This window comes from Acidovorax sp. GW821-FHT09A11, assembly GCF_059418365.1.
The window spans coordinates 55,829-165,634 of record NZ_JBWKPS010000007.1; the positions used below are offsets into that span (position 1 = coordinate 55,829).

Below are 109,806 nucleotides of genomic sequence, written 5' to 3' on the forward strand. Positions count from 1 at the left end.
GGGCGCTGAGCGGGCGCAGGCGCATCCCGATGGGCTGGCTCGCCCTGGTGCCCGCGGGCTGGCTGGTGGCGGGCATCGCCACACAGTTTCCGCTGGACAACCTCCTGCGGGCCGGTGCCTTCCACGTGACGGCCACCGCAGCCCTGGTGGGCTCGGCCCATGAAATATGGCGCGACCGCCGCGCCGAGCCCCTGCCATCACGGGCCCTCCTGGCGGGGTTCCTGCTGGTCAGCGCCTTCATCTTCGCGCTGCGCCTGTTCTACATCGCCACCGAGAACGCCAGCTCCACCGGTTTCGCCCGGGCCTTCTACGTGCAGATGTTCTGCCACTTCGGCATCGCCCTCATGGTCTCGTCGCTCTCCAGCGAACGGGCCGAGGCTCGCCTGGAGCGGATGGCGCAGACGGACGCGCTCACGGGCGTGGGCAACCGCCACTGGGTCATGTCCCGGCTGCCCGCGCAGCTGCCGGTGGGCAGCGCCATCGCGCAGCTCGACCTGGACCACTTCAAGCGCATCAACGACCGCTTCGGCCACGCGGCCGGCGACCGCGTGCTGGTCGCCTTCGCCGAATGCCTGCGCCGCCAGCTGCGCGACTCCGACCTGCTCGCGCGCATGGGCGGCGAGGAATTCCTGGTCTACCTGCCCGATGTCTCGGCGGGCGACGCCACCACCATCGCCCAGCGCCTGTGCACGGCCGTGGCGCAGATCCGGCTGACCGAGAATGGCGAGGACATCCCCGTCAGCGTGAGCATCGGCCTGGCCTGCGTGGCCCGCGCCGGCGGAACCTGGGCCGACTGGCTGAGCGCGGCCGACCACGCGCTGTACGACGCCAAGAGCGCGGGCCGCAACCGCGTGGCGGTGGTGCACGAGCGCCCGGCCTGAGCCGCCCCTCCCGGCCGGGCGCGGACGCACCGCGCCAGGGGGCGGTTGCTGCAGAATGCCACCCCATGCCCGCACCCCCTGCCGTTCCGAACGAGGCGCTCGCACTGGCCTTTCACCTCGCGCCCGTGGGCATGTGCGTGACACGCGACCGCGCCATCGAGCTGTGCAACGATGCCTTCGCCCACATGTTCGGCCATGCCCAGGCCGAGCTGCTGGGCCAGCCGCTGGCGCCGCTGTACCCGTCGTTCGACGAGTTCACGCACACCGGCCACCGGGGCCTGAAGGCCATGCGCGACACGGGCGGCTACAGCGACGAGCGCATCATGCGGCGGCGCGACGGGTCGCTGTTCTGGTGCCACGTGGCGGGCCGCGCGCTCGACAGGGCCGACCCGTTCGCGCGCGCCGTGTGGATGTTCGAGGACATCTCGCACCGCCGCCCCGTCAGCACGCCGCTGACCGTGCGCGAGCGCGAGATCGCGCAGCACATCGTCACGGGCGCCACCAGCAAGCAGATCGGGCGCCACCTGGACATCAGCCACCGCACCGTGGACGCCCACCGCGCCCGGCTCATGCGCAAGCTGGGCGCCAGCAGCACGGGCGAACTGGTGGCGCTGCTGCTGGCAGGCCCCCCCTGACCCTCGCGGCGGGCGTTTGAAATCGTCAACAACGGTGTCCCGGGGGTGCCGGGCAAGCCCCCCACCACGCCCGGCCCGGGGACAATCGGTGGCACCCCCGCCCACCGCCCTCCCGCCGATCCACCGCCATCCACCCATGTACCGCCCTTTCGCGCTCCTGCGACCGCTTCCGCCGCCCCTGGCCTGGCTGGGGCTGGCCCTGCTGATCTTCGCCGCCTGCCTGGTGGGCATCTTTGCGCGGCCCATCGGTTTCCTGTCGGCGTTCTGGCCCGCCAATGCGCTGCTGCTGGGACTGCTGGTCCGCTACCCCCGGCTCGCGCGGCCGCCGGCCTGGGTGGCGGCCGCCGTGGGCTACCTGGCGGCGGACCTGGCCACGGGCAGCGACTGGTCCATGGCACTGTGGCTCAACGGGGCCAACATGCTGGGCGCCACGGCGGGCTGGCTGGTGCTGCGCCGCCTGGACGAACGCATCCGGCGCCTGCAGCGCACGGTGTCGGCGCTGTACCTGCTGGTGGCGGCGCTGGTCGCCAGCACCGTGGGGGCCCTGGCGGGCTGCGGCGCCGCGCCGGTGTACTTCGATACCCCCTGGACCGACCTGCTGTCCCTGTGGTTCAGCACCGAACTCATGAACTACATGCTCATCGTGCCGGTGGTGCTGGCCGCGCCCCGCGCCGACGACCCGCCGCCCGCCATGAACGCCCCGCAGGGCCTGCCGGGCGCATCGCTGTTCTGGCGCGTGGCCCCCGTGAGCTCGCTGCTGCTGGCCGAGGGCATCCGCACCGTGGTCGGCGGGCCCGGCATGCTGGCCTTCGTGGTGCCGGGGCTGCTGTGGTGCGCGCTCAGCTACAGCCCGTTCACGTCCAGCCTGCTGTCGCTGGTGGTGTGCCTGTGGACCATGGCCGGGGTGGCCACGGGCGTGCTCAACTTCACGCCCGCGCATGCCAGCGACGTGTTCTCGCTGCGCGTGGGCGTCACGCTGCTGGCGCTGGGGCCGCTGGCCGTGGCCTGCGCCAGCGCCGCGCGCGCCGAGGCCCTGCGCCGCCTGGACCACGCCGTGCGGCACGACGACCTGACCGGCGTGCTCGCGCGCCGCGCGTTCCTGCAGCAGGGCGAGCGGCTGGTCGCGCGCTACCAGCGCGAATCCGCCGGCCTGGCCGTGCTGATGGTGGACGTGGACCATTTCAAGCAGGTCAACGACCAGCTGGGCCACGGCGCGGGCGACCAGCTCCTCGTCGGCCTCGCCCAGGCCATGGCCGGCGCGCTGCGCCCCCAGGACGTGCTGGGCCGCCTGGGCGGCGAGGAGTTCGCGGTGGTGCTGCCCGATGCCTCGCCCGCCGAGGCGCACGCGATCGCAGAGCGCCTGCGCAAGGTGGTGGAGCAGCAGACCTTTGGCGCCGCCGGGGGCGTTCCACGGCATGCCACCATCAGCATCGGCCTGGTGCACAGCGCCACGCTGGGCGGCGATGCCGACATGGACATGCTGCTGCTCGCGGCCGACGCGGCGCTCTACCGCGCCAAGGCGCAGGGGCGAAACCGGGTGATGATGGGGTAGCCCCCCGCGCCGGCCCGCGGCGTCCCTCTACAGATACTGCGCCCAGAGCATGTTGGTCATCCGCCCCGCAGGGTCCCAGACGGCCTTGGCCGCGCGAAACCGGTCCGCCTGCGGGTAGGCCGCCGCGAACTGCGCCCGCGTGGCATGGCGCTGGTAGGGCAGGTAGTAGGTGCCGCCATGCTGCAGGGCCAGGTCGATCAGCGCACGCGTCCACAGAGCCACTTCGGCACAGGCCTCGGGGCGGGTGCCCTGCTTGTAGTACAGCACCCACGAAAACACCTCCTCGCGCGCCCAGGCCATGATGGCATCGGGGTCGGGCGGCGCATGGCGCACCGAGATGTTGAGCACCTGCGCCCCATGCTGCTGCAGGATGCGGGCCAAGCCCCGCGTGAAAGCGGCGAACCGGGCCACGGGCACAAAGTACTCCTGCAGCACGTAGGTGGACTGTGCGCGGCTCGCGGGCTCCAGCGAGGCGGCATCCAGGCTGGCCTCGTGGTTGCGCCACACCACCGGCTGGCCACGCAGCAGCGCCGGGCGCACCACCTTGTGCTGCAGCTGGTGGCCGCCCGGCAGTTCGGTCATGGCCCAGATCACGCTCTTGTCCAGGTCATACCGCTGGCCGCGCGGCACCAGGCGCCCGGGCATGGTCACGGGCTTGTCGGTGTGGGCCCAGGTCACGGCGGTGGCGCGGTCGAAACGGGGGGGCAGCAGGTCGGCGTTGTGCATCACGGCCCGCGCGTTGGCGGCCACCCTGGCGGCAAAGAAGCCGGGGTAGTCGTCCAGCGCCACCTGGGCCACGGTGCGCTCGATGGCGGTGTTGGCATCCAGGTCCAGCTCCACCTCGGTGATCACCCCCAGCCCGCCATAGCCGCCCAGCGCGGCACGGAACAGGTCGGGGTGCTGCTGGCGGCTGGCCTCGCGCACCTCGCCGCTGGCGAGCACGATCTGCAGGGCCCGCACGGACGCGCCGATGGGCCCGTGCCCCACATAGCGGCCATGCACGTTCACCGACACGGAACCGCCCACCGTGAAGTTCGAGTAGCTCTGCATGGTGCGCACCGCCAGGTCGTGGGGATCCAGGTGGTCCTGCAGGTCGCGCCAGCGCATGCCGGCCTGCACGCGCACCGTGCGCGCCCCGGTGTCCAGCCACACCAGGGCATTCATGCCGCGCATGTCGATGTGCAGGCCGCCTTCCACGCCGACCTGGCCGCCCATGCTGTAGCGCCCGCCGCCCACGGCCACCGCGCCGGGCCAGTTGCGCACGGCCTGCGCCACGTCCTGCAGGCTGGCGGGCACCACCACCCGCGACACGCGCACGGGGTACAGGCGGGTCACGTTCTCGATCAGCGCCCCGGGCGCACTGTGGGCCGTCAGCGGCGCACAGGCCCCCGCCAGTCCGGCGGCGGCCAGCGCGCCCAGAAGCTCGCGGCGGCGCAGCCCCCCCATGGATGTCACGCGGGGACCCGCTCAGTCATCCCGCGCCAGCCGCACCCCCGCGCCCGTGCCGCAGGCATGGCAGAAGCGGGCGAAGGCGCTCTTGCGCGTGGTGCAGGTGCCGCAGTGGTCGAACAGGCCGATGCCGCAGTGCGGGCAGAAGTCGATCTTCTCGTTCTTCAAGTCCACGGGCCGCTCGCAGCCGGGGCACACGCTCTTGGCCAGGCGGGCCAGGGCCACGTCGTAGCTCAGCTCCTTGCGGCGCTCCTGGTCGGGCAGGGTTTCGGCCAGCTTCTGGCGCTCCAGGTAGCGGTTGAGCGCGAGGATGGCGTAGCGCCCCACCAGCGCCGTGATGCCGATGCCCACCACGTAGCGCACATAGCCGCCGTAGCTGGGCAGGTAGGGCACCAGCTCCACGAAGAACGCGAACAGCGCGAAGAAGATGAAGCCCCACACGAACGGCCAGTAGGTGCCCTTGCGCTTCTTCACGAACAGCCAGCCGGCGATGGCCAGCAGCGGCAGGGTGAGCGCCAGGCGGTACAGGAACACGCGCAGCTCCACCTTGCGGCGCTCGGCCTCCAGCTTCACGTAGCCATCGGCTTCCATGCTGTTCAGGCGCTCCTGCGTGGCCGCCGCCGCCTGGCGCGCGTCGAGCGCGGCCTGCTGCTGCAGCTCCACCGCCTGCTGGGTCTTGCGCTCGGCGAGCTTGAGCACATCGAGCGCCTGGGTGCGCGCAATGACCTCCGGGTCCTGGTCGACGCGCTGGGTGGCCGAGCGGGTGGAGAGCCAGTTGTTGAAGGTCTCGCGCGCGGCCTGCGTTTCGCTGCGGGCCTTGCTGCGCTGCAGCTGCGCCTGCTCCAGCGCGGTCTGCGCGTCCTGCTCGGCCTGGCGCGCGTCCTTGACCTGGGCGCGCAGCTTTTCAGCGGCCGGCTTGTCCAGGAAGTCATCCACGCGCAGCGGCGTCTCGACCTTGGGCAAATCGCCCACGATGGTGCCGCCCAGCCCGATGAGGAAGCTGGCGAACACCAGCGCCACCAGCCACAGGCCGCGGCGGAACCATTTTTCAGACAGCCGCAGTGATTTGCTCATGATCATTCCCCTCTGTAGATACTATGCATTTGATAGCTGCCAGCGCTTACCAGTCAAGCGCAATCGGCCCATTTCATCAATTCTTCACGGTCAGCACCACCGGCGCGGCCGCCAGCTGGGCCCGCTGCAGCCAGGCCAGCACCGAATCGACCGTGACGGTCTCGATGCGGTCCGAGAACCGCTTGTCGCCCGGGTGGTCGTCGAACGCGATGTTGGCCGAACCCACGCGCCCGCCCATCCGCGTGAGCGGCCCGAGCTTGAGCGTGGTCGGCTCGTAGCCCTTGAACTGCAGCCAGGCCTGCGCCTGCTCGCGGTTGCGCACCGTGGCGGGCTCCATGGCCACGGCCAGCGTTTCCAGCGCCCATTGGTTGGACTGCTGGTACTTGCGGCCCCACACGTAGCTCACCATGCTGTAGGGCGGGTGCTGCAGCGTCCTGGTGCGGGCCTTGTCCTGCAGCACGGCCAGCAGGCGCTGCTGCACCTCGGGCGTGGGCACGGCGTAGACGGCCTCGTAGCGCCACAGGTCGTCCAGGAAGAACTCGCCCAGGCCCTGCCGGTACAGGTGCCCCACGGCCGTGCCGCATTCGTTGAGCTTGTGGGCCACGCGCCAGGGGCCCTCGGGTGTCTTGTAGGCCCAGCCCAGGTGCGAATAGCGCAGGCCGTACTTGCTCAGGTCCTGCCCGGCGCGGGCGAGCACCACCACCTGGGCGCCAGACTTCGCATGCTCCGCGTCGAGCGCGGCGGAGGTCTGCTGCGCCAGTTGCATGCCGCGCTCGATCACCTTGGCCGGCACGGGCTTGGCGGCCTCGCAGGAGCGGCCCGCGTGGGCCGCTGGCGCCGCCAGCAGGGCCGCGCCCGCCACCAGGGCCAGGCCGAGCATGGCGGGGTTGAAGGAGCGCACGCGGGCATGCGCCGGGGTCGTCACGGTCATCTGCTGCACATCCATGGCGGTGCCCCTTACAGGCGCTCGTTGTGCAACAGCGCACGGCCGATGGCGTTGGGCACGAAGGCGATCGCCTCGCCCGCCACCGACAGCACCACGCCCGTGCCGATCACGCTGCAGGTCACCACCGTGCCCACGGTGTGCGCCGATGCGCCCACGCCCCGGCCCGCCACCTCGACGCTGACCTGGGCGCCGTCGGAGGCGCGCTCCAGCAAGTACACCGTGCCGGTGGCCGAGGCCTCCACCGTCTTCACGGTCAGCGCCGCACCCGCCACCGACAATGCGGCAGGCACCGCCACGACCGCGCCAGCGGCGGCGGACGCCACCGACGCCGTGCCCACCACCGAAGCGACAGGCAGCAGCGACAGCGCGGCCGAGGCCTCGCTCTGGGCGCGCGCGGGCAGGGCGGCCAGCGTGCACAGCAGGCCGGCGGCCAGGGCAAGGGTCAGGATCTTCGACAATTTCTTCATGGTTTCACTCCTCACAGGAGGTGCTGCGCAGTAGCGCGGCAGCACCGGTTTTTTTCAGGGCAACCTCCGAGCATCCGCCATGGGGCCAGGGCGAACGCCGGAAACTCAGCTGGCGTTGTTACCAGACGTAGCAGCATGTGCTGCGGCAGCTTCGCGGCGGCCTTGCAGGCGCGCTTCCAGCAGGTCAGCCTCGTGGCGGTCGCGCAGCATCTTGGCCAGCGTGAAGGCAGTGGTGATCAGGTACAGCCAGCTCACACCCAGGAAGGCCTTGTAGGTCACGTTGATCTCCATGCCGAACAGGCCCCAGCCGGTGAGGCCCATGGCCACCACGAAGCCGCCCCAGACCACCAGCTTCCACATGGGCGTGTCGCCCGCACCGCGGCGCGCGGCGCTCTCGTTGTCCCGCACGAACTTGGCCAGCACGAACGCGGCCGAGAGGCAGAACACATAGCCCATCACCATGAACGCCTGCTCCAGCTGCTCGCCCGGCAACCACGCCAGCCCCACGGCGCACAGGAAGACGGCGATACCGAACGAGACCCACACCTGGAGCTGCCATGCACGGGTGTCACGCTGGATGATGGTGGAAGAGGACGACATACAGGGGGTGGCCAGACAAGGCCGTGGTTGAACACGGAGCGGATAGTGCTGCCCCGACCCGCCGCCCGCCCCCACCAGTTGCGCCAGTGGCAATTGCACGGCTCCCGGGTATCGTTTGGCGATACTTTTATCACCCCAAACGCGGCACCTGGGCGACATGACAACACCCGCTTGTCTTTGACAATCGCAGCCATTGATTGCAAAGCCTGCACGGAGACCCCCCATGACCACCGCCAAACCCTTTGACATCGTCGTCCACGGCGCCACCGGCTTCACGGGCCGCCTGGTCGTTGAATACCTGCTGCAGCGCTACCCCGCCGGCAGCGGCCTGCGCTGGGCCATGGGCGGGCGCAGCGCCGACAAGCTGGCCGCCGTGCGCGAGGAAGTCGGCGCGCCCGCCGACACCCCACTCATCGTGACCGACAGCACCGACCCGGCCAGCCTGCAGGCCCTGATGGCCCAGACCCGCCTGGTGCTGACCACCGTGGGCCCGTACCAGCTCTACGGCAACGAACTCGTGGCCGCATGCGCCGCAGCCGGTGTGGACTACGTGGACCTGTGCGGCGAGCCCGCCTGGATGCGCCAGATGATCGACGCGCACGAAGCCACAGCCAAGGCCAGCGGCGCGCGCATCGTGTTCTCGTGCGGGTTCGACTCCATCCCGTTCGATCTGGGCGTGTTCCTGCTGCAAAAGGAATTCCGCCACCGCTTCGGCCACCCTGCGCCGCGCGTGCGCGGCCGGGTGCGCAAGATGAAAGGAACGTTCTCGGGCGGCACCGCGGCCAGCCTGAAGGCCACCATGGCCGCAGCCGCCACCAACCCCGCCGTGCTGGACCTGCTCAAGAACCCGTTCTCGCTCACGCCCGGCTTCGAAGGCCCGCGCCAGCCCACGGGCCACAAGCCCATGGTGGACGAGGCCCTGGCAGGCCCGGGCGGCGAAGGTGTCTGGGTTGCGCCATTCGTCATGGCCGCCATCAACACGCGCAACGTGCACCGGTCCAACTTTCTGCTGCAGCACGCCTACGGCGCCGACTTCGTCTACGACGAGATGCTGATCACCGGCACCGGCGAGAAAGGCGAGGCCATCGCCAACGCCGTGGCAGGCGACAAGTCGCTCGGCTCCGACAAGGGCCCCAAGCCTGGCGAAGGCCCCTCGCGCGAAGAGCGCGACGCCGGCTTCTACGACGTGCTCTTTCTCGGCACCGACGCGGACGGCCACAGCCTGCGCGTGGGCGTGAAGGGAGACCGCGACCCGGGCTACGGCTCCACCTCCAAGATGATCGCCGAGGCAGCCGTGTGCCTGCTGCTGGAGGCCACGGACACCCCCGGAGGCATCTGGACCACGGCGCCCGCCATGGGCGACAAGCTGATCACGCGGCTACAGGCGAACGCAGGGCTGAGTTTCGCGGTCGAGGCCGGCTGATCGCGCCCCTCGGACACGTGCAGGGCGTGTCCGTTTCTGACCGAAACCCGGCCGGCCACGCACGGCGCGCGCCCTGAGGCTGTCAGACAATCAGGGCCCCTGTTGTTGCCGCTGCCCACCTGCCATGAACACCTCCTTGCGCCCCCGCGACCTCTGCCTGGCATTGCTCGTCATCCTGGTCTGGGGCCTGAACTTCGCCGTCATCAAGGTGGGCGTAACCGACATTCCGCCCATGCTCCTGGGCGCGCTGCGCTACCTGCTGGCGGCATTCCCGGCGCTGCTGTTCGTGCGGCCGCCCAAGGTTCCACTGCGCCTGTATCTGCTGTACGGAATGACGATGGCCGTGGGCCAGTTCGCGCTGCTGTTCACCGCCATCCACATCGGCATGCCCTCGGGCCTGGCGTCGCTGGTGCTGCAGGCACAGTCGTTCTTCACACTGCTGCTGGCCGCGTGGTGGCTGCGCGAGCCGTGGCATGGCAACCAGGTGGCGGGCCTGGCGCTGGCGGCGGTAGGGCTGGTGCTGATCGGCAGCGCGCACGGCGCGTCCATGCCGCTGGCAGGGTTTGCGCTCACCGTGGCCGCGGCCGCGATATGGGGCTGCGGCAATATCGTGACGCGCGCCGTGGGCCGCCACGGGCCGATGAACCAGTTCGCCTTCATCGTGTGGTCCAGCCTGGTCGCACCGCTGCCCTTCGTGGCACTGTCGCTGTGGGTGGACGGGCCCGGCGCGGTGCTGTCGGCGGTGCAGCACCTGTCGTTGAAGTCGATGGCCGCCGTCGCGTACATCGCATGGATCTCCACGCTGCTGGGCTTCGGGCTGTGGACGTACCTCATGTCGCGCTACCCCGTGAACCGCGTGGCGCCGTTCACACTGCTCGTGCCCGTGGTGGGCCTGACCACCGGCTGGCTGGTGTTTGGCGAGGCGCTGCAGGCGGTGCACTTTGCGGGGGCCGGGCTGCTGATGGCGGGGCTCGCGGTGAATGTGTTTGGAGGGACTGTGTGGGAGAGGCTCAAGGGCCGGGGGCGGGCGCAAGCACGCTGACAAACTCTGCAACCGTTCGGGCTGAGCCTGTCGAAGCACCCGCAAGGCTTCGACAGGCTCAGCCCGAACGGTTGGTGTGGCCGCCGCATGAGAACTCTCGCAAGCCGTGAACGCAGGCGAATCACACCGCCAACGGCAACTCCGTGGTCGACAGCACATTGCGCAGCACCATGAACGAGCGCACCTGGCGCACGCCCGGCAAGTACAGCAACTGCTCGGCGTGCAGGCGGTTGAAGCTGTCGTTGTCGCGCGTGCGCACCAGCATGAAGTAGTCGAACTCGCCGGTGACCACATGGCATTCCATGCAGCCGGACACCTTGGCCGCGGCCTTCTCGAACGCCGCGAACGAGTCGGGCGTGGAGCGGTCCAGCACCACGCCGATCATCACCAGCATGCCCGCGCCCACCGCGCGCGGGCTGAGCAGCGCCACGACCTTGTCGATCAGCCCCAGGCGCTTGAGCCTCTCCACGCGCCGCAGACAGGCGGGCGGGCTCAGGTGCACCTTCTCTGCCAGTGCCACGTTCGACAGCGAGGCGTCGCGCTGCAGCAGCCGCAGGATGGCCTTGTCGGTGCGATCCAGGGTCTCCATCGTTTCCGCTGTGGCATCCACATTCTTTGCACGAACTTTTGTTGCGCTCATTTGCTCATCACCGAAATTTGTATCACTCATTATTCATTGATCAGCATCAAAACGCCAACTTTCACGCAGAGTTCACAACCACGTTAAGTGCTTGTTTTCCTACGATGGATGCACGGCAGACGCCCCGGTCTGCGCTCCCATCACCGCTTGAGGAAACCGCCATGAACCTGCAGAAATTCGCCCGCCACCCGCTGACCTTCGGGCCCTCGCCCATCACCGCGCTGCCGCGCCTGTCGGCCCACCTGGGCGGCAAGGTGCACCTGTATGCCAAGCGCGAGGACTGCAACTCGGGCCTGGCCTTTGGCGGCAACAAGACGCGCAAGCTCGAATACCTCATCCCCGAGGCGATCGCGGGCGGCTACGACACGCTGGTCTCCATCGGCGGCATCCAGTCCAACCAGACGCGCCAGGTGGCCGCCGTGGCCGCGCACCTGGGCATGAAGTGCGTGCTGGTGCAGGAGAACTGGGTCAACTACTCCGATGCGGTGTACGACCGCGTGGGCAACATCGAGATGAGCCGCATCATGGGCGCCGACGTGCGCCTGGACGCTGCGGGCTTCGACATCGGCATCCGCCCCAGCTGGGAGCAGGCCATGGAAGACGTGAAGAAGGCCGGCGGCAAGCCCTTCCCCATCCCGGCCGGCTGCTCCGAGCACCCGTACGGCGGCCTGGGCTTCGTGGGCTTTGCCGAGGAAGTGCGCCAGCAAGAGAAGGAGCTGGGCTTCCAGTTCGACTACATCGTCGTGTGCTCGGTCACGGGCAGTACGCAGGCCGGCATGGTGGTGGGCTTTGCGGCCGACGGCCGGGCGCGCAAGGTGATCGGCATCGACGCATCGGCCAAGCCCGAGAAGACGCATGCCCAGGTGCTGCGCATTGCACGGAACACGGCCAAGCTGGTGGAACTGGGCCAGGAGATCACGGCCGAGGACGTGGTGCTGGACACGCGCTACGGCGGCCCCGAATACGGCCTGCCCAATGAAGGCACGCTCGAAGCCATCCGCCTGTGCGCACGCCAGGAAGGCATGCTCACCGACCCGGTGTACGAAGGCAAGTCCATGCACGGCATGATCGACATGGTGCGCAAGGGCGAATTCCCCGAAGGCTCCCGCGTGCTGTACGCGCACCTGGGAGGGGTGCCGGCGTTGAACGCCTACAGCTTTCTTTTTCGCAACGGCTGACGCACCGCCGCGCGAGGAAACGGAGCAACAGCGCCTGTGCCGGCTGGCCGGGCTGTCCGTGATCTGAGCGCCCCCCGCTCTGCCCTCACAAGACCTGCGCATGCCGCCCGGTCTTCCACCGCCATGGTCCCGTGCCCTCATCTCATCGCCCTGGCGGCCTCGACAACTCCGCAGTAGCGACAGGCGTGGCCAGAGCGAGACGAAGACTGGCGCGCCTTCCCCTTGTTCACAGCCGCAACGCAGGGTGAACAACCCGCACCAGAAGGACCGCCACATGAAATGCCCACAGCCCAAAAGACGCACCAGCGTCGCCTTGTTGTTCATGGCAGCCATCGCAGGCTTGGGTTGGGGGCGCATGGCGCACGCCGATGGCTACCCCGCCAAGCCGGTGCAGCTGGTGGTGCCCTTTCCGCCCGGCGGGGCCGTCGACATCGTGGGCCGGCTCATCAGCAAGAAGCTGGGCGAACGCCTGGGCCAGGCGGTGGTGGTCGAGAACAAGGCCGGCGCGGGCACCATCGTGGGCGCATCCTTCGTGGCCAACGCTCCGGCCGACGGCTACACGCTGCTGATCAGCTCGGGCTCCACCTTCACCGTCAACCCGGCGCTCAACAACAAGCTGCCGTACGACCCGGTCAAGAGCTTCGAGCCCATCGGCATGGTGGCGCGCGTGCCGCTGATCCTGCTGGCCCACCGCGATGTGCCGGTGGCCAACCTCCCGCAGCTGATCGCGGCGGTGAAGCGCGCTCCGGACAAGTTCTCCTACGGCTCGTTCGGCAGCGGCACCACGGGCCACTTTGCCGCCGAGCTGATGTGGTCGGCCACCGGCATCCAGCTGATGCATGTGCCCTACCGGGGCAGCGCACCCGCCATGAGCGACCTGATCGGTGGGCAGATCCCGTTCACCATCGACACGGTGGCGGCCGCGCTGCCGCAGCTCAAGGGCGGCAAGATCAAGCCCATCGTGGTCACCGGCGCGGCGCGGGCCACGCAGCTGCCGGATGTGCCCACGGTGGCGGAAAGCGGCTTCGCCGGTTTTGCCGCGGATTCGTGGCTGGCCGTCGTGGCGCCGCGCGGCCTGCCCGCCGAAGTCAAGGCGAAGCTGGGCAAGGCCCTGGCCGAGACCATGGCGGATGCCGAGATCCGCAGCAAGCTCATCGCCAGCGGGCTGGAGCAGTCCTATGCCAGCGGCGACGCCGTGCTGGCGCGGATCGAGGACGAACTGCCGCGCATGCGCGCGATCGCCCAGCGCGCGAACATCCGGGCGGAGTGAGCGCGGCAGCGATGGGGCGCTGGCGCGCGCCGGATCACAGCGCCCAGCTCGCCTGCAATGATGGACGCTTTGAAAATGCCTCGTACCAGGCCGCAACGGCGGGATGGCGCTGGCGCCATCCGAAGTCCGCAAACCTGAGATCCAGGTACCACAGCGCACAGGCCACCGTGAGCGTGCCGATGTCCAGCCGCTGCGGCGCGATGAGTGCGGGGTTCGCGGACAGATGGGCCAGCGAAGTCTCGGCCTTGTCCAGCTGCGCGGCGCGCCACTCTGGCCAGCGCAGCGGCTCGGGCCGCGCCACGTCCTCATAGCGGGCGATCAGCGCGCCGTCGAGGATGCCGTCTCCGAGCGCCTGCAGCGTCAGCGCATTCCAGCGCGCATCGCCACTGCGGGGAAACAGCGTTCCGTTGCCGATCTCGTCGAGGTATTCGCAGATGACGCGGCTGTCGTACAGCACGGCGCCCTCATCGGTGATGAAGGTCGGCACCTTGCCCAGCGGGTTCCTGGCGATGATGTCCCGGTCGCGCTGCACCGGATTGGCGTTGGACGGCAGCAGCTGCACGCGGTCGCTGAGGCCCAGCTCGTGCGCCGTCACCAGGCACTTGCGCACGTAGGGGGAGAACGGAGAGAAGTAGATCTGCATGGAAGTTCACCGGTTCATGGATGGGAAGGCGCAGCCTGCGCAAGCTGTCGGCCGGCGATCCACCCGAAGGTCAGAGCCGGCCCCAGGGTGATGCCGGGCGCGGGGTACTCGCCCCCCATCACCGAATGCATGTCGTTGCCCGCCACGTACAGGCCCTCAATGGGTTGGCCGGCCGCATCGAGCGCCTGGGCATCCTCGTTGCAGGCAATGCCCACGGCGGTGCCGATGTCGCCAGCGAACACCTTCACGGCATAGAACGGTCCCTGGCGCAAGGCACCGATGCAGGGGTTGGGCTGGTGCGCCGCGTCGCCCAGGTAGCGGTTGTATTCGGTGCTGCCCTTGCCGAAGTCGTCGTCGCGCCCCTGGTCGGCCTGCGCGTTGAAGCGCTCGGCCGTGGCCTGCAGCGCGGCGCCGCCGATGCCCAGGGCATCGCCGAGCGCCCGCAGTGTCGGCGCCTTCACCAGGTAGCCGGCCTTGACGAGGTGATCGCGCGGCCGCCCGCCCGGCAACGCCAGGCCCATGCCCCATTGCTCCATGAAGTCGCTGTCGCAGACCAGGTAGGCCGGCAGCGTGGGCACCGTGGCGTGGGAGCGGTACATCGCCCGCACGAACTCGTGGTACGAGGTCGCTTCGTTGACGAAGCGCTGGCCGGCCCCGTTCACGGCCATGAGGCCGGGCTTGGCGCGGTCCCACACCAGGTGCGGGTAGCGCACGACCGAGCCATCGGGCCGCTGCAGCACGGAGACCGGGGCCCAGAACGCCGGACTGGTGTGGCCTTGCCCCAGCGTGGCACCCGCCTGGCGCGCCAGCGCGATGCCCTCGCCCCGGTTGCCCTGCGGCGACATGGACCAGGGCCCCGTCGGCGCGGGGTAGTGCGCACTGCGCAGTTCCTCGCTCCAGGGGAATCCCCCCGTGGCCACCACCACGCCGCGGCGTGCCCGCACCTGCACCGGCTTGCCCGCGCGCACCAGCGAGATGCCCACCACCGCGCCATGGGACACGTCCAGCTTCTGCACCGCTGTGTCCAGCCAGTAGTCGATGCCACGGTCGATCACGCTCTTGAAAAGCCGGGCCGCCAGCGCATTGCCCAGCACCAGGCGCGTGCCACGGTGGTAGCCGCGCAGCCGGTCGGAAAAATAGCGCAGTACGAGCTTCATGCCTTCGCGCCAGGACGTGAACGAGCGCGTGACCGCCAGCAGGTGCTTGGCATCGGTCATGGTCACCATCATCCCGCCCAGCACCATGAATTCGGGCAGGGGATCGCGCAGTTCCTTGAAATGCGCGCCCAGTTCACGCCCGTCGAACATCGCCGGGTCGAGCGAGCGGCCGCCGAAGGCCGCGCCCTCGCGGTCGGGGTAGTAGTCGGGCGAGTAGCTGCGCGCGACCAGCCGCACCGCGGTGTGCTTCTCCAGGTAGTCGACCATGCCGGCGCCGTGGCGCACGAAGGCCTGCTGCATCCCTGCCGGCGCGGCATCGCCCACCGTGTTGCGCAGATAGGTCCAGACCTTCTCGAAGCTGTCGGGGTGGCCCACCTGCGCCGACTGCGCATTGAGCGGCGCCCACACGGCCCCGCCGGACACGGCGGTGGAGCCGCCCACGCGGTCGGTCTTCTCCACCAGCAGCACGCTGCAGCCTTCGATCTTCGCGGTCAGCGCGGCGGCCATGCCGCCCGCGCCCGCACCGATGACGACGACGTCGTACTCGGCGTCCCAATGCGGCGCCGTCATGCGCCCGACCCGCCCAGCGACTTGCCGCCATCGACGAACAGCACCTGCCCGGTGATGAAGCCCGTCTGCGGCGACACGAGGAAGGCCACCGCCTGGGCGATGTCTTGCGGACTGCCAGCCTTGCCCGTGGGCTGCAGCGCGAGCTGCGCCGCCAGCCGCTCGGGCGTGAGCGCGCGCAGGATGGGCGTGTCGATCAGCCCCGGCGCGATCGCGTTGACCAGGATGCCGCGCGGCGCCAGTTCCATGGCACTGGCGCGCGTGTAGCCCACCACGGCCGCCTTGGAGGCCACGTAGTGCGGGTGGTTCTTCGCCCCCAGGTACGCGCGCGAAGCGATGTTCACGATGCGGCCGCCCTCGGGCATGGTCTTGGCTACTTCCTGTGTGAGCGTGGCCACGGCGATGAGGTTGACCTCGTAGGCACGGCGGAAGTCGTCGTTGCTCACCTCCAGGAACTTGCGCTCGTCGAAGATGCCGGCGTTGTTGACCAGAGCGCGCACCGGGGGCAGGGACTGCACCAGGCCACGCACGGCCGCTTCGTCCGTCAGGTCGAGCACGCGGCACTGCACATCCAGGCCCAGGCCCTTCAAACGGCCGGTCTCGCGCTGCGCCAGGGCTTCATCGCGGTCCACCATCACCACGGCGTAGCCGTCGCGGGCCAGGCGTTCGACGGTGGCCAGGCCCATTCCACCGGCCCCGCCGGTGACCAGGGCAATCGGTTTGCTGTTGTTGTCGTCCATGTTTTTTCCGAAGATTTCGATCAAGCCGAGAGAAAGCCGCCATCGACGGGCAGCACCACACCATTCACATAGCTGGCCATGTGGGAGGAAAGAAAGACCACGGGTCCGACGATTTCCTCGACCTCGCCGCCGCGGCCCGCGGGCACGCGCTTCATGTACCAGTCCGTGCCGCCGGGCACGGCCAGCTGCGGGGCGACCATCTCGGTCAGCATCAGCCCGGGCGCGACCGCATTGGCGCGCACCCCAAAAGGCGCCAGGTCGCGGGCCAGCACCTGGGTCAGCGAACGCACGGCGCCCTTGGAGGCGACATACCCGGCCGACGAGATGCCGCTCACGAATGCCACGATGGACGACAGGTTCACGATGCACCCCCGGGTCTTCTTCAACGCCGGCACGAAGGCATGCGTGACGTTGAACAGGCCCTGCAGGTTCACGTCGATGAGGCGGTCCCACACCTCGGGCGCGTGCGGGTCGTCGATGCGCGCGCGGCCGGAAATGCCTGCGTTGTTGATCAGCACGTCGATCGGGCCGATGCGCGCCTGCAGGTCCGCGGCGCAGGCCTGGACGGCGGCCCGGTCGCACACGTCCAGCACCACGCTCCAGGCCTCGCCGCCGGCGTCGCGGATGCGCCGGGCCGTGGCCTCGGCCTTGTCCGCACCGATGTCGGCGCAGATCACCTTGGCGCCCTCGTTCGCGAAGCCCAGCGCAATGGCCGAGCCCAGTCCCCCGCCGGCGCCGGTCACCAGCGCGAGCTTGCCTTTCAACAAATCCATCCAATTTCTCCTGCTGAATGGGCGCCGTTCAGACGCCGAGGTAGGCCCGGCGCACGGCCGGGTCGTCCATGAGCTGGGCCGCCGCGCCCTGCAGCGTGATCTCGCCGTTTTCCAGGATGTAGGCGTGGCTGGCCACCGTGAGCGCCAGGCGCACGTCCTGCTCCACGAGCAGGATGGTGAGACCCTGCTCCCGGTTGAGCCGCTGGATCGCCTCGAATATCTGCTCGACGAGCAGCGGCGACAGCCCCATCGAAGGCTCGTCGAACATGATCAGCCGCGGGCGGGACATGAGTGCGCGGCCGATCGCCAGCATCTGCTGCTCGCCGCCCGACAGCGTGGCCGCCCGCTGCTCGGAGCGTTCCTTGAGCCGCGCAAACAGGGTGTAGACCTTGTCCAGGTCCTCGGCGATCGCGGCGCGGTCACGGCGCAGGAAGGCGCCCAGCTCCAGGTTCTCGCGCACGCTCATTTCCTTGAACACCTCGCGCCCCTCGGGCACCTGCACCAGGCCCCTGCGGACGATCTCGTCGGACGGCTGCCGGTGGATGGGCTCGCCGGCGAAGTGGACCTCGCCGGCGGTGGGATCGATGAGGTGCGAGATCGCGTTCAGCGTGCTGCTCTTGCCGGCACCGTTGCTGCCCAGCAGGGCCACGATGGCGCCCTGCGGCACGGCCAGGCTCACGCCCGAGAGCGCCTGGATGGCGCCGTAGGAGGCGCTGATGCCGCGCACTTCGAGCAGTGCGCCCTGGCTTGGTTGCTGCATGGGATCAGGCATGGGCCGCTCCCTTGCCGAGGTAGGCTTCGATCACGGTCGGGTTCTCGCTGATTTCCTTGGGGGTGCCTTCGGCGATCTTCTGGCCGAAGGACATGACGGTGATGCGGTCGGAGATCGACATCACCAGCTGCATCACGTGCTCGACCAGGAGCACGGTGATGCCGTCCTTCTGGGCCAGTTCGGTCAGCAGGTGGTCCAGGTTCTCGATGTCCCGATTGCGCAGGCCGGCCGCCGGTTCGTCCAGCAGCAGCAGGCGCGGCTTGAGCGCCAGGGCGCGGGCGATCTCCAGCAGCTTCTGGTGGCCGAAGTCGAGTTCCTTGGCGCGGGTCTCGCGGTCGTGGGTCAGGCCCACGCGCTCGATGAGGCTGTCCACCAGGTCGCGGATCTCGCCGCCGGGGCGGCGCAGCAGCCGGCCCAGCGTGTTCGCGCTGTGCGAGTGGCAGCCCAGCAGCACGTTCTCGTACACGCTCAGGTCGCCGAACAGCTCCAGGTTCTGGAAGGTGCGCGCGATGCCCATGCCTGCCATGCGCGAAGGTGCATGGTGCGTCACGTCCTCGCCGTCCACAACGATGCGGCCTTCGGTCGGCTGGTAGTAGCGGGAGATGCAGTTGAAGGTGGTGGACTTGCCGGCCCCGTTGGGGCCGATCAGCGCATGGATCGAGCCGCGCGCCACGTCGAACGAGAGGCTGTTCACGGCCACCAGCCCGCCAAAGCGCACGGTGATGCCGGAGACTTCCAGGAAGGGGCGCGTGCTCATGCCTGCACCCCCTTGGCGGGCTTGCGTGCCACGCGGCGGTTGCGGTCGGCGAACAGCCCCTTGGGCATGAACATCATGAACCCCATGAGGATCACGCCATAGATGATTTCCTGCACCGACATGAGCTGGCGCAGCAGCTCGGAGATCAGGCCGAAGGCAATGGCGCCGGCCACCGCGCCGCGCACCGAGCCCATGCCCCCCACGACGACCATGGTGAGCACCAGGATGGTGGTCTGGAAGCCCAGGCTCTCCGGGTGGATGAACGAGGTGAACAGCGTGTACATGCCCCCGGCGATGCCCGCGAAGGCCGCCGAGATGGCGAACGCGCTCTGCTTCATGGCCTTGACGTTGATGCCCATGGCCATCGCGGCCACATCGCTCTCGCGCACGGCCCTGAGCGACGAGCCGTACTGTGAGCGCGCCAGCGCCACGGTGAGCCACAGCATCAGCCCCGCCAGCACCACCACGAAGGGGTAGGCCTGCAGGTCGTTGGTCAGCCTGTAGCCGAACAGATTGGCCGGATCCATCTTCATGCCGTTGGAGCCGCCCGTGACGCGCTCCCAGGTGAGGAAGACCCATTGCATCGCCTCGCCGAAGGCGAATGTGGCCAGGGCCAGGTAGATGTCGCGCATGCGCAGCGCCAGGTAGCCGATGAGGTAGCCGAGCACGGCCGACAGGGCCCCGCCGGCCAGGACGGACAGCACGAAGGGCGGGTGCCATGCCGTGTTGATGATGCCGGCCGTGTAGATGCCGATGCCGAAGAACGCGGCGTGCGCCAGCGCGAACTGGCCCGATTCGCCGATCACGACGTGCATGCCCAGGGCCAGCACCACGAAGACCATCAGCAGGTTGACCACGTACAGGACATAGCCCGACACGGCGAAGGGAAGGATCAACAGAACCAGGGCGGCAGCGAGCAATGCCCAGTGATCGCGGGTCATGGTTTTCATACTTTCTTGACTTGGGGCTTGCCGCCCAGGATGCCCTGCGGACGCACGATCAGCGTGACCAGGATGGCCAGGAAGGGCGCGACCACGATGGCGTTGGTGGAGATGAACAGGCCCACCAGGTTCTCGACGATGCCGATGACGAGGCCGCCCAGCACGGCGCCCGGCAGGCTGGTGAAGCCGCCCACGATGGCCGCCGCGTAGGCCAGGATCGCGATGTGCGCGATGTCCGGCGTGATGAGGATCTTGGGGGTGATGAGCAGGGCGGCCAGCGCGGACAGCAGGCCCGCCATGGCCCACACCATCATGCGGATGCGCGACAGGCGGATGCCGACGATCTGCGCGGCGCGCGGGTTCATGCCCACGGCCCGCATCGCCTTGCCGATGCGCGTGTGGTTGAACATCAGGTAGATCAGCACCATCGCGGTGATGGAGGCGGCGAAGATCGCCACGTCGAGCCGCGTGAGAAAGGCGTCTCCGATGATCACGGGGTCGTTGGAGACCAGGGGCGGCAGCGAGCGCGGCGTGTCGCCCAGCCCGGTCTGGCGCACCAGGCCCTTGAGCATGTAGGCCAGGCCCAGCGTGGCGATCACCAGCTGCGGGCCCACGCCCTTGGAATGGGTCACCCGCTCCATCACCACCCGCTGGAAGAGCGCCGCGCCCACCGCCACGGCGACCACCGTGACGGGGATGACCACGGCGTACGACCAGCCCGCGATCAGCAGCAGGGACAGCGCCACATAGCCGCCGATCATGAAGATCTCGCCCTGGGCGAAGTTCGGCACGTCGGTGGTCTTGAAGATCGCGACGATGGCGATGGCCAGCAGCGCATAGACGCTGCCCGTCACCAGGCCGGAAAGGATGCCCTGCTGCAGAAACAGCCAAATCTCACTGAAACTCATGGCGATGGAGGGGCGGCCGCACGCGGGCGTGGACCGGCCCCTTCTCCTGGTTGGTTACTTGGGCTGGTAGGTCCAGAGGCTGCGGTAGGCGCCGGGGACCGCGGTCATGTTGGTGCCGTCGAACTTGAGGTAGATGGCCGACTTCTGGCCCGCGTGGTCGGTGGGCGTGAGCTCGATCGGGCCGGCCATCACGTTCGACTCGAACTTGGTCTGCGACAGCGCGGTGAGGAACTTCTCCCGCGTGAGCTGCGGGCCCGCGGCCTTGAGCGCGTTGACCACGGTCATCGCCGACGGGATGCCGTAGGGCATGTAGGTCTGCGGATAGCCTGGCTTGGCGGCCAGCTCGGGGTAGTAGGCCTTGTACATGTCGTAGACCCACTTGAGCTTGGGGCCGCCGGCCACGTCGGCCATCACTTCCTGCAGGTAGACGTTCTTGAACGCATCCTTGCTGCCCACGTTCTCGACCAGCTGCTTGAGGTCGGCCGTGCCGTTGACGGCGATCACGATGGGTTTGGTCCAGCCCAGCTCCTGCGCCTTCTTGACCAGCAGGCTCACGGGGCGCGCGTAGGTGGTGATCAGCAGCACGTCGGGGTTGGCGGCGCGGATCTTGAGCATCGGCGCGGTCACGTCGGTCAGGTTCGGCGCGACCGACTGGACCTGCAGGTCCACCCCGAGCTGCTTGGCCTGGAACTCCGCCGCTTCGAGGTTCCACCCGCCATAGGCATCGTCGTGGTTGATGTAGCCGATCTTCTTGCCCTTGAGGTGCTCGGCGGCGAACTGCACCATCGAGCCGCCCACCGCGCGCTGGGAGATGGAGAACGCGCCGTAGATGTACTTCGACGGCGGGTACAGGGCACCATCGCCCGACGCGTTGAGCATCACCAGGGGGATCTGCGAGCGTTCCACGTACTCGCGCGCGCCCACCACGGCGGCAGAGCAGGAGCCCCCGTTGAGCGCGAAGACCTTGTCCTGCTCGGTGAGCTTCTTCACGGCGGCCAGCAGGTCGTTGGCGTTGCAGCGGTCGTCCTCGACCACCAGTTCGATCTTGCGCCCGTGGATGCCGCCGTCCTTGTTGATCTTGTCGTAGTACATCTTGGCCGCGTTCATCACGTCGAAGCCGTAGGCCATGGAGTTGCCCGACAGCGGCCCGAACAGGCCGAGCTTGATGGTCTTGTCGGTCAGGCCCGGTTCGGTCTGCGCCTGCGCGCAGAGGGTGGAAAGTGCGGCCACGCAGGCCACGAGCAAGGACTTGGCTGGTTTCACGAGAGTCTCCTTTTTTTGAGGGGTGAGGTAACGGGGGAGCGCAATGGCGTCAGGCGGCCGGCTGTGGGGCCGTGTCCTTCTTCTCGAACCCTGGGCGGGGAATCAGGCCCAGCCAGGCCTGCGTCAGGCCGCCGTCGACGAGGAATTCCTGGCCGCTGATGTAGCTGGCCCGCTCGCTGGACAGGAACAGCACGGCGCCGGCGATGTCCGAGGGCGTGCTGATGCGGCCGGCGGGCACGATCTGTTCGCGCCGCAGGCGCACCGCGGGGTCCGTGTAGATGCCCTCGCTCATGGGCGTGCGGATCATCGCGGGGCTGACCACGTTGCTGCGCACGCCGTGCGCGCCCAGCTCGACGGCCAGCAGCTGCGACAGCATCTTCACGCCCGCCTTGCTCACGCTGTACGCCCCGCTGTAGGGCTGCGGAATGCTGGCCGAGATGGACGCGATGTGAACCATCGAGCCCCCGCCGTGGGCGATCATCTGCCGCCCGAAGGCCTGGGCGCACAGCAGGTAGCCGGTCAGGTTCACCGACAGCAGCTGGTTCCATTTGTCGACGGCGATGTCCATCAGCGCGTCGGCGTACAGGGCCGCGGCATTGTTGACCAGCAGATCCACCGCGCCCCAGGCCTTTTGCACCTGGTCCGCCGCCGCCTGCACGCTGTGCGGGTCGGTCACGTCGCAGGTGATCGGCAGGACCCGGCCCGGGTGCTCGCCCAGTCCGCCGGCGATCTCCGCCAGGCGCTGTGCATCGCGGTCGAGCAAGGCGACGCGGGCTCCCGCGGCCAGCAGCTGCACGGCGATCTCCAGGCCGATGCCGCCGCCTGCGCCCGTCACCACACCGGTGCGGTTTGCCAACCCCAGCCAGCCGCCATCTTCACTTGCAACCCTTGCCATATCCACGCTCGCCCTTCTTGATCAAAATCACGCATGGTGCGTAAGCGAGGCAATTATGTATACATGACTACTGATTTATCTCAGGGATAACCCGTAAAAATGCCATTAATGGCAGCACATGTATACTTGAAGAAAATTTCTACTGGAGCGGCAGGGATGAGAACTTTGGCCCAGGACGTGACCGAGACGCTGCGCAACTGGATCCTCAACGGGGAGATACGGCCCGACGAGCGGCTGGAGGAAATCCCCCTGGCCGAGAAGCTGGGCGTTTCGCGCACCCCCGTGCGCGCCGCCCTGAGCACCCTGGCCAGCGAGGGGCTGGTCGACCACCAGCCCAAGCGCGGCTACCTGGTGCGCGGCTTCAACATGGAGGAGATCGTCGCGGCCTACGAGGTGCGCGCGGTGCTCGAAGGCCTGGCCTGCCGCAACGCCGCCATGCGCGGACTCACGCCCGAACAGGCGCAGCGGCTGCGCGGGGCGCTGGCGGACGGCGACCGCATCCTGGCCCTGGGAGAACTGAGGCCCGAAGACCACGAGCCCTACCAGCAGATGAACGTGACCATCCACGACACGCTGCTGGAAGCCTCGGGCAACCCCTGGGTCACGCGCTTCGCGGAGCAGGCGCAGAACATTCCCTTCGCCTCGGACCGCATCATCCTGTGGGACGACCATCCCATCATCCTGCGCTCGCACGGCGACCACCACCGCATCATCGAGGCGGTCATCGCGCGCGACTGTGTGCGTGCCGAGCAGCTGATGCGCGAGCACGTGTACTACGCAGGGCTGATCCTGCGGCGCAACTACGAGAAGCTGCTCTCGTGCGGGGACGCAGCGCCGGGGGCCAAGCCACCGGCGCGCCGGGGTGCGCCCAAAGACTGACCCGGCGACAGGCCAGGCGGAACGCCCGAGGGCGGTTCCCGGCCCATGTATCCATGCCGGCAGGATCGCGGCTCAGGCGCGCAGCCAGGCCTGCAGGTGCGGATAGGGCGCAACGCCCGAAGAGGCGGCCTGTGCGGGCGATGCCGCGAGGCCCGCCGACACCAGCCCGGCAGCGCCCAGATACACGCCCAGCTCGAAGGTCATGCGCAAGCCCTGCGAGTGGCCGTGGTAGCCCCCTTCGTGGAACAGCACGGCCGATGGCAGCCGCAGATGCTGCAGGGCGGCCCAGGCCCATGCCGTGGCTTCGATCTCGCCGCCGTGCGGCACGGGGGGCAGTTCGGCAAGGGCATCGTCCATGCCCGCGCGCAGGGCTGCGGGCACCACGGCCAGGTGTCCGGCCTCGTGCAGCAGGTCGCCGGGCCACCGCAGCCGCGCCAGGTCCACCCTCAGGCCGCCGCGCGCGATGCGCACGCCGGGCAGGAAGCTGTTGCCGCCGGCAAGCTCGTCCTCGGCCACGTCCAGGCCGATCTCCCGCAGAAAGGCCATGATCTTGCGGGCCAGCGCGGTGCGCTCTTCCTGTTCCACCCGGTCCTGCTCCATGGCGGTCAGGCTCCGAGCAGGTCCGCCACGCGCGAACGCAGCAACGAAGGCTGCACGTCCGACGGCGCCACGGCGTGCCCCACGTTCAGGCCCACGCGGCTGTAGAAGCCCCTCCGGAAGGGCCGCACCATGGCCCCGCCCTGCTCGATGCGGCTGAAGTACGAGCCCCACAGATTGGTCAGCGCCATGGGAATGACGGGCGCCTCGATGCCCTCTTCGCGGGCACGCTCGATGATCTTCATGATGCCGCCCTTGAACTCCTGCAGCTGCCCGTCCTTGGTGATGCCGCCTTCGGGAAAGATGGCCAGCAGGTCGCCTTCGCGCAGCACCTGCGCGGCGCGGTCGAAGGCGGCTTCGTAGGTCTTGGGGTCTTCCTTGTAGGGCGCGATGGGGATGGCCTTGGCCAGGCGGAACAGCCAGCCGAGCACCGGCACGCGGAAGATGCGGTGGTCCATCACGAAGTAGATGGGGCGCGGGCTGGCCGCCATGAGCAGCACGGCATCCACAAAGCTCACGTGGTTGCAGGCCAGGATGGCCGCGCCCGTGCTGGGCAGGTTCTCGTCGCCCTGCACCTTGAAGCGGTAGACGAAACGCGAGGACACCCAGGCCACGAAGCGCAGCAGGTACTCGGGCACCAGCATGAAGATGTAGAACGCCACCACCGCATTGGCCAGGCCGGTGAACAGGAAGATCTGCGGCACCGTGAAACCGGCGCCCAGCAAGGCGCCCGCGATGAGCGAACTCGCGATCATGAACAGCGCGTTCAGGATGTTGTTGGCCGCGATGATGCGCGCGCGGTGCGTGGGCTGGCTGCGCATCTGGATCAGCGCGTACATGGGCACGCTGTACAGGCCCGCGAACAGGCTGAGCAGCGCCAGGTCGAGCATCACGCGCCAGTGCTGGCTCTGCGCTAGAAAGGTGCCAAGGCCCATGATCTCCGCGGGCGGCAGGCTGCGCGCGGCGAAGTACAGGTCGATGGAGAACACGCTCATGCCGATGGCGCCCAGGGGCACCAGGCCGATCTCGACATGGCGGCGCGAGAGCACCTCGCACAGCAGCGAGCCGATGCCGATGCCGATGGAGAACACCACCAGCAGCAGCGAGGCCACCTGCTCGTTGCCGTGCAGCACCTCCTTGGCCAGGCTGGGGAACTGGCTCAGGAACACCGCGCCGAAGAACCACATCCAGCTGATGCCCAGCAGCGAGCGGAACACCACGATGTTGCCATGCGCGAGCCTGAGGTTGCGCCAGGTCTCGGTGAAGGGGTTCCAGTTGATCGTGAGCCCCGGGTCGGTGGCCGGCACCGGGGGAATGAACTGCGCCACGGCGCGCCCCGCCAGCGCGGCCACCACGCAGGCCACGGCCACCGTGGTGTGGCCGATGCCCGGCAGCGCCACCAGCAGCCCCCCCGCCACGTTGCCCAGCAGGATGGCCACGAAGGTTCCCATCTCGACCATGCCGTTGCCGCCCGTGAGTTCGCGCTCGTTGAGCACCTGCGGCATGTAGGCGAACTTGACCGGCCCGAACAGCGTGGAGTGCACGCCCATGAGGAAGGTGCACAGCAGCAGGACGGGCACGTGGCCCGCGATGAATCCGAAGGCGGCCACCAGCATGATGGCGATCTCCAGGTTCTTCACGAAGCGGATCATGCGCGTCTTGTCGTACTTGTCGGTGAGCTGCCCCGAGGTGGCCGAGAACAGCAGGAACGGCAGGATGAACAGCGCGCCGATCACCAGCCCCGCCATCGCGGGCGGCAGCCACGACACGCTGAGCTGGTACGTCACCATCACGGTGAATGCGAACTTGAAGAGGTTGTCGTTGGCGGCGCCGGAGAACTGGGTCCAGAAGAACGGGGCGAAGCGCCGCTGGCGCAGCAGCGCGAACTGGTTCGGGTCCTCATGCCCATGGCTCGGGCTGCCCGTGTGCTGCACGGAGTGCACGTGGGGCGCCTGGGGCACGCTGGCTGGGGTGGTCTCGGGGTTCATGCGTTTCTCCTCGTGTCCAATGGGTCGGCGGTGGCTGCTGTGTGTGTTGGTATGGCCCGGCGCACCCGGGGCTGGAGGCCCTGCCCGCGTGCGACACCCATGGTGTGGGCGCCATTCTGCCCGCACATGGCGGCAAATGCGGGGCGCGGTGCGCGGCTGTGGCGCGAAGCCGCCAGCGCATCCAGCGCCATCAGCACCGGCCAGGCAGCGCCAGCCGCCAGCACGTGCTTGAGGCTGTGGCCCGACACCCACTGCGCCGTGGCGTCGAACACGGCATGGTCGGCCGCCTCGAACAGCTTGGCCACGGCGTACATCGCGATCACGGCGCCCAGGTGCACCGGCAGCGTGCCCGCACGCCGGGGCAGCAGGGCCAGCGCCAGCACCACCAGCATCCCGCCCAGCTGCACCACGGCCCAGGGCAGCAGGTTGCCGGTGGTGGACCACCACAGCACCGCAGCCGGACCCGCCAGCAACACCGTGCCTGCGGCGGCCCAGCCCGCCCGGGCGCTCACCCGGCCACCCGCCGCCAGGCCCAGCAGGCCCGCGAAAGGCAGCACCATGCCCAGCCGGTCCCACAGCAGGCCCGCATCGTCGGGCACCGCGTGGTACAGGCCGGAGCCCACGGCCGTGCACACCAGGCCCGCGAAGAACAGGGCCGCGAAGACCCGGGAGGCCGCATCCATGGCCGGGCGCTCCACGCGCCGCAGCCACCGCAGCCCCCACAGGCCGGCGGCGGCGAATGGCAGGTTGCTCAGGACATCCAGCGCGCAAGGGATGCCCCACAGCGCGCGCTGGTCAGCAAAGGCATGCTGGTGGGTGCTGGCCGGCAGCGCCGGGCCCAGGCACGCCAGCCCCAGCAGCAGCACGGCGAGGCCCAGCAGGGCCCCCTCGGCGCGCGACGGGTCGGGGCGATGGCGAAAGGGAGCGGGGAGAACGGTCATGGTCGTCGTGTCCGTGGGCAGGTGGTTGATCGATGCAGCGCAGTGTCTTCAGCCCAACGGCCCCGGGCCGCGAAAAGTCGCACGGAGGGCCACCCGGAGCACCCTGGGTACCGATAATCGATACCCATGAGCACCACCGCCGACCTCGTTGCCGCCCTGAAAAAGGAACTCAAGACCGCGCAGATGACCTACGCGGACCTGGCCCAGGCCCTGGGCATGGCCGAGTCCAGCGTCAAGCGCATGCTGGCCAAGGGCGACATGCCGCTGTCGCGCATCGACGCTATCTGCCGCGCGCTGGCGCTGGACTTCGCCGACCTGGCGCGCCGCGTGGCCGACAGCCAGCCCTTGCTCAAGGAACTGAGCCAGGAGCAGGAGCGCGCGGTGGTGGCCGACAAGAAGCTGCTGCTCATGGCCATCTGCGTGCTCAGCCAGTGGACGCTGGAGCAGGTGACCACCACCTACCGCCTCACCGAGGCCGAGGGCATCAAGTACCTCGCGCAGCTCGACCGCATCGGCATCATCGAGCTGCGGCCGCTGAACCGCTACCGCCTCAAGCTGGCCAAGACCTTCCGCTGGCGGCCCCACGGGCCGGTGATGAACTACTTTCGCGAGCATGCGCTGCTCGACTACTTCGCGGGCGGCTTCGACGGCCCGGGCGAAGGCGTGCTGCTGGTGCACGGCACCATCAGCCGGGGCCTGGCGCCCGCCTTCATGGAGCGCATGCAGCGCGTGGCGCAGGACTTCGCGCAGCAGCACCTGGCCGACCAGAAACTGCCGCCGCGCGAGCTGGAGGGCTACACCCTGCTGCTGGCCATGCGCAGCTGGGAGTTCGAGGCCTTCACCGGGATGAGACGACTCCCCCCCTGAGCCGCTGCGCGGCGTCCCCCGCGGGGGACGCACCCGGTGGCCCGGCAGAGCCGGCTCCACGGGTGCACCGGCCTTGGGCGCGCCGGTTTCGGAGGGCGATGGCATGGCATGGCGGGGGGCCGGGCGAGCCAGCACAAACACTATCTTTTTGATAGCTTCTTGCGCTTTACCGACAAGCGGTAGAGGGCTAAAAAGTGCTCAGAACAGCCGCCTCCAGCGCACCGAATGCCCGTTTCAGCGCCGGTTGACTCTTTAATGCGAATACACTATTCTTTAAATAGTAAATTTTACCAATTTAAAGATATCAAATGAAGACCACCCGCCAACAGCAAGATGCCACCCGCCGCCAGATCGTGGCCAGCGCGGTGGACCTCATGACCCGCCAGGGCTTCGACGGCACGACGATGAAGGACATCGCCCGCGCCGCCGGCATTGGCGACGCCACGATCTACAAATACTTCCCGACCAAGGACCGCATCGTGCTGGGCTACCTGGACGACGTGGCCCACCAGGCGCTGGCCGACACCCTGCAGACGCCCGGCTTCGCGGGCTACGGCCTGCAGGAAAAGCTGCAGCGCCTGACCGACGCGGTGCTGGAGCGCCTGCTGGCCGACCGCGAGTTCGTGGCCCAGGTGCGCAGCCTGGCGCGGCGCTCGCCGCTGTCGATGCTGGCCGAGCCCCTGGCGGCCCGGCACAGCCTGCGCGAGGCCGTCGCCAGCTTTCTGGAAGCAGCCGAGGCCAGTGGCGAGATCGAGCCCTGCGACTTCAAGGGCATGGCGGGCGGGCTGTACACCGACTACCTGGCCGGTGTGGTGACGTACTGGCTGGCCGACACCTCCGAGGAATTTGCCGACACCACGCAGCTGGTGGACCTCTCGCTCGGCGTGCTGGTGCAGGCGCTGCGCGGAGGGCTCGTCAACCGCGTGCTGCAGCTCGGTGGCTTTGTGCTGCGCAGCCAGATGGCCCGCATGGTGCAGCACAGCAGCGGCCTGATGGGCATGCTGCAGCTGGCCAGACAGGCGATGGCCAGCGCACCGCCCGGCCCTGCCCCCGCCTACAAGGCAGCAGCCGAAACATCCCACTCGCCGGAGCCTTCAACACCGCCGCGCGCGCCGCGCAAACCCCGCGCTGCCGGCCCGGCACCCGCCGCACAGCCAGTGGCCACGCCCCGCAAGAGGAAGTCCGCATGACCACCGCCCCCGCCGTGCGCGAAATCCAGGTGCCCCCAGGCACCGTCATCCATGCCACCTTGCATGACGCGGATTTTTTTGACGCCTTCACAACGACCGATCCCCGCCCCGCCGCCAGCGCATTGCAGACCTGGCTGGAGGTCTTGGCCAGGACACCGCGGTGGACGGAGCAACTTCTGGCAGTGCGCAACAAGCTGGTGCGGCTGATGGGTCTCAAGGACGTGGGGCAGTTGCAGGACGTGCATCCGCTTGCCAGCGGAGCCTCTCCAACCAATGCGCGCAGCTACCGCGTCGGAGACCGCGTGGGCATCTTCCTCATCCGCCATCTGAGCGACACCGAAGTGGTGATGGGGCAGGACGACAAACACCTGGATGTGCAGGTCTCGCTGACCAAGCACGGCCAGCCTGGCAGTGCCCCCACGGTCGTCATCAGCACCGTGGTGCACATCCACAACACGCTGGGCCATGCCTACATGGCCGTCATCACGCCGTTTCACCGCCGCATCGTGCAGGCCATGCTGCAACAACTGGCCGCTTCAAACCATGGCCCGGGCTGACCCGCCGCGCACCAGCCGGCTTGCGCGCGGCACCATCACGGGCCTGGCGGCGGCACGCATCGGCATGGCCCAACTAGGCCATCGCGTGCGCAGCACGCCGTCTGCCCAGGCGCAGGCCGACCACGAGGCCGCCCTGGGCCGCATCCTCTTTGGCGCCCTGGGCCAGCTGCGGGGTTCGGCGCTCAAGGTATCGCAACTGCTCAGCATGCACCCGGGCCTGCTGCCCGACGGCGTGCGGCAGGAGCTGGCGCGCGCCCACCACCAGGCGCCGCCGCTCAACCGCGCGCTGGTGGGGCGCGTGTTCCGCCAGGCCTTCGGCCAGGAGCCCGAGGCGCTGTTCGACCACTTCGAGCCCACCGCCTTCGCCGCCGCCAGCCTGGGCCAGGTGCACCGCGCACAGCTGGCGGGCCACGGCACGGTGGCCGTCAAGGTGCAGTACCCCGGCATTGCCGCCACCATCGCCAGCGACATGCAATTGATGCGCACCGCGCTGCGCGCGCTGGCCCACACCGACATGCCCCTGCCCGCCAGCACCGTGGTGGACGGCGTGATGGCCGAGATCGAGGCCACGCTGCTGCGCGAGGTGGACTACCTGCAGGAAGCCGAGCAACTGCAATGGTTTGCGCAGCACGCGGCTTTGCCCGGCGTGGTGCTGGCGCGGCCCATCCTGTCGCACACGCGGGCCCAGGTGCTCACGCAGCAGTTCCTGCCGGGCCAGCACCTGCAGGCCTGGCTGGCCACGCAACCCACACAGCAGCAACGCGATCAGGCCGGGCAGCACCTGTGGGACTGGTTCATGCACTGCACTTTTGTGCTGGGCCGGGTGCATGCCGATCCGCACCCTGGTAATTTTCTGTTCGCCCCCGATGGCACGGTGGGTGTGCTCGACTTTGGCTGCACGCGCAGCCTCTCCGGCGGGTTTCGGGCACAAGTGGCACAGGCGTGGTCCGCACTGCAGCGCCCTCCCTCCGACCCGCAGCGCGACGCGCTGGTGCTGCAGGCCTACCAGGCACTCGGGCTCGTCAACGCCGGCCTCACCGTGCCGGCCTACACCGCCGAACTCGCGCCCGCGCTCGCCGACATGCAGGCCTGGCAGATGGAACCCTTCACGCAGGCGGTTTTCGATTTTGGCGCCAAGACGCCGCCGCCCATCACCGCCGGCCGCCACCAGCGCGTGCTGGGCGAGCACCTGGTGCAGGTGCCCGGCGAAATGCCGGCGTTCGAGCGCATGTGGATGGGCCTGATGCACCTGCTCACGGGGCTGGGTGCACGGGTGCGCACGCATTGCCCCGCCCTTCTTTCTTCCTAGGAACCCGCCCACATGACCACCCTGACCTCCCCCTCCCCTCGCTCTGCGGCCATGCCGCCTCGCAGCCGCTGGAAGGGCCCGTGGATGCTGGCCGTGGCGCTGCTGCACACGCTGTATGCCGCCGTCGTGTTTCCGACCCAGTTGCAGGAGATCGTGCGGCGCGGCGTTTTCAACAGCGTGCAAAAAGACCCGGCCGTGGGCGCCGTGGTCTGGTTTGTGCTGTTCGGCGTGTTGTTCGCGTTGCTGGGCTGGGCCATCCTGCTGGCCGAACGCAACACAGCCATGGCGCCCGTCCCCATGCGCGGGCTCGGTGCCGGGTTGCTGGCACTCACGCTGCTGGGCATCGTGCTCATGCCCGCCTCGGGCTTCTGGCTGGCGCTGCCGCCCGCGCTGGCCCTGTGCTGGCCCCCAAGGCGCTGAAGGCGACGAAGACGGATCGACGCGCCGCGTCTGCACCTTCCACGGCCACCCTGATTGACTTGAAAACTGTCCATGATGAATACTGCGCTGGTACTGGCAGCCGGGGGCCTCGCCCTGGTGGGCGTTGCGCACTCGGTGCTGGGTGAATTCCTCGTGTTTCGCGCACTGCGCACGCAGGGCGTGGTGCCCACCGGCGGCAAGCCCGTGCTGCACGAGCGGCAGGTGCGCATCCTGTGGGGCACCTGGCACCTGGTCACCGTGCTGGGCTGGGCCCTGAGCGCCCTGCTGTGGCGCCTGGGGACCGTACCCGGGGATGCCAACCTGGGGGCCTGGGTGGCTGACGTGGCCGGGCTGGCCACCTTGGTCAGCGGAATGCTGGTGTTCTATGCCACCGAGGGCAGGCACCCTGCCTGGTTTGCCTTGCTGGTGGTGGCGGCCCTGGTGTGGTGGCGTTGACACGCGCGGGCCTGCACCGGACGGCCGCCTGCACGCCCCGGCGTGAAAGAAATCACGAAAAGCCCCGCCTTTGCCGCCACGGGAAACACAACTTCACAAGACTTCGCAATTCGCCTACACCGTCTTGACGCAGCATCTGCACCATGAAGTCTCCGGTTCCGCAAGGAATCATTTTGAGGAGACCATCATGGCCCGCAATGCACTCGCCGCTGCTTCCATCGCCCTGCTGTCGCTGGGCGCCGCGACCGTGGCGCAGGCACAGACCAGCGCCACCGTCGTCATCCAGTCGGGGCAGCCCCACCACTACCAGGCGCCGCCCGCGCCGGTGATGGTGCAGTACGGCCCACCCCCGCCACCGCGCTACGAAGTGGTGCCCCGCCCCCGCCGCGACATGGTGTGGGTGCCTGGGTACTGGGACTGGCGCGGCCACCGCCACGTCTGGATCCAGGGCCACTGGGTGAAGGCCCGCCCGGGCTACTACTACCGCGAGCCCCGCTGGGTGGAGCATGGGGGCCGCTGGGAAATGCGCCCCGGCGGCTGGGACCGCGATGGCGACGGCATCCCCAATCGCTATGACCGCGACCGCGATGGCGATGGCATTCCCAACCGCTACGACCGCGACCATGACAGGGACCGCGACGGCGTGTCCAACCGCCACGACCGCGACCGCGACGGAGACGGCGTGCCGAACCGCCACGACCGCCGCCCGGACAACCCCTATCGCAATTGACGGGGCCTGAGCGCCGCCCGCCCCCTCGAGGGCGGCGGGCGCGCCAGGAACTGGCCCTCGCCGCCTACGCACCCCCCCGCAGGGCGCCTACGCGGCCCGGCTGCCCGTGCCGCCACCATGCAGTGACCGCTTCCGCAAGGAACATCAGGAGAATCCCATGACCTTCATGACCCGCAAGACATTCACCGCAGCCTCCATCGCCTTGATGGCTCTGTGGACCCTCCCGCAGGCGCATGCCGCCACGCAGGGCACCGTCATCGTCCAATCGGGCCAGCCGGAGCGCAGCTACCACGCCACGCAGTACCAGGTGAGGCCCGCGCCCCCTCCCCCGCGCCATGAAGCCGTGCCCCGCCCCCGCCGGGGCCAGGTGTGGGAAGAAGGCCACTGGGAATGGCGTGGCAACCGCTACCAATGGGTGCGCGGCCACTGGGTGCAGGCCCGCGCCGGCCACCAGTATCGCCAGCCGCACTGGGTGGAACGCGAAGGCCGCTGGGAGTTTCAGCGTGGCGGCTGGGACCGTGACGGCGATGGCGTCGCCAACCGCCATGACCGCGACCGGGACGGCGACGGCGTACCGAACCGCCGCGACCAGCAGCCCGACAACCCGCGCCGCAACTGACCCCACGCCCGGCGCGCGCGCCGCGCAGGGCGCCGCCGGTCAGCCCAGTTGAAGTTCGGCGCGCCCCAGGCCGGGAAACTCAGCCACCACCACCGTGCCCGGCGCCACCATCACGGTGCCGGTGCAGGACCCGGTGGTCACCCACTGTCCCGCGCGCAGCCCACCCAGGCTGTGCGCGCCGCCATTGGCCAGCCAGGCGAGCAGGCGCAAGGGATCGCCCGCCGGGTTGCCCCAGCCAGCGTGCCGCACGGCCTGCGCGCCATTCACCGACAGCACCACGGGCTGCCGCATCGGCTGCACCGACTGCGCGCTCTCCGTTCCCGACCCCACGATGAGTGCCCCATGGCAGGCCTGGTCGGCCAGCCGGCTCCACTCGCCTTGCTGCGCCCAGGCGGCGTAGCGCGTGTCGCAGACCTCGATGGCCGCCCGCACCGACGCCACGGCGGACAGCACCTCGGCCTCGCTGTAGGGCTGCGCCCGGGCAGGCAGATCGGCACCCAGTTCGTACACCAGTTCCGCCTCCACACCCAGCACGGCGAAGCCCGCGCAGGACAGGCGCACCGCGCCCCCGCCGGCCATCGCAAACACCGAATCGCGCGCCAGGGCCGCCCGCGCAGGCAGCGCCTGCGGCGACGCCGCGCCCACCTTCCAGCCCGCGATCTCGCCGCGCTCGCGCACCACGGCGTCCTGCACGGCATAGGCCTGGGCAGCGTTCTGGGGACGCAATGCGGCGGGCAGGTCGAGGGGACGGGGCGTGCGCCCCAGGCGGGCCATGGTGAGCACGGCCGCGCTGGTCAGCGGATCAAAGGCGGTATCGGGCATCAAGGCGTCCTGGAGAGAAAGGCGAAGGTTCCGGCGGATTATGGCCAACCCCGTGCCCGCAGCATCAGCAACGATTGCGATTCATTAGCGCGGACAAAGCGGTTTTTGCGCGATGCGGGCTCCTAGAATGGCCCCCGCAGGAGAGTCAGCGGCCCCGTCCGCTTCACCGAAGGCGCAAACTCCCATACACGCTCAGGTCCCGTACTGCACCATTCATCAAAGCCGTCTGGAGAGCCGCTTCGCGCAACGCGAAGCGCACCGAAGGAGCAAACCGCGCGCCATGTGGGCCGCGCGGTGAATCTCTCAGGTACCAAGGACAGGGGGAGCGGCAGCTTGGGCATTCATGCGCCAGCTGCACGCTATTGAATTCATAGCTGCCAGCGCATGTTGTTCTAGCGCCAGAGCCCAGAAAGGCTTTGAAAATCATGCGCGTGATCGTTTTGGGCGCCGGCTTGCTCGGCGTGACTTCGGCTTATTTCCTGCAACAGCGCGGCCACGAGGTGACCGTCATCGACCGCCAGGGTGCGCCCGGCGCCGAGACCAGCTTCGCCAACGGTGGCCAGATCTCGGTGAGCCACGCGGAGCCCTGGGCCAACCCGAGCGCGCCGCTCAAGGTGCTGCAGTGGCTGGGCAAGGAGGATGCTCCACTGCTGTTCCGCCTGCGCGCCGACATGCGGCAATGGCTGTGGGGCCTGTCCTTCCTGCGCAACTGCACGCCCGCGCGCACGCGCCACAACATCGAGCAGATCGTGCGCCTGGGCACGTACAGCCGTGACACGCTGCAGCAGCTGCGCGCGGCCACCGGCCTCCAGTACGACCAGCGCACGCAGGGCATCCTGCACTTCTATACCAACCAAAAAGAGTTCGACGGCGCCCTGGCCCCGGCCGAGCAAATGCGCCAACTCGGCTGCGAGCGCCAGGTGATCAGCGCCGACGAGGCCGTGCGCATCGAGCCTGCCCTGGCCCATATCCGCCAGCAGCTGGCCGGAGCCACCTACACGGCCGAGGACGAATCCGGCGACGCCAACCAGTTCACACGCGAGCTGGCCAAGCTGTGTGAAGAGGCGGGCGTGCAGTTCCGCATGGGCCACCACATCACCGCGCTGCGCGAGGCAGGCGGCCGCATCGACCACGTGGAAGTGACCAATGCCGAAGGCCGCTTCGAGCGCGTGCGCGGCGATGCGTTTGTGCTGGCCATGGGCTCGTTCAGCCCACTGCTCGCGCAGCCGCTGGGCATCCAGCTGCCTATCTACCCGGCCAAGGGCTACTCGGTGACCATGCCGGTCAAGGACGCCAGCAAGGCGCACCAGGTGAGCCTGACGGACGACGAGTTCAAGCTCGTGTTCTCGCGCTACACCAGCGAACGGGGTGGCGACCGCCTGCGCATCGCCGGCACGGCCGAATTGAACGGCTACGACCGCCACCTGAACCAGGTGCGCTGCGACGCCATCGTGCGCCGCGTGGAGCAGCTGTTCCCCGGCGCGGGCGATGCCAGCCAGGCCCAGTTCTGGACCGGCCTGCGCCCCGCCACACCCAGCAACGTGCCGCTGATCGGCGCCACCAAGGTGGCCAACCTCTTCCTCAACACGGGCCACGGCACGCTGGGCTGGACCCACGCCTGCGGCTCGGGCAAGGCCCTGGCCGACATCGTGAGCGGCCGGGTGCCCGAAGTGGACTTTGCATTCCAGGGTCTGCAGGGGTGCGCTCCCGACAAGGCGCTGGTGCCATCGCGCACCACGGCCTGAACGGGAGCACAGCGGGGTTGCAGCACCGCCGCGCAGGCGGCGCTGCCACCACGGGCCAGCGCCCGGCCTACCTGGCAGCGCCCGTGGCGTGCGCCACGAACTGCGCCACGGCCTGCATGTCCTTCTCGCTCATGCGTTCGGCATACGAAGGCATCACGCCGATGCCCGCCTTGAGCGCGCGCAGCACGCGGCCCGCGTCGGGCTTGAGCTCATCCAGCACCGGGCCCACCTGCCCCTCGGCACCGGCGGCCTGCAGCGTGTGGCACACGGCGCAGGCAGGCTGGATCTTGATGAACAGCTCCTTGCCCCGCGCCAGCTCGGCGGCATCCGCCGCCCAGCCGGCACCCGTCCACAGCAGCAGCACGCTCGACATGGCCGCGAGCGCAGGCACGCGCAAATGCTGGAAACCGATGCGCCCCAGCACCAGTGCCACCGCGGATCTGGCACGGCCAGTCCGGGGGGCGCGCTCCCCTCCAGGGGGGAAGGCGCGCAGCGTCTCAGGGGGGCGCCCGGTCACGCTGCGGTCACCGTGACCGCATGGTCGCGCCAGCTCGCGTTGTTGTAGCCGCCCAGGTTTTCCTCGCGCTGCTCGGCCTGCACATTGCCTGCGGCATCGGTGGCGCGGCTGGCCAGCACGTGCGTGCCCGCCGCCAGCGTGACCGGCAGCACGAACTGGCGCCACGCGAACTTGCCCAGATCGGGGCCGATGAGCCGCGCGGCCTGCCAGGTCTTGCCGCCGTCCACCGAGACCTCCACGCCCTTGATGGCCTGCGTGCCGCCAAAGGCCACGCCATGCACCTGCACCTGGCCGGCCTTGAGGGGGCCCTTCTCGGGCAGAGGGCCATTGATCCAGGACTTGACGCCCATCTCCCACACCGACGGCTGGTCGGGGCTGGCCTTGGAGCCGGGGGGCGACATGCGGTAGCCGTGCGACATGATGCGCGCCTGCGACTGTGCGCCGGTGAAGGCCACGCGCTTGACGTACTTGATGTTGTTCACCCCCTGGTAGCCCGGCACCACCAGCCGCAGCGGGCCGCCGTGCGCCAGCGAGATGGGCTCGCCATTCATTTCCCAGGCCAGCAGCGCGTCCTCGGTGGCCTTGATGGGCACGGAGCGCTCCACCAGCACGGACAGCGGGTCCACGCCGTCGGGCAGCTTCTCACCCCCCGTGCCCGTGAGGTAGGCCGCGCCATCGGCGAGCCCGCCCAGCGCCGCCACCACATTGCGCAGCGGCACGCCGCTCCACACGACGCACCCCGCCGCGCCCACGGCCCAGGGCGTGCCGCTGGGCTTGCTGGGGAAGAAGCCACGCCCGTTGCCCGAGCACTGCAGCACGGTGGCCACGGTTTCCACGCCCAGGGTCTTGAGCTCGGCCAGGGTGAGGCTGCGCGGGTTCTTCACGCCTTCGACCGACACCGTCCAGGCGTCCCGGTTGTCCAGGATGGCCGCATCGGGCGCAGGCAGGTTGTTGCGCACATACAGCTGGTTGGAGGGCGTGATGACACTGGTGCCGAAAGCCGAGCGCCGGGTTTCCAGCGTGCTGCTGCTGTGCACGATGAGCGCATCGGAAGACTTCCATCCCGCGTACGCGGGCAGCGGCTTGGCGGGGCTGGAAGCCTGCTGCGCCCTGGCGCTGCCGGTCCATCCGGCCAGGCCCAGCGCGCTCAAGGCAGCGGCGCTTCCGGCCAGCATGTGGCGGCGCGGCAATGTCATGGAATCTTTCATGGAAACGGTCTCCAAAATAATGATTGAACAGGCAGGCTCGCGACAGCGGTGGGCAGGCCCACGGCTTTCAGCCTAGGCCGCATTCTGTGCGGCAGCCCCTGCGCACCGCGCGCGACATGTCGTTAGTAAACGTAACAAATACAAAACATCGGAAACATTCGTACGCAGATACGGAGGGCGTGGGCATATTCGCCCTTTCTTTTGAGAGAGGGCGCGCGCCATGAACACTGACTGGAGACCCATGGGCGGCAAGCTCGCGGTGCTGCTTTTCGCGTGCGCGGCCTGTGCCGTGGCGCAGGCCCAGCTCACCGCCATGGTGGCGGTGGAGCCCACGGCCCGCAAGGCGGCCCACTCCATCCTGCGCACGGCCGCCGAGTCCGGGCTCTCCAAGGCGGCCGGCCAGACGGTGGCCCTGGCCACCAGCGACGAACTGGCCGACGTGATGCGCGCCACGCGCAGCGCCAGCCACGACATCTTTATTGGCCCCGCCCAGGTGGCCGCTTCCGCCCTGCAGCGCGGCTATGAACTGGTGGGCGCGACGCAGAAATCGGACAGGTACCTGCTGGTCGGCCTGCCGCAGATCGACGCGGTGCCGGCGATGAAGGGCCGCAGGCTCTACCTGCCCCAGCAGGATTCGCTCTATACCTACATGGCGCGCGGCATGCTCAACGAGGCGGGCCTGTCGTTCCAGGACCTGCGGGCCGTGCAGTACGAGAAGTTTCCCCAGGCGGGACTCACGGCCCTGACGCTGGGCACGGCCGACGCCACCGTGGTGCGGGAGGACGAGTGGGCGGAATGGTCCGCCGCGCACCCGGGCACCGCGCGCGTGCTGGCCACCTCGCAGCCGGTGCCGGGCGGGTTTTCCATCGTGGTGAAGAAGGACCTGCCCGCCGATGCGCGCGGCAAGCTGGCCCAGTGGTTTGGCGGGGCCTCGTCCGCCACCGGCCTGCCCCCGGTCGCCGTGCGCCCCGAGGCCGCGGAGTACCGGCGCGTTGCGGAGCTCGGCCTCTTCACGCCCACCAGCCTGCCCGGGGTGAACCGCATCACCGCGCGCGAGGCGCAGAGCCTGCAGGCCCAGGGCGCGACGCTGGTGGACACGCGCACCGAAAAGGAATTCAAGACCCGGCGCATCCGGGGCGCCGTGTTTGCCGCCTATGTGGAAAAGAGCCTCAAGGACGTGGCGTTCAACGCGGCCCAGGACGATTTCCAGGCGCTCGACAAGATTCCCAGCCTGGACAAGGCCAAGCCCGTGATCTTTGCCTGCAACGGCGCCGAATGCTGGAAGTCCTACAAGGCGGCCAAGGTGGCGGCGGCCAAGGGCTTCAAGTCCGTGTACTGGCTGCGCGGCGGGCTGCCCGAGTGGGACGCGACCGGGCTGCCCACCGAAGGCGGCTGAGCACGCGGCGCACGGGCCGCCACGGACCCCGCGCCAGGCCTGCCCTGCGGCCTGCGCGCCCTGCACCATCGGGTGCCGCGCGCGCAGGCGCCGTGGCCCTTGGGAAACCCGCCGCGCCCCCGTCCTTACAATCCCATACTCATCAACACCCAAGGGCGTGCAAGGCGCCCTTTGTATGGAAATAGCAATACTGTTCGCCCTCATCCTCCTCAACGGCCTGTTTGCCATGTCCGAGATCGCCCTGGTCACGGCCCGCAAAGCCCGGCTGCAGAAGCTGATCGATGAGGGCGATAGCGGCGCCGCCGCCGCCGTGAAGCTGGGCGAGGACCCCACCCGCTTCCTCTCCACCATCCAGATCGGCATCACGTCCATCGGCGTCCTCAACGGTATCGTGGGCGAGGCCGCGCTGGCCGCGCCGCTCGCGTCCTGGCTGGAGTCGCTGGGCGTGCCGCTGCCCTATGGCGGCTATGCGGCCACGGGGCTGGTGGTGGTGCTGATCACGTACTTCTCCATCGTCGTGGGCGAGCTCGTGCCCAAGCGCATCGGCCAGTCGTACCCCGAGACCTTCGCCCGGCTCGTCGCGCGGCCCATCAACTTCCTGGCGCTGGCCACCAAGCCGTTCGTGCTGCTGCTGTCCACGTCCACGCGCACGCTGCTGCGCCTCCTGGGCGTGAAGGAAACCAGCGGCAGCCCCGTGACCGAGGAAGAGATCCACGCCATGCTGGTGGAAGGCACCACGGCCGGCGTGATCGAGTCGCACGAGCACACCATGGTGCGCAACGTGTTCCGGCTCGATGACCGCCAGATCGGCTCGCTCATGGTGCCGCGCGGCGACGTGGTGTGCCTGGACATCGATGCGCCGTTCGAAGACAACCTGCAGCGCATCGAAGAATCCGACCATGCCCGCTTTCCCGTGGTGCGCGGCGGCATGGACAACATCCTGGGCGTGCTCAACGCGCGCCAGTGGCTGTCGCGCACGCTGCGCGACCGCGCCCACGGCCTGACCCAGCAGACGCTGCAGACCGCGCTGTACGTGCCCGAAACCATCACGGGGATGGAGCTGCTGGACAACTTCCGGCTGTCGGACGTGCACATGGCTTTTGTCATCGACGAGTACGGCGAGGTGCAGGGCATCGTGACGCTGCAGGACCTGATCGAGGCCATCACTGGCGAGTTCCAGCCGCGCGACCCCGAGACCTCGTGGGCGCTGCAGCGCGAGGACGGCAGCTGGCTGCTGGACGGCCACATTCCCGTGCCCGAGCTGAAGGACCGCCTGAACCTGGACACCGTGCCCGAAGAGGAGCGCGGCCGCTACCACACGCTCAGCGGCATGATCATGCTGCTGACCGGCCGCCTGCCCAAGGTGACCGACACGGTGCAGTGGGAGAACTGGAAGCTCGAAGTGGTGGACATGGACGGCAAGACCATCGACAAGATCCTGGCCACGCGGCTGACGCCCGAGGAAAAAGCCGAGTCCGACGAGAACGGCGCGGGCTGAGCGGCGTTGGCGATTGCGGGGGCTGCTGCACCGGCCCGCCCCCTCTTCTACATCAGGACGGTGAGGGCTCGCCGTCCACAAACACGGTCAACACGCCGGTGTAGCCGTACAGATGGTGGTGGGCAATCTCGCCGCCCGCAAAAAAACCGGCCAGCGGCACATCGCCCAGCGCGTGTCGCACGATCTGCAGTTCGGCGCTGGGGCCGCCAAAATGCGGGCCGCCACGGCCCGAGCAGCTCACGTAGATCGCGCCGCAGATGCGCCGGCCCGCCTGCGGGGCGAGGCTGCCCTGGCCGCCCGCGGCGGGCCCGGCGGCCGCGCCCGCCGCGGCATCCGAGACCAGCGGCACGGGCTCCAGCTCCTCTGGCGACAGTTCCTCGCGGATCTCGGCGCAGATGCGCATGAGGTCGGCGCGCGCCGCGGCCACGTTGCGCTGGCAGAACGCCAGGTGCATGCCGGCCTCGACCTTGTCGGCCAGCGCCACGCCCCGGCGGGCGCCGTCCAGCCCGACGATGTGCCGCACCCGCGTGTCGGTGCCGAAGTGGCCCGTGCGGCGCTGGCCCTGGGGCTGCTCGCCCGCGCTGACCAGGCCCGCCAGCGTGGCGCGCACCTTGCGCAGGGCGGGCTGGGGATCTCCGTCGAGCGTGACGTCCAGCGTCTCCAGCAGCACGTCCAGCGCGGGTTCGCCGTCGAGCTGCAGCACCACGTTCTCCTGCGCGTCGGTGATGGTGCGCAGCGCCCCCACGGGCTGGCAACCCTGCGTGACGCGCGACACCAGCGCCACGCCGGCGCCAAACGCCACGCCCGACAGGCCGCCATCGAACACGCCGCCCGCCGCGCCCTGCCCGGCCATGTTCCCATCGCCCCCCACGGCGAACTGCACGCTCGCGCCGCGGCTTGCGCTCAGGCCCCCAAAGAGATAGCCCGTATCGGTGCGGGCCGCCATCTCCGCCAGCAGTTCGGCCAGCTCGGGCGTCTGGCCATCGGCATGCACCAGCGCGGTGTGCGCGACGAAGCCGCTGGCCGGGTGGCGCGGGTGGTTGGGCAGCGGTGCCACGCCCGAGAACACGCGGTACTGGTCGGCGGGTACATCGAGCAGCAGCACCGACAGCGCGGGCTCGTCAAAGTACTCGGCATTGTTGGCCGATACGCCCACGCCCACGGTGCCGCTCCAGTCCGTGACCTCGGGCAGTTCGCCACTGAGGTGGTCGAGCAGCGCCTGGGCCTCGCTGGCGTAGTGGTCGGTGATGTAGAGCAGGCCCAGCGTGGGCGCCGAGGCGTATTCGGGCAGCGCCATCTGGGCGCGCAACTGCGCCAGAACCAGCGCGGCGGCCATGCGCCACTGGGGATGGGTGGCGTGGCCGGAAGGGAAAAGCTTCATGGTGTGGATCTCCGTGCCAGGGGCGGTGGCGGGGGTGTCGGGCCCCCACGGGTTGCCACCCGCCCGCGTTGGCGTCAGCCCGCCCGCTTGCGGGCCGCCGGGCTTCGGGTGCTGCTGCCGGTTTTTTTGGCGGCGGGTTTCGCCGTGGTCTTGCGGGCCGCGGGCTTCTTGGTGGCGGCGGTCTTCCTGGCGGTGCCCGCCGCCGCGGCACGCTTAGCGCCGCCCTGCATGGTCTGCATGCCCTTGGCGGCGAACTGGGTGGCCATGCCGGTGGCCGTCTTGAGGGCTTCCTTGGCGAGGCCCGTGGCCATGTTCTTGGTGGTGTCGATGGCGGTCTGCTTGGCCGCGTCCTTCATGGCGTTGGCGGCGATCTGCTGGAACTGGCCGGTGAGCGCGCCCCACCACTGCATCGGGTCCACCACGGTGGGCGCGGCGGCGGCGGCCGCTGCCGCCTTGCTGCCCTTCGCCTTGGCCTTGGCGGGCTGGGCGGCGGGCTCGGCGTCCTCGCCCTCGTCTTCTTCTGCTTCTTCGGCGGGGCTCGCGCGGCCCGTGACGCGGGCGGCGGCACCAGCGACGGCACCGGCCGCGCCGCTCACCGTGTCGGCGGCTTTCTGCACGCCGCTCATCACGGTGTCGGCGGTCTTGAGCTTGAAGGCATTGGCCACGTCACCCATGCTGAAGTTCATGCCCTTGAGCGTGGCCAGGGTCATCTTCTGCACCTCCAGCGCCTGGATGGTGGCGGCCAGCGCGCGCGAGTTCTGCTCCAGCCAGAACTGCACGGCCTTGAGTTCGTCGATGCGCTTTTCGAGCTCTTCCACGCTGATGGTGGGCGCTACCCAGTTGCTCAGGTTGGGCAACTGCGGAATGCTGCTGGACGCCCCCTTGGCCAGGCTCTGCAGAAAGTCAAAACCGGGAACAAGTTTGCCGAAACCGAAATTCGATGTGTCGCTCATGGCCGCTCCGCAAGAGGTGGGTCTGTGGTGGGGTCACAGCTTACTCCAATGCGTTGCGGCCGCGAAGGCAGTGGCGCAGGCCAAATCCTCAGTGTTTGTGCTCATGCGCCTTGGCGCCGCCGGGCGCCGACGTGCCCACGGGCACGCTCAGTTCCAGCTTGCTCTCCGCGCCCTTGGCGTCCTGGAACACCAGCGTGATGGGCACCGAGCTGTCCTTGGCCAGCGGGGCCTTCAGGTCCAGCAGCATGACGTGGTAGCCACCGGGCTTGAGCTCCACGGTCTTGCCCGCGGGCAGGTCCAGCGCGGGCACGGCGCGCATCTTCATCACGTCGCCTTCCATTTTCATCTCGTGCACTTCGGTGACGCCCGCAGCGGGCGACTCGGCGCGCACCAGGCGGGCGCCGTCCCGGGCGGTCAGCTGCATGAAGGCTCCGGTGCCCTTCTGGCCCTGCACGCTGGCGCGCGCCCAGGCGCCTTCGACCTTGACGGCGGCGGTCTGTGCCCACGCAGCAGGGGCGCTGGCCAAGGTCGCGGCCAGTGTGGAAACGAGGGCTGCGGTGCGAAGCAGTTTTTTCATGATGGATGTCTTTCGGATATCAGAAGGAAAATTGGATGGAACAAGCCCGTGGGCCTGACTGTCAATGATGGTGGGCACCGCCGCCGCCCGTGGGCAGAATCTCCAGCGCCGCCGCAGGGGACTTCAGGTCCGAAAGTTTCTGGCCCGCCTTGGGCACGTCAGTCCAGTCGTTCCGGCCTTCGGCACAGGCCTGGCGCACGGGCCAGTACACGGTGCCCGCCTGCTCGGGCGCCTGGGCCACGAGCACGAACTCATCGTAGTGCGCGCTTTGCAGCATGTCCTCCGGGGTCTTGGCCGTCCAGGTGATGCGCACCACGTCCTCGGTGATGCTGCGGCCGTGGCTGGTGTACGGCTGGGCCAGCTTGTCGCGTTGCACATCGAGCGTCCAGCCCGGCTTGGGCATGGGGCGCGCGCCGCGCATGCCGGCCGGGATGTCCACCGCGATCTGCCGCGTGGGCGACGCGCCGCAACCGTGGCCGACCTTGAAGCTCGCCTTGTAGCTGGCGCCTGCCGGGGCCACCTGGTATTCGAGCACCACATGGGCGGATGCAGAGCCAAAAAGGCCTCCAGCGCTTAATAGTAAAGCGGTGGCAGCTATATTTTTCATACTGTTTGATTTCATATTCAGACCTTGCGTTTCAACGATTCATTGCCTTCAACACTGGCGCGCCCGAGGCGAGCGCCACCGCGGAACCGGCTTCGCCGGGCCGCTGGAGGCGTCCCCCTTGGGGGAAGCGGCGCAAGCCGCTCAGGGGGTTACTTTCAATTCAGCCAGGTAGGTGCGCTGCGGGTAGGGGTGGAAGTTCCAGAACTGGTAGTTGTTGAGGTTGTCGATACCCACGGCAGCGCTCACCTGCTTGGTGATCTGGTAGCGCACACGCACATCGGTGGTGAAGTAGCGGCTGGCGCCCTGGTAGGCAAAACCGTTCACGTCGGTGTTGTCCAGCGTGCTGTACTGCCTGCCGCTGTAGCGCGCGCCCAGCGTGTATGACCACTTGTCGTCGGGCCGGTACGTGGCCACGGCACTGGCGCGCCACTCGGGGATGCGCGGCTGCCACTTGCCCACGCTGGCGGGAAACTTGTCGTTGCGGGTGATCCTGGAGTCCGTCCAGGTCAGGCTTGAACCGAGGTCGAGCCCACGCAGAAGAACATTGGCGGCCTGGTACGACAGCTCGATGCCCTTGGTGCGGATGGCATCCACGTTCTGCACGTTGGTCACGTTGGGCGTGACGAGCACGTTGGTCTGCGAATACAGCGCGTCCTTGGTGCGCTCAAAAAACGCGGTCAGGCGCAGCAGCCCATTGCCCATATCGCGCTCGGCCGTCAGCTCGGTGGTCCAGCTCTTTTCGGGTTTCAGATTGGGGTCGTTGTTGATGAGCGCGCCGCTGCCGCTGATGCCGCCCTGGTACAGCTCGGCCACGGTGGGCATGCGCACGGCGCGGCCGGTGGAGGCCTTGAGCACCCACAGGTCGCTGGCCTGGTAGGCCACGGCAGCCTTGGGCGAGACATGGGTCTCGTTGCGCTCGGGGTGGCTCAGCGTGGTGGTGGCGTTGCCGGTCTGGCCATTGCTGGCGCTCCAGCGCTCGGCGCGGACCCCCAGCACGGCCTTCCACTTCGGCGCGATCTTCCAGGTGTCTTGCGCCCACAGGCCAATGAGCTGGGTGTCGCCGTTGAAGGCCTGGTTGCGGGCGCCTGCATCACCGCTGATCCAGTTCGTCGTGGCGTTCTCCACGGTGCGCAGCTGGTAGCTGTCGCGCTGCAGGCCAAAGTCCACGATGTGCGTGCCCAGCACCCCATCCGGACGCCAGGTGCCTTTGGCGGCCAGCGTGTTCCAGCCCGTGCCCTTGCCGTTGACGATGCGGCCCGCGCCGCCATGCAACGCGGCGGGCATCGCCACCGTCGCGGCACGCAGGGTGTCGGTCTGGTAGTCGTACAGGCTGGCGGCCACTTCCCAGTCGAACGTGCCCTGCGTGTGGCTCTTGACCGAGAGCCCGTGCATGAAGTGCGTGAGGTTCTCGTTGGACACATTGAAGTCGGTGGGCGCCAGCGTGTACGAGCGGCCGTTGATGTTGACCGTGCCGCCGTACACCGCATTGCCGTTGGCGTCGCGCAGGTAGCTGGCGGGGCGCCCTTCGGATTCGTTGTGCCACCAGCCCAGGGTGTAGGCCGCGCGCACGGTGGGCGAGACGTCGTAGGCGATCTTGGCCTTGATATGGTCTTGCTGCGTGTGGTACTGCGTGGCCGTGCCCAGCAGGTACCAGGGCTGGTTGCCGCGGTTGTCGCCCAGCACGGCACCCGTCACCGGCGTGCCTGCATGGCCCACGGCGCCTGCAGACACGAGGCGCGTGGGGAAGGTGAGCGGCTGGCCCTCGCTGTCGGTCTTGTTGAAGTTGAGGAACCACGACCAGTCGCCATTTTTGTTGCCCACCGAGGCGCTGACCTGCTTGCCCGCGTAGGTGGCGCTGGTGCCGTACAGATCGAACGGCTGGTGCTGGTAGCTCACCTGCGCATGCGCCTCGAACTTTGTCGGCATGCGCGTCACATAGTCCACCACCGCGCCCACCGAGTTGCCGGCGTAGGCGGCCGAAAACGGGCCGTAGAGCACGTCCACGCGCTCGATCTCCTCGGGCGTGACCAGCATCCAGCGCGGCGCGTTGGTGGGGCCGTTGCCCAGGTAGTTGGAGAGCAGGATGCCGTCGGCGAACACCATGGACCGCGCCGGGTTGCCCGTGCCCGAGGCGCGGGTGGACAGCACGGCGTGGTTGTAGTCGCCGATGTAGCGCTTGCGCACCAGCAGGCTGGGCAGGTACTTGAGGGCATCTTCGCTGTCGGTGGCGTTGATCGAGTGCTCGATCTGCTCGCGCGTCACGCCCTCGATGGTGGTGGGAATCTGCGTGGGCAGCGACGTGGGCTGGCCGCCGCGGATGGTGACCACGCCCAGCTCCTTGACGGGCGTGCTGCTGTCAGCGGTCTGGGCCCACGCGGGCACGGCCCAGGACAGGGCAAGGGGAAAGGCGCCGGCCACGGCCAGCGCCATGCGGCTTTTGCGCATGGGAACTCCTGAATTTCAAGCCAAATAGGCCGTCAGCGCTTATCCATCAAGCGCGAACAGCTATCAAACAAATAGCAATTTCAGGAGAAAGCGGGGGGCCCGCGCGGCGGCAGCGGCGCGGCGGTGCGCGCAGCGATGTGCGCGGCGGGGATGGGGCGCAGGGCGTGCGCCAGGGGGTGGACCACGGGCAGCCGGGCCTGGGACACGGGAGGTGGAGCGCCGACATGCGCACACAGGGGGCAATCGAGCGTGTGGCTGGACATCTCCTGCATGCCATCGTCGGTCTTGACCAGCAGCTTGATCGCGCCCGAACCCGAGCAGATCAGCTCCATCGCCTGGGGGTTGACCAGGGGCGAGGCCACGGCCACGCCGATGGACAGGACAAACCACGCCAGCACAAGGCGGGCGAGCCAGCGAAGGCCGCGGATGGTTTGCAGGGAGGAAGGCATGGCAGGGTGATTGTAGGTGGCCCGGCCCCGGCCGCCTTGATCAGGGTCATCTGCGCGACGGACGCGGCAGGAGCGCCCGCCTACCATGCGCCTGTCATCCACAACTACAAAGGAGACTCCACCATGCTCACACTCTGCGGCTTTTCCGCCAGCAACTACTACAACAAGGCCAAGCTCGCCCTGCTCGAAAAGGGCCTGCCCTTCACCGAGGAGCTGGCCTGGGTCGGCGAGACCGACCGCAGCGCCAGCCCGCTGGGCAAGGTGCCCTACCTGCGCACCCCCCACGGGCCACTGTGCGAATCGGCCGTGATCGCCGACTACATCGAGATGGCCCACCCCCAGCCCGCCCTGCTGCCCGCGGACCCCTATCAGGCCGCCAAGGTGCGCGAGCTGATCACGTTCCTGGAACTGCATCTGGAGCTGGTGGCGCGCAACCTGTACCCCCAGGCCTTCTTTGGCGGCAGCGTGAGCGAGGCCGCCCGCGACAAGGTGGGCGCGCAGCTGGAGAAGAACATCGCGGCGTTCGGCCAGCTGGCGAAATTCAGCCCTTACGTGGCGGGCGACACGTTCACCATGGCCGATTGCGCGGCCATCGTTCACCTGCCACTGGTGAGCTCGGCCACCAAGATCATCTATGGCCGCGACTACCTGGCCGCGCTGCCCGTGCGCGACTACCTCGCGCGCATGGCCGAACGCCCGCACGTGCAGCGCGTGAACGCCGACCGCAAGACGAACACCGCCGACATGCTGGCGAGGAAGTGAAGCTTGAGCGCAGCCCCGTGAGCCGCTGCGCGGCTTCCCCCGGAAGGGGCCGCACCAGTTTCACGCGGCTGTGGATGTTGGTGCTGACGGAACCGGAGGGGCGCGGGCACTGCGCGCCGCGCGCAGCTGGTGGTCAGAACTTGGGGGCGCGCTTCTCGCGCAGGGACGCCACGCCCTCGCGGGCGTCGGGGCCGCCAAAGCCCATGAACTCGAGCGCCAGCGAGGTTTCGAACATCGGGCCCGCCTGGCGCAGCCACTGGTTGAGCGCATGCTTGGTCCAGCGGATGGCGGTCTGCGAGCCGGCCGCCAGCCGGTCGGCCACCTCGTAGGCGCGCGGCAGCAGCTCGGCCTCGTCCACGGCCAGCGATACGAGGCCGATGCGCTCGGCCTCCTCGCCGCTCACCGGGTCGCACAGCAGCAGGTAGTACTTGGCCTTGGCCATGCTGCACAGCAGCGGCCACACGATGGCCGCGTGGTCGCCGGCCGCCACGCCCAGGCGGGTGTGGCCGTCCACGATCTTCGCGCCACGCGCCGCGATGGAGATGTCGGCCAGCAGGCCCGCCACCAGGCCCGCGCCCACGGCCGGGCCGTGGATGGCCGAGACGATGGGCTTGTCGCAGTGCACGATGTTGTAGACCAGGTCGCGCGCTTCCTTCCAGATGCGGCAGCGCAACTCGAAATCCTCGGTCATGTCCTGCACCATGGCCAGGTCGCCCCCGCCCGAGAAGCCCGCGCCTTCGCCGCGCAGCACGGCGCAGCGGACGCTGTCGTCGTCGCTCACGTCGCGCCAGACCCCGCACAGCTCGCGGTGGCCCACATGGCCCGCCGTGGGCAGCTTGCCGTTCAGCGCGCGCATCTGGATGTCCAGCACCGCGCCATCGGCGCCGCGGCGGGTGATGTTCAGCGTTTCGTAGCGCTGGTAGTCGGGGAAAGGAGCAGGCATGGCGGTGTGCGCGCGGCAAGCGCGGTGCAGTTGGGGAAGATGCGGCATTGTGGCGCGGGGGCGGCGGCGCCGGAACCCGTGCGTGGCGCAAATCCCGCTGCTATCCTGTGCGCATGCGCAGCCTCTTTCACCTCGCCTTTCACGTCACCGACCTGGACGCCGCGCGCCGCTTCTACGGCGGCGTGCTGGGGTGCCAGGAGGGCCGAAGCACCGACACCTGGGTGGACTTCGACTTCTTTGGCCACCAGATCTCCCTCCACCTGGGAGCGCCTTTCGCCAGCGCCCCCACCGGCCACGTGGGAAACCACATGGTGCCCATGCCGCATTTCGGCGCCATCCTGGAGCTGCCCGGGTGGCATGCGCTGGCCGCACGGCTGAAGGCGGCAGGCACGCCCTTCGTGCTGGAGCCGCAGGTGCGCTTCGAGGGCGAGCCCGGCGAGCAATGGACCATGTTCTTCCACGACCCGAGCGGCAACCCGATCGAGATCAAGGGTTTCCGGTCGCTCGATGGGGTGTACGCCACGTGAGCTACACCTTCGCGTCCGCCACCATCCTGCTCCTGCTGATCACGGATCCGCTGGGCAACATCCCCATCTTCGCCAATGCCCTGCGCGGCGTGGCCCCCGAGCGCCGCGCCCGCGTGATCCTGCGGGAGGTGCTGATCGCATTCGCGCTGCTGCTGGTGTTCCTGTTCTTCGGCGCCCAGTTCCTGCAGGTCATGAACCTGAGCGACCTGTCGCTGCAGATCGCGGGCGCGGTCGTGCTGTTCCTGATCGCGCTGCGCATGATCTTTCCGCCGGACACCGGGCCGCAGACCGAGCTGCCCGGAGAACCCCTGATCGTGCCGCTGGCCATCCCCGCGCTGGCGGGGCCGTCGGCCATGGCCACGGTGATGCTGCTCGTGGCCCAGGCGCCCGAGCGGCGGCTGGAATGGGTGGGCGCGCTGTGCGTGACCATGGCGGTGTGCGCGGTCGTGCTCCTGATGGCCGAGCGCATCCAGCGCCTGCTGGGCGAACGCGTGGTCATGGCCTTCGAGCGCCTCATGGGGCTGATCCTGGTGGCCATCTCCGTGGAGATGCTCATTCGCGGCATCAAGCAGCTCGCCCACCAGCTGTAGCCACGGCGGCGGAGCTCCGGGCGCACCAGGAGCGCCGCCCCCTCAGCGGCGCTGCAGCAACGGGATCGTGCCGAGGGCAAAGACCGAGTTGGGCACCCCGACCCGCGCCATCAGGGGGCGGGGCTTGGCGCTCAGCTTGGGCCGCGGGGCCGCGGGCGCGGCCTCTTGCGGGACCACGCCCTTCTCCAGCTGCTGGGCAACGAGGTCCTGCAGGGTGACCGACTGCAGGTATTCCATCACCCGGGCGTTGAAGGTGGACCACAGCTCACCCGTCATCGACTTCACCTGCGCGGCCTGGCCGGGCGCCATGTTCTGGATGTCATCGGCCTTCAGGTTCTCGACCGCCAGGATGATCTCGGCCACGGAAATCTCGTCCGTGTTGCGTGCGAGGGTATAGCCGCCTCCGGGGCCGCGCGTGCTGTCCACGAGCCCGGCGCGCCGCAGCGCACTGAACAGCTGCTCCAGGTAAGACAGCGAGGTGCCCTGGCGCGCGCTGATCGTCGACAGGGCCACGGGCCGCATTTTCTGGCGCAGGGCCAGATCGGTCATGGCCGAGACTGCGAGTTGTCCTCTGGTGGTGATCCGCATCTTTGACTCCTTGTGAACGGTGTATGGCCAGGGTTCGGTGCCCGAAGGGGCGTTCCGCGATCTGTCCATGAACGTACTGTAGGGATCTTGACACTTCGCGTATATTCGATTTATCGAGATTTTTACTTCGATTTTTACGAAGTATCAAGGAGACGGCATGAACTTCAAGCACCTGCGCTACTTCTGGACCACGGCCAAGGCGGGCGGCATCATGCGCGCCGGCGAGCAGCTCAACACCACGCCGCAGACGCTGTCGGGCCAGATCAAGCAGCTCGAGGAATGGCTGGGCCACGACCTGTTCAAGAAGCGCGGCCGGGGGCTGGAGCTGACCAGCGAAGGCCGCGTGGCGCTGGGCTATGCGGAGCAGATCTTCGCGCTGGGCGACGAGCTGGAAAAGTCCATCCGCCTGGCGCGCGGGCAGTCGCGCCCGCTGGAGTTCCGCGTGGGTGTGGCGGATTCGGTGGCCAAATCGGTCGCCTACCACCTGCTGGAGCCTGCCCTGGGCCTGGCCGAGCAGGTGCACATGACCTGCCACGAGGGCAAGTTCCCCGAGCTGGTGGCGCAGCTGAGCCTGAACCGGCTGGACCTGGTGCTGGCCGACGAGCCGGTGTCCAAGAAGATCGGCGTCAAGGCCTTCAACCACGGCCTGGGCACCAGCTCGATGAGCTTCTTTTGCGCGCCGGCCCTGCGCAGTCAGCTGCAAGGCCCGTTCCCCAAGTGCCTGCACGGCGCGCCGATGCTGATCCAGGGGCCCATGTCCTCGGTGCGCCAGCAGCTCGATCACTGGTTCAACAAGCACCAGCTGCAGCCACGCCTGGTGGGAGAGTTCGACGACAGCGCGCTGATGAACGCCTTCGGGCGCGAGGGGCGCGGGGTGTTCACCTCGCCCACGGTGCTGGAAGAGGAGACCCAGGCCCAGTTCGGGGTCGAGGTGATCGGCCGCTCGTCGGAGCTGGTCGAGGAGTTCTTTGCGATCTCGGTGGAGCGGCGCATCAGCCACCCCTGTGTGGCCGCCATCACCAAGGCCGCCCGCTCCGACCTGTTCGCAGCGTAATGGGGTAGCCCCCCTGAGCCGCTTCGCGTCTTCCCCCCAGAGGGGGACGCCCCCAGCGCGGCGGGGCGGCCCTTGCGCGGGGGCACTCGCCCAGGTCGCGCCAGTTTCCTGACGCTGCGACTATTGCCACGCTCCCCTTACATCAAGCCGTCACCTGCACCTGGCGCGCGTACGGCAACGGTGCCACAGCACCATAGCCCTGCACGGCCAGCGCGGCCGCCGCGTTGGCGTAGCGCGCTGCCACGAACACGTCGTCGCCCTGGGCCATGCGGGCGAGCAGGTTGCCGCAGAAGCAGTCGCCGGCACCGGTGGCGTCCACGGGCGTGACGCGCAGGCCTGCGATGCGTTCCTTGCGCCGGCCGTCGCTCGCCAGTGCGCCTTCGGCACCGAGCTTGAGCACCACGGTGGCCGCGCCACGCGCATGGCCCCAGTCGACGATGGCCTCGGGATCGGACAGGCCGGACAGGGCCTGCATGTCCTCCAGGCTGGGCAGGAAGATGTCGCACAGCGACACGGCCTGTGCGATGCAGGCCTGGGCCCGCGCCAGCGGCCAGAGCTTCAGGCGCAGGTTGGAGTCGAAGGCCACCAGGGTGCCAGCCTCGCGCGCCAGGCGCATGGCCTCGAAGGCCGTGTCGCAGGCCTGCGGCGAGATGGCCAGCGAAATGCCCGACAGGTGCAGGATGCGGGCCGCCTGCAGCACGGCCGTGGGCTCGCCCGCCAGCCACTGCGGCGCCATGCGGCTCGCGGCCGACCCTGCGCGCAGGTAGCTGAACTCGTGTCCGGCCGCCCCGTGCGAGACGAAGTAGATGCCGGTGGGGTGCTCGCCGTCGCTCTGCACGGCGCGGGTGTCCACGCCCTCGGCGCGCCACAGCGCGGTGAGCGCCTGGCCGAAGCTGTCCTGCCCGATGCGCGTGAGATAGGCCACGCGCGCGCCGGCCCGTGCCGCCGCAATGGCGGCATTGCTGGTGTCGCCGCCGAAGCCGCGCAGGTACTGCGGCTGGCCGGGGTGGACCTGGTTGAACTCGACCATGGCCTCGCCCAGCGCGGCCACGTCGAAGGTCTTGCCCACGGAGGTGGTGGAACGCTCAGGCACGGGGCTTGTAGGCGGTGACATCGATCTCGACCTTGGCGTCGATCATGAGGCGCGACTCCACCGTGGAGCGGGCCGGCCGGTGCTCGCCGAAGCACTCCATGTAGACGCGGTTGAAGCTGCCAAAGTCGCGCGCATCGGCCAGCCAGACGCTGACCTTGGCCACGTCGGCCAGGGTGCAGTCGGCCAGGGCCAGGGCGTCCTTGACGCGCTGGAACACCTGGCGCGTCTGGGCCTCGATGCCGCCGACGATGACCTGGCCCTGGTCGTCCGTGGGCACCTGGCCCGAGACGAAGACGAAGTCGCCGGCGCGCGTGGCGGGCGACAGGGGACGCGCCTGGCGGTCGGATGCGATGGGGGACTGGCCCAGCAGTTCTACATGGCTCATGCAAGCTCCTTGTGTAATGAATTTACATAAATCGTCGAAAAAAACCCGTTTGACTTTCACAAACGAGTCATCTACGATTAAAAATGTAATGTTATTACTTATGGAGCCACGATGCAATCCTCATCCATCCGTGATTGGTTGACGCCCGGAACGCCTGTCCAGGCCGCCAGGCGCAGTGTTCTGGGCCTGGCAGCAAGCGCTGCCGTGCTCGTGGCCCTGGGGTCGGGCCAGCCCGCCCTGGCCGCCCCCGCCAAGGGGGGTGCCGCCAACCTGGCCATGGTCGGCGAGCCCCAGGGGCTGGACCCCATGGTGAGCACGGCCGACCTGGTCGGCACCATCATGCAGCACGTCTACGAGCCGCTGTACACCTTCGACGCGAACTGGGCCGTGGCGCCCATGCTGGCCGAGGGCCTGCCCTCCGTGTCCAAGGACGGCCTGACCTACACCATCGCCCTGCGCAAGGAAGTGAAGCTGCACAACGGCCGCGACCTGAATGCCGACGACGTGGTGGCCTCGCTGCAGCGCTGGATGGAACTGTCGCCGCGTGGCAAGGCCGTGGGCAAGGAGGTGGCCTCGCTCACGGCCAAGGGCCCGCTGTCGGTGGAGCTCAAGCTCAAGGCACCTTACGCGCCGCTGCTGGCCCAGCTGGCGCTGCCCAGCGGCATGGCCGCCATCATGGCCAAGGAGAGCATCGCGCCGCAGCTCAAGGATTTCATCGGCACCGGTCCCTACAAGTTCAAGGAACGCCGCCCCGACCAGTTCACCGTGCTGGCGCGCCACGACACCTACAGCGCCCGCAAGGAGGCCCCGAGCGGCTATGCCGGCCGCCGCGAGGCGCTGCTCGACGAACTGCGCTTCGTGCCCGTGCCCAATGCCAACACCCGCGTGGAGGGCGCCCTGTCGGGCCAGTTCCAGTACGCCGACCTGCTGCCCGTGGAAGCGGCCGGCCGCATCGACAAGGGGGCCCCGGCCGTGGTGCCCATCGTGACCAAGAACTTCGGTTTCCCCTACATCGTCTTCAACACCAAGGAAGGCGTGCTGGCCGCGCAGCCGCTGCGCCGCGCGGTGCAGACCGCCGTGGGCTCGGGCGAGCTGCTGGCTGCGGGCTTTGGCGACAACCGCTTCTTCGTGGTGGAGCCCAACTTCTTCCCCAAGGGCACGCCCTACTACTCGGACGCGGGCAGCAAGCTATACAACGAGCGCAACCCGCAGGCCGCCAAGGACCAGGCGGCCAAGGCCGGCTACAGCGGCCAGCCGGTGCGCATCATGGCCAGCCGACAGTACGAGTTCCACTACAACATGGCGCTGGTGATGGCCGAGCAGCTCAAGAAGGCCGGCTTCAAGACCGAGCTGCAGGTGGTGGACTGGGCCACGCTGGTGCAGCGGCGCAACGATGCCAAGCTGTGGGACGTGTACTTCACGCACTCGGGCCTGTTCCCCGAGCCCATGCTCTCGCCGCCGCAGCTCGGTGATGGCGCGCCGGGCTGGTGGGATTCGCCCGCCAAGAAGGCCACGCTCACGGCCTTCAACCAGGAGACCAATGTCGCCAAGCGCGGCCCGCTGTGGGGTGCCGTGCAGCAGGTGGTGTACGACGAAGTGCCCTTCATCGAGGTCGGCAAGTTCAACGGCCTCTCGGCGCGCTCGGCCAAGCTGGAAGGCTACACGCCGGCGATCTGGCCTTTCTTCTGGAACACGGGCCTGGCCAGGTAAGCCCCCACTGCACGAAGGTTCGTTGCCATGCGTTTTCTGATGACCCGCCTGGGCGGCGCCCTGGTGGTGCTGGCCCTTGTCGCGGTGCTGGTGTTCGCGCTCACGCGCCTGGCCTCGGGCGACCCGGTGGCGCTGCTGCTGGGCGAGCAGGCCACGGCCGAGGACATCGCCGCGGCGCGCGTGCAGTACGGGCTGGACAAGCCCCTGCCCACGCAGTTCGTGCTCTGGGTGGGCGAGCTGCTGCAGGGCAACCTGGGCCAGTCCATCTTTCTGCAGCGCCCGGTGGCGCAGGCGCTGCTCGAGCGCGCCGAGCCCACGCTGTTCCTGGCGCTGTTCGCGGTGGGTATCGCGGCGCTGATCGGCATCCCCTGCGGCATGGCGGCCGCCATCTGGCGCGGCAGCCCCGGTGACCAGGCCCTGAGCGGCGTGGCCATGCTGGGCGCCAGCGTGCCCAGCTTCTGGCTCGGGCTGATCCTGATCCAGCTGTTCGCGGTCAAGCTCGGCTGGTTCCCGGCCTCGGGTTATGGCGACCCGGCCTCGCCGCTGGCCGAGCGCCTGTCGCACCTGCTGCTGCCGGCGCTGGTGCTGGGGCTGCTGAACTCGGCGCTGATCATCCGCTTCACACGCGCCTCGATGCTCGACATCCTGGGCGAGGACTACGTGCGCACGGCACGCGCCAAGGGCCTGGCCGAGGGCACGGTGATGGTCAAGCACGTGCTGCGCAATGCGCTGGTGCCCATCGTCACGGTGCTGGGCCTGACGCTGGCGCTGATGATCGGCGGCACGGTGGTGACCGAGACGGTGTTCAACCTGCCTGGCGTGGGCAACCTGGTGGTGCGTGCCGTGCTGCGCCGCGACTACCCGGTGATCCAGGGCACGCTGCTGGTCATCGCGGCCATCTATGTATTCATCAACCTGGCCATCGACTTCCTGTACACGCTGGTCGACCCACGCATCCGGCTGGAGGGCAAGTGACATGGTGCAAGGCCTGATTCGCAATCTCAAGGACTACTGGCTGCCACTGGCACGCCGCCTGTTCGCACGCAAGGTGGTGCTGGCCTCGGCCATCGTGCTGGCCCTGGTGGTCGCGGTGGCCACGGTGTTCCCCTGGGTGTCGGACGCCGACCCCAACGCCATCTCGATCAGCGAGCGCCTGAACGCGCCCTCGGCCGCGCACTGGGCCGGCACCGACGAGCTCGGGCGCGACGTGATGCTGCGCATCGTGCACGGCGCACGCTATTCGCTGCTGATCGGCGGGCTCACGGCCGCGGGCGCGGTGCTGTTCGGCACGCTGCTGGGCATGTTCGCGGGCTTCTTCCGGCGGCTGGACGCGCCGCTGATGCGCGTGGTGGACGCGATGATGTCCTTCCCCGACATCCTGCTGGGCATCGCCCTGGTGTCCATCCTGGGGGCCTCGCTGTGGAACGTGATGCTGGCGCTGGTCATCGTCTACACGCCGCGCGTGGCGCGCGTGGTGCGGGCCAGCACCCTGGTGCTGCGCGAGCTGCTGTTCGTGGACGCCGCGCGCGCCCTGGGCGTGCGCACGCCGCGCATCCTGCTCAAGCACATCCTGCCCAACCTGGTCTCGCCCATCCTGGTGCAGGTGACCTTCATCTTCGCCTATGCCATCCTGGCCGAGGCGGGCCTGTCCTTCCTGGGCGTGGGCGTGCCGCCCGACATCCCCACCTGGGGCACCATGATCGCGGGCAGCCTGGAATCGGCCGACCGCGCGTTCTGGACGATTCTCTACCCGGGCCTGGCCATCGTGTTCACCGCCCTGTCGCTGCAGATGCTGGGCGACGGCGTGCGCGACCTGCTCGACCCCAAGCTCAAGAAGGCCGCATGAGCTTCTTTCACCGACCCACGCAAGCGCCCGCCCCTGGCGAGCGCGTTACGAAGGCACCCACCCCATGACCACCCCCACGGCTGCCCGGCTCGAAGTGCAGGGCCTGTCCACCTCGTTCGCCACCGACGCCGGCCGCATCCAGAGCGTGGCCGACGTGTCCTTTGCCATCCACCCGGGCCAGACGCTGGCGCTGGTCGGGGAGTCGGGCTCGGGCAAGTCCGTCACCAGCCTGACGCTGATGGGCCTGCACGCCAAGACCTCGCAGGCCCAGGTCAGTGGCCAGGCCTGGTTCACCCGGCGCGACGGCCGGCGCGTGGACCTGCTGGCCCTGCCCGAGGCCGAGCGCCGGGCGCTGCGCGGCAACGAGATCGCGATGATCTTCCAGGAGCCCATGACCAGCCTGAACCCGGTGCTGACCGTGGGCGAGCAGATCGCCGAATCGGCACGCCTGCACCTCAAGCTCGACCGCCGCGCTGCACTGGCCCATGCCCAGCGCATGCTGGAGCTGGTGGAGATACCGGCCGCCAAGCAGCGCGTGCACGAGTACCCGCACCAGCTCTCGGGCGGCATGCGCCAGCGTGTGATGATTGCGCTGGCCATGGCCTGCAACCCCACGCTGCTGATCGCCGACGAGCCGACCACTGCGCTGGACGTGACCATCCAGGCGCAGATCCTGGCCCTCATGGGCCGGCTGCAGAAGGAGACGGGCATGAGCATGCTGTTCGTGACCCACAACCTGGGCGTGGTGGCGCAGTACGCCGACGCGGTGGCCGTGATGTACGCCGGCCGCATCGTCGAGTCGGCCCCGGTGCACGACCTGTTCGCGCAGCCCGAGCACCCCTACACGCGCGGCCTGCTGGCCTGCCTGCCCGGCGTGGCCAGGCGCCATGCGGTCGCGGTGGCCGGGCAGCGTCCGCGCCTGGTGGCCATACCGGGCCAGGTGTCGAGCCCGCTCGCGCCGCCGCCGGGCTGCGCCTTTGCGCCGCGCTGCGAGCGCCGCATCGCGGCCTGCGATGCGCGCATGCCGGCCCTGTCCGACGGCAGTGCCACCGAGGCCGGCCGGCGGGTGCGCTGCATCCGTGTGGGCGAGCAGGCGCAGCAGGAGGTGAGCGCATGAATGCCGTGGCCATGGCCCCGACCCCGGGCGACAACCTCATCGAAGTGCGCGGCCTGCGCAAGTACTTCGGCAGCGGCCCACACCCGGTGCGCGCGGTGGACGACGTGAGCTTTGCCATCCGGCGCGGCGAGACGCTGGGCCTGGTGGGCGAGTCGGGCTCGGGCAAGAGCACCATCGGCCGCCTGCTGACGCGCCTGGTGGACCCGACGGCGGGCCAGATGCTGTACCACGGCAGCGACGCTGGCGGGCAGGACCTGGCAGGGATGAGCCAGGGCCAGTTCCGCCCGCTGCGCTCGAAGATCCAGATCATCTTCCAGGACCCCTATGCCAGCCTGAACCCGCGCATGCGCATCCGCGAGGTGCTGGGCGAGGCGCTGGACACGCACCGCCAGGCGCGCGGTGCGGCACGCCTGCCGCGCATCCATGAGCTGCTCACCCAGGTGGGCCTCAGGCCCGAGCATGCAGACCGCTTTCCGCACGAGTTCTCGGGCGGGCAGCGCCAGCGCATCGGCATTGCGCGCGCACTGGCGGTGCAGCCGAACTTCATCGTGGCGGACGAACCGCTGTCGGCGCTGGACGTGTCGATCCAGGCGCAGGTGGTGAACCTGCTGGGCGACCTCAAGCAGCAGCTGGGCCTGACCTTGCTGTTCATCTCGCACGACCTGGACGTGGTGGAGTACCTGTGCGACCGCGTGGTGGTGCTGTACCTGGGCCGCGTGATGGAGATGGCGCCCACCAGCGCGCTGTATGCGCGGCCAGCCCATCCCTACACGCGCGCCCTGCTGGCCGCGGCCCCCATCCCCGACCCGGCGCAGCGGCGTACCATCCCCCTGCTGCAGGGCGACCTGCCCAGCCCCGCCAATCCGCCCTCGGGCTGCGTGTTCCGCACGCGCTGCCCGCATGCGGCGGCCGAATGCGCCAGCGCCGACATGGCCCTGCGCCCCGTGGGCACCGAGCACTGGAAGGCCTGCTGGCGCGACGACATCTGACCGGCGCAGCCCCGCTGCGCCCCTCCAACATGACGAGACGACATGACGAACACCACCACTGACTTCACACTGGACGCCACGAGCAAGAGCTTTCCCATCGCGGCAGCGCCCTGCCGCGCCAGCGAGATCGCCGCACGCGGCTGGAATGTGCTGGCCGACGACCTGGCCTTCCCCCTGGCGGTGCTCAGCCGCACGGCGCTGGCGCACAACCTGGCCTGGATGCAGGATTTCGCGGCGCGCAAGGGCATTGCGCTGGCGCCGCACGGCAAGACCACCATGTCGCCCGAGCTGTTCGCGCAGCAACTGGCTGCCGGCGCCTGGGGCCTGACCTTCGCCACGGCCTTCCAGGTCGCGGTGGGGGTGCAAGCCGGTGCGCGCCGCGTCATCATCGCCAACCAGGTGGTCTGCGATGCCGATCTGGATGCGCTCGATGCACTGCTGGCCCGCCACGCCGATCTCACGGTGTGGTTCCTCGTCGATTCGCTGGCGCAGCTCGCACTGGTGGAGGACTGGAAGCAGCGCCGCGGCAGTGCCCGGGTGTTCAACGTGCTGCTGGAGATGGGCATCCCCGGTCAGCGCACCGGCTGCCGCACGCTGGACGAGGCTCTGGCACTGGTGCGCGCACTGGCGGCCTCGAAGGCCGTGCAGTTCGATGGCATCGAATGCTACGAGGGCGGCGTGGCGCGCTGCGACAACGACCATGACGCACGTGAAGTGACCGCCCTGGTGCGCCGCGTGATGGAGGTGGCACGCGCCTGCGATGCAGCGCACCTGTTCGCCAGCGAGCGCATCCTGCTCACCGCGGGCGGCTCGGCCGTGTTCGACCTGGTGGTGCCGCTGCTGCAGGCCCAGGGCCTGTCGCGCCCCGTGGAGGGCGTGCTGCGCTCGGGCTGCTATGTGACGCACGACCATGGCAACTACGCGCGCTTCCTCAAGAACGTGGAGCAGCGCGAAGGGCTCGATACCTCGCTGCGCCCGGCCCTCACGGTCTGGGCCATGGTGCAGTCGGTACCGGAGCCGGGCCTGGCCCTGCTGACCTGCGGGCGCCGCGACATCTCCTACGACCTGGAGATGCCCATCCCGGTGCAGCTGGCGCGGCGCGGCGAGCGCTCGGCAGCAGCCGCCCCTGCAGGCTGGAGTGTGAGCGCCTTGAACGACCAGCATGCCTACCTGCGCTTCGATGCCGCAGCCGGCGACGCCGGTACGCCGCGTGTGGGCGACCGCGTGGCGCTGGGCATCTCGCACCCCTGCACCACCTTCGACAAGTGGCGCTGGATGCCGCTGGTGGAAGACGATGGCGCCATCACGGGCGCCATCAGCACCCGGTTCTGAGACGCGGAGAAGCGCATGAACAGCAGCCTGCCTCCTTCGCCATCGTCCTCCACCCAGCCGCCCAGCCCCACGCCGGGCCTGCTGCAGCAACTGCGCGAGCGCCAGGACAGCCTGCCCGAGGCGCAGCGCAGCGTGGTGCGCGCGGTGCTGGAGGACCCCCGCGTTGCCGTGGCCGCCACGGTGGAGCAACTGGCGCAGCAGGCCGGCGTGTCCATGCCGACCATCGTGCGCACCTGCCGCAGCTTCGGCTACGACTCGGTGCGCGAGTTCATGCTGGCGCTGGCGCAGGACCTGGCGGTCTCGGGCTCCTACCTGCACCGCAGTGTGCTGGCCGAGGACACGGCGCAGGATGTCTCCAGCAAGATCATCCATGCGGCTGTCTCCTCGCTGACTGAGCTGGGCCGGCGCATCGACGTGGACGTGATCGACCAGGTGGCCGCCAAGCTCGCCAAGGCGCGGCGCATCGACTGCTACTCGGTGGGTGCGGCGTCGACCTTCACGGCCAGCGAGCTGCAGAGCCGGCTGTTCCGCCTGGGCCTCACGGCCAACGCGATCTTCGACGCGCACCAGCAACTGGTCTCGGCCAGCACGCTGGGGCCAGAGGGCGTAGCCTTCGTCATCTCGCACGTGGGGCGCATGCCCTACACGGTGGAGGCGGCGCGTTTTGCCCGCTCGCAGGGCGCCACGGTGATCGCGCTGACCCAGCCCGGTACGCCGCTGGCCGAGACGGCCGACCTGGTGCTGGCCGTGTCGGTGCCGCAGGACGCGGTGATGCGCGTGGGCACAGAGGCCTACCTGGCCCACCTGGTGGTGATCGAGATCCTGATGGTGCGCCTGGCGCAGCAACTGGGGCCGGTGGCCACGCGGGGCCTGCAGCAGTTCAAGCAGCTTTTGCACAAACACGGATTCGACAGCGCCGAGTATTCGGGCGCCATGGACCACGGCCCGGGCATGCACAAGCCGGGCCAGAAAGACAATTGATGGTAGCAACGCAAGCAACCCTGCTGAAGAACGGAACCATCATCGACGGCACCGACCGCCCCGGATGGGTCGGCGACCTGCTGCTGGCAGGCGAGCGCATCGTGGCGCTGGCCGCGCCCGGCGCCATCGACCCGGCCTTGTTCGCCGGGCTGGAGCTACAGACCATCGACTGCACGGACCGCGTGATCGCACCCGGCTTCATCGATGTGCACACGCACGACGATGCGGCCGCCATCGACGCGCCCGACATGCTGCCCAAGCTGTCGCAGGGCGTGACCACGGTGATCGTGGGCAACTGCGGCATCTCGCTGGCCCCCATGGTGGCGGATGCACCGGCGGCGCCGCTGTCGTTGCTGGGCCAGCGCCAGTTCCGCCACGCGCGCATGGCCGACTACGCGCGCGCCGTGGATGCCGCGCGGCCCGGCGTGAACGTGGCCGCGCTGCTGGGCCACACGGCCCTGCGCATGCGTCACCTGCCCGAGCTGGGCCGTGCGGCCACGGCCAGCGAGCGCGCCGCCATGGCGGTCGACATGCAGGAGGCCATGGACGCGGGCGCGCTGGGCCTGTCATCGGGCGTGTTCTACAAGGAAGCCTACGCGGCCGACCTCACCGAGCTGACCGAACTGGCCAGCGTGGCTGCGCGCAATGGCGGCGTGTACGCCACCCACATCCGCGACGAACTCGCCGGCATCCTCCCGGCGCTGCAGGAGGCGGCGCTCACGGCGCGCCATGCCGGGCTGCCGCTGGTGCTGTCGCACCACAAGTGCGCCGGCGCCTCGAACTGGGGCCGCACGCGCGAGACGCTGCCGCTGATCGAGTCCCTCGCAAAGGGCCAGCCCATCAGCCTGGACGTGTACCCCTACACCGCGGGTTCGACGGTGCTGCGCACTGACCTGGTCGACGGTGTGATCGACATCCTGATCACCGGCAGCCAGCCACACCCGGAAATGGTGGGCCGTTACCTCAAGGACATCGCGCGGGAATGGGACACGACCGAGCAGGCGGCCTGCGACCGGCTGCAGCCCGGCGGTGCCTGCTACTTCCAGATGCGCGAGGACGATGTGGAGCGCGTGATTGCCCACCCTTTGTCCATGATCGGCTCGGACGGCCTGCCCCATGACGAGCGGCCGCACCCCCGCCTGTGGGGCGCCTTCCCGCGCGTGCTGGCCTGCTACTGGCGCGAGAAGGGCCTGCTGCGTCTGGAGGAAGCCATCCACAAGATGACCGGACTGTCGGCGCAGCGCTTTCGCATCGGCGAGCGGGGGCAGCTGGAAGCCGGCTGCATGGCCGATATCGTGGTGTTCGACCCGGCGCGCGTGCGCGATACCGCGAGCTACGAACAACCCGTGCAGTTCAGCGAGGGGATCGAACAGGTTTGGGTCAACGGCGTGCTGAGCTACACCGCGGCTGGTCGTGCCACGGGCGCGCGGGCCGGGCGGTTCATCCGGCGTCAGGCAATACCGGCCTGAAGGGGCGATTTGCCTGCGGGGCCTGGATCATCATCCATGCCCCCAGGAATTCCATCTTCTCCTGCCGAGCCTGCCGTCAACCGCGTGCAGCTGTGGCACCAAGACCCAGGAGTTTCGCCGTCTGGGCGGACTTGCCTGCTGGCACGGTGATCCGTCAGCTCACGGCTGAGCGGGTCAGCAGCAGCCGGATGCCTGCGTACACGAAGACTCCAGCCAGCAGCGCATTGAATGCGCGATGGATGCGGGCGTATGCCGCACGTGCCAACGGTGTCGAAAATGCCAGGGCATAGCCCATGAAGATACAAGCTCCGATGCCGGCGCAACACGCCACGACCGCCAGGGCATGGCTGCGTCCGGCGCCGGCGGGCACGCCGAGAGCGACGATGGAAAGCCACACAAAGACGGCCTTGGGGTTGGTCATGTGCATCGCCAGGCCGAGCCGAAAAGCCTGGAGGTGGTCGCCGCCCGTGGTGTCGGAGGCCTCGTGCAGGGCATTCGGCGTGAATGCGGCACGCGCCGCCTTCCAGGCCAGCCAGAGCATGTAGATGCCGCCCAGCACCTTCAGGACGAGCAAGGACCAGGAATAGCTGCGCATGAGTGCCGACATGCCCAGTGCAGCGGCCACACCCCAAAACACCGAGCCGAGGACCACCCCGGCAGCCAGGGCCATGGCACGCCTCCGTCCATGCGACATGGCGGCCGCCATGATCGCCAGATTGCTGGGGCCAGGGCTTGCAACACCAACTGTATAGGCCATGAGCGCCACCAGCAGGGTCGGGGACAGAAAACCTGCGTCCATGGAAGAGGCCTCCTGGAATGCACACCCCACCAAAGAGGAAAGCCGCTCACTGCAATGGCAGGGCACAAACAAAAACGCCCACGGTGAAGTGGGCGTTTGCTGTGAGCGGAGACCGCTACATATTGGTTGCGCGAGAAGGATTTGAACCTCCGACCTTTGGGTTATGAGCCCAACGAGCTACCAGACTGCTCCATCGCGCGGTAAGAAATAAATTATACCCTATTATTCAGCTGCTGCCGAATTATTTTCGGTTTCTGCAGCACGATCCACCAATTCAACCAGGGCCATGGGTGCATTGTCGCCCACACGGAAACCCATCTTGAGGATGCGGGTGTAGCCACCAGGACGCACCTTGAAGCGGGGGCCCAGGTCGTTGAACAGCTTGGTCACGCTGTCACGGTCGCGCAGGCGGTTGAAGGCCAGGCGGCGGTTGGCAACGGAGTCTTCCTTGGCCAGGGTGATCATGGGTTCGATCACGCGGCGCAGTTCCTTGGCCTTGGGGACGGTGGTCTTGATGACTTCGTGCTCGATGAGCGAGTTCATCATGTTCTGCAGCATCGCAAGGCGGTGCGAGCTGGTGCGGTTGAGTTTGCGGAGGCCGTGACCGTGACGCATGGTGCTTTTTCCTTATTTAAAATTAAATCAGGCAGCCGTGTAAGGTACTGCCCGAGGCACTGTTCCCATCCAAGGGAACCAAAAACCGGGTTCCCGCGATTCGGGGAACCCAGAATTATAACTTAACGCTTGTCCAGACCGGCTGGTGGCCAGTTCTCAAGCTTCATGCCCAACGTGAGACCACGCGATGCGAGCACTTCTTTGATTTCGTTGAGCGACTTGCGACCCAGGTTAGGCGTCTTGAGCAGCTCGTTCTCGGTGCGCTGGATCAGGTCACCGATGTAGTAGATGTTCTCGGCCTTCAGGCAGTTTGCGGAACGCACGGTCAGTTCCAGCTCGTCCACAGGACGCAGCAGGATCGGATCGAACGTGGCATTGCCGCGCGGGCCTGCCGGTGCGTCGAACGCAGCCAGCTCGCCACCTTCCAGCTGCGCGAACACCGCCAGCTGCTCCACCAGGATCTTGGCCGATGCGCGCACTGCGTCTTCGGCAGTGATGGCACCATTGGTCTCGATCTCGACAACCAGCTTGTCCAGGTCGGTACGCTGCTCCACGCGAGCGCTTTCCACCGTGTAGCTCACGCGCTTCACAGGGGAGAACGATGCATCCAGCACGATCCGGCCAATCGACTTGGTCGACTCGTCGGCATAGCGGCGCAGGCTGCCGGGCACGTAGCCACGGCCCTTCTCGACCTTGATCTGCATGTCCAGCTTGCCGCCGGCCGACAGATTCGCGATCACGTGGTCAGGGTTGACGATTTCCACGTCGTGAGGGGTCTGGATATCGCGTGCGGTGACCACACCTTCGCCATCCTTGCGCAGGCTCAGCGTGACTTCATCACGGTTGTGGAGCTTGAACACCACGCCCTTGAGGTTCAACAGGATGTTGACCACATCTTCCTGAACGCCGTCAATGGACGAGTACTCATGCAGAACGCCTGCAATGGTGACTTCCGTCGCTGCGTAACCCACCATGGACGAGAGCAGGACACGCCGAATGGCGTTACCCAGCGTGTGGCCGTACCCACGCTCGAACGGCTCCAGCGCGACCTTGGCACGGTTGTGGCCAAGCTGCTCGACATTGATCGCCTTGGGTTTCAGCAAATTGGTTTGCATTCAGACTTCCTCTCAATACCCCCAGCTCGTTACACCGGTAAGGCTGGTGAAGCGCCTAAACCGCGATGCCTCGCGGTTCAGGGACGGTTTTCTTGAAATATGTACCGAGCAATTAGCGCGAGTACAACTCAACGATCAGGGATTCGTTGATGTCGGCGCCAAACTCATCACGGTCCGGCACCTTCTTGAAGATGCCTTCGGCCTTCTCGGCGTTCACTTCCACCCACGCAGGCATGCCGACCTGGGCAGCCAGTTGCAGGGCTTCAACAATGCGGTTCTGCTTCTTGGACTTTTCACGCACGGCCACCACATCGCCCGTCTTCACGAGGTAGGAAGCGATGTTCACGGACTTGCCGTTCACCGTGATCGCCTTGTGCGAGACCAGCTGGCGCGCTTCGGCGCGGGTCGAGCCGAAGCCCATGCGGTACACCACGTTGTCGAGACGGGATTCCAGCAGGAACAGCAGGTTGGCGCCGGTATTGCCCTTCTTGCCTTCGGCGGCTTCGAAGTAGCGGCGGAACTGCTTTTCCAGCACGCCGTACATGCGCTTGACCTTCTGCTTTTCACGCAGTTGCAGGCCGTAGTCGGACGTGCGGGCACCGGAGGTGCGGCCGTGCTGGCCTGGCTTGGAGTCGAACTTGGACTTGTCGGCAATCGAGCGACGTGCGCTCTTGAGGAACAGGTCCGTGCCTTCACGGCGGGAGAGTTTGGCCTTGGGGCCGAGGTAACGTGCCACTTGAGCTTCCTTTGTGTCATCTGCCGCAAACCATTGCGGGAGCCGCCTGAGGCGCTTGCGCGTTCACAGGCGGCGGTGGGCTTAGAGAGAGATTAGATACGACGGCGCTTTTGAGGGCGGCAGCCGTTGTGAGGCACGGGGGTCACATCGGAGATGGACGTGATGCGAATGCCCAGGGCGCCCAGAGCGCGCACCGAGGATTCACGGCCTGGGCCAGGACCCTTGATTTCAACGTCAAGGTTCTTGATGCCTTGGTCGATGGCAGCGCGGCCAGCCACTTCCGAAGCCACTTGGGCTGCGAAGGGAGTGGACTTGCGCGAGCCCTTGAAACCTTGGCCACCGGACGATGCCCACGACAGGGCATTGCCCTGGCGATCGGTGATCGTGATGATGGTGTTGTTGAACGAGGCGTGCACGTGTGCAATGCCGTCCGAAACATTCTTCCGGACCTTCTTGCGAACGCGCTGAGCTGCGTTATTGGCAGGAGACTTAGCCATGATGATCTTTCAATCTCTTTATTTCTTCAGTGCAGCTGCACCCTTGCGCGGACCCTTGCGAGTGCGTGCATTGGTACGGGTGCGCTGACCACGCATTGGCAGACCGCGGCGATGGCGGAAGCCACGATAGCAGCCGATGTCCATCAAGCGCTTGATGTTCATCGTGGTTTCGCGGCGCAGGTCACCTTCAATGGTGAACTGCTCGATTTGCTCGCGAATTTTTTCCAGATCGCCATCCGTCAGATCCTTGATCTTCTTGGAGTAAGCGATACCAGTTGCTTCGCAGATCTTGCGAGCGCGGGTGCGACCAATGCCAAAAATGGCGGTCAAACCGATTTCCGCGTGCTTGTGCGGCGGAATGTTAATGCCAGCGATACGTGCCATATGCGTCCTCTAATACTTTCCAATCAACCTTGGCGCTGCTTGTGACGCAGATCCGTGCAGATCACGCGCACCACACCCTTGCGGCGGATGATCTTGCAGTTGCGGCAGATTTTTTTGACCGAAGCCGAAACTCTCATTGCATTCTCCTAAAACTTTTCCATCCGTCCCGGCTGTTTCGCACGGAACACAATTTGTGCCCGCGAAAAATCGTGGGGCGCCAACTCAACCGATATCCAGTTCTGCAGGCAGTCGCCGCTACGCGACCAACTGCCTTCCTTCATCATCATCAACCGCCTGCGTTGCCCTTGAAATTCGCTTTCTTGAGCAGCGATTCGTACTGTTGCGACATCATGTAGTTCTGAACCTGGGCCATGAAGTCCATTGTCACCACCACAATGATCAGCAGCGATGTCCCACCAAAGTAGAACGGAACGTTGTACTTCAAGATCAGGAACTCTGGCAGCAAGCACACGAAGGTGATGTACACAGCGCCTGCCAAGGTCAGGCGAACCAGGATCTTGTCGATATAACGGGCCGTCTGCTCACCGGGCCGGATGCCTGGGATGAACGCACCGCTCTTCTTCAGGTTATCTGCAGTCTCACGGCTGTTGAACACCAGTGCCGTATAGAAGAAGCAGAAGAACACAATCGCGGCAGCGTAGAACATCACATAGATGGGCTGACCAGGAGTCAACGCACCCGAGATGTCCTTCAACCAGCGCATCGACTCGCCTGCACTGAACCAGTTCACCACCGTGGCGGGCAACAGGATGATCGACGAAGCAAAGATCGGAGGAATCACGCCAGCCATGTTCAGCTTGAGGGGCAAGTGCGACGACTGACCGCCGTAGACCTTGTTACCTACCTGCCGACGGGCGTAGTTCACCAGAATCTTGCGCTGACCACGCTCCACAAACACCACGAAGTAGGTCACCAGACCGACCACGAGGACGATGAAGATGGCGGCCAGGATGCTCATGGCACCCGTACGAACCAGTTCAAGGAGACCACCGATGGAGCTGGGCAATCCGGCTGCGATACCTGCAAAGATCAGGATCGAGATACCGTTGCCCAAACCACGTTCAGTGATCTGCTCACCCAGCCACATCAGGAACATCGTGCCGGCGGTCAGGCTGACGACGGCGGTCATGCGGAACCCGAAACCAGGGCTCAGCACCAGGCCTGCGGAGCTTTCCAGCGCGACGGCAATACCCAGCGACTGGAACAGGGCCAGGCCCAACGTTCCGTAGCGGGTGTACTGCGTGATCTTCCTGCGACCGGCTTCGCCTTCCTTCTTCAACTGCTCGAACGTGGGAATCACGTAAGTCATCAGCTGCATGATGATCGATGCCGAGATGTACGGCATGATCCCCAGAGCGAAGACCGTGAAACGCGACAGCGCACCACCCGAGAACATGTTGAACAGGTTCAGGATGCCGCCTTGCTGGCCACTGAACAGCTGCTGGAGTTGGGCTGGATCGATACCAGGCACAGGGATATGAGCCCCTATGCGATACACGACCAGCGCAAGCAACAGAAAAACCAGACGGCGACGCAGGTCGCCGAACTTGCCGGTCTTTGCAATTTGAGCTGCGCTAGTAGCCACAGATGCCTTCCTTCAGAGCCACACTCAGGCGACGCTGCCGCCAGCAGCTTCGATCGCTGCCTTGGCACCTGCCGTAGCGCCCACGCCATTGAGCTTGACAGCCTTGGTGAGGGAACCGCTCTTGATGACCTTGACCACCTTGGCCAGCTCGCCCACGAGGCCAGCTTGCTTGAGTGCCAGCACGTCCACTTCGGCCAGGCCGAGCTGATCGAGCGCCGTCAGCGTCACTTCTGCATTGAACTTGAGCAGGTGCGACTTGAAGCCGCGCTTGGGCAAGCGACGTTGCAGAGGCATTTGACCGCCTTCGAAGCCCACCTTGTGGTAGCCACCGGCGCGCGACTTCTGACCCTTGTGACCACGGCCAGCGGTCTTGCCCAGGCCGGAGCCGATACCACGGCCTACACGGCGCTTGGCATGCTTGGCACCGTCTGCGGGCTTGATGCTATTGAGTTCCATGATCTATCTCTCAGAGGACTTTGACCAGATAGCTGATCTTGTTAATCATGCCGCGCACTTCGGGCGAGTCCTGCAGTTCGCTCACGCTGTTGAGCTTGCGCAGGCCCAGGCCACGGACGGTGGCGCGGTGCGATTCCTTGGTGCCGATAGGGCTGCGCACCAATTGAATCTTGACGGTTTGTTGCGTTGTCATTTTCAGGCTCCGATTCAGGCGAAGATGTCTTCGACCGTCTTGCCGCGCTTGGCTGCCACATTCGACGGAGTGGTCGAATTGACGAGCGCATCAAAAGTGGCACGGACCATGTTGTAGGGGTTGGAGGAACCATGGCTCTTGGCCACGATGTCCGTCACGCCCAGCACTTCGAAAACGGCGCGCATGGGGCCGCCAGCAATGATGCCGGTACCCTTGGGAGCGGGAGCCATCATCACGACAGCAGCGCCATGGTGGCCCGTCACGTTGTGGTAGATGGTGCCGTTCTTGAGCGATACCTTGACCATGTTGCGGCGGGCTTCTTCCATCGCCTTTTGCACGGCAGCAGGCACTTCCTTGGACTTGCCCTTGCCCATGCCAACACGGCCGTCACCGTCGCCAACCACCGTCAGTGCGGCGAAGCCGAGGATACGGCCGCCCTTCACGACTTTGGTCACGCGGTTGACCGCGATCATTTTTTCGCGCAGACCGTCGTCCTGACCTTCGCTCTGCACTTTGGGTTGAAATTTAGCCATTTTTTATTCGCTCCGCTTAGAACTGCAGGCCGGCTTCACGGGCTGCGTCGGCCAGGGCCTTGACGCGACCGTGGTAGGCAAAGCCTGCGCGATCAAATGCAACCTTCTCGACACCCGCAGCCTTCGCTTTTTCAGCGATGCGCTTGCCGATGATCTGGGCTGCAGCGGCATTGCCACCCTTGCCCGAACCGCCGAGCGACTTGCGCACGTCGGCTTCTGCCGTCGATGCACTTGCCAGCACCTTGCTGCCGTCGCCGGAGATCACACTGGCGTAGATATGGAGGTTCGTACGGTTCACGGTGAGACGCGCCACGCCTTGCTGTGCAATGCGGATGCGGGTCTGGCGCGAACGACGAAGACGCTGCTCTTTCTTGGTCAACATGTTGCAGCTCCTTATTTCTTCTTGGTCTCTTTGATCGTGATCTTTTCGTCCGCATAGCGGATACCCTTGCCCTTGTAGGGCTCGGGTGGACGAACAGCACGGATCTCAGCAGCGATTTGCCCCACACGCTGGCGGTCAGCACCCTTGATCACCACTTCCGTGGGCGTGGGGGTTGCGACCGTAATGCCAGCAGGCATTTCGATATTGACCGGGTGCGAATAGCCCACAGCCAGGTTCAGCTTGGAACCGGAAGCCGCAGCCTTGTAACCCACACCCACCAGGCTCAGCTTCTTTTCAAAGCCCTTGCTGACACCGACCACCATGTTGTTGACCAACTGGCGAATCGTGCCGCTCATGGCATTGGCTTCGCGGGAGTCGTTGACAGGCGCAAAGCTCAGCTTGCCTTCATTGCTCGACACCTTCACCAGCACATTCTGTGCGAGCGAGAGGGCGCCACCAGAACCCTTGACAGAGATCTGGTCATCTTTCACGGACACATCCACGCCAGCGGGGATGGTCACGGGCATTTTTCCTACTCGGGACATTTCAGTTTCTCCTCAATGCCGCGGGTTAGGCCACGTAGCAGAGCACTTCGCCACCGACACCGGTAGCGCGCGCCTTGCGATCGGTCATCACGCCCTTGGGCGTCGTGACAATTGCCACACCCAGACCGTTCATGACTTGTGGAATGGAATCACGGCCTTTGTAGACACGCAGTCCGGGGCGGCTGACGCGCTCGATGCGCTCAATCACGGGACGGCCTGCGTAGTACTTCAGGGCAATTTCGAGTTCCGACTTGCCAGCTTCGGTTTTCACCTGGAAGCCGTCGATATAACCTTCGTCCTTCAGCACCTGGGCGATGGCAATCTTCACTTTGGAAGAAGGCACCAGAACCGTGGCCTTGGCGACCATCTGTGCATTACGGATGCGGGTCAGCAAGTCAGCGATGGGATCACTCATGCTCATGTTTAATCTCTCCTGCCTGCTTACCAGCTGGCCTTGGTGACACCAGGGATGTCGCCTGCAAAAGCCAGTTCACGGATCTTGGCGCGAGCCAGACCGAATTGACGGAAGGTGCCGCGAGGACGACCGGTGATTTCGCAACGGTTGCGCTGACGCGTCGGGTTGGCATTGCGGGGGAGCTTTTGCAGGCCCAGGCGGGCTGCATCGCGCTCTTCGTCGCTGCGCTTGGCATCGCCAGCGATTGCCTTCAGTTCCGCATACTTGGTTGCGTACTTGGCTGCCAGTTTTTCGCGCTTCAGTTCGCGCTGGATCAAAGCTACTTTAGCCATGCTTCGCCTCAGTTCTTGAACGGGAAACGGAAACCAGCGAGGAGAGCCTTGGCTTCTTCGTCCGACTTGGCCGTCGTGGTGATGCTGATATTGAGACCGCGCAAGGCATCCACCTTGTCGTACTCGATTTCAGGGAAAATGATCTGTTCCTTGACGCCGATGTTGTAGTTGCCACGGCCGTCGAAAGCGCGGCCAGAGATACCACGGAAGTCACGAACGCGGGGCAGAGCCACGGTCACGAAACGGTCCAGGAACTCATACATCTGCACGCCGCGCAGCGTGACCATGCAACCGATGGCCTGGCCTTCGCGGATCTTGAAACCGGCGATAGCCTTCTTGGCCTTGGTCACCACGGGCTTCTGACCAGCAATCTTGGTCAGGTCGGCCACGGCGTTGTCCATCACCTTCTTATCCGAGACTGCCTCGCTCACGCCCATGTTCAGGGTGATCTTGGTCAGACGGGGAACCTGCATCGGCGAGGTGTAACCGAACTGCTTGGTCAGTTCGGGAGCGATCTTGTCGCGGTAAATTTCTTGGAGTCGTGCCATGTTTACCCCTTAGGCCGCCTTGATTTCAGCGCCGCTGGACTTGAACACGCGAACGCGCGTGCCGTCAGCCTGCACCTTGATGCCCACGCGATCAGCCTTGCCGGTCGCGGCATTGAAGATGGCCACATTGGACTGGTGAATCGGCATGGCCTTTTCAATGATGCCGCCCGTCGTACCCTTCATGGGGTTTGGCTTGGCGTGCTTCTTGACGAGGTTGATGCCGTCGATGACGAGGTGGGAGTCATCCTTGCGCAGCGACACCGTGCCACGCTTGCCCTTGTCACGGCCGGTCAGCACGATGACCTCGTCGCCCTTGCGAATCTTGTTCATGGCGCGTCCTTAGAGAACTTCAGGAGCCAGGGACACGATCTTCATGAACTTCTCGGTACGCAGTTCACGCGTCACAGGTCCAAAGATGCGGGTGCCGATAGGCTCCAACTTTGCGTTCAGCAACACTGCAGCGTTGCCATCGAATTTGACGAGCGAACCGTCGCCACGGCGAATACCCTTCGCCGTACGAACGACCACCGCACTGTAAACCTCGCCTTTTTTGACGCGGCCACGTGGAGCGGCTTCTTTGATGCTCACCTTGATGATGTCGCCAACGCTTGCATAGCGACGCTTGGAACCACCCAGCACCTTGATGCAAAGGACGGACTTAGCGCCGGTATTGTCGGCAACCTCTAACCGAGATTCTGTCTGGATCATTTCAATATTCCCAACTTGCACCAGAAGACAACAGCCCCAGAGAACTTCTCAAGGGCTGCGGATCAGCCAGTCAGTCTTGGGCCCGTCGTCCGCACCGCAAACCATTTGCAGCACTTCCCGCTGGGCAGAAACTTCACGTAGGAAACGCGAAGCCCTCGATTATTGCAAAGGACTTCCAGGAAGTCAAGCGCCGCATCAGCCAGGGGCGTGCAGATACTGTTGCGCCAGCACCAGAAAGTCGCCGAGACGAGGGTCCGAACCCAGTTCCTCCTGCAGGAGGTCAGCGACGGCGGGCGCCAGTTCAATGGCCTTGCGGGCATCGAGGAACAGCAGCCTGCAGCGGCGCGCCAGCACATCTTCCACCGTGCGGGCGTATTCATGCCGCGCCGCGAACCGCACCATCGCCTCCGTCAGGCCGCCGCCCAGATCCGTCTGTGCACCCGGCATTTCCTGAACGGCCGCCGCTTCGCTGCCATAGGAGTGCAGCCCCTGGGCATCGCTGATACGGTGCCGCACAGGCCCCGGGGGCGTTCCCACCAGGGGCAAATGATTGGTCACGCCCGCGGGTTTTTCGGGCAGCAGGCCCGTGGTGAAGCATTTTTGCAACACATCTTCAGCCATGGCGCGGTAGGTGGTCCATTTGCCACCGGTCACGGTGATCAGGCCGCTGCGGCTGGCCAGGACGGTGTGCTCGCGGCTGATTTTCTTGGTGTTGTCGCCATCGTCGTCCTGCGGCTTCACCAAGGGACGCAGGCCCACCCAGATGCTGCGGATGTCCCCGATCTTGGGGGCGCGGGTGAGGTAGCGCGCCGATTCTTCCAGGATGAACTGGACTTCCTCGTGGAAAGGCTCCGGCTCCCGCACGATGTCCTGGCGCGGGCTGTCCGTCGTCCCCAGAATGAGCTTGCCCAGCCAGGGCACTGCAAACAGGACCCGGCCATCGGCCGTCTTGGGCACCATGAGGGCATGGTCGGAGGGAAGGAACTCGCGATCCACCACGATGTGCACGCCCTGGCTTGGCGCCACGATCGGCTTGACGGGGCGGCCAATGGCCTCGCCGTCCATCTGGCGCAGGGCATCCACCCACACGCCGGTGGCATTCACCACGGTGCGGGCGCGAACAGTGAACTGCTGGCCGCTGTCGGCGTCCTCGCAGACAAGGCCCGCCACCTTTCCCGCCTCATGGACCAGGGCCCGCGCAGGACAGTAGTTGACCACCAGGGCGCCCAGACCCGCCGCCGTCCGCGCCAGCGCCAGGGCCAGCCGGGCATCGTCGAACTGCCCGTCCCAGTACTTGACCCCTCCCTTGAGCCCCTCGGTCCGGGCCGTGGGCAGGCATTCCAGGGTGCGCGCACGGCCCAGGAACTGGGTGGCACCCAGTCCGGCTTTTCCGGCCAAGGCGTCGTACATCATGAGCCCGATGCCATAAAAGGGCGTCTCCCAGAAACGGTACGAGGGCATCACGAAAGGCAGGGGCTGGGCCAGATGCGGCGCGTTGTTCAGCAAGGTTGTGCGCTCATGCAACGCCTCGCGCACCAGCGCGATGTTGCCCTGGGCCAGGTAGCGGACACCACCATGCACCAGCTTGGTGGCGCGGGACGAGGTCCCCTTGGCGAAGTCGTGCGAGTCCACCAGGACCACGCTGAAACCGCGCGCGGCCGCATCCAGAGCGACTCCCAGCCCCGTCGCCCCGCCACCAATCACGGCAAGGTCGTAGTGGTGCGGCTGGGCCAGACGGGCCAGCAGGTCGGCGCGTCGCGTAGGAAGGGGGGCAGTGGCGATGGTCATGGGGTGATTGTCCATGGGCGGAACAAGAATTAAGGGTTTACCCTTGAATTCTTGGCACTTCCGGGATGAGAAACCGCCCAAGGGGAAGGAACTCCGGGGGGCGGCATGGAGTAAAAAAGGCAGCCAGAGACCTTGTGAGCCCTGGCTGCCGGTGGCATCAGTCGTCAAGAAGCGACCGCTTCAGGGTCTCAACGTGCCTTGCCGTCCTTCCAAGCCTGCAGCAGCGTGCCGTACGCAATCGTCTGGCCCTTCGGCTTCTCATTGGCCAGCTTGGCCCAAGGCGCCTGCTTGTCGCTCAGCCACTTGGCGTTGTCGCTCTTCGGATTGAGCTTGGGGGCGCAATGCGCCATGCCGGCACGTTCCAGACGGGCCATCACCTGGTCCATTTCGTCGGCCAGCGTGTCCATGGCGCCCTGGGGCGTCTTCTCACCTGTGACCGCCTGCGCCACATTCTTCCACCACAGCTGTGCCAGCTTGGGGTAGTCAGGCACGTTGGTGCCGGTGGGCGACCATGCCACGCGGGCGGGACTGCGATAGAACTCCACCAGGCCGCCCAGCTTGGGCGCCATGTCGGTCATGGCCTTGGACTGGATGTCGCTCTCGCGGATCGGGGTCAGGCCCACGATGGTCTTCTTGAGCGACGTGGTCTTGGCCGTCACGAACTGGGCGTAGAGCCAGGCAGCGGCGGTCTTGTTGGCGTCGTGGTCCTTGAAGAAGGTCCAGCTGCCCACGTCCTGGTAGCCGTTCTGCATGCCCTGCTTCCAGTACGGGCCGTTCGGGCCGGGGGCCATGCGCCACTTGGGCGTGCCGTCGGCATTCACCACAGGCAGGCCGGGCTTGGTCATGTCGGCCGTGAAGGCGGTGTACCAGAAGATCTGCTGGGCGATCTGGCCCTGGGCGGGCACGGGGCCGGCCTCGCCGAAGGTCATGCCCGTGGCTTCCTTGGGCGCGTACTTCTTCATCCAGTCCACGTACTTGGTCAGCGCGTAGACCGCAGCAGGCGAGTTGGTAGCGCCGCCACGGGCCACCGAGGCGCCCACGGGCGTGCACTTGTCGTCGGCCACGCGGATGCCCCATTCGTCGATCGGCAGGCCGTTGGGCGCGCCAATGTCCGCCGTGCCCGCCATGGACAGCCATGCATCCGTGAAGCGCCAGCCCAGCGAAGGGTCCTTCTTGCCGTAGTCCATGTGGCCATAGATGGGCTTGCCGTCGATGTTCTTCACGTCGTTGGTGAAGAACTCGGCGATGTCCTCATAGGCGCTCCAGTTGAGCGGCACGCCCAGGTCGTAGCCGTACTTGGCCTTGAACTTGTCCTTGATGTCCTTGCGGTCGAACAGGTCGGCGCGGAACCAGTACAGGTTGGCGAACTGCTGGTCGGGCAGCTGGTACATCTTTCCGTCCGGGCCGGTCGTGAACTTGGTACCGATGTAGTCCTTGAGGTCGATGCCGGGGTTGGTGAATTCCTTGCCCGCGCCGCCCATGTAGTCGGTCAGGCTCATGATCTTGCCGTAGCGGTAGTGCGTACCGATCAGGTCCGAATCGGAGATCCAGCCGTCATAGATCGACTTGCCGGACTGCATGGAGGTCTGCAGCTTCTCGACCACGTCGCCTTCCTGGATCAGGTCGTGCTTGACCTTGATGCCCGTGATTTCCTCGAACGCCTTGGCCAGCGTCTTGGATTCGTATTCGTGGGTGGTGATGGTTTCAGACACCACCGAGATTTCCTTCACGCCCTTGGCCTGCAGCTTCTTGGCCGCATCGATGAACCACTTCATCTCGGCCATCTGCTGGTCCTTGCTCAGCGTGGAAGGCTGGAACTCGCTGTCAATCCACTTCTTGGCTTCCGCCTCGCCCGCCATGGCGGCCTGGCCCGTCATGACCGCAACTGCCAATGCCAGCGCTGTGTACCGCGTCTTCATAGTGCCTGTCTCCTCATAGTCATCTCCCCTTTTGGATGCAAGGGTCGCCCGGCTCCGGGGAAGGGTTGAGCCGCGCGACGGGAACCAACGGAATGAAAGCTGCCTGCGAACGCGCTACCCCTTGCGCAGGATCAGCGCCAGCAGCGCCATCGACAGCACGAAGCTGATCCAGATCGAAGGATCGCCCTGAAGGCTGAACCACTGGGCCAGCTTGCCGCTGATGCCCACAAAAATCAGATTCACGTAGGCCGCTGACAACAGCCCAATAAACAGCCGATCACCGCGCGTCGTCTCCAGCGGCAAAAAACCCTTGCGCATCGTCGTGGGCGACTTGATCTCCCACACCGTCATGCCAATCAGCATCAGCACGATGCAAATGAAGAACACCGCCACGGGCAGCGTCCAAGCCATCCACTCAAACATGGCGATATCTCCTCAAACCCGGCCCATCGCGAAACCCTTCGCGATGTAGTGCCGAACAAACCAGATCACGATGGCACCCGGCACGATGGTCAGCACGCCGGCGGCGGCCAGCGTGGCCCAGTCCATGCCGCTCGCGCTCACCGTGCGCGTCATGGTGGCCACGATGGGCTTGGCATTCACGCTGGTCAGCGTGCGCGCCAGCAGCAGCTCCACCCAGCTGAACATGAAACAGAAGAACGCCGCCACGCCCACGCCGGCCTTGATCAGCGGCAGGAAGATCGTCATGAAAAAGCGCGGAAAGCTGTAGCCATCGATATAGGCCGTCTCGTCGATCTCGCGCGGAATGCCGCTCATGAAGCCTTCCAGGATCCACACCGCCAGCGGCACGTTGAACAAGAGGTGCGCCAGCGCCACGGCAATGTGCGTGTCCATCAGCCCCACGGTGGTGTAGAGCTGGAAGAACGGCAGCAAAAACACGGCCGGCGGCGTCATGCGGTTGGTCAGCAGCCAGAAGAACACATGCTTGTCGCCCAGGAACTGGTAGCGCGAGAACGCATAGGCCGCCGGCAGCGCCACGGTCAGCGATATCGCCGTGTTGATGGCCACGTAGATCAGGCTGTTGATGTAACCCGAGTACCAGGACTCGTCGGTGAAGATGGTCTTGTAGTTGTCCCACGTGAAGTTCTGGGGAAAGAACGAGAACGTCGAGAGGATCTCCGCGTTGGTCTTGAAGCTCATGTTGACCATCCAGTAGATGGGCAGCACGGCGAAGACCAGGTAGGCGATCAGGAACACCGACCGCTTGTGGAAGCGTTTTTCATTCATGGCCGGCCCCTTCGTTGCTGGCGGTGCCCACGCGCTGCATCCAGTTGTAGAGGATGAAGCACAGCAGCAGGATGATGAAGAAATAAATCAGCGAGAACGCTGCGGCGGGACCCAGGTCGAACTGGCCCACGGCCTTGGTCGTCAGGTACTGGCTCAGGAAGGTGGTGGCATTGCCCGGCCCGCCACCCGTGAGCACGAAGGGCTCGGTGTAGATCATGAAGCTGTCCATGAAGCGCAGCAGCACCGCGATCATGAGCACGCCGCGCATCTTGGGCAGCTGGATGTAGCGGAACACCGCGAACTTGCTGGCACCGTCGATGCGGGCGGCCTGGTAATACGCATCCGGGATGGAGCGCAGGCCGGCGAAGGCGAGCAGCGCCACCAGCGGCGTCCAGTGCCACACGTCCATGAGCAGCACCGTGAGCCATGCATGCGCGGCGTTGCCGGTGTAGCTGTACTCGATGCCCGCCTCCTGCAGCAGGCGCCCCATGAGGCCGATATCCGCGCGGCCATAGATCTGCCAGATGGTGCCCACCACGTTCCAGGGAATCAGCAGCGACAGCGCCACCACCACCAGCACGGCGGACGACTTCCACCCCTGCGCGGGCATGGACAGCGCGAGCAGGATGCCCAGCGGGATCTCCACCGCCAGCACCGCCAGCGAGAACGTGATCTGGCGCCACAGCGCGGCGTGCAGCTCCTCGTCGCGCATCACGGCGGCGAACCACTCGGTGCCCACGAACACCCGGCGCTCGGGCGAAATGATGTCCTGCACCGAGTAGTTCACCACCGTCATCAACGGAAGGATGGCCGAGAAAGCCACGCAGATGATGACCGGAAGGATCAGGAACCAGGCCTTCTGGTTCACGGGCTTGGTGGTGGTGCTCATGCCAGCAGCTCCTCGTTTTGATAGAAGCACGTGTGCTCGCCGAGCACCTGCAGCCAGACGGCATCCCCCGCGGAAGGCAGCCGTGCTTCCGGGCTGAAGCGCGCCTTGAGCGTGTGCTCGCCCACCTTGGCGGTCAGCATCAGGTAGGTACCGATGTCCTGCACCTGCACCACCGTGCAGGGCAACGCGCCGGCTTGGCCGGGCTCGGCCAGGGCCAGGTACTCGGGCCGCACGCCCACCTGCAACACACCTTCGGGCAGGGCGCGGTCCACCGGCGCGGCCAGGCGGTGGCCCGCCACCGACAACGCGGCTCCATCGCGCTGGGCGGGCAGGAAGTTCATGCCGGGCGAGCCGATGAAGTGGCCCACAAAGACGTGTGCGGGCCGCTCGAACAGCGCGTCGGCCGAGCCCACCTGCACGGCACGGCCGCGCGTCATCACCACCACCTGATCGGCAAAGGTCAGTGCCTCGACCTGGTCGTGCGTCACATAGATCAGCGTGAGCTTGAGTTCGTGGTGGATCTGCTTGAGCTTGCGCCGCAGCTGCCACTTGAGGTGCGGGTCGATCACCGTGAGCGGCTCGTCGAACAGCACGGCCGCCACATCGGCGCGCACCAGGCCACGGCCCAGCGATATCTTCTGCTTGGCATCGGCCGCGAGGCCGGCCGCGCGCTGGTTGAGCTGCCCACTCATCTCCAGCATCTCGGCGATCACGCCCACGCGCTGCCTGATCTGGTCTTCGGGCACCTTGCGGTTGCGCAGCGGGAAGGCCAGGTTCTCGGCCACCGTCATGGTGTCGTAGATCACGGGGAACTGGAACACCTGCGCAATGTTGCGCTCCTGCGGGCTGGCGCGCGTCACGTCGCGGCCATCGAACAGCACCTTGCCGTGCGAGGGCACGAGCAGGCCCGACATGATGTTGAGCATGGTGGTCTTGCCACAGCCCGAGGGGCCCAGCAGCGCATAGGCACCGCCGTCCTCGAACTCCATCTTGAGCGGCAGCAGCGCGTAATCGCTGTCCTGCTGCGGGTTGGGCTTGTAGGAATGCGCCAGATCCAGACTAATGCGAGCCATTTCAGCGCCCTCCCTGGCGCGCGGGCGCCCATGCCAGCCGGCCGTCAGCGCCAAACACATAGGCCTGCGCCGGGTCCAGATGCAGCGTGAGGGGCGTGCCCAGTTCGAAGTAATGCACCCCCGTCAGCTGGGCGACCAGGTCACCCCAGGGCGTCGTGGCGTGCACGAAAGTGTCGGACCCGGAAATCTCGGCCAGCTCCACCACGCCCCCCACGCTGATGTCATCAGGGCGGGCATGTACGCGCAGCGCGCTGGCGCGCACGCCCACGGTGAGCCCCGCGGCCGTGGCCACACCCTGCGGCAGCGGCACGGCCAGCTCCACGCCGCCCTCCAGGCGCACGCCACGCGGGGTTGCCGATGCGGCGATCAGGTTCATGGGCGGGTCGCTGAAGGCACGCGCCACGCGCAGCGAGTTGGGCGCATGGAACACCTCCGCCGTCGGGCCGTACTGCAGCAGCTGCCCCTCGTCCAGCACGGCGGTGTAGCCGCCCAGCAGCAGGGCCTCGCCCGGCTCGGTGGTCGCATAGACCACCGTGGACTGGCCGGCGGCAAACAGCTGCGTCAGTTCTTCACGCAGCTCTTCGCGCAGCTTGTAGTCCAGGTTCACCAGGGGTTCGTCCAGCAGCATCAGGGGCGCACCCTTGGCCAGGGCGCGGGCCAGCGCCACGCGCTGCTGTTGCCCGCCCGACAGCTCGGCAGGATAGCGGTCCAGGAACATGTCGATGTGCAGGCGGCTGGCGATCTCGCGCACCCGGGCGTCGATGTTCTTTTCGCCGCGCAGCTTGAGCGGCGATGCAATGTTGGCCGCCACCTTCATCGAGGGGTAGTTGATGAACTGCTGGTACACCATGGCCACGTTGCGGTCGCGCACGGGCATGCCGGTCACATCCACGCCATCGACCGTCACGCGGCCCGCGGTCGGTGTGTCCAGCCCGGCCATGATGCGCATGAGGCTGGTCTTGCCTGCCTGCGTGGCGCCCAGCAGCACCGTCACGGCGCCGCTGTGCAGCGCCAGGCTCATGTCATGGAGCCAGGTCTGCGGACCAACCTTCTTGCTGATGCTGTCCAGTGCCAGCTGCATCACGCAACCTTTCTAATGGGCCCCTGAGGGCCGGGTGGATCTGGCTCCCTGCCGCGCACGCAGCAAAACGCCTCGTTTTCGATTGCGTTCATTTTTGTTCTTTTTTGATCGTATTGAATCAAGGTTTACCCTTAACAGGTTCCTTTTTGTTCGATTTAAAGTATCTCCAATCCTCAGACCACTGATTCGCGTGAATACGAACCCCCGACAACTGCTGCTTCTCGAAGAAGTCCGCGCGCGCAAGTCCGCCACGGTCGAACAACTGGCCGACACGCTGGGCGTGACGCTGCAGACCGTGCGCCGCGATGTGCAGCGCCTGGCCGAGTCCGGCCTGCTCACGCGCTTCCATGGCGGCGTGCGCGTGCCCAGCTCCACGGTGGAGAACCTGGCCCACACCCAGCGCGAGACGCTGCATGCCGAAGGCAAGGCACGCATCGCGCGCGCCGTGGCCGAGCAAGTGCCCAACGACTGCTCGCTGATCCTGAACATCGGCACGACCACGGAAGCCATCGCCAAGGCGCTGCTGCACCACCGCGGCCTGCGCGTGATCACCAACAACCTGAACGTGGCTGCCATCCTGAGCGGCAACCCCGAGTGCGAGGTCATCGTGGCCGGCGGCGTGGTGCGCGCGCGCGACCGAGGCATCGTGGGCGAGGCGGCGGTGGACTTCATCCGCCAGTTCAAGGTGGACATCGCGCTCATCGGCATCTCGGGCGTCGAGCCCGACGGCTCGCTGCGCGACTTCGACTACCGCGAGGTGAAGGTGGCGCAAACCATCATCGAGCAGTCGCGCGAGGTCTGGCTGGCGGCCGACCACAGCAAGTTCAACCGCCCGGCCATGGTGCAGCTGGCCACGCTGCAGCAAATCGACCGCCTGTTCACCGATGCGCCACCGCCCGAGCCCTTTCCCGTATTACTCCAGGACGCCGAGGTCATCTGCACGGTCGCTGCATGACAGAAGGCCCCCCGAGTCACCTGCGGCGCCTTCCCCCGGTGGGGGACGACGCCCTCGCTGCGGGGCGGCCCTTGCTCGGCGTCCGCTGGTCTGGGCCGCGCGCTGATCGACCGCCGTGGACACTACGTGGATTCATACATTTCGGAGCCCCTCGTCACCATGACTTACCTGCTCGCCCTCGACCAAGGCACCTCCAGCTCCCGCAGCATCGTTTTTGACGAAGGCGGCCACATCGTGGCGCAGGCGCAGCTGGAGCTGCCGCAGATCTACCCACAGCCCGGCTGGGTCGAGCATGACCCGCTGGAGATCTGGCGCACCCAGCTGGCCACGGCACGCGATGCGCTTGCCAAGGCGGGCATAGCGGCGAGCGCCGTGCGCGCGGTGGGCATCACCAACCAGCGCGAGACCACGGTGCTGTGGAACCGCAGGACCGGCCAGCCCGTGCACCACGCCATCGTTTGGCAGGACCGGCGTGCCGAACCCGCCTGCGCACAGCTGCGCGAACAAGGCCACGCAGCCACCATCCAGGCCAGGACCGGGCTGCTGGTGGACGCCTACTTCTCGGGCACCAAGCTGCAGTGGCTGCTGGACCATGTCCCCGGTGCGCGCGAAGCCGCCGAGCGCGGCGACCTGGCCTTTGGCACGGTGGACAGCTGGCTGATGTGGAAACTCACCCATGGCCAGGTGCATGTGACGGACGTGAGCAACGCCTCGCGCACCATGCTCTTCAATGTGCACACCAACCAGTGGGACGACGAGCTGCTGGCGCTGCTGCGCATTCCCAGGGCGCTGATGCCCGCAGTGCTGCCGTCGAGCGCCCACTTTGGCGACATCGCCCCCGACCTGCTGGGCCACTCCATCCGCATCGGCGGCGTGGCGGGCGACCAGCAAAGCGCGCTGTTCGGCCAGGCCTGCTTCACGGCCGGCATGGCCAAGAACACCTACGGCACCGGCTGCTTCATGCTGATGCACACGGGCGGCGTGTTCCAGACCAGCCAGAACGGCCTGCTCACCACCAGCGCGGCGCAGGCAGGCACGGCGCCCGAATACGCCATGGAGGGCAGTGTCTTCGTGGGCGGCGCCGTGGTGCAGTGGCTGCGCGACGGCCTGCGCGCCATCTCCACCAGCAACGAGGTCGAGTCGCTGGCGCAGAGCGTGCCCGACTCGGGCGGCGTGATGATGGTGCCCGCCTTCACGGGCCTGGGCGCCCCGTACTGGAAGCCCGATTCGCGCGGCACCATCACGGGCCTCACGCGCGGCACCACGCTGGGCCACATCGCCCGCGCAGCGCTGGAAAGCATCGCCTACCAGAGCGCCGCCCTGCTCCTGGCCATGAGCCGCGATGCCGTGGTCGCCGGCGGCGCACCGGTCAGCGAGCTGCGCGTGGACGGCGGCGCCTGCATCAACGACCTGCTGATGCAGTTCCAGGCCGACCTGCTGGGCATCCCCGTGGTGCGCCCGGCCGTCATCGAAACCACGGCCCTCGGTGCGGCCTACCTGGCGGGGCTGTCGAGCGGCGTGTACCGCAGCACGGACGAACTCTCGCAGCTGTGGCGCGCCGACCGCCGCTTCGTCCCCACGCTGGGCAGCGCGCGCGCGCAGGAGCTGATGGCGAACTGGGAACACGCCGTGCGGCAGACCACGGCCGCATAGGCAGGCTCACCGCCTTCAGGCCGCGGGCGGCATGGCCCCGGGCGGCTGCGCCTGCTCCTGCGGCAGGTAGATGCGCGCCAGCCCCCGCGTGATCGCGTCCACGATCTGGTCGCGCCGCAATGCGATGTGCGCGGACAGCAGACGCTCGCTCAGGGCCGGGTCCCGCGCGCGCAGGGCTTGCAGGATGTCCTGGTGCTCATGCTGGGTGGAATCGCGCCCGACGTTTTCCATGTCAATCCAGCGGATGAACCGGATGCGTTCATTGAGGCTCAGCAGCATGCGCCGCAATTCGGAATTGCCCGCCATGTCCGCGATGCGCATGTGAAAGCCCTCGTCCAGCTCCACCAGCCGCTGCACCGCAGCCGCGGCGGGAACGCGCCGGCTCTCCTCCAGGTAGGAACAGGCCTCTTCCACCTGGGCGTCCGTTGCCCGCTCGATCGCCAGCCGCATGCATTCGCGCTCGATCGCCACGCGCGCTTCATACAGGTCCAGCGTTTCCTGCACGTCGAGCGGGCGGCGCATGTAGCCCCGCGTGGCCGGCTGCAGGAACCCTTCCGTCACCAGCCGCCCCAGGGCCTCGCGCACGGGCGTGCGGCTCACGCCCAGGCGCTCGGCCAGCTCGATTTCGCTCAGGCGCTCTCCGGGCTTGAACTGGTAGGCAATCGCCATGTGCCGCAGCGTGTTGTAGACGCTGGAACCTCTCTCGCGGCGAATCTTGGCAATGGGAGCTGTCATGGGGGTGTATTGTGCACGCGCTCTTTCAGAATTCATTTAGGTATACTTAAATGAATTCTCGCGAATCACCCCAACCCGACGAAGGCCCTCCGACATGACGACCCCTTTCAATGGCGCCGATGCGATGGTGCGCATGCTGCAGCACAACGGCGTGAAGCACATCTTCGGCCTGTGCGGCGACACCAGCCTGCCGTTCTATGACGCCCTGGCGCGCCTGGACCACGGCATCGACCACATCCTTACCCGCGACGAGCGCAGCGCCGGCTACATGGCCGACGCCTACGCCCGCGTGACCGGCAAGGTGGGTGTGTGCGAGGGCCCCAGCGGCGGGGGCGCCACCTACCTGCTGCCCGGGCTGGTGGAGGCCAACGAGTCCTCCGTGGCGGTGCTGGGCATCACCTCGGATGTGTCGGTGGGCGCGCGCGGCAAGTTCCCGCTGACCGAACTCGACCAGCAGGCGCTCTACCGCCCCCTGACCAAATGGAACACCACCATCGACCGGGTGGACCAGATTCCGCATGCCGTGCGCAGTGCTTTCCGTGCCATGACCACGGGCCGCCCCGGCGCGGCCCACATCTGCCTGCCCTACGACGTGCAAAAACATGCCATCGACCCCGCGGAGGTGTGGGCGCAGCCAGGGCATGGCCAATTTCCCGCCCACCGCTCGGCACCCGACCCCGCGGCGGTGGACGAGGCCGCCGACCGCCTCGTGGCGGCTACGTCGCCCGTGCTCATCTGCGGCGGCGGCGTGGTGATCGCTGGCGCCAGCGCGGCGCTCGACGCCCTGGCCACGCTGCTCAACGCGCCGGTCTGCACCAGCGTGAGCGGCCAGGGCAGCCTGGCCGACACGCACCCGCTGAACGCGGGCGTGGTCGGCACCAATGGCGGGATCGATGCCACCCGCGCCGTGGTGGCGCAGGCCGACCTCGTCCTGTTCATCGGCGCGCGCGCGGGCTCCACCACCACCGAGCACTGGCAGATGCCGTCCCGCAAGGTCACCATCCTGCACCTTGACGTGGATGCGATGACCATCGGCACCAACTACCGCACCGACGTGGCGCTGGTCGGGGATGCCCTGCTCGGCCTGCAGGCGCTGCACGCCGCGGTGCAGGCGCGCATCGGGCGCCGCCCCGCCCACGCGGCCGATGGCGGGGCGCTGGCCGGCGAGGCACGCGCCCGCAAGCAGGCCTTCTTCGCACCGCTGGCGGCATCGCTGGACCGCCCCATCAAGCCCGAGCGCGTGGTGGACGTGCTCAACCGGCTGCTGCCGCCCCGAGCCATCGTGGTGGCCGACCCCGGCACGCCCTGCCCCTACTTCACCGCCTACTTCAACGCACCGCAATCAGGGCGCCACTTCATCACCAACCGGGCGCACGGCGCGCTGGGCTTCGCCATGTCGGCCGGCGTGGGCGCGGCGTTCGGGCAGCCGGACTCGGTGGTGGTTTCCGTCATGGGCGACGGCAGCTTCGGCTTCACCTGTGGGGAGCTGGAGACCATCGTGCGCCGCAACGTGCCCCTGAAGATGATCGTGTTCTCCAATGCGGTCTATGGCTGGATCAAGGCCAGCCAGAAAACCGGCTACGACGGGCGCTACTTCTCCGTGGACTTCAACCGCACCCACCATGCGCGCGTGGCCGAGGCCTTCGGCGTGAAGGCCTGGCAGGTGGAGGACCCCGCCGACCTCGAGGGCGCCATCAGGGCGGCCCTCCTGCACGACGGCCCGGCGCTGGTCGACGTGGTCTCGCAGGAACTGCAGGACACGGCCGTGCCCGTGAGCCAGTGGATGGGCTGAGGCCCGCCCCCCGGCATGTCCGCGGGCGCCAGCCTTGGCGCCCGCCGCTGATTCACTTGAAGAGGAGTTTCCATGACCCGCACCGCGTCCCGCCGCCAGATCCTGTCGGCCGCCCTTGCATCCGCCCTGGGGCTGGGCGGCCCCGCGCTGGCCAGCAACGATGCAAACCTCAAGCTGGTGATCACCTTTCCACCGGGGGGCAGCACCGACATCGCGGCGCGCATCCTGCAGCCCCGCCTGGCCGAGAAGGCGGGCCGCCCGGTGGTCGTGGAGAACCGGCCCGGCGCGGCCAGCCAGATCGCCACGCAGTACGTGGCCAAGTCGGCCCCGGACGGCAACACCGTGCTGGTGAGCTTCGACACCCACGCCATCAACCCCATCGCCAAGCCCCGGCTGCCCTACGACACCTTCAAGGATTTCGCGGGCGTCTCGCTGGCGCTGCGGTTTCCGCTGGTGATCGGCGCCGCCGCCTCCGTGCCGGCCAAGGACCTGCGCGGCTTTCTCGACCTGGCCGCCAAGGCGCCCGGCAAATACAGTTACGCATCCACCGGCCTCGGCTCGATGAACCACCTGGTGATGGAGGACATCAAGCGCCGCTCCGGCACCTTCGTGCTGCATGTGCCCTTTGGCGGCGGCGGTCCCGCCGTCCAGGCGGTGCTGGGCGACGTGGCCAGCCTGACCTTGCTCAGCTATGCGGCGCTGCGCGGCCAGATCGCCGCGGGCAAGATCAAGCCGCTGGCCGTGACGGGCGCCCGGCGCCTGCCCGAACTGCCCGACGTGCCCACCGTGGCCGAATCGGGATTCCCCGGCTTCGAGGCCTATTCCTGGATCGGGCTGTTCGTGCCCGCCGCGACACCGGCCGCCACGGTGCACCAGCTGACCGAGGACTTCCAGGCCACCCTGCAGACGCCCGACATCAAGGCCAGGCTCACGCAGGCGGGCTTTGAAGTCGTCGCCAGCGACGGGCCGGGCCTGGAGCGCCACGTGCGCGAGGAATATGAGCGCTGGGGCAAATTCGTGCGCGAAACCCGGTTGAAGCTGGACGAATGACCATGGAGCTCCACGCCATGCCCTTCGCCCTGGACCACATCGTCATCGCCGTGGCCGACCTGCAAGCCGCCATCGCCGACTATCGCGCCCTGGGCCTGCAGGTGCTTCCCGGCGGGCAGCACCCGGGGCGCACCTCGCACAACGCCCTGGTGGTGTTTGCGGACGGCGCCTACCTGGAACTCATCGCATGGCGGGCCCCGGCCCCCGAAGAGCGCTGGTACCGCACGCTGCGCGACCATGGCGAAGGCCTGGTGGACTTCGCGCTGCGTGCGCCGGACACCGTGCAGGCGCTGGCGGACGCACGCGCGCGCGGGCTCGGCACCCTGACCGGCCCGGTCGACGGCGGCCGGCTGCGGCCCGACGGCGCGCAGCTTCGCTGGCAGACCGCGCGCCACGCCACGCCGGACGTTCCCTTCCTGTGCGGCGACATCACCCCCCGGGCCCTGCGCGTGCCCGAAGGCGCCGCCCGCGTCCACCCCAACGGCGCAGAGGGCGCTGCGGCGCTGACGGTGGCCGTGCACGACCTGGATGCCACCCTGGCGCGCTACCAGGCCCTGCTGGGCGCGCAGGCGCAGGCCGCCACCCTGGCCAGCGCAGGCGGAATCCGCACCGCGCGGCTCCCGCTGGGTAGCACGCTGCTGTGGCTGCAGAGCCCCGAGCGCGCGGCCAGCGCCCCCGGCGCGGCAGAACCGCCCGCCGCCCAGGCGCTGCGCGAGCGGCTGGCCTCGCGCGGCGAAGGGCCCTGCGCGCTGGTCCTTCGCCGCCGCGCTGGCACGCTCCCGCCCGGCACCGCGGCCACCCACGGCGTCGCGCTCCAATGGCTGGCCGCCGAGATTCCCTAAACTGCCAGCTTTTGATTCCCTCCGCCTGCCCGACATGAACACCTCCGCCGCTCCCACCTCCCTGCCCGTCATCGCCTTCATCGGCGGTGGCAACATGGCCAGCGCCATCATTGGCGGGCTGATCCACCAGGGCCACCCCGCCCGCGACATCGAAGTGGTCGAGCCCTGGCCCGAAGCGCGCGAGGCGCTGCGCAAGAACTACGGGATCGAGGCCCAGCCCGAAGCCGGCCCCGCCCTGCAGCGCGCCCGCATCGTGGTCTGGGCCGTCAAGCCCCAGACCTTCAAGGACGCGGCCGCCCAGGCCCGGGCCCACACGCAGGACGCGCTGCACCTGAGCGTGGCCGCCGGCATCCGCTCGGACAGCATCGCCCAATGGCTGGGCACCGAACGCATCGTGCGCACCATGCCCAACACGCCGGCGCTGGTGGGCAAGGGCATGAGCGCGCTGTATGCCCGCCCCGCCGTGGACGCGGCCGCCCGCGTGCAGGTCGAGTCCATCATGGCGTCCACCGGGGAATTCCTGTGGGTGGAAAGCGAAAAGCAGCTCGACGCGGTCACGGCGCTGTCGGGTTCGGGCCCGGCGTATGTCTTTTACTTCCTGGAAGCCATGACCCGCGCGGGCGTCGGCATGGGGCTGTCGCAGCAGCAGGCGCACCAGCTGGCCGTGGGCACGTTCGTGGGCGCATCGGAGCTGGCGCGCCGCTCCGACGAGCCGCCCGCCGTGCTGCGCCAGCGCGTCACCTCCAAAGGCGGCACCACCTACGCGGCGCTGCAGTCCATGGAGGCCGCGGGCATGGGCGCGAGCTTCGAGGCCGCCATGCGCGCCGCCGAGCAGCGGGCGCTTGAACTGGGCGATGAATTCGGCGGCTAAGCCCCGAGGCGCTGCCCTGGCCGGGGCCATGCCGTCCGCGGCCAGCGGGTACCGCGCAGCCCCGTGACAGGCGGAGACACCGTCTGCAAACGGGTCAATGGGCCGCCAGCTGGCGCAGCAGATAGCTGCCGGCGATCCCCGCGAACACCGTGGCGCCGAGCCAGTGGTTGACCCGGAAGGCCTTGAAGCACCCCTCGCGGGTGCGGTGGCGGATCAGGCGCCAGTGCCACAGCACCTGCGCGAGCGCCCCGGCGATTGCTATGTAAAACATAGCACCTAGCGCATACCGATCAAGCGCTACAGCCCAAATGGACAGGAAGAGCAGATAGAACGCCACGATGGCCGCCACGTCCAGGCGGCCCAGCGTGATGGCCGAGGTCTTGATGCCGATCCGCAGGTCGTCGTCGCGGTCCACCATGGCGTATTCGGTGTCGTAGGCCAGCACCCAGAACAGGTTGCCCAGCCACATCCACCAGGCCACGGCAGGCACCGCGCCCTGCACCGCGGCGAACGCGATCACGATGCCGAAATTGAACGCGATGCCCAGCACCGCCTGCGGCATGGAGATCACGCGCTTGGAGAACGGGTAGGCGATGGCCACCAGCAGCGCGGGCACCGACCAGGCGATGGCCGCGGCGTTGGTGGTGAGCACCAGGCCGAACGCCAGCAGCGCCAGCACCGCGCCCAGGGCCAGGGCTTCCTTCACGCCCACGGCGCCCGTGGTGACCGGGCGCTGCGCCGTGCGCTTGACATGCCTGTCGAAGTCGCGGTCGGCCACGTCGTTCACGCAGCAGCCCGCGCTGCGCATGAGGATGGTGCCCAGCACGAACACCGCCAGCAGGTGCCAGCCCGGAAACCCGTCCGCCGCGATCCACAGCGCGCTGAGCGTGGGCCACAGGCATACCAGCCAGCCGGCGGGGCGGTCCCAGCGGATGAGGTCAAGGTACAGGGCGAAGCGGCTGCGCAAAGATACGGACGGCATGCGGGCTGAGCGGAAAAGGACGGTGGAAACCCGCCGGACACGCGGGCGCACCGAATGTAGCAGGGAGGGTACGGGCAGCCCGAAGAACCGGTAAAGTCTCCCGTTCCCTTCCACTACGGACCAGCCCGCATGCCCCGATCATCGAGCCCCCAGGCCGCCACGCGCTTTGCCATCCCCCGCACGCTGCTGGCGGGTTTCGTGGTGGCGGCCCTGGCCACGCTGGTCATCGCTCTGGTCAATTTCCGCGCCTCCGAACTGCGCGCCGACGCGGTCGATGCGATGGACCGGACCACCCTGGCGATGCGCCAGCTCAATCTGCTGAGTTCGGCCCTCAAGGACGCGGAGACGGGCCAGCGGGGCTACCTGCTGACGGGCGAAGCCCCCTACCTGCAGCCCTACCAGCTCGCGCTCACCGCGGTGGAGCGGCAGATGTCCGCCCTGAAGGCCAGCACGGCGGACAACCCCGTGCAGCGGCGGCTGGTGGTGCAGATCGATGACCTGGCCCAGCAAAAGCTGCGCGAGCTGAACGAAACCATCGAGCTGCGCAAGGCCGGCAATGCCGACGGCGCGATGGCGCTCGTGCGCACCGATGCCGGCAAGAACCTCATGGACCGCGTGCGCGACCTGGCCGCCGACCTGTTCACGCTGCAAAGCCAGCAGCTGGAAGCCCGCCGCCAGCAGTGGGTGGATGCCGCCACGGCCTCCGCCTACTACTCGTGGGGCGGCTCGCTGGTGCTGCTGGTGCTGATCTGCGTCTCCGCCGCGCTGACCGCGCGCGAATACCGCGCCAAGGCCCTGCAGTCCTGGGTGGCGGCGGGCCTCACCGGCCTGGGCCAGCGCATCCAGGGCGACCACCGGCTCGAGGACATCGGCGAGCTGGCCCTGGAATACCTGGCCACCTACCTCAAGGCCTCCGTCGGCGCGGGCTATGCGGCCAATGGCCACGGCAGCTTCGCGCTGTTTGGCGGCTATGCCCTGCCGCGCGAACGCCTGGAGCAGAAACTCCTCGCGGGCGAGGGCCTCGTCGGGCAGGCCGTGCGCTCGCGCCAGCTGCTGCATGTGCGCGATGTGCCGCCGGGCCACCTGCAGGTCGCCTCGGGCACCGGGCAGTCCGGCCCTGCCGAGCTGCTGGTGGCGCCCGCGGTGGAAAACGGCGAAGTCTTCGCCGTGATCGAGCTGGGCTTCTACCGGCCGGTGGGCGAGGCCGAGCGCGACCTGATGGAGCGCGCCTCGGAGATGCTGGCCGTGGCCATCCGCTCGGGCATCGACCGCACGCGCCTTGAATCCCTGCTGGAAGAAACCCAGCGCCAATCCGAGGAGTTGCAGATGCAGCAGGAAGAGCTGCGGGTCAACAACGAGGAGCTGGAGCAGCAAAGCCGCGTGCTGCAGGAATCGCAGGCGCAGATGGAAGTGCAGCAGACCGAGCTGGAGCAGACCAATGCGCACCTGGAAGAGCAGACCCAGCAGCTCGAGCACCAGCGCGAACAGCTCCTGCGCGCCCAGAGCGCGCTGACCGACAAGGCCCGCGAGCTGGAACTGTCGAGCCAGTACAAGAGCGAATTCTTGGCCAACATGAGCCATGAGCTGCGCACGCCCCTCAACTCCACGCTGATCCTGGCCAAGCTGCTGTCGGACAACAAGCCCGGCAACCTCAGCAGCGACCAGGTGAAGTACGCGCAGACCATCTACGCGGCCGGAAACGACCTGCTGGCGCTCATCAATGACATCCTGGATCTGTCCAAGATCGAGGCGGGCCAGGCCACCGTGGCCGTGGAGCCGGTTTCCATCGCACGGGCCGTGCAGGCACTGGTGGACCCGCTGCGCCCGCTGGCCCAGGAAAGGGGCCTGGCGCTCAACGCCACCGTGGCCCCGGACGTGCCCGCGACCATGGACACCGACCCCCTGCGCCTGGGACAGGTGCTCAAGAACCTGCTGTCGAATGCGATCAAGTTCACCGAGCAGGGCTCGGTGGCGCTGCACGTGTCCCGCAACCCCGGCGACACGCTGTCGTTCGTGGTCAAGGACACCGGCATCGGCATTCCCGCGCACCAGCAGGAACTGATCTTCGAAGCCTTCCGCCAGGCCGATGGCAGCACCCACCGCAAGTACGGCGGCACGGGCCTGGGCCTGTCGATCTCACGCGACCTGGCGCAGTTGCTGGGCGGGCACATCACCGTGGAAAGCACGCCCGGCCAGGGCAGCGTGTTCACGCTGGTCCTGCCCCTGCAGCTGGAAGCGGCCATGCCGGTGGCGCCCCTCCTGCCCGCGAGCGTGCGCGCGGAGCCCGCCCCGCCCGCCGATGCGCCCGCGCGGCTGCCCGCCGCGGCGCCGCAGGACGCCCCGCCCCCTCCGGGCACCCGCGCGGGCCCGGCGCCACTGCCGCGTGCCGGTGCGCGCAGCATTCTCATCATCGAGGACGACGAACGCTTTGCGCACATCCTGCGCGACCTGGCCCAGGAAATGGGCTTCGAGTGCGCCGTGGCCCTGAACGCCGCCGACGGCATGCTGGCCGCCACGCAGAGCCTGCCCAGCGCCATCGTGCTGGACGTGAACCTGCCGGACTTCTCGGGACTGGGCGTGCTCGACCAGCTCAAGCGCAACCCGGCCACGCGCCACATCCCCGTGCACGTGGTGTCGGTGGCCGACTATTCGCAGGAAGCCATGGGCCGGGGCGCCGTGGGCTACGCGCTCAAGCCGGTCAAGCGCGAGGAACTGGTGCATGCGCTGGAGCGCCTGGAGGCCAAGTTCACCCAGAACATGCACCGCGTGCTGGTGGTCGAAGACGACGAGCGCCAGCGGGAAAGCGTGCGCCACCTGCTCAGCCGCGATGGCGTGGAGATCGTCTGCGCCGGCACCGCCGCCGCCGCCCTCGAACACCTGCGCGGCGCGACCTTCGACTGCATGGTGATGGACCTGAACCTGCCCGACCTGAACGGCTACGAGCTGCTGCAGCAGATGACCGAGCAGGACGGCGTGTCGTTCCCGCCCGTCATCGTGTACACCGGCAGGGCGCTGTCGCGCGACGAGGAACAGCTGCTGCGGCGCTTCTCCAAGTCCATCATCATCAAGGACGCCCGCTCGCCCGAGCGGCTGCTGGACGAAGTCACGCTGTTCCTGCACCAGGTGGAGTCCGAGCTGTCCGCCGAACACCGCCAGATGCTGCAGGTGGCCCGCAACCGGGACACGGCCCTGGAAGGGCGCACCGTGCTCGTGGTGGAGGACGACGTGCGCAACGTGTTCGCGCTCTCCAGCATCCTCGAGCCCTCGGGCATCCGCGTGGAGATCGCCCGCAACGGCCGCGAGGCGCTGGACGCCCTGGCCCGCGCCGACAGCGGCGCGAGCGCCCATGCCATCGACCTCGTGCTCATGGACATCATGATGCCGGAGATGGACGGCTACACCGCCATGCGCGAGATTCGCGCCCGCCCGGAATGGCGGCGCCTGCCTATCATCGCGCTCACCGCCAAGGCCATGAAGGACGACCAGGAAAAATGCCTGGCGGCCGGAGCCAACGACTACATCGCCAAGCCGCTCGACGTGGAAAAGCTGCTGTCGCTGGTGCGGGTCTGGATGCCCAAGTAACCCGGCAGCGCACCATGCCCCACCGCAAGAAGGCCCGCACGGCGGACATCGAGCAGCGCCTGCTGATCGATGCGATCTACCACCGCTACCACTACGATTTCAGGGGCTATGCGCAGGCGTCCCTCAAGCGGCGATTGAACACGGCCCTGCTGCAGTTCCAGTGCCAGACGCTCTCGCAGCTGCAGGACCGCGTGCTGCACGAGCCCGCGGTGTTCCCGGCACTGCTCGAGTACCTCACGGTGCAGGTCAGCGACATGTTCCGCGACCCAAGCTACTTCCTGTCGCTGCGCAACGAGGTGGTGCCCCTGCTGCGCACCTACCCGTCGCTCAAGGTCTGGGTGGCGGGCTGCAGCGCGGGCGAGGAGGTGTATTCGCTGGCCATCCTGCTGCACGAGGAAGGCCTGCTCGAGCGCACGCTGATCTACGCCACCGACATCAACCCCCATGCGCTGCATGCCGCCGAGGCCGGCGTGTTCGACGTGGCCCGTGTCGCGTCCTTCACCGAGAACCATGCCCGCTCGGGCGCGCGCAGCTCCCTGTCGGACTACTACTCGGCCCACTACGGGCGGGCGGTGTTCGACAAGTCGCTCAAGGAGCACATGGTGTTCTCGGACCACAGCCTGGCCACCGACAGCGTGTTCGCCGAGATGCACCTGGTCTCCTGCCGCAACGTGCTCATCTACTTCGAGCGCGAACTGCAGGACCGGGCGCTGGGGCTGTTCCGCGACGCGCTGTGCCACCGGGGCTTCCTGGGCCTGGGCTCCAAGGAGTCGCTGCGGTTCTCCGGCCAGGCGGATGCCTTTGACGACCTCGTGCCCGAGGACCGCATCTACCGCAAGAAGGCGGGCCTGTGACGCGGCCACGACACCCGCCAGCCGAGCCCCTGGAGGGCTACGACGCCATCGTGGTGGGCGGGTCCTCCGGCGGCATCGATGCGCTCATGCAGGTGCTGCCCGCGCTGCCCGCCAGCCTGCGCGCCGCGGTGCTGATCGTGCTGCACCTGCCCCGCGACCGGCGCAGCCTGCTGGCGGAAATCTTCCGGCAACGCTGCGCTCTCCCCCTGCACGAAGCGCAGGACAAGCAGTCCATCGCCCCGGGCGCGGTGTACTTCGCGCCGCCGGACTACCACCTGCTGGTGGATGCGGGGCCGGGCATCGCGCTGTCCGTGGACGCGCCCGTGCATTTCTCGCGCCCCTCGATCGACGTGCTCTTCGAATCCGCGGCCGACCAGTATGGCGGACGCCTGGTGGGCATCCTGCTCTCGGGCGCCAACGAGGACGGGGCCCACGGCCTGCGGTCCATCCGCGCCGCGGGCGGGCTGGCCATCGTCCAGGAACCCGCCAGCGCGGCCATGCCCACCATGCCGCAGGCCGCGCTGGCCTGCACCGAGGCCCACCACGTCCTGCCCCCCAAAGGCATTGCCGATCTGCTCGCAGACCTGCACCGCCAGCGCCTGCTGTGATGCACCGCGCCCTTACCCACCCCGACGCCCACATCCTCTCCCCGCACGCGAAGACCATGCCACACACCGACCGCATCAAATGCCTGCTCGTCGATGACATTCCTGAAAACCTGATCGCGCTGGAAGCGCTGCTGCAGCGCGACGGCCTCGACATCCTGAAGGCCCAGTCCGGCCCGCAGGCACTGGAGCTGCTGCTCGCCCACGGGGACGTGGCGCTGGCCCTGCTCGATGTGCAGATGCCGGAGATGAATGGCTTTGAGCTGGCCGAACTGATCCGCGGCAGCGAGCGCACGCGCCATATTCCGCTGATCTTCATGACCGCCGGTTCCCGCGAGCAGAACTGGCAGTTCCGGGGCTACGAAAGCGGTGCGGTGGACTTTCTGTACAAGCCCATCGAACCGCACGTGCTCACCAGCAAGGCCAACGTGTTCTTCGAGCTGCACCGGCGCAAGCAGGCCCTGGCCCACGAACTGAAGGAGCGCACGGCGGCGCTGCGCATCAACGAGATGTTCATGGCGGTGCTGAGCCACGACCTGCGCACGCCCCTGATGTCGATCACGGCGGCCGCCACGGTGCTCAAGCGCCAGCCCGATGCCGAGAAGGTGGGCGCGATGGCCGACCGGGTGCTCAGCAGCAGCCAGCGCATGGGCCGGATGATCGAAGACCTGCTGGACGTCACCCGCATACGCCACGCGGGCGGGCTGGCCCTTCAGCTGGGCCCCGTCGGCATGCAGGCCGTGGTGCAGCGCGCGCTGGACGAGGTGCAGACCGGGTTCCCGGCCCACCGCATCGAGTCCACGCTGGCGGGGGACCTGGCCGGGGTCTGGGACGCCGAGCGCATGTGCCAGGTGATGACCAACCTGGTGGGCAATGCCATCCACCACGGCGATCCCGCGCAACCCGTGCGCATCGCGGTGGACGGAACCCAGGCGGGGAGCGTGTCGGTCTCGGTGGCCAACGGGGGCGTGATACCGCCAGGCCTGCTGCCCCATCTTTTCGACCCGTTCCACGGACGGGAAAGAGAGCCGGGGCGCCACCAGGGGCTGGGGCTGGGACTGTTCATCGCGTACCAGATCGTTCGCGCGCACTCGGGGAACATCGAGGTGTGCTCACAGGACGCAAGCACCTCTTTTCGCGTGACCCTGCCCCGGGTCTCGCCTGCGCCCGGCGATCGCAAGGCACCGCCGGCCTGAGCCGGCACGGCGGTGGCGCGTCAGGCGACGGGGCGCGCCACCGCCTCGCGGATGGAACTCAGCAGCTGCTCCAGGTCCTCCAGGTCGAAGGGCTTGAGCAAGGTCCGGACATTGGGGCCCCAGGCGCCGGGATAGTGGCCCAGCTCATAGCCCGAGCACAGGACCACCCAGCGTTGCGGGTCCTGGGCCAGCAGCCGGCGCGCGAGATCCGTCCCCGAAATGCCGGGCAGGCTCACGTCCGAGACCAGCAGGTCGTAGGACTGCAGGGCATCAAGCTCCAGGGCTTCTTCGGCCGTGGCGCACGAAGTCACCGTCTGGCCTTCGCCCTCCATCAGCATGCCAATGGTCTCGCGCAGTTCGGCGTTGTCTTCCACGTAGAGGATTCGCATACATCACAGATTTTCTTGTCCTCCATGCCCCTGACGTCGCCCCACGGCAGCAGGCGGCATGCCCAAGCCCGGATCATCCACACAAGCCAGGCGGCCCCCTGTAGGACAACACGCACTTCCGTCCCCTGGGGGCGCACGCGGGCGCCGCCCCGCGTCCAGGGCTGCGGTGCGGCTACTCCTCCAGCAGCGAGCGCAACATCCACGCCGTCTGCTCGTGCACCGTCAGGCGCTGCGTCAGCAGGTCCGCCGTGGGCTCGTCGCTGGCCTTGTCCGCCAGCGGGAACAGGCTGCGGGCGGTGCGGGCCACGGCCTCGTGGCCTTCGACCAGCACACGCACCATATCGAGCGCCTTGGGCGGCTTGGCGGGCGCGTCGGGCACCGTGGCGAGCTTGCCGAACTCGGCGTACGAGCCGGGCGCCACATGGCCCAGCGAGCGGATGCGCTCGGCGATCGGGTCCACCGCGTTCCACAGTTCGGTGTACTGCGCCATGAACATGGTGTGCAGCGTGTTGAACATGGGGCCCGTCACGTTCCAGTGGAAGTTGTGCGTGGTCAGGTACAGCGTGTAGGTGTCGGCCAGCAGGCGCGAGAGGCCTTGCGCGATCGCGGCGCGGTCCTTGTCGCTGATGCCGATGTTGATGCTGGGGGCTGCGGTGGTCTTGGGGGCCTTGGCCATGGGAAGCTCCTTCGTTGGAATGGGGGTCAATCGATGGAATCCGCCGCGCCATCGCAGCCCGGAAGGCTCCGGGCCACGGCGCACGGCGGCTGGTGGTCACTGTAGCGCAGGCGCCAAAGCCATCACTGCATCTGGCTCAAATTCCCGATGCGCACGAGCATCTCGGTGAACATCTGCATGTCCGCGTCCAGGTCCACCACTTCCTTGAACTCCTTGGCGTTGTGGGCCGTGTACTTCTTGCCCGGCATGGCGGGGCCGAAGTTGATCGCGTTGGGCATGAGCTTGGCCGTGGTGCTGCCGGCCGTGGGCACGGGCTTGGCTTCCAGTCCCGTGGTGTCGCCAAAGGTGTTGAGCAGCGTGGAGAGCCAGGCGCCCTGGGGGTCGCGGGCCATCCAGTTGCCCTGGCTGTGGTCCACCTCCACCGCCACGCCGGCCTGGGCGCCCCAGGCCTTGATCTTCGCGGCCGTCGCCTGGGAGAGCGCCTCGGGCGTGCTGCCGCGGGGCATGCGCACATTGACCAGCACGTCGACCTTGCCATCCTTCTCGCGGATGAGGTTGGGCGACATCGTCAGCGGGCCCATGAAGTCGTCGGCATACGCCAGGCCCAGCGTGCGGCCCAGGTAGTCGGTGCCGTACAGGTCGGTGAGGTAGCGCACGGCCTGTGCGTAGCCGTTGGGGGCCAGAGCGACGCCGGACTCCTTGAGGAACAGCGCCAGGCGCGGCAGCGGGTTCACGCCCTCTTCGGGGCGCGAGCCGTGGGCCGATGCGCCGGTGACCTTGACCTGCACGGCGGCGCCGTCCTGCGTGACGTCGATGCTGAAGGGCCCGCCCTGCGGCTTGTACTTCTCGACGAATGCCGCCTTGGCAGCGTTCAGGCGCGCAGCCACGTCGGCCGTGTTGCCGCCTTGCAGCCTGGCCGTGGCGGTCTGCGGCACGGCGTTGGCCGATGCGGCGCCGGCCATGGCGGTGATGGCGGTGGCACTGACGCTAGCCATCGATCCCAGCGCGAACGAGGCGCGCAGCGCGCCGGAGCCCTTCTCGGCCACCACGGCGGGGTACTTGCTGTCGAGCACGATGTTGTACTCGGGCAGCGCGGTCCTGGCGCGGTAGTACTTCATCGCGTCGCCACCGGTTTCCTCGGTGGTCTCGATCATGAGGCGGATGGTGCGCGACAGCGGCAGGCCGCTTTCCTTCACGGCCTTCATGGCGTACAGCACGGCAGCGATGGAGCCCTTGTCGTCGATGGAGCCGCGGCCGTACAGGTTGCCGCCCACGCGCGTGAGTTTGAAGGGATCGAGGCGCGTGCCGTCGTCCAGCACCCATTCGTCGGCCACCACGGGCACCACGTCGGCGTGCGTGAGGATGCCGAACTCCTCCTTGCCCGTGCCGGGCAGCTTCACTTCAAAGATGCGGTTGTCCACATTGCGGTACTGCAGGCCAAAATCGCGGGCCATGCGTTCCACCAGCGCGCCGAAGGCGATGATGGACTTGTCCTCGTGCGGCGGTACTTTCTCGGACCGGAAGGTGGGGAGCGCCACCATCTTCGCCGTGGCGTCGATCACCGCGGATTGATTGTGCAGGCGGTTGTACAGGCCGAGCAGGCGGCCGATGTTGACCAGGTCATCCCCCGCCAGCGGCTGCTTGGCCGCATAGGCCGAGACGCTGGCGCGCAGCAGCGGGTTCTCGCGCGCGGCCTGGGCCAGGAACTCGGTGAAGCTGCCTTGTGCCGCAGCGGGCAGCACGGCCACCAGGCGGTCCATGTCGGCCTTCTTGACCGTGCCCGCCGAGGGTGCGTTGGTGGGCATGCTGGTGCACGCGGCCAGGCCCAGGGCCAGGCCGGCGGCCATCAGGATTTTTTTCATCTATTGCTTTCCTTGGGTTGTGGAGTGCGCAGGGCGCCCGCGGTGCGCATGTGGCGCAGCCCCGCGGTGCGGGCGGCCCGTTGGCGCCGCCCGCGGCGTGCCGCCCGAAAGCAGCCGCACGCCATGCGGGGCGAGAGTGTAGTCCCGCGCAGGCGGGGTCAGGACAGGCGCTTGACGCCGGGCAGCTCGCAGGCATACACGGCGTTGCGCAGTGCCGCGATGGCTTCGTAGCGCGTGAAGCTGCGCCGCCATGCCAGCACCACGCGGCGCATGGGCGGCGGCCCCCCGTCCTCTTCACGGATGGGCAGGTAGCGGATGTAGGTCTCGTCGCTCTTGCGGCGGCGTGACACGGTCAGCAGGGCGTCGCGCGGCACCGACAGGCGCGGCACCAGGGTCACGCCCATGCCCGCGGCCACCATGTGCTTGATGGTCTCCAGCGAGGAGCCCTCGAAGGACTTGCGGATGCCCTCGGCATTGCTCGCAAAGCGCGCGAACTCGGGGCAGACCTCCAGCACGTGGTCGCGAAAGCAGTGGCCCGCCCCCAGCAGCAGCATGGTTTCACTCTTGAGTTCGGCGGCCGTCACGGATTTCTTGGCCGCCAGCGGGTGCGAACTGGGCACCGCCGCCATGAAGGGCTCGTCGTACAGCGGCGCCATGGCCAGGCCCGTGTCCGGAAACGGCTCGGCCAGGATGGCGCAGTCGATCTCGCCCGTGCGCAGCATTTCCAGCAGCTTCACCGTGAAGTTCTCCTGCAGCATGAGCGGCATCTGCGGCGAGCGGCCAATGGCCTGGCGCACCAGGTCGGGCAGCAGGTAGGGGCCGATGGTGTAGATCACGCCCAGGGTCAGCGGGCCGGCCAGCGGGTCCTTGCCGCGCTTGGCGATTTCCTTGATGGCCGCCGCCTGCTCCAGCACGCTCTGGGCCTGGCGCACGATCTCCTCCCCCAGCGGCGTGACCGAGACCTCGCCCGCGCTGCGCTCGAAGAGCTTCACGTCGAGCTCTTCCTCCAGCTTCTTGATCGCGACCGACAGCGTGGGCTGCGAGACATAGCAGGCATCGGCCGCATGGCCAAAGTGCTTCTCGCGCGCCACGGCGACGATGTACTTGAGTTCGGTCAGGGTCATGGTCTGTTCCTGGGCTGGGGGTGAATGGCAGTCCCCTGCCCATGCTGCGCGCGCGGCAGCGCGCGGCGGCTTGGGGGGAATGTCATCTTCATGCCTTCAGATAGTCCGATTTTCCACCCAACCAGCGCGCCACGTGTTGCGCCGCCAGGTCCGGGTGGCGGTCCAGCATCACCGGCGCCAGTTCGCGGGCCCAGTCGAGCAGCACGGTGTCGGTGGCCAGGTCGGCAAAACGCAGCAGCGCGTCGCCCGACTGGCGCGCGCCCAGGAACTCGCCGGGGCCCCGGATCTCCAGGTCGCGCCGGGCGATCTCGAAGCCGTCGTTGGTCTCGGCCATGGCACGCAGGCGCTCCTTGGCGGTCTCGCCCACGCGGCCGCTGTCGTTGGTGGCATACAGCAGCACGCAGGCGGACGCCGCCGCGCCGCGCCCCACGCGGCCGCGCAGCTGGTGCAGCTGCGACAGGCCAAAGCGCTCGGCATGCTCGATGACCATGAGCGAGGCGTTGGGCACGTCCACGCCCACCTCGATCACTGTGGTGCTGACCAGCACGCCCATCTGGCCGCTGGTGAACAGCGCCATCACCGCCTTCTTCTCGGCGCTGGGCATGCGCGAGTGCAGCAGCCCGACCATGACGCCGGGAAGCGCTTCGCTCAGATCGGCATGCGTCGCGGTGGCATTGGTCAGGTCCAGCGCCTCGCTCTCTTCGATCAGCGGGCACACCCAGTACACCTGCCGCCCGGCCTCCACCTGGGCGCCGATGCGCTCGATGACTTCGTCCTTGCGGCTGTCGGCGATCAGCTTGGTGACGATGGGCGTGCGGCCGGGGGGCAACTCGTCGATCACCGAGACGTCGAGGTCGGCGTAGTAGCTCATGGCCAGCGTGCGCGGAATCGGGGTCGCGCTCATCATCAGCATGTGCGGCTCCATGGGAACCTTGCGCCCCCACGCTCCGCCGCTGCGCGGGTCGCTGCCCCCCGAGGAGGCCGCGTCGCCTTGGGGCGGCCCGGCGGCGACGCCCTCCGCCAGCTTTTGCCGCAGCGCCAGCCGCTGCGCGACGCCAAAGCGGTGCTGCTCGTCGATGATGGCCAGCGCCAGGTTCCTGAACCGCACCTGCTCCTGGATCACGGCGTGGGTGCCCACCACCAGGGCGGCCTCGCCGCTCTCGACCAGCGCCAGCATCGCGGTGCGGTCCTTCTTCTTTTGCCCGCCCACCAGCCAGGCCACCCTGCGGCCGCGCGCGGCCAGCAGGGGTTCGAGCCAGCCGATCATCTTGGCGAAGTGCTGCTCGGCCAGGATCTCGGTGGGCGCCATCAGCGCGCACTGCCAGCCCGCGTCCATGGCCAGGCACGCGGCCAGGGCCGACACCACGGTCTTGCCCGATCCCACGTCGCCCTGCAGCAGCCGGTGCATGGGTACCTGGCGCGCCAGGTCGGCCGCGATCTCCTCGCCCACGCGGCGCTGCGCGGCGGTCAGGCTGAAGGGCAGCACGGCCATCAGTTGCTCGTGCAGCGGCAGCGCACCATCGGTGGGCCGACGCACCTTCAGCACCGGCGCACGCAGCATGTCCCGCGCGCGGCGTGATTGCTGCTGCGACAGTTGCTGGGCCAGCAGCTCCTCCACCTTCAGGCGCTGCCACGCGGGGTGGCTGTGGTCTTCCAGCGTGGACAGCGCCACATCCGGCGTGGGGTGGTGCAAAAAAGTGAGCGCCTCGCGCAGGCTGAACAAGCGCTGGAGGCCATTCTGGCTTGTAAAACGCGCATACGGCGGCTCGGTGCCGGGTGGCAGCGTGTCCGACAGGTCCACCCGGGCCAGCGCACCGACCACCGCGCGGCGCAGGTAGGGCTGCGGCAAGCCGGCCGTGGTGGGGTAGACGGGCGTGAGCGCGGCGGGCAGCTCGCCGCCCGCGAGGCGGAACGCGGGGTGCAGCATCTGCCGGCCCCAGAACCCGCCCTTGACCTCGCCCCGGATGCGCAGGCGCGCGCCCACGGACAGGGTCTTCTGGTGCGAGGGGTAGAAGCTGAAGAAGCGCAGCTCGCACGTGCCGGAGCCGTCCTCCACCTGCACCACCAGCTGGCGGCGCGGGCGCAGCTGCACCTCGCTGGCGGTCACGGTGGCTTCGATCTGGACCATCTGCCCGTCGCGCGCGCTGGCCAGCGGGGTGATGCGGGTTTCGTCCTCGTAGCGCAGGGGCAGGTGCAGGGCCAGGTCGATGTCGCGCTGGAGGCCCAGCTTCTGCAGCGCCTTCTGGGCCACCGATGCACCGCCCTTGGACACGGCAGGCGCCGCCGCCGCCGGGGGGCTAGGGCGAATCGGCATTCACATGTCCCCTAGGGGAAACTCTGGATACGGCGGCGGGCATGTAGCGGGTTTTACGAACGACACGAATGGGCAAAAAGGCTACCATGGTTACCACTGCCAGCGCGTCAAAGCAGGCGCCTTTTCCGAGTCCAGGGGTCTTCTTGCCATGCTCAAGCGCATCCAAATTCAGCACCTTACCCTGGGCATGTATCTGCACGAGTTCTGCGGCTCGTGGATGGAGCACCCCTTCTGGCGGGCCAAGTTCCTGCTGAGCGACCCCAAGGACCTCGCCCGCATCCAGGCCACCGCGATCCATGAATGCTGGATCGACACCTCCCGGGGCCGGGACGTGGCCCCCGGCACCGCCTCGGTGTCCCGCGAGGAGGTGGACGCCCAGATCGAGACGGACTTCAGCCGGCTGGAGGACCTGCCGCCCATCAAGGTCACGCTGCCCTCCCCACCCCCGCCGCCCAGGCGCGACCGCAAGCCCGCCGACATGAAGAGCGAGCTCAAGGCCGCCGCCGCCCTCTGCGTGAAATCCAGGGAGGCGGTGATTTCGATGTTCAACGAGGCACGCCTGGGGCGCGCGGTGGACTCCGCCAGCGCGCAGAGCCTGGTGGAGGAAATCTCGGACTCCGTCACCCGCAACCCGGGCGCGCTCATCAGCCTGGCGCGCCTGAAGACGGCGGACGACTACACCTACATGCATTCGGTGGCCGTGTGCGCGCTCATGGTGGCGCTGGCCAAACAGCTCAGGCTCAAGGACGACCAGCAGCGGCTGGCCGGCATGGCGGGCCTGCTGCACGACCTGGGCAAGGCCGCGGTACCGCTCGCGGTGCTCAACAAGCCCGGCAAGCTCACCGACCAGGAGTTCACCGTGGTGCGCAGCCATCCGGTGCAGGGCTTTCACATGCTCAAGGAAGGCGGCAACATGCCCGACGCGGTGCTGGACGCCTGCCTGCACCACCACGAGAAGGTGGACGGCTCCGGCTACCCGGACAAGCTGCAGGGCGATGGCATCAGCGTGATCGCGCGCATGACGGCGATCTGCGACGTGTACGACGCCATCACCTCCGACCGCCCCTACAAGCGCGGCTGGGACCCCGCCGAATCGCTGCGCCGCATGGCCGAATGGACCCAGGACCACTTCGACGCGCGGCTGTTCCAGGCGTTCGTCAAGAGCATCGGGATCTATCCCGTGGGCTCGCTCGTGCGGCTGACCTCGGGCCGCATCGGCGTGGTGACCGAGCAATCGGCCGCGGCGCTCACCACGCCCCACGTCAAGGTGTTCTTCTCCACCAATTCCGGCCTGCGCGTCCCGCCCGAGACGGTGGATCTCTCCGCCCCGGGGTGCCACGAGAAGATCGTCGCCCGCGAAGACCCGGACAAGTGGCGCTTTCCGGACCTGAACGAGCTGTGGTCGGGCTTTCCCGAAAAGACCTGGTAGGCCCGGCCCCCGGCCCCGCCGTGGGAAAATGGCGGCCTCTCCGCTTTTTTCTTGGCACGGGCCTGTCCGGCCCTCAAGCCCCATGACCGCATCCAGCCCGCCTGCCCCGCGCACCTACACGCTCAGCGACTTCGACTTCTCGCTGCCTCCCGAACTCATTGCCCAGCACCCCGCCGCCGAACGCAGCGCCTCGCGCCTGCTGGACGGACGCGCCATCGAGCCCGTGGACCGCATCTTCCGCGAGCTGCCCGGCCTGCTGCGCGAAGGCGACCTGCTGGTGTTCAACGACACCCGGGTGGTCAAGGCGCGCATCTTTGGCGAGAAGGCCAGCGGCGGCAAGCTGGAGCTCTTGATCGAGCGCGTGCTGCCCGCCGAAGCCGGCGGCACGGGCAACGAAGTCGTGGCCCACATGAAGGTCAGCAAGAAGCCGCTGCCCGGCAGCACCGTGCACATGGCGGGCGGCCGCCACGGCGGTGGTTTCGACGCCACGCTGCTGGGCCGCTGGCCCCATGACGACGGCCCGCTGTTCCGCTTTGCGCTGCACGGCCCCGCAGGCGAGTCGCCGTGGGAGCTGATGGACCGCCACGGCCACCTGCCGCTGCCGCCCTACATCGAGCGCCAGCAGAACACCGGCCACGACCCCGACGAAGCCGAGGACAGCCAGCGCTACCAAACGGTGTTTGCGCGCGCCCCCGGCGCCGTGGCCGCGCCCACCGCCGCGCTGCACTTCGACGAGGGCGTGCTGGCCGGCCTGGCCGCGCGCGGCATCGAGCGCGCCAGCGTCACGCTGCACGTGGGCGCGGGCACCTTCCAGCCCTGCAAGACCGAAAACCTGGCCGAGCACCAGATGCACAGCGAGTGGTACGAGGTGCCGCTGGCCACGCTGGCAGCCCTGGAGCGCTGCCGCCAGCGCGGTGGCCGCGTGGTGGCCGTGGGCACGACCACGGTGCGCACGCTCGAATCGTGGGCGAAGACCGGTCTGGCCACGGGCGACACCAGCATCTTCATCACGCCGGGCTTTGCTTTCCAGGTGGTGGATGTGCTGGTCACCAACTTCCACCTGCCCAAGAGCACGCTGATGATGCTGGTGAGCGCGTTCGCGGGCTATGCGCACACCATGGGCCTGTACCGGCACGCCATCGCGCAGGGGTACCGGTTCTTCAGCTACGGGGATGCGATGCTGCTGGAGCGCCCACCCGCGCGTTGACCGGCGATGCGGCCCTGCGGCTCCACGGCAATCGGCGGGGTCAAGGGCAGTTGCTGACGGGCGCCACGCGCGGTGCGGCGCCCACATCGGGCAGGCGATTGGCCGAGGGCAGCCGCACGCAGTAGGTGCCCGACGGGCTCTCCACCTGCGTGACCCGGGAGCCATCGCCACCGCGCCACTCGCGGGTCGAAATCGCAGCACCCAAGGGCCTGGCCGCTGGCGCGCCGTCTCCCACTGCCAGTTGCGCCGCCGGTACGGCACCGTGGCGGCGCTGCCATTCGCGCTCTTGGCGGTCGGCACGGCCCACGGCGTCGGGGCTCCAGCGCAGAGGTGCATCGGCCATCCGGCTGTCGGACGCAGGCAGCTCGGGCGCGGGCGCAGCGGCAGTCGCGGCCTGCGGAGGGGACAGCTGCACGGCGCGTGCCGGGGTGCCAATGACCGTGCCGGTCACTGCATCGGTGGGCGCGTCGGCGCTGCGGTGGCGCTCTGCCGCACGCACCGGGCGCGATGCAGATGCGGGCGCGGAAACGGAACCCTTGGGGAGAGCCTGCGCACGCCCCGGGCCGAGCACCGCCATGGCGGGCTGCAGCACCTCGGCGTGCGTGATCCACTGCACCTCCATCGCTTGTCGCGGTGATGTGAATGGTGGCGGTGGTGCCGATAGCGATGGCGAGACGCGGCTGGTCGACAGATTCCACGCGGTCAGGATGACACCGTGCAGCAGCACCGAGGCCACCACGGCCACTGCCACGCGCCTGCGCCGGCTGACGGAAGCGGCACCCCAGCCCCACCAGCGCACTTACACGCCTTCTTGCGCCGCGCCGTCGTCCGCGCCATCACCGCCGCTGTCCACCCACGCCAGCAGGTCGCCGGGCTGGCACTGCAGGTACTCGCAGATGGCCGAGAGCGTCTCGAAGCGCACGCCCTTGACCTTGCCGCTCTTGAGCAAGGACAGGTTGGCCTCGGTGATGCCCACATGGGCCGCCAGGTCCCGCGACTTGACCTTGCGGCGCGCGAGCATTTCATCCAGGGTCACAACAATCGCCATGGGGAATACGGTACCTGGGAGTGGCTACACAAACGCATCCGCTTCGGCCTGCAGGCGGCAGCCCTCGGCCAGCACGTGGGCCAGGAGCAGCATCATCAGCCCCACCACCAGCACGCTCATTTCAAACGAGCCCACGCCCAGCGCGATGAGCCCGCCCTGCTGGCCGGAGGCCAGCCACGACAGCAGCGCCGTCACGCCCACCTGGTAGACCAGCGAGGTCGCGAACATCGCCAGAAAGCCCCAGCCCACGCCCCGGAACCCGCGCACGACCACCGGCCCGAACACGGCGCCCGCCAGGAAGGCCCGGCAGATGCGATGCACGCACAGCACCGCGTACAGCATGGCCGGGGCCGGAATGCACTCCAGCGCCACGCCCACCCACCGCCATTGCGTCTCCATGGACTGCGGCGGGGTCAGCCCGACCAGCAGGGCCTGCGTCGGCACCACCGTCAGGGGCATCCACCCACCCCAGCCGGTCTCGTGCCCGATCGCCGCCCAGCGCGCCAGCGAAAAAACCAGCGACACAAGGGCACACACCCAGCTTGCGGCCAGCAGCCCCCAGGCCAGCCGGCGGAATGAAGGGCTGTGGACGGGGGAGACCGGGGTGGCCAGAGTTCGCGTCATGGTTTGGCAATTTTTTCTGTAAAACAATAATAATATACCGTTAAACAGAAATTTCAACACCGTCCGACTCGCATGACACCCAGCCCGCCCATCCCTTTTCGCAGCGGCACCCGCCTGCTCCGGGGCCCTATTTCACCCGTCCGGCCGCCATGGCGGCGCGGGGCGGGCCTTGGCGTTCTCCTCCTGTGCACGGCACTGCTGGCCGCCTGCGGCACCGTGCCGGTGTCGTCCCTGTGGAAGCTGCGCAAGCTCCAGCTGGAGACGCTCGACCCCGCCGCGCTGCGCGCCGCCGTGGTGCACGGCCCCGGCCTGCGGCTCCATGGCCCGGCGCTGGAGCTGACGGTGAGCGTGTCCCGCAAGGTGCGCCAGCCCGGCGGCGGCACCACCACCGAGCGATGGGAAGAAAAGCTGCCGCTGCAGGAGCTGAGCGGCACCGCAGAGCGCAGCCCGCTGGGGCCCTATGACACTGCCCGCACCGCGGTGCAGGTCTGGCGCATCGACCCGGAGGCATTGCCCCGGCTGCAGGCACTGCGCGCCAAGGCCCTGGCCTGGAAAACGGTGGACGACGGCCCGCGCGAGCTGGGCCTGGGGGTGGAACTGGCAGGCTGCCAGAAGGGCGGCGCCGGGAACCGGCTGGTGACCACGCTCATGCGCTTCACGGATCCCGGGGAGTACATCCCCCTCGCGCACAACATGGACCTGGCGGAAACCATGCCGGCAGCGGAGCTGGCACGGCGGTTTCCGGACTGCGCCGCCGGTTGACCAGGGAACCTGGCAGGTTCTCAGAACGCGACCGCGTGCCCGTCCTTGCGTGGGTCCGACCCGGCGATGTAGTGGGCGCCGTCGCGCAGCACCAGCTGGGCCCCGCCAAAGGCGAACACGCCGTTGCCCTCTTCCACCGTGACCTCGTGGCCCCGCGCACGCAGCGCCGCCACCACGGCGGGATCGAACGCGGGCTCCACGGCCACGCCCTTGCCGCCCGTCACGCGCCAGCGGGGCGCGTCGGCGGCGGCCTGCGGGTTCTGGCCGTAGCGCAGCACGCGCAGCGCCATCTGGGTGTGGCCCTGGCTCTGCATGGGGCCGCCCATCACGCCGAAGGCCATCTGCGGCGTGCCGTCCGAGTGCATCGCGAACGCCGGGATGATGGTGTGCGAGGGGCGCTTGCGCGGGCCCACTTCGTTGGCGTGGCCTGGCTTGAGGTTGAAGCCGTGGCCCCGGTTCTGCAGGCTGATGCCCGTGCCCGGCACCACCACGCCCGAGCCGAAGCCCATGTAGTTGGACTGGATGAACGAGACCATCATGCCCTGGCTATCTGCCGCCGCCAGGTACACCGTGCCGCCCGGGCGCGGCGCGCCGTGGCCCGGGTCGCCCGCGCGCTCGGGGTCGATGAGCGCCGCGCGGCCGCGCAGATAGTCCGCCTCCAGCAGCTCCTTCGGCGCGACACGCATCGCACCGATGTCGGCGTTGTACTGGGCCAGGTCGGCCAGCGCGAGCTTCATGGCCTCGATGCTCGCGTGCACCGTCTCCACGCTGTCGAGCGGGTGCGCGCCGATGCCGTGCGCGTCCAGCATGCCCAGCGCCATCAGCGCGGCAATGCCCTGGCCGTTGGGCGGGATCTCGTGGATCACCGAGTCGCCGAAGCGCTGCTTGATGGTGCCCACCCAGTCGGCCTGGTGCGACGCCAGGTCTTCGAGCGTCATCGCGCCGCCGTGGGCCTGTGCATGGGCCACCATGCGCTCGGCGATCACGCCCCGGTAGAACGCCTCTCCCTGCGTTTCGGCGATCAGTTCCAGCGTGCGCGCATGGGCCTCGCTGCGGAAGATCTCGCCCGCCCGCGGTGCGCGGCCACCGGGCAGGAAGCACTCGGCAAAACCCGGCTGCGCGCCCAGCTTGGCGCCACCCAGCGCCCACAGGCGGGCGATGGTGGGTGACACCGGAAAACCATGGCGCGCGTAGTCGATGGCGGGTTGCGCCAGCTGTGCGAAGGGCAGCTTGCCCAGGCGCCTGGACAGCGCCACCCACGCCGAGACGGCGCCCGGCACGGTCACCGCGTTCCACCCCGTCTCGGGGATGCCGCCCAGCTTCTTGAAATACTCCGGCGACCACGCGGCCGGTGAGCGGCCCGAGGCATTGAGACCGTGCAGTTCCTTGCCGTCCCACACGATGGCAAAGCCGTCGCTGCCGATGCCGCAGCCCGTGGGCTCGACCACCGTGAGCGCCATGGCGGCGGCGATGGCGGCATCCACCGCGTTGCCGCCCGCCAGCAGCATGCGCAGCCCCGCCTGCGCGGCCAGCGGCTGCGAGGTGGAGACCACATTGCGCCCCATGACCGCGCTGCGGTGGGAGGCGTAGGGAAGGGACCAGTCGAGGGTTGGGTTATTCATAGCGTTCTGACTCCGTGGCTCGCAAGGGTTGCGGTGCGTGGAAACTGGCGCGGCGCAAAGCGAGAGACGCCAAGGAAGGGCCGCCCCGCACCGAGGGCGTCGTCCCCCTCGGGGGGAAGGCGCCGAAGGCGACTCAGGGGGGCTACTCCACCGCGATTTTGTGCTGCCGGATCACCGTCGCCCAGCGATTGCTGTCCGCCTGCACCATGGCACCAAACTGCGCGGGCGTGCGCGGCGCGGCAGGCTCCACGCCCAGCTTGGCCAGGCTCTCGGCCACTTCGGGCGCCTGCACTGCCTTGGCAAAGGCCTTGTGCACCTTGTCGACCAGCGCGGGCGGTGCGCCCGCGGGCAGGTACACGCCGAACCAGGTCACCGACGAATAACCGGGCAGGCCGGACTCGGCCAGCGTGGGCAGCTCGGGCGCCAGCGTGCTGCGCTTCTCGCTGGTCACGGCCAGGGCCCGCAGGCGGCCGGCCTTGGCGTGCGGCATGCCCGTGGGCAGGGAGTCGAACAGCACGTGGGTCTGCCCGGCGATCAGGTCCGGAATGGCCAGCGCCGTGCCCTTGTAGGGGATGTGCGTCATCTCCACGCCGGCCTGCGCGCTGAAGGCTGCCGTGTTCAGGTGCACGATGGTGCCGTTGCCGCTGGTGGCGTAGTTGAGCTTGCCTGGATGGGCCTTGGCGTAGGCGATGAGTTCGCCCACGGTCTTGACCGGCAGCGAGTTGGTGACCAGCAGCACGCTGGGTGCGTCAGCCACGTGGGCCACGGGCACAAAGTCCTTGCGCGGGTCGTAGGCCAGCTTGGGCATCAGATGGGGCGAGATGGCATGCGTGCTGCTGGTGGTCAGCAGCAGGGTGTAGCCATCGGGTGCGGCCTTGGCCGCCTCGGCCGTGCCCAGGGTACCGCCGGCGCCGGGCTTGTTGTCCACGACCAGCTGCTGGCCCATGTCGGCCGCCACGCGCTGGGTGACCACCCGGGCCACCAGGTCGGTGGCGCCGCTGGCCGGAAACGGCACGATGACCCGTACGGGCCGGTCGGGCCACGCGGCCTGCGCCTGTGCGCTGGCGCCCCACACCATCAACCAGGCCAGGCACACGACGCCACGGCCCCAGGGAAAAAGACGCATACAGGTACTCCAGAAGAAGGGGAAACGCGCGATGCCGGACCGCGCACGCAGACAGGGACAGGGGGAGCCGCAGGGCCCCGCCCGGGGGCAACCAGACAGCCATCTTAGGAAGCCAGCCCCCGGAAGACCAACGCCAAATAGGCAAGCAGCTTTGCCGTAGCGGCAAACCACTTCATACTTTGGGCCACCACCCGGCAATACGCCCCACTCCAGCCCCCTGCCCTGCCCATGCGCCCCCAGCTCCTGCAAGACACCGCCCTGCGCTACTTCCTGGAGGTGGCGCACAGCGGTTCGCTCACCGAAGCCTCGGCACGGCTGCACGTGGCCGCTTCGGCGCTCAGCCGCCAGATCGCCGGGCTGGAGGCGCAGCTGGGCACGCCGCTGTTCGACCGCCACCCGCGCGGTATGGTGCTCACCGCGGCCGGAGAGATCCTGGCCGTGCACGCCCGGCGCACGGTGCTGGACGCCGAACGCGCGCTGGGCGAGATCGGCGCGCTGCAGGGCCTGCGCGCGGGGCAGGTGCGTCTGGCCACG

114 protein-coding genes, 1 tRNA gene and 1 riboswitch (2 of these 116 only partly in view) are annotated in these 109,806 nt (G+C 68.0%); of the genes, 45 read left to right on the plus strand and 70 right to left on the minus strand.

Translation table 11 applies throughout. The features are described from left to right. The 3 genes from AC07PV_RS18170 to AC07PV_RS18180 form a co-directional block, all read left to right on the plus strand. Positions 1-881: the 3' portion of a GGDEF domain-containing protein gene (locus tag AC07PV_RS18170; protein ID WP_255594833.1), read on the plus strand. 262 nt of this gene lie to the left of the window's left edge; the window shows 881 of its 1,143 coding nt (coding positions 263-1,143); the start codon falls outside the window, past its left edge; it ends in the stop codon at positions 879-881. Between the two features lie 65 nt (positions 882-946). Continuing rightward, on the plus strand, positions 947-1,516 hold the full coding sequence (locus AC07PV_RS18175; RefSeq protein WP_218296883.1) for a LuxR C-terminal-related transcriptional regulator: 570 nt from the start codon (positions 947-949) through the stop codon (positions 1,514-1,516). A 136-nt stretch (positions 1,517-1,652) separates the two neighbouring features. Further along, a complete protein-coding gene (locus AC07PV_RS18180; protein ID WP_218296882.1) occupies positions 1,653-3,068 on the plus strand; it encodes a GGDEF domain-containing protein in 1,416 nt (471 codons plus the stop codon). Positions 3,069-3,095: 27 nt separating this feature from the next. Here the strand turns inward: AC07PV_RS18180 and AC07PV_RS18185 are convergent, their stop codons facing one another. The 5 genes from AC07PV_RS18185 to AC07PV_RS18205 form a co-directional block, all read right to left on the minus strand. Next, a complete protein-coding gene (locus AC07PV_RS18185) occupies positions 3,096-4,514 on the minus strand; it encodes an FAD-binding oxidoreductase (RefSeq protein ID WP_494631055.1) in 1,419 nt (472 codons plus the stop codon). Between the two features lie 21 nt (positions 4,515-4,535). After that, complete coding sequence (locus AC07PV_RS18190) at positions 4,536-5,591, minus strand: serine endopeptidase (RefSeq protein ID WP_492254042.1); 1,056 nt, start codon at positions 5,589-5,591, stop codon at positions 4,536-4,538. 76 nt (positions 5,592-5,667) lie between these two features. Then, positions 5,668-6,471, minus strand: a complete 804-nt coding sequence (locus AC07PV_RS18195) for a DUF2145 domain-containing protein (RefSeq protein ID WP_218297003.1) — start codon at positions 6,469-6,471, stop codon at positions 5,668-5,670. Positions 6,472-6,548: 77 nt separating this feature from the next. Continuing rightward, on the minus strand, positions 6,549-7,004 hold the full coding sequence (locus AC07PV_RS18200) for a hypothetical protein (RefSeq protein WP_494630980.1): 456 nt from the start codon (positions 7,002-7,004) through the stop codon (positions 6,549-6,551). A 105-nt stretch (positions 7,005-7,109) separates the two neighbouring features. Beyond that, on the minus strand, positions 7,110-7,604 hold the full coding sequence (locus AC07PV_RS18205; protein ID WP_494630981.1) for a YiaA/YiaB family inner membrane protein: 495 nt from the start codon (positions 7,602-7,604) through the stop codon (positions 7,110-7,112). A 223-nt stretch (positions 7,605-7,827) separates the two neighbouring features. On the opposite strand from AC07PV_RS18205, the gene AC07PV_RS18210 reads away from it, so the two are divergent. Continuing rightward, complete coding sequence (locus AC07PV_RS18210; RefSeq protein WP_494630982.1) at positions 7,828-9,027, plus strand: saccharopine dehydrogenase family protein; 1,200 nt, start codon at positions 7,828-7,830, stop codon at positions 9,025-9,027. Between the two features lie 136 nt (positions 9,028-9,163). Then, a complete protein-coding gene (locus tag AC07PV_RS18215; RefSeq protein ID WP_494631056.1) occupies positions 9,164-10,069 on the plus strand; it encodes an EamA family transporter in 906 nt (301 codons plus the stop codon). A 121-nt stretch (positions 10,070-10,190) separates the two neighbouring features. Here AC07PV_RS18215 and AC07PV_RS18220 read toward each other — a convergent pair whose 3' ends face one another. Further along, positions 10,191-10,709, minus strand: coding sequence for an Lrp/AsnC family transcriptional regulator (locus AC07PV_RS18220; protein ID WP_218384864.1), 519 nt, complete (start codon positions 10,707-10,709; stop codon positions 10,191-10,193). Between the two features lie 161 nt (positions 10,710-10,870). Here AC07PV_RS18220 and AC07PV_RS18225 point away from each other — a divergent pair, with 161 nt between their 5' ends. Beyond that, positions 10,871-11,887 (plus strand): 1-aminocyclopropane-1-carboxylate deaminase, encoded by a 1,017-nt coding sequence (locus tag AC07PV_RS18225; protein ID WP_494630983.1) that lies wholly within the window; start codon positions 10,871-10,873, stop codon positions 11,885-11,887. Positions 11,888-12,161: 274 nt separating this feature from the next. Further along, on the plus strand, positions 12,162-13,157 hold the full coding sequence (locus tag AC07PV_RS18230; protein WP_218296874.1) for a Bug family tripartite tricarboxylate transporter substrate binding protein: 996 nt from the start codon (positions 12,162-12,164) through the stop codon (positions 13,155-13,157). A 34-nt stretch (positions 13,158-13,191) separates the two neighbouring features. On the opposite strand, the gene AC07PV_RS18235 is transcribed toward AC07PV_RS18230, so the two are convergent. Genes AC07PV_RS18235 through AC07PV_RS18280 form a run of 10 tightly spaced genes read right to left on the minus strand, consistent with a single transcriptional unit; the run spans position 13,192 to position 22,573 of the window. Then, entirely contained in the window at positions 13,192-13,800 is a 609-nt protein-coding gene (locus AC07PV_RS18235) for a glutathione S-transferase (protein ID WP_218296873.1), read from the minus strand. A 14-nt stretch (positions 13,801-13,814) separates the two neighbouring features. Beyond that, positions 13,815-15,527 (minus strand): FAD-dependent oxidoreductase, encoded by a 1,713-nt coding sequence (locus AC07PV_RS18240; RefSeq protein WP_494630985.1) that lies wholly within the window; start codon positions 15,525-15,527, stop codon positions 13,815-13,817. After that, positions 15,524-16,264: an SDR family NAD(P)-dependent oxidoreductase gene (locus AC07PV_RS18245; protein WP_218384871.1), complete on the minus strand. Its 741-nt coding sequence runs from the start codon at positions 16,262-16,264 to the stop codon at positions 15,524-15,526. Before AC07PV_RS18245 ends, AC07PV_RS18240 begins: the two co-directional genes overlap by 4 nt. Before the next feature lie 20 nt (positions 16,265-16,284). Next, positions 16,285-17,037, minus strand: coding sequence for an SDR family NAD(P)-dependent oxidoreductase (locus AC07PV_RS18250; protein WP_218296870.1), 753 nt, complete (start codon positions 17,035-17,037; stop codon positions 16,285-16,287). 28 nt (positions 17,038-17,065) lie between these two features. Continuing rightward, positions 17,066-17,809: an ABC transporter ATP-binding protein gene (locus tag AC07PV_RS18255; RefSeq protein WP_255591621.1), complete on the minus strand. Its 744-nt coding sequence runs from the start codon at positions 17,807-17,809 to the stop codon at positions 17,066-17,068. Further along, positions 17,802-18,566 carry an ABC transporter ATP-binding protein gene (locus tag AC07PV_RS18260; protein ID WP_218296869.1) on the minus strand — a complete coding sequence of 255 codons (765 nt, stop codon included), beginning with the start codon at positions 18,564-18,566 and terminating at the stop codon, positions 17,802-17,804. The genes AC07PV_RS18255 and AC07PV_RS18260 overlap by 8 nt, the downstream gene beginning before the upstream one ends. Then, the gene (locus AC07PV_RS18265; protein ID WP_218341269.1) at positions 18,563-19,507 is read right to left on the minus strand and encodes a branched-chain amino acid ABC transporter permease; all 945 of its coding nucleotides are present in this window, start codon (positions 19,505-19,507) and stop codon (positions 18,563-18,565) included. The genes AC07PV_RS18260 and AC07PV_RS18265 overlap by 4 nt, the downstream gene beginning before the upstream one ends. 5 nt (positions 19,508-19,512) lie before the next feature. Continuing rightward, on the minus strand, positions 19,513-20,415 hold the full coding sequence (locus AC07PV_RS18270) for a branched-chain amino acid ABC transporter permease (protein WP_218296867.1): 903 nt from the start codon (positions 20,413-20,415) through the stop codon (positions 19,513-19,515). A 54-nt stretch (positions 20,416-20,469) separates the two neighbouring features. Beyond that, a complete protein-coding gene (locus AC07PV_RS18275) occupies positions 20,470-21,678 on the minus strand; it encodes an ABC transporter substrate-binding protein (protein WP_494630986.1) in 1,209 nt (402 codons plus the stop codon). Positions 21,679-21,727: 49 nt separating this feature from the next. Then, the gene (locus AC07PV_RS18280; RefSeq protein WP_218296865.1) at positions 21,728-22,573 is read right to left on the minus strand and encodes an SDR family NAD(P)-dependent oxidoreductase; all 846 of its coding nucleotides are present in this window, start codon (positions 22,571-22,573) and stop codon (positions 21,728-21,730) included. A gap of 156 nt (positions 22,574-22,729) precedes the next feature. Between AC07PV_RS18280 and AC07PV_RS18285 the strand changes: the two genes are divergently transcribed. Continuing rightward, positions 22,730-23,452, plus strand: a complete 723-nt coding sequence (locus AC07PV_RS18285) for a GntR family transcriptional regulator (protein WP_218296864.1) — start codon at positions 22,730-22,732, stop codon at positions 23,450-23,452. A gap of 72 nt (positions 23,453-23,524) precedes the next feature. Here the strand turns inward: AC07PV_RS18285 and AC07PV_RS18290 are convergent, their stop codons facing one another. The 3 genes from AC07PV_RS18290 to AC07PV_RS18300 are packed head-to-tail and all read right to left on the minus strand — an operon-like array spanning position 23,525 to position 26,978. Then, complete coding sequence (locus AC07PV_RS18290) at positions 23,525-24,052, minus strand: hypothetical protein (RefSeq protein ID WP_255591620.1); 528 nt, start codon at positions 24,050-24,052, stop codon at positions 23,525-23,527. 5 nt (positions 24,053-24,057) lie between these two features. Next, positions 24,058-26,037 (minus strand): MFS transporter, encoded by a 1,980-nt coding sequence (locus AC07PV_RS18295; RefSeq protein ID WP_494630987.1) that lies wholly within the window; start codon positions 26,035-26,037, stop codon positions 24,058-24,060. Next, the gene (locus AC07PV_RS18300; protein WP_494630988.1) at positions 26,034-26,978 is read right to left on the minus strand and encodes a hypothetical protein; all 945 of its coding nucleotides are present in this window, start codon (positions 26,976-26,978) and stop codon (positions 26,034-26,036) included. Before AC07PV_RS18300 ends, AC07PV_RS18295 begins: the two co-directional genes overlap by 4 nt. Positions 26,979-27,104: 126 nt before the next feature. Between AC07PV_RS18300 and AC07PV_RS18305 the strand changes: the two genes are divergently transcribed. From AC07PV_RS18305 to AC07PV_RS18340, 8 genes are all read left to right on the plus strand, one after another. Further along, on the plus strand, positions 27,105-27,845 hold the full coding sequence (locus AC07PV_RS18305) for a helix-turn-helix domain-containing protein (protein ID WP_218296863.1): 741 nt from the start codon (positions 27,105-27,107) through the stop codon (positions 27,843-27,845). A 308-nt stretch (positions 27,846-28,153) separates the two neighbouring features. Beyond that, the gene (locus AC07PV_RS18310) at positions 28,154-29,035 is read left to right on the plus strand and encodes a TetR/AcrR family transcriptional regulator (RefSeq protein WP_494630989.1); all 882 of its coding nucleotides are present in this window, start codon (positions 28,154-28,156) and stop codon (positions 29,033-29,035) included. Continuing rightward, a complete protein-coding gene (locus AC07PV_RS18315; protein WP_494630990.1) occupies positions 29,032-29,592 on the plus strand; it encodes a DUF2867 domain-containing protein in 561 nt (186 codons plus the stop codon). Before AC07PV_RS18310 ends, AC07PV_RS18315 begins: the two co-directional genes overlap by 4 nt. Beyond that, entirely contained in the window at positions 29,579-30,901 is a 1,323-nt protein-coding gene (locus AC07PV_RS18320) for an ABC1 kinase family protein (protein ID WP_494630992.1), read from the plus strand. Before AC07PV_RS18315 ends, AC07PV_RS18320 begins: the two co-directional genes overlap by 14 nt. A 12-nt stretch (positions 30,902-30,913) precedes the next feature. Continuing rightward, entirely contained in the window at positions 30,914-31,321 is a 408-nt protein-coding gene (locus AC07PV_RS18325; RefSeq protein ID WP_494630993.1) for a DUF6463 family protein, read from the plus strand. Positions 31,322-31,393: 72 nt separating this feature from the next. Continuing rightward, on the plus strand, positions 31,394-31,777 hold the full coding sequence (locus AC07PV_RS18330) for a hypothetical protein (RefSeq protein ID WP_494630994.1): 384 nt from the start codon (positions 31,394-31,396) through the stop codon (positions 31,775-31,777). Between the two features lie 187 nt (positions 31,778-31,964). Beyond that, positions 31,965-32,507, plus strand: coding sequence for a YXWGXW repeat-containing protein (locus AC07PV_RS18335; RefSeq protein ID WP_218296858.1), 543 nt, complete (start codon positions 31,965-31,967; stop codon positions 32,505-32,507). A 166-nt stretch (positions 32,508-32,673) separates the two neighbouring features. Further along, positions 32,674-33,126, plus strand: a complete 453-nt coding sequence (locus tag AC07PV_RS18340) for a hypothetical protein (RefSeq protein ID WP_369643803.1) — start codon at positions 32,674-32,676, stop codon at positions 33,124-33,126. A gap of 39 nt (positions 33,127-33,165) precedes the next feature. Here AC07PV_RS18340 and AC07PV_RS18345 read toward each other — a convergent pair whose 3' ends face one another. Next, complete coding sequence (locus AC07PV_RS18345; protein ID WP_494630995.1) at positions 33,166-33,948, minus strand: 2-keto-4-pentenoate hydratase; 783 nt, start codon at positions 33,946-33,948, stop codon at positions 33,166-33,168. A 216-nt stretch (positions 33,949-34,164) separates the two neighbouring features. Further along, positions 34,165-34,278: riboswitch (glycine riboswitch) on the plus strand. 95 nt (positions 34,279-34,373) lie between these two features. On the opposite strand from AC07PV_RS18345, the gene AC07PV_RS18350 reads away from it, so the two are divergent. Further along, a complete protein-coding gene (locus AC07PV_RS18350) occupies positions 34,374-35,693 on the plus strand; it encodes a D-amino acid dehydrogenase (protein ID WP_494630996.1) in 1,320 nt (439 codons plus the stop codon). A gap of 67 nt (positions 35,694-35,760) precedes the next feature. Here AC07PV_RS18350 and sorU read toward each other — a convergent pair whose 3' ends face one another. Beyond that, complete coding sequence (gene sorU, locus AC07PV_RS18355) at positions 35,761-36,066, minus strand: SorU family sulfite dehydrogenase c-type cytochrome subunit (protein WP_304505101.1); 306 nt, start codon at positions 36,064-36,066, stop codon at positions 35,761-35,763. A 140-nt stretch (positions 36,067-36,206) separates the two neighbouring features. Next, positions 36,207-37,418, minus strand: coding sequence for a SorT family sulfite dehydrogenase catalytic subunit (gene sorT / locus AC07PV_RS18360; protein ID WP_494630997.1), 1,212 nt, complete (start codon positions 37,416-37,418; stop codon positions 36,207-36,209). 220 nt (positions 37,419-37,638) lie between these two features. On the opposite strand from sorT, the gene AC07PV_RS18365 reads away from it, so the two are divergent. After that, positions 37,639-38,814, plus strand: coding sequence for a rhodanese-like domain-containing protein (locus tag AC07PV_RS18365; RefSeq protein WP_255591614.1), 1,176 nt, complete (start codon positions 37,639-37,641; stop codon positions 38,812-38,814). Positions 38,815-38,989: 175 nt separating this feature from the next. Then, positions 38,990-40,312 (plus strand): hemolysin family protein, encoded by a 1,323-nt coding sequence (locus AC07PV_RS18370; protein ID WP_218296854.1) that lies wholly within the window; start codon positions 38,990-38,992, stop codon positions 40,310-40,312. 52 nt (positions 40,313-40,364) lie between these two features. Here AC07PV_RS18370 and AC07PV_RS18375 read toward each other — a convergent pair whose 3' ends face one another. The 6 genes from AC07PV_RS18375 to AC07PV_RS18400 all read right to left on the minus strand — a co-directional run bounded on the left by AC07PV_RS18375 (position 40,365) and on the right by AC07PV_RS18400 (position 46,724). Continuing rightward, positions 40,365-41,693, minus strand: a complete 1,329-nt coding sequence (locus tag AC07PV_RS18375) for an FIST signal transduction protein (RefSeq protein WP_218296853.1) — start codon at positions 41,691-41,693, stop codon at positions 40,365-40,367. Positions 41,694-41,767: 74 nt separating this feature from the next. Then, the gene (locus tag AC07PV_RS18380; protein WP_494630998.1) at positions 41,768-42,646 is read right to left on the minus strand and encodes a PhaM family polyhydroxyalkanoate granule multifunctional regulatory protein; all 879 of its coding nucleotides are present in this window, start codon (positions 42,644-42,646) and stop codon (positions 41,768-41,770) included. An 88-nt stretch (positions 42,647-42,734) separates the two neighbouring features. Beyond that, positions 42,735-43,223 (minus strand): copper chaperone PCu(A)C, encoded by a 489-nt coding sequence (locus tag AC07PV_RS18385; RefSeq protein ID WP_218296851.1) that lies wholly within the window; start codon positions 43,221-43,223, stop codon positions 42,735-42,737. A gap of 61 nt (positions 43,224-43,284) precedes the next feature. Continuing rightward, positions 43,285-43,845 (minus strand): YcnI family copper-binding membrane protein, encoded by a 561-nt coding sequence (locus tag AC07PV_RS18390; RefSeq protein WP_494631000.1) that lies wholly within the window; start codon positions 43,843-43,845, stop codon positions 43,285-43,287. A gap of 126 nt (positions 43,846-43,971) precedes the next feature. Further along, positions 43,972-46,275, minus strand: a complete 2,304-nt coding sequence (locus AC07PV_RS18395) for a TonB-dependent receptor (protein WP_494631001.1) — start codon at positions 46,273-46,275, stop codon at positions 43,972-43,974. 80 nt (positions 46,276-46,355) lie between these two features. Beyond that, positions 46,356-46,724 carry a DUF2946 family protein gene (locus AC07PV_RS18400; RefSeq protein WP_218341257.1) on the minus strand — a complete coding sequence of 123 codons (369 nt, stop codon included), beginning with the start codon at positions 46,722-46,724 and terminating at the stop codon, positions 46,356-46,358. Between the two features lie 123 nt (positions 46,725-46,847). Here AC07PV_RS18400 and AC07PV_RS18405 point away from each other — a divergent pair, with 123 nt between their 5' ends. Beyond that, on the plus strand, positions 46,848-47,486 hold the full coding sequence (locus AC07PV_RS18405) for a glutathione S-transferase (RefSeq protein WP_218296847.1): 639 nt from the start codon (positions 46,848-46,850) through the stop codon (positions 47,484-47,486). A 133-nt stretch (positions 47,487-47,619) separates the two neighbouring features. On the opposite strand, the gene AC07PV_RS18410 is transcribed toward AC07PV_RS18405, so the two are convergent. Further along, positions 47,620-48,429 carry an enoyl-CoA hydratase/isomerase family protein gene (locus tag AC07PV_RS18410; protein ID WP_369643558.1) on the minus strand — a complete coding sequence of 270 codons (810 nt, stop codon included), beginning with the start codon at positions 48,427-48,429 and terminating at the stop codon, positions 47,620-47,622. A gap of 113 nt (positions 48,430-48,542) precedes the next feature. On the opposite strand from AC07PV_RS18410, the gene AC07PV_RS18415 reads away from it, so the two are divergent. Together AC07PV_RS18415 and AC07PV_RS18420 are read left to right on the plus strand one after the other, a co-directional pair. Further along, positions 48,543-48,956, plus strand: coding sequence for a VOC family protein (locus AC07PV_RS18415; RefSeq protein WP_494631002.1), 414 nt, complete (start codon positions 48,543-48,545; stop codon positions 48,954-48,956). Then, a complete protein-coding gene (locus AC07PV_RS18420; RefSeq protein ID WP_369643559.1) occupies positions 48,953-49,546 on the plus strand; it encodes a MarC family protein in 594 nt (197 codons plus the stop codon). Before AC07PV_RS18415 ends, AC07PV_RS18420 begins: the two co-directional genes overlap by 4 nt. Positions 49,547-49,588: 42 nt before the next feature. On the opposite strand, the gene AC07PV_RS18425 is transcribed toward AC07PV_RS18420, so the two are convergent. After that, entirely contained in the window at positions 49,589-50,134 is a 546-nt protein-coding gene (locus AC07PV_RS18425) for an Rrf2 family transcriptional regulator (RefSeq protein ID WP_218296843.1), read from the minus strand. 157 nt (positions 50,135-50,291) lie between these two features. On the opposite strand from AC07PV_RS18425, the gene nhaR reads away from it, so the two are divergent. Then, positions 50,292-51,188 carry a transcriptional activator NhaR gene (gene nhaR, locus AC07PV_RS18430; RefSeq protein WP_494631003.1) on the plus strand — a complete coding sequence of 299 codons (897 nt, stop codon included), beginning with the start codon at positions 50,292-50,294 and terminating at the stop codon, positions 51,186-51,188. A gap of 142 nt (positions 51,189-51,330) precedes the next feature. Here nhaR and AC07PV_RS18435 read toward each other — a convergent pair whose 3' ends face one another. Then, positions 51,331-52,281: a sugar kinase gene (locus AC07PV_RS18435; protein ID WP_494631004.1), complete on the minus strand. Its 951-nt coding sequence runs from the start codon at positions 52,279-52,281 to the stop codon at positions 51,331-51,333. Further along, positions 52,274-52,666 (minus strand): RidA family protein, encoded by a 393-nt coding sequence (locus AC07PV_RS18440; protein ID WP_007849612.1) that lies wholly within the window; start codon positions 52,664-52,666, stop codon positions 52,274-52,276. Before AC07PV_RS18440 ends, AC07PV_RS18435 begins: the two co-directional genes overlap by 8 nt. 111 nt (positions 52,667-52,777) lie before the next feature. On the opposite strand from AC07PV_RS18440, the gene AC07PV_RS18445 reads away from it, so the two are divergent. The 8 genes from AC07PV_RS18445 (at position 52,778) to AC07PV_RS18480 (ending at position 62,110) form a co-directional block, all read left to right on the plus strand. Further along, positions 52,778-54,376, plus strand: coding sequence for an ABC transporter substrate-binding protein (locus AC07PV_RS18445; protein ID WP_494631006.1), 1,599 nt, complete (start codon positions 52,778-52,780; stop codon positions 54,374-54,376). Between the two features lie 27 nt (positions 54,377-54,403). Next, positions 54,404-55,351, plus strand: coding sequence for an ABC transporter permease (locus AC07PV_RS18450; RefSeq protein ID WP_007849607.1), 948 nt, complete (start codon positions 54,404-54,406; stop codon positions 55,349-55,351). A 1-nt stretch (position 55,352) separates the two neighbouring features. Continuing rightward, entirely contained in the window at positions 55,353-56,222 is an 870-nt protein-coding gene (locus AC07PV_RS18455) for an ABC transporter permease (protein WP_007849605.1), read from the plus strand. Between the two features lie 64 nt (positions 56,223-56,286). After that, on the plus strand, positions 56,287-57,339 hold the full coding sequence (locus AC07PV_RS18460) for an ABC transporter ATP-binding protein (RefSeq protein WP_494631007.1): 1,053 nt from the start codon (positions 56,287-56,289) through the stop codon (positions 57,337-57,339). Continuing rightward, positions 57,336-58,328, plus strand: coding sequence for an ABC transporter ATP-binding protein (locus AC07PV_RS18465; RefSeq protein WP_494631008.1), 993 nt, complete (start codon positions 57,336-57,338; stop codon positions 58,326-58,328). The genes AC07PV_RS18460 and AC07PV_RS18465 overlap by 4 nt, the downstream gene beginning before the upstream one ends. 42 nt (positions 58,329-58,370) lie before the next feature. Then, a complete protein-coding gene (locus tag AC07PV_RS18470; RefSeq protein ID WP_494631009.1) occupies positions 58,371-59,660 on the plus strand; it encodes an amino acid deaminase in 1,290 nt (429 codons plus the stop codon). Positions 59,661-59,675: 15 nt separating this feature from the next. Next, positions 59,676-60,641 (plus strand): MurR/RpiR family transcriptional regulator, encoded by a 966-nt coding sequence (locus AC07PV_RS18475; protein WP_494631010.1) that lies wholly within the window; start codon positions 59,676-59,678, stop codon positions 60,639-60,641. Then, positions 60,641-62,110: an N-acyl-D-amino-acid deacylase family protein gene (locus tag AC07PV_RS18480; RefSeq protein ID WP_494631011.1), complete on the plus strand. Its 1,470-nt coding sequence runs from the start codon at positions 60,641-60,643 to the stop codon at positions 62,108-62,110. Before AC07PV_RS18475 ends, AC07PV_RS18480 begins: the two co-directional genes overlap by 1 nt. A gap of 154 nt (positions 62,111-62,264) precedes the next feature. Here AC07PV_RS18480 and AC07PV_RS18485 read toward each other — a convergent pair whose 3' ends face one another. The 26 genes from AC07PV_RS18485 to AC07PV_RS18610 all read right to left on the minus strand — a co-directional run bounded on the left by AC07PV_RS18485 (position 62,265) and on the right by AC07PV_RS18610 (position 79,972). Continuing rightward, the gene (locus AC07PV_RS18485; protein WP_492807933.1) at positions 62,265-62,909 is read right to left on the minus strand and encodes a LysE family translocator; all 645 of its coding nucleotides are present in this window, start codon (positions 62,907-62,909) and stop codon (positions 62,265-62,267) included. Between the two features lie 123 nt (positions 62,910-63,032). Further along, positions 63,033-63,109: transfer RNA gene (locus tag AC07PV_RS18490), tRNA-Met, on the minus strand. A 22-nt stretch (positions 63,110-63,131) separates the two neighbouring features. Next, the gene (rplQ, locus tag AC07PV_RS18495) at positions 63,132-63,524 is read right to left on the minus strand and encodes a 50S ribosomal protein L17 (RefSeq protein ID WP_008906513.1); all 393 of its coding nucleotides are present in this window, start codon (positions 63,522-63,524) and stop codon (positions 63,132-63,134) included. 122 nt (positions 63,525-63,646) lie between these two features. Continuing rightward, a complete protein-coding gene (locus AC07PV_RS18500; protein ID WP_008906514.1) occupies positions 63,647-64,639 on the minus strand; it encodes a DNA-directed RNA polymerase subunit alpha in 993 nt (330 codons plus the stop codon). Between the two features lie 112 nt (positions 64,640-64,751). Then, entirely contained in the window at positions 64,752-65,375 is a 624-nt protein-coding gene (gene rpsD, locus AC07PV_RS18505; protein ID WP_218296832.1) for a 30S ribosomal protein S4, read from the minus strand. Positions 65,376-65,467: 92 nt separating this feature from the next. Continuing rightward, positions 65,468-65,872, minus strand: coding sequence for a 30S ribosomal protein S11 (gene rpsK, locus AC07PV_RS18510; protein ID WP_005793662.1), 405 nt, complete (start codon positions 65,870-65,872; stop codon positions 65,468-65,470). Between the two features lie 18 nt (positions 65,873-65,890). Further along, positions 65,891-66,256 (minus strand): 30S ribosomal protein S13, encoded by a 366-nt coding sequence (gene rpsM, locus AC07PV_RS18515; protein ID WP_008906516.1) that lies wholly within the window; start codon positions 66,254-66,256, stop codon positions 65,891-65,893. Between the two features lie 23 nt (positions 66,257-66,279). Next, on the minus strand, positions 66,280-66,393 hold the full coding sequence (gene rpmJ, locus AC07PV_RS18520) for a 50S ribosomal protein L36 (RefSeq protein ID WP_005793651.1): 114 nt from the start codon (positions 66,391-66,393) through the stop codon (positions 66,280-66,282). Positions 66,394-66,542: 149 nt separating this feature from the next. After that, complete coding sequence (gene secY / locus AC07PV_RS18525; RefSeq protein WP_218296831.1) at positions 66,543-67,862, minus strand: preprotein translocase subunit SecY; 1,320 nt, start codon at positions 67,860-67,862, stop codon at positions 66,543-66,545. A gap of 24 nt (positions 67,863-67,886) precedes the next feature. Continuing rightward, positions 67,887-68,318, minus strand: a complete 432-nt coding sequence (rplO, locus tag AC07PV_RS18530; RefSeq protein WP_055395677.1) for a 50S ribosomal protein L15 — start codon at positions 68,316-68,318, stop codon at positions 67,887-67,889. A gap of 10 nt (positions 68,319-68,328) precedes the next feature. Beyond that, positions 68,329-68,511 carry a 50S ribosomal protein L30 gene (rpmD, locus tag AC07PV_RS18535; RefSeq protein WP_007861725.1) on the minus strand — a complete coding sequence of 61 codons (183 nt, stop codon included), beginning with the start codon at positions 68,509-68,511 and terminating at the stop codon, positions 68,329-68,331. A gap of 14 nt (positions 68,512-68,525) precedes the next feature. Next, a complete protein-coding gene (gene rpsE / locus AC07PV_RS18540; RefSeq protein ID WP_218296830.1) occupies positions 68,526-69,044 on the minus strand; it encodes a 30S ribosomal protein S5 in 519 nt (172 codons plus the stop codon). A gap of 16 nt (positions 69,045-69,060) precedes the next feature. After that, on the minus strand, positions 69,061-69,426 hold the full coding sequence (gene rplR / locus AC07PV_RS18545; RefSeq protein ID WP_005793639.1) for a 50S ribosomal protein L18: 366 nt from the start codon (positions 69,424-69,426) through the stop codon (positions 69,061-69,063). Between the two features lie 11 nt (positions 69,427-69,437). Then, positions 69,438-69,971, minus strand: coding sequence for a 50S ribosomal protein L6 (gene rplF / locus AC07PV_RS18550; protein ID WP_218296829.1), 534 nt, complete (start codon positions 69,969-69,971; stop codon positions 69,438-69,440). 25 nt (positions 69,972-69,996) lie between these two features. Then, entirely contained in the window at positions 69,997-70,392 is a 396-nt protein-coding gene (gene rpsH / locus AC07PV_RS18555) for a 30S ribosomal protein S8 (protein WP_008906523.1), read from the minus strand. A 20-nt stretch (positions 70,393-70,412) separates the two neighbouring features. Beyond that, on the minus strand, positions 70,413-70,718 hold the full coding sequence (gene rpsN / locus AC07PV_RS18560) for a 30S ribosomal protein S14 (RefSeq protein WP_007861712.1): 306 nt from the start codon (positions 70,716-70,718) through the stop codon (positions 70,413-70,415). Positions 70,719-70,726: 8 nt separating this feature from the next. Further along, on the minus strand, positions 70,727-71,266 hold the full coding sequence (rplE, locus tag AC07PV_RS18565) for a 50S ribosomal protein L5 (RefSeq protein ID WP_005793632.1): 540 nt from the start codon (positions 71,264-71,266) through the stop codon (positions 70,727-70,729). 9 nt (positions 71,267-71,275) lie between these two features. Beyond that, a complete protein-coding gene (rplX, locus tag AC07PV_RS18570) occupies positions 71,276-71,596 on the minus strand; it encodes a 50S ribosomal protein L24 (protein ID WP_008906524.1) in 321 nt (106 codons plus the stop codon). Positions 71,597-71,605: 9 nt separating this feature from the next. Then, complete coding sequence (rplN, locus tag AC07PV_RS18575) at positions 71,606-71,974, minus strand: 50S ribosomal protein L14 (RefSeq protein ID WP_007861702.1); 369 nt, start codon at positions 71,972-71,974, stop codon at positions 71,606-71,608. Positions 71,975-72,169: 195 nt separating this feature from the next. Beyond that, positions 72,170-73,762 (minus strand): glycerol-3-phosphate dehydrogenase/oxidase, encoded by a 1,593-nt coding sequence (locus tag AC07PV_RS18580; RefSeq protein WP_494631012.1) that lies wholly within the window; start codon positions 73,760-73,762, stop codon positions 72,170-72,172. 188 nt (positions 73,763-73,950) lie between these two features. Beyond that, positions 73,951-75,681, minus strand: a complete 1,731-nt coding sequence (locus tag AC07PV_RS18585; protein ID WP_218296827.1) for an ABC transporter substrate-binding protein — start codon at positions 75,679-75,681, stop codon at positions 73,951-73,953. Positions 75,682-75,795: 114 nt separating this feature from the next. After that, entirely contained in the window at positions 75,796-76,104 is a 309-nt protein-coding gene (locus tag AC07PV_RS18590) for a DUF2160 domain-containing protein (protein WP_218296826.1), read from the minus strand. A 12-nt stretch (positions 76,105-76,116) separates the two neighbouring features. Further along, positions 76,117-76,929, minus strand: a complete 813-nt coding sequence (locus AC07PV_RS18595; protein WP_218296825.1) for a carbohydrate ABC transporter permease — start codon at positions 76,927-76,929, stop codon at positions 76,117-76,119. Beyond that, positions 76,922-77,818: a carbohydrate ABC transporter permease gene (locus AC07PV_RS18600; RefSeq protein WP_218296824.1), complete on the minus strand. Its 897-nt coding sequence runs from the start codon at positions 77,816-77,818 to the stop codon at positions 76,922-76,924. Before AC07PV_RS18600 ends, AC07PV_RS18595 begins: the two co-directional genes overlap by 8 nt. Then, complete coding sequence (locus AC07PV_RS18605; protein ID WP_218296823.1) at positions 77,815-78,891, minus strand: ABC transporter ATP-binding protein; 1,077 nt, start codon at positions 78,889-78,891, stop codon at positions 77,815-77,817. The genes AC07PV_RS18600 and AC07PV_RS18605 overlap by 4 nt, the downstream gene beginning before the upstream one ends. A 1-nt stretch (position 78,892) precedes the next feature. Then, positions 78,893-79,972 carry an ABC transporter ATP-binding protein gene (locus AC07PV_RS18610; RefSeq protein WP_218296822.1) on the minus strand — a complete coding sequence of 360 codons (1,080 nt, stop codon included), beginning with the start codon at positions 79,970-79,972 and terminating at the stop codon, positions 78,893-78,895. A gap of 190 nt (positions 79,973-80,162) precedes the next feature. Between AC07PV_RS18610 and AC07PV_RS18615 the strand changes: the two genes are divergently transcribed. Together AC07PV_RS18615 and glpK are read left to right on the plus strand one after the other, a co-directional pair. Next, a complete protein-coding gene (locus AC07PV_RS18615; RefSeq protein ID WP_218296821.1) occupies positions 80,163-80,927 on the plus strand; it encodes a DeoR/GlpR family DNA-binding transcription regulator in 765 nt (254 codons plus the stop codon). Positions 80,928-81,086: 159 nt separating this feature from the next. Beyond that, the gene (gene glpK / locus AC07PV_RS18620) at positions 81,087-82,580 is read left to right on the plus strand and encodes a glycerol kinase GlpK (protein ID WP_494631014.1); all 1,494 of its coding nucleotides are present in this window, start codon (positions 81,087-81,089) and stop codon (positions 82,578-82,580) included. Positions 82,581-82,595: 15 nt separating this feature from the next. Here glpK and AC07PV_RS18625 read toward each other — a convergent pair whose 3' ends face one another. Beyond that, complete coding sequence (locus tag AC07PV_RS18625) at positions 82,596-83,315, minus strand: GntR family transcriptional regulator (protein WP_494597611.1); 720 nt, start codon at positions 83,313-83,315, stop codon at positions 82,596-82,598. 94 nt (positions 83,316-83,409) lie between these two features. Here AC07PV_RS18625 and AC07PV_RS18630 point away from each other — a divergent pair, with 94 nt between their 5' ends. The 4 genes from AC07PV_RS18630 (at position 83,410) to proC (ending at position 87,870) form a co-directional block, all read left to right on the plus strand. Next, positions 83,410-85,107 carry a thiamine pyrophosphate-binding protein gene (locus AC07PV_RS18630; protein WP_218296818.1) on the plus strand — a complete coding sequence of 566 codons (1,698 nt, stop codon included), beginning with the start codon at positions 83,410-83,412 and terminating at the stop codon, positions 85,105-85,107. A 72-nt stretch (positions 85,108-85,179) separates the two neighbouring features. Continuing rightward, on the plus strand, positions 85,180-86,157 hold the full coding sequence (locus AC07PV_RS18635) for a Bug family tripartite tricarboxylate transporter substrate binding protein (RefSeq protein ID WP_218296817.1): 978 nt from the start codon (positions 85,180-85,182) through the stop codon (positions 86,155-86,157). 17 nt (positions 86,158-86,174) lie between these two features. Continuing rightward, complete coding sequence (locus tag AC07PV_RS18640; RefSeq protein WP_494602345.1) at positions 86,175-86,999, plus strand: VOC family protein; 825 nt, start codon at positions 86,175-86,177, stop codon at positions 86,997-86,999. A gap of 34 nt (positions 87,000-87,033) precedes the next feature. Further along, complete coding sequence (gene proC / locus AC07PV_RS18645) at positions 87,034-87,870, plus strand: pyrroline-5-carboxylate reductase (protein ID WP_494631015.1); 837 nt, start codon at positions 87,034-87,036, stop codon at positions 87,868-87,870. Between the two features lie 94 nt (positions 87,871-87,964). Here proC and ubiA read toward each other — a convergent pair whose 3' ends face one another. After that, positions 87,965-88,852, minus strand: coding sequence for a 4-hydroxybenzoate octaprenyltransferase (gene ubiA, locus AC07PV_RS18650; protein WP_218341238.1), 888 nt, complete (start codon positions 88,850-88,852; stop codon positions 87,965-87,967). Between the two features lie 129 nt (positions 88,853-88,981). Here ubiA and AC07PV_RS18655 point away from each other — a divergent pair, with 129 nt between their 5' ends. Genes AC07PV_RS18655 through AC07PV_RS18670 form a run of 4 tightly spaced genes read left to right on the plus strand, consistent with a single transcriptional unit; the run spans position 88,982 to position 95,089 of the window. Next, complete coding sequence (locus AC07PV_RS18655; protein WP_494631016.1) at positions 88,982-92,434, plus strand: response regulator; 3,453 nt, start codon at positions 88,982-88,984, stop codon at positions 92,432-92,434. 14 nt (positions 92,435-92,448) lie between these two features. After that, positions 92,449-93,288: a CheR family methyltransferase gene (locus AC07PV_RS18660; protein ID WP_218296812.1), complete on the plus strand. Its 840-nt coding sequence runs from the start codon at positions 92,449-92,451 to the stop codon at positions 93,286-93,288. Then, positions 93,285-93,896, plus strand: a complete 612-nt coding sequence (locus AC07PV_RS18665) for a chemotaxis protein CheB (protein WP_494631017.1) — start codon at positions 93,285-93,287, stop codon at positions 93,894-93,896. Before AC07PV_RS18660 ends, AC07PV_RS18665 begins: the two co-directional genes overlap by 4 nt. A 56-nt stretch (positions 93,897-93,952) precedes the next feature. Beyond that, positions 93,953-95,089 carry a hybrid sensor histidine kinase/response regulator gene (locus AC07PV_RS18670; RefSeq protein WP_494631057.1) on the plus strand — a complete coding sequence of 379 codons (1,137 nt, stop codon included), beginning with the start codon at positions 93,953-93,955 and terminating at the stop codon, positions 95,087-95,089. A 20-nt stretch (positions 95,090-95,109) separates the two neighbouring features. Here the strand turns inward: AC07PV_RS18670 and AC07PV_RS18675 are convergent, their stop codons facing one another. The 5 genes from AC07PV_RS18675 to recG all read right to left on the minus strand — a co-directional run bounded on the left by AC07PV_RS18675 (position 95,110) and on the right by recG (position 101,454). Further along, positions 95,110-95,478: a response regulator gene (locus tag AC07PV_RS18675; protein WP_218296811.1), complete on the minus strand. Its 369-nt coding sequence runs from the start codon at positions 95,476-95,478 to the stop codon at positions 95,110-95,112. Positions 95,479-95,650: 172 nt separating this feature from the next. Beyond that, positions 95,651-96,154: a Dps family protein gene (locus AC07PV_RS18680; RefSeq protein WP_218296810.1), complete on the minus strand. Its 504-nt coding sequence runs from the start codon at positions 96,152-96,154 to the stop codon at positions 95,651-95,653. Positions 96,155-96,276: 122 nt separating this feature from the next. After that, positions 96,277-98,016, minus strand: a complete 1,740-nt coding sequence (locus AC07PV_RS18685) for a dipeptidase (RefSeq protein WP_494631018.1) — start codon at positions 98,014-98,016, stop codon at positions 96,277-96,279. Positions 98,017-98,174: 158 nt separating this feature from the next. Beyond that, positions 98,175-99,140, minus strand: a complete 966-nt coding sequence (locus tag AC07PV_RS18690; RefSeq protein ID WP_218296808.1) for a LysR substrate-binding domain-containing protein — start codon at positions 99,138-99,140, stop codon at positions 98,175-98,177. An 88-nt stretch (positions 99,141-99,228) separates the two neighbouring features. Then, the gene (recG, locus tag AC07PV_RS18695) at positions 99,229-101,454 is read right to left on the minus strand and encodes an ATP-dependent DNA helicase RecG (protein ID WP_494631019.1); all 2,226 of its coding nucleotides are present in this window, start codon (positions 101,452-101,454) and stop codon (positions 99,229-99,231) included. Between the two features lie 148 nt (positions 101,455-101,602). Between recG and AC07PV_RS18700 the strand changes: the two genes are divergently transcribed. Both AC07PV_RS18700 and queA read left to right on the plus strand, forming a co-directional pair. Next, a complete protein-coding gene (locus AC07PV_RS18700; protein ID WP_218296806.1) occupies positions 101,603-102,883 on the plus strand; it encodes a cyclic di-GMP phosphodiesterase in 1,281 nt (426 codons plus the stop codon). Positions 102,884-102,965: 82 nt separating this feature from the next. After that, positions 102,966-104,090, plus strand: a complete 1,125-nt coding sequence (gene queA, locus AC07PV_RS18705) for a tRNA preQ1(34) S-adenosylmethionine ribosyltransferase-isomerase QueA (protein WP_218341234.1) — start codon at positions 102,966-102,968, stop codon at positions 104,088-104,090. A 40-nt stretch (positions 104,091-104,130) separates the two neighbouring features. Here queA and AC07PV_RS18710 read toward each other — a convergent pair whose 3' ends face one another. From AC07PV_RS18710 to AC07PV_RS18720, 3 genes are read right to left on the minus strand one after another with little or no spacing between them, the layout of a single operon-like run. Then, positions 104,131-104,841 carry a hypothetical protein gene (locus AC07PV_RS18710; protein ID WP_494631020.1) on the minus strand — a complete coding sequence of 237 codons (711 nt, stop codon included), beginning with the start codon at positions 104,839-104,841 and terminating at the stop codon, positions 104,131-104,133. A gap of 48 nt (positions 104,842-104,889) precedes the next feature. Then, the gene (locus tag AC07PV_RS18715; RefSeq protein ID WP_218296803.1) at positions 104,890-105,138 is read right to left on the minus strand and encodes a helix-turn-helix domain-containing protein; all 249 of its coding nucleotides are present in this window, start codon (positions 105,136-105,138) and stop codon (positions 104,890-104,892) included. Between the two features lie 24 nt (positions 105,139-105,162). Beyond that, positions 105,163-105,762, minus strand: coding sequence for a DUF2975 domain-containing protein (locus AC07PV_RS18720; protein ID WP_494631021.1), 600 nt, complete (start codon positions 105,760-105,762; stop codon positions 105,163-105,165). Positions 105,763-105,834: 72 nt separating this feature from the next. On the opposite strand from AC07PV_RS18720, the gene AC07PV_RS18725 reads away from it, so the two are divergent. Continuing rightward, positions 105,835-106,524: a hypothetical protein gene (locus AC07PV_RS18725; protein WP_494631022.1), complete on the plus strand. Its 690-nt coding sequence runs from the start codon at positions 105,835-105,837 to the stop codon at positions 106,522-106,524. Positions 106,525-106,544: 20 nt separating this feature from the next. Here AC07PV_RS18725 and AC07PV_RS18730 read toward each other — a convergent pair whose 3' ends face one another. Both AC07PV_RS18730 and AC07PV_RS18735 read right to left on the minus strand, forming a co-directional pair. Continuing rightward, entirely contained in the window at positions 106,545-108,146 is a 1,602-nt protein-coding gene (locus AC07PV_RS18730; protein WP_494631023.1) for a gamma-glutamyltransferase family protein, read from the minus strand. Positions 108,147-108,288: 142 nt separating this feature from the next. After that, complete coding sequence (locus tag AC07PV_RS18735; protein WP_492254074.1) at positions 108,289-109,272, minus strand: Bug family tripartite tricarboxylate transporter substrate binding protein; 984 nt, start codon at positions 109,270-109,272, stop codon at positions 108,289-108,291. 228 nt (positions 109,273-109,500) lie between these two features. Here AC07PV_RS18735 and AC07PV_RS18740 point away from each other — a divergent pair, with 228 nt between their 5' ends. Then, a protein-coding gene (locus AC07PV_RS18740) for a LysR family transcriptional regulator (RefSeq protein WP_218341229.1) crosses the window boundary here: on the plus strand, positions 109,501-109,806 show its 5' end (the start). It continues 606 nt past the right edge of the window; the window shows 306 of its 912 coding nt (coding positions 1-306); its start codon is at positions 109,501-109,503; its stop codon lies off the right edge, out of view.

Coding starts and splice junctions, on each gene's coding strand:
- AC07PV_RS18175 (WP_218296883.1), top strand. CDS start 947: ATGCCCGCACCCCCTGCCGTTCCGAACGAGGCGCTCGCACTGGCCTTT.
- AC07PV_RS18180 (WP_218296882.1), top strand. CDS start 1,653: ATGTACCGCCCTTTCGCGCTCCTGCGACCGCTTCCGCCGCCCCTGGCC.
- AC07PV_RS18185 (WP_494631055.1), bottom strand. CDS start 4,514: ATGGGGGGGCTGCGCCGCCGCGAGCTTCTGGGCGCGCTGGCCGCCGCC.
- AC07PV_RS18190 (WP_492254042.1), bottom strand. CDS start 5,591: ATGAGCAAATCACTGCGGCTGTCTGAAAAATGGTTCCGCCGCGGCCTG.
- AC07PV_RS18195 (WP_218297003.1), bottom strand. CDS start 6,471: ATGCTCGGCCTGGCCCTGGTGGCGGGCGCGGCCCTGCTGGCGGCGCCA.
- AC07PV_RS18200 (WP_494630980.1), bottom strand. CDS start 7,004: ATGAAGAAATTGTCGAAGATCCTGACCCTTGCCCTGGCCGCCGGCCTG.
- AC07PV_RS18205 (WP_494630981.1), bottom strand. CDS start 7,604: ATGTCGTCCTCTTCCACCATCATCCAGCGTGACACCCGTGCATGGCAG.
- AC07PV_RS18210 (WP_494630982.1), top strand. CDS start 7,828: ATGACCACCGCCAAACCCTTTGACATCGTCGTCCACGGCGCCACCGGC.
- AC07PV_RS18220 (WP_218384864.1), bottom strand. CDS start 10,709: ATGAGCGCAACAAAAGTTCGTGCAAAGAATGTGGATGCCACAGCGGAA.
- AC07PV_RS18225 (WP_494630983.1), top strand. CDS start 10,871: ATGAACCTGCAGAAATTCGCCCGCCACCCGCTGACCTTCGGGCCCTCG.
- AC07PV_RS18230 (WP_218296874.1), top strand. CDS start 12,162: ATGAAATGCCCACAGCCCAAAAGACGCACCAGCGTCGCCTTGTTGTTC.
- AC07PV_RS18235 (WP_218296873.1), bottom strand. CDS start 13,800: ATGCAGATCTACTTCTCTCCGTTCTCCCCCTACGTGCGCAAGTGCCTG.
- AC07PV_RS18240 (WP_494630985.1), bottom strand. CDS start 15,527: ATGACGGCGCCGCATTGGGACGCCGAGTACGACGTCGTCGTCATCGGT.
- AC07PV_RS18245 (WP_218384871.1), bottom strand. CDS start 16,264: ATGGACGACAACAACAGCAAACCGATTGCCCTGGTCACCGGCGGGGCC.
- AC07PV_RS18250 (WP_218296870.1), bottom strand. CDS start 17,037: ATGGATTTGTTGAAAGGCAAGCTCGCGCTGGTGACCGGCGCCGGCGGG.
- AC07PV_RS18255 (WP_255591621.1), bottom strand. CDS start 17,809: ATGCCTGATCCCATGCAGCAACCAAGCCAGGGCGCACTGCTCGAAGTG.
- AC07PV_RS18260 (WP_218296869.1), bottom strand. CDS start 18,566: ATGAGCACGCGCCCCTTCCTGGAAGTCTCCGGCATCACCGTGCGCTTT.
- AC07PV_RS18265 (WP_218341269.1), bottom strand. CDS start 19,507: ATGACCCGCGATCACTGGGCATTGCTCGCTGCCGCCCTGGTTCTGTTG.
- AC07PV_RS18270 (WP_218296867.1), bottom strand. CDS start 20,415: ATGAGTTTCAGTGAGATTTGGCTGTTTCTGCAGCAGGGCATCCTTTCC.
- AC07PV_RS18280 (WP_218296865.1), bottom strand. CDS start 22,573: ATGGCAAGGGTTGCAAGTGAAGATGGCGGCTGGCTGGGGTTGGCAAAC.
- AC07PV_RS18285 (WP_218296864.1), top strand. CDS start 22,730: ATGAGAACTTTGGCCCAGGACGTGACCGAGACGCTGCGCAACTGGATC.
- AC07PV_RS18290 (WP_255591620.1), bottom strand. CDS start 24,052: ATGGAGCAGGACCGGGTGGAACAGGAAGAGCGCACCGCGCTGGCCCGC.
- AC07PV_RS18295 (WP_494630987.1), bottom strand. CDS start 26,037: ATGAACCCCGAGACCACCCCAGCCAGCGTGCCCCAGGCGCCCCACGTG.
- AC07PV_RS18300 (WP_494630988.1), bottom strand. CDS start 26,978: ATGACCGTTCTCCCCGCTCCCTTTCGCCATCGCCCCGACCCGTCGCGC.
- AC07PV_RS18305 (WP_218296863.1), top strand. CDS start 27,105: ATGAGCACCACCGCCGACCTCGTTGCCGCCCTGAAAAAGGAACTCAAG.
- AC07PV_RS18310 (WP_494630989.1), top strand. CDS start 28,154: ATGAAGACCACCCGCCAACAGCAAGATGCCACCCGCCGCCAGATCGTG.
- AC07PV_RS18315 (WP_494630990.1), top strand. CDS start 29,032: ATGACCACCGCCCCCGCCGTGCGCGAAATCCAGGTGCCCCCAGGCACC.
- AC07PV_RS18320 (WP_494630992.1), top strand. CDS start 29,579: ATGGCCCGGGCTGACCCGCCGCGCACCAGCCGGCTTGCGCGCGGCACC.
- AC07PV_RS18325 (WP_494630993.1), top strand. CDS start 30,914: ATGACCACCCTGACCTCCCCCTCCCCTCGCTCTGCGGCCATGCCGCCT.
- AC07PV_RS18330 (WP_494630994.1), top strand. CDS start 31,394: ATGATGAATACTGCGCTGGTACTGGCAGCCGGGGGCCTCGCCCTGGTG.
- AC07PV_RS18335 (WP_218296858.1), top strand. CDS start 31,965: ATGGCCCGCAATGCACTCGCCGCTGCTTCCATCGCCCTGCTGTCGCTG.
- AC07PV_RS18340 (WP_369643803.1), top strand. CDS start 32,674: ATGACCCGCAAGACATTCACCGCAGCCTCCATCGCCTTGATGGCTCTG.
- AC07PV_RS18345 (WP_494630995.1), bottom strand. CDS start 33,948: ATGCCCGATACCGCCTTTGATCCGCTGACCAGCGCGGCCGTGCTCACC.
- AC07PV_RS18350 (WP_494630996.1), top strand. CDS start 34,374: ATGCGCGTGATCGTTTTGGGCGCCGGCTTGCTCGGCGTGACTTCGGCT.
- sorU (WP_304505101.1), bottom strand. CDS start 36,066: ATGTCGAGCGTGCTGCTGCTGTGGACGGGTGCCGGCTGGGCGGCGGAT.
- sorT (WP_494630997.1), bottom strand. CDS start 37,418: ATGAAAGATTCCATGACATTGCCGCGCCGCCACATGCTGGCCGGAAGC.
- AC07PV_RS18365 (WP_255591614.1), top strand. CDS start 37,639: ATGAACACTGACTGGAGACCCATGGGCGGCAAGCTCGCGGTGCTGCTT.
- AC07PV_RS18370 (WP_218296854.1), top strand. CDS start 38,990: ATGGAAATAGCAATACTGTTCGCCCTCATCCTCCTCAACGGCCTGTTT.
- AC07PV_RS18375 (WP_218296853.1), bottom strand. CDS start 41,693: ATGAAGCTTTTCCCTTCCGGCCACGCCACCCATCCCCAGTGGCGCATG.
- AC07PV_RS18380 (WP_494630998.1), bottom strand. CDS start 42,646: ATGAGCGACACATCGAATTTCGGTTTCGGCAAACTTGTTCCCGGTTTT.
- AC07PV_RS18385 (WP_218296851.1), bottom strand. CDS start 43,223: ATGAAAAAACTGCTTCGCACCGCAGCCCTCGTTTCCACACTGGCCGCG.
- AC07PV_RS18390 (WP_494631000.1), bottom strand. CDS start 43,845: ATGAAATCAAACAGTATGAAAAATATAGCTGCCACCGCTTTACTATTA.
- AC07PV_RS18395 (WP_494631001.1), bottom strand. CDS start 46,275: ATGCGCAAAAGCCGCATGGCGCTGGCCGTGGCCGGCGCCTTTCCCCTT.
- AC07PV_RS18400 (WP_218341257.1), bottom strand. CDS start 46,724: ATGCCTTCCTCCCTGCAAACCATCCGCGGCCTTCGCTGGCTCGCCCGC.
- AC07PV_RS18405 (WP_218296847.1), top strand. CDS start 46,848: ATGCTCACACTCTGCGGCTTTTCCGCCAGCAACTACTACAACAAGGCC.
- AC07PV_RS18410 (WP_369643558.1), bottom strand. CDS start 48,429: ATGCCTGCTCCTTTCCCCGACTACCAGCGCTACGAAACGCTGAACATC.
- AC07PV_RS18415 (WP_494631002.1), top strand. CDS start 48,543: ATGCGCAGCCTCTTTCACCTCGCCTTTCACGTCACCGACCTGGACGCC.
- AC07PV_RS18425 (WP_218296843.1), bottom strand. CDS start 50,134: ATGCGGATCACCACCAGAGGACAACTCGCAGTCTCGGCCATGACCGAT.
- nhaR (WP_494631003.1), top strand. CDS start 50,292: ATGAACTTCAAGCACCTGCGCTACTTCTGGACCACGGCCAAGGCGGGC.
- AC07PV_RS18440 (WP_007849612.1), bottom strand. CDS start 52,666: ATGAGCCATGTAGAACTGCTGGGCCAGTCCCCCATCGCATCCGACCGC.
- AC07PV_RS18445 (WP_494631006.1), top strand. CDS start 52,778: ATGCAATCCTCATCCATCCGTGATTGGTTGACGCCCGGAACGCCTGTC.
- AC07PV_RS18450 (WP_007849607.1), top strand. CDS start 54,404: ATGCGTTTTCTGATGACCCGCCTGGGCGGCGCCCTGGTGGTGCTGGCC.
- AC07PV_RS18455 (WP_007849605.1), top strand. CDS start 55,353: ATGGTGCAAGGCCTGATTCGCAATCTCAAGGACTACTGGCTGCCACTG.
- AC07PV_RS18460 (WP_494631007.1), top strand. CDS start 56,287: ATGACCACCCCCACGGCTGCCCGGCTCGAAGTGCAGGGCCTGTCCACC.
- AC07PV_RS18465 (WP_494631008.1), top strand. CDS start 57,336: ATGAATGCCGTGGCCATGGCCCCGACCCCGGGCGACAACCTCATCGAA.
- AC07PV_RS18470 (WP_494631009.1), top strand. CDS start 58,371: ATGACGAACACCACCACTGACTTCACACTGGACGCCACGAGCAAGAGC.
- AC07PV_RS18475 (WP_494631010.1), top strand. CDS start 59,676: ATGAACAGCAGCCTGCCTCCTTCGCCATCGTCCTCCACCCAGCCGCCC.
- AC07PV_RS18480 (WP_494631011.1), top strand. CDS start 60,641: ATGGTAGCAACGCAAGCAACCCTGCTGAAGAACGGAACCATCATCGAC.
- AC07PV_RS18485 (WP_492807933.1), bottom strand. CDS start 62,909: ATGGACGCAGGTTTTCTGTCCCCGACCCTGCTGGTGGCGCTCATGGCC.
- rplQ (WP_008906513.1), bottom strand. CDS start 63,524: ATGCGTCACGGTCACGGCCTCCGCAAACTCAACCGCACCAGCTCGCAC.
- AC07PV_RS18500 (WP_008906514.1), bottom strand. CDS start 64,639: ATGCAAACCAATTTGCTGAAACCCAAGGCGATCAATGTCGAGCAGCTT.
- rpsK (WP_005793662.1), bottom strand. CDS start 65,872: ATGGCTAAGTCTCCTGCCAATAACGCAGCTCAGCGCGTTCGCAAGAAG.
- rpsM (WP_008906516.1), bottom strand. CDS start 66,256: ATGGCACGTATCGCTGGCATTAACATTCCGCCGCACAAGCACGCGGAA.
- rpmJ (WP_005793651.1), bottom strand. CDS start 66,393: ATGAGAGTTTCGGCTTCGGTCAAAAAAATCTGCCGCAACTGCAAGATC.
- rplO (WP_055395677.1), bottom strand. CDS start 68,318: ATGGAACTCAATAGCATCAAGCCCGCAGACGGTGCCAAGCATGCCAAG.
- rpmD (WP_007861725.1), bottom strand. CDS start 68,511: ATGACAACGCAACAAACCGTCAAGATTCAATTGGTGCGCAGCCCTATC.
- rpsE (WP_218296830.1), bottom strand. CDS start 69,044: ATGGCTAAATTTCAACCCAAAGTGCAGAGCGAAGGTCAGGACGACGGT.
- rplR (WP_005793639.1), bottom strand. CDS start 69,426: ATGTTGACCAAGAAAGAGCAGCGTCTTCGTCGTTCGCGCCAGACCCGC.
- rplF (WP_218296829.1), bottom strand. CDS start 69,971: ATGTCCCGAGTAGGAAAAATGCCCGTGACCATCCCCGCTGGCGTGGAT.
- rpsH (WP_008906523.1), bottom strand. CDS start 70,392: ATGAGCATGAGTGATCCCATCGCTGACTTGCTGACCCGCATCCGTAAT.
- rpsN (WP_007861712.1), bottom strand. CDS start 70,718: ATGGCTAAAGTAGCTTTGATCCAGCGCGAACTGAAGCGCGAAAAACTG.
- rplE (WP_005793632.1), bottom strand. CDS start 71,266: ATGGCACGACTCCAAGAAATTTACCGCGACAAGATCGCTCCCGAACTG.
- rplX (WP_008906524.1), bottom strand. CDS start 71,596: ATGAACAAGATTCGCAAGGGCGACGAGGTCATCGTGCTGACCGGCCGT.
- rplN (WP_007861702.1), bottom strand. CDS start 71,974: ATGATCCAGACAGAATCTCGGTTAGAGGTTGCCGACAATACCGGCGCT.
- AC07PV_RS18580 (WP_494631012.1), bottom strand. CDS start 73,762: ATGACCATCGCCACTGCCCCCCTTCCTACGCGACGCGCCGACCTGCTG.
- AC07PV_RS18585 (WP_218296827.1), bottom strand. CDS start 75,681: ATGAAGACGCGGTACACAGCGCTGGCATTGGCAGTTGCGGTCATGACG.
- AC07PV_RS18590 (WP_218296826.1), bottom strand. CDS start 76,104: ATGTTTGAGTGGATGGCTTGGACGCTGCCCGTGGCGGTGTTCTTCATT.
- AC07PV_RS18595 (WP_218296825.1), bottom strand. CDS start 76,929: ATGAATGAAAAACGCTTCCACAAGCGGTCGGTGTTCCTGATCGCCTAC.
- AC07PV_RS18600 (WP_218296824.1), bottom strand. CDS start 77,818: ATGAGCACCACCACCAAGCCCGTGAACCAGAAGGCCTGGTTCCTGATC.
- AC07PV_RS18605 (WP_218296823.1), bottom strand. CDS start 78,891: ATGGCTCGCATTAGTCTGGATCTGGCGCATTCCTACAAGCCCAACCCG.
- AC07PV_RS18610 (WP_218296822.1), bottom strand. CDS start 79,972: ATGCAGCTGGCACTGGACAGCATCAGCAAGAAGGTTGGTCCGCAGACC.
- glpK (WP_494631014.1), top strand. CDS start 81,087: ATGACTTACCTGCTCGCCCTCGACCAAGGCACCTCCAGCTCCCGCAGC.
- AC07PV_RS18625 (WP_494597611.1), bottom strand. CDS start 83,315: ATGACAGCTCCCATTGCCAAGATTCGCCGCGAGAGAGGTTCCAGCGTC.
- AC07PV_RS18630 (WP_218296818.1), top strand. CDS start 83,410: ATGACGACCCCTTTCAATGGCGCCGATGCGATGGTGCGCATGCTGCAG.
- AC07PV_RS18635 (WP_218296817.1), top strand. CDS start 85,180: ATGACCCGCACCGCGTCCCGCCGCCAGATCCTGTCGGCCGCCCTTGCA.
- AC07PV_RS18640 (WP_494602345.1), top strand. CDS start 86,175: ATGCCCTTCGCCCTGGACCACATCGTCATCGCCGTGGCCGACCTGCAA.
- proC (WP_494631015.1), top strand. CDS start 87,034: ATGAACACCTCCGCCGCTCCCACCTCCCTGCCCGTCATCGCCTTCATC.
- ubiA (WP_218341238.1), bottom strand. CDS start 88,852: ATGCCGTCCGTATCTTTGCGCAGCCGCTTCGCCCTGTACCTTGACCTC.
- AC07PV_RS18655 (WP_494631016.1), top strand. CDS start 88,982: ATGCCCCGATCATCGAGCCCCCAGGCCGCCACGCGCTTTGCCATCCCC.
- AC07PV_RS18660 (WP_218296812.1), top strand. CDS start 92,449: ATGCCCCACCGCAAGAAGGCCCGCACGGCGGACATCGAGCAGCGCCTG.
- AC07PV_RS18670 (WP_494631057.1), top strand. CDS start 93,953: ATGCCACACACCGACCGCATCAAATGCCTGCTCGTCGATGACATTCCT.
- AC07PV_RS18675 (WP_218296811.1), bottom strand. CDS start 95,478: ATGCGAATCCTCTACGTGGAAGACAACGCCGAACTGCGCGAGACCATT.
- AC07PV_RS18680 (WP_218296810.1), bottom strand. CDS start 96,154: ATGGCCAAGGCCCCCAAGACCACCGCAGCCCCCAGCATCAACATCGGC.
- AC07PV_RS18685 (WP_494631018.1), bottom strand. CDS start 98,016: ATGAAAAAAATCCTGATGGCCGCCGGCCTGGCCCTGGGCCTGGCCGCG.
- AC07PV_RS18690 (WP_218296808.1), bottom strand. CDS start 99,140: ATGACCCTGACCGAACTCAAGTACATCGTCGCCGTGGCGCGCGAGAAG.
- recG (WP_494631019.1), bottom strand. CDS start 101,454: ATGCCGATTCGCCCTAGCCCCCCGGCGGCGGCGGCGCCTGCCGTGTCC.
- AC07PV_RS18700 (WP_218296806.1), top strand. CDS start 101,603: ATGCTCAAGCGCATCCAAATTCAGCACCTTACCCTGGGCATGTATCTG.
- queA (WP_218341234.1), top strand. CDS start 102,966: ATGACCGCATCCAGCCCGCCTGCCCCGCGCACCTACACGCTCAGCGAC.
- AC07PV_RS18715 (WP_218296803.1), bottom strand. CDS start 105,138: ATGGCGATTGTTGTGACCCTGGATGAAATGCTCGCGCGCCGCAAGGTC.
- AC07PV_RS18720 (WP_494631021.1), bottom strand. CDS start 105,762: ATGACGCGAACTCTGGCCACCCCGGTCTCCCCCGTCCACAGCCCTTCA.
- AC07PV_RS18725 (WP_494631022.1), top strand. CDS start 105,835: ATGACACCCAGCCCGCCCATCCCTTTTCGCAGCGGCACCCGCCTGCTC.
- AC07PV_RS18730 (WP_494631023.1), bottom strand. CDS start 108,146: ATGAATAACCCAACCCTCGACTGGTCCCTTCCCTACGCCTCCCACCGC.
- AC07PV_RS18735 (WP_492254074.1), bottom strand. CDS start 109,272: ATGCGTCTTTTTCCCTGGGGCCGTGGCGTCGTGTGCCTGGCCTGGTTG.